At 31.8% G+C, this 115,343-nt stretch carries 116 protein-coding genes, 1 pseudogene and 1 riboswitch (2 of these 118 running past the window's edge); of the genes and pseudogenes, 53 read left to right on the forward strand and 64 right to left on the reverse strand.

Annotation, left to right across the window (positions count from 1 at the left end; all coding sequences use genetic code 11):
- The 5 genes from ACKGJY_RS08825 to ACKGJY_RS08845 all read left to right on the forward strand — a co-directional run.
- Positions 1–1,269, forward strand: the 3' end of a protein-coding gene (locus ACKGJY_RS08825) for a T9SS type B sorting domain-containing protein (protein WP_413973515.1). Its footprint begins 6,978 nt before the window's first position; 1,269 of the gene's 8,247 nt are visible here — the last part of the coding sequence; its start codon lies off the left edge, out of view; its stop codon occupies positions 1,267–1,269.
- Positions 1,270–1,282: 13 nt separating this feature from the next.
- Positions 1,283–2,287 (forward strand): type IX secretion system membrane protein PorP/SprF, encoded by a 1,005-nt coding sequence (locus ACKGJY_RS08830; protein ID WP_413973516.1) that lies wholly within the window; start codon positions 1,283–1,285, stop codon positions 2,285–2,287.
- Positions 2,288–2,362: 75 nt separating this feature from the next.
- Entirely contained in the window at positions 2,363–2,641 is a 279-nt protein-coding gene (locus ACKGJY_RS08835; protein ID WP_413973517.1) for an EF-hand domain-containing protein, read from the forward strand.
- A gap of 79 nt (positions 2,642–2,720) precedes the next feature.
- Entirely contained in the window at positions 2,721–3,143 is a 423-nt protein-coding gene (locus ACKGJY_RS08840; protein WP_413973518.1) for a secondary thiamine-phosphate synthase enzyme YjbQ, read from the forward strand.
- 12 nt (positions 3,144–3,155) lie between these two features.
- Positions 3,156–4,235, forward strand: a complete 1,080-nt coding sequence (locus ACKGJY_RS08845) for an adenylate/guanylate cyclase domain-containing protein (RefSeq protein WP_413973519.1) — start codon at positions 3,156–3,158, stop codon at positions 4,233–4,235.
- A 281-nt stretch (positions 4,236–4,516) separates the two neighbouring features.
- Here ACKGJY_RS08845 and rplT read toward each other — a convergent pair whose 3' ends face one another.
- The 8 genes and pseudogenes from rplT to ACKGJY_RS08885 form a co-directional block, all read right to left on the reverse strand.
- On the reverse strand, positions 4,517–4,861 hold the full coding sequence (gene rplT / locus ACKGJY_RS08850) for a 50S ribosomal protein L20 (RefSeq protein ID WP_042246846.1): 345 nt from the start codon (positions 4,859–4,861) through the stop codon (positions 4,517–4,519).
- Positions 4,862–4,963: 102 nt separating this feature from the next.
- A complete protein-coding gene (gene rpmI, locus ACKGJY_RS08855; protein WP_215925145.1) occupies positions 4,964–5,161 on the reverse strand; it encodes a 50S ribosomal protein L35 in 198 nt (65 codons plus the stop codon).
- A gap of 90 nt (positions 5,162–5,251) precedes the next feature.
- Positions 5,252–5,761: a translation initiation factor IF-3 gene (gene infC / locus ACKGJY_RS08860; RefSeq protein ID WP_413973753.1), complete on the reverse strand. Its 510-nt coding sequence runs from the start codon at positions 5,759–5,761 to the stop codon at positions 5,252–5,254.
- Between the two features lie 70 nt (positions 5,762–5,831).
- The gene (thrS, locus tag ACKGJY_RS08865; RefSeq protein WP_413973520.1) at positions 5,832–7,766 is read right to left on the reverse strand and encodes a threonine--tRNA ligase; all 1,935 of its coding nucleotides are present in this window, start codon (positions 7,764–7,766) and stop codon (positions 5,832–5,834) included.
- Between the two features lie 363 nt (positions 7,767–8,129).
- Positions 8,130–8,864, reverse strand: a complete 735-nt coding sequence (locus ACKGJY_RS08870; protein WP_413973521.1) for a sensor histidine kinase — start codon at positions 8,862–8,864, stop codon at positions 8,130–8,132.
- Between the two features lie 9 nt (positions 8,865–8,873).
- Positions 8,874–9,128: pseudogene (locus ACKGJY_RS08875) on the reverse strand (GAF domain-containing protein); the annotation flags it as partial.
- A gap of 34 nt (positions 9,129–9,162) precedes the next feature.
- Positions 9,163–9,327 (reverse strand): hypothetical protein, encoded by a 165-nt coding sequence (locus tag ACKGJY_RS08880; RefSeq protein WP_413973522.1) that lies wholly within the window; start codon positions 9,325–9,327, stop codon positions 9,163–9,165.
- A gap of 41 nt (positions 9,328–9,368) precedes the next feature.
- On the reverse strand, positions 9,369–10,145 hold the full coding sequence (locus ACKGJY_RS08885; protein ID WP_413973523.1) for a TIGR02757 family protein: 777 nt from the start codon (positions 10,143–10,145) through the stop codon (positions 9,369–9,371).
- 95 nt (positions 10,146–10,240) lie between these two features.
- Between ACKGJY_RS08885 and ACKGJY_RS08890 the strand changes: the two genes are divergently transcribed.
- Complete coding sequence (locus tag ACKGJY_RS08890; RefSeq protein WP_413973524.1) at positions 10,241–11,416, forward strand: MFS transporter; 1,176 nt, start codon at positions 10,241–10,243, stop codon at positions 11,414–11,416.
- Here the strand turns inward: ACKGJY_RS08890 and ACKGJY_RS08895 are convergent.
- Positions 11,406–12,068, reverse strand: coding sequence for an ABC transporter ATP-binding protein (locus ACKGJY_RS08895; RefSeq protein ID WP_413973525.1), 663 nt, complete (start codon positions 12,066–12,068; stop codon positions 11,406–11,408). The two genes, ACKGJY_RS08890 and ACKGJY_RS08895, sit on opposite strands and share 11 nt — an antisense overlap.
- A 134-nt stretch (positions 12,069–12,202) precedes the next feature.
- On the opposite strand from ACKGJY_RS08895, the gene folE reads away from it, so the two are divergent.
- A complete protein-coding gene (folE, locus tag ACKGJY_RS08900) occupies positions 12,203–12,790 on the forward strand; it encodes a GTP cyclohydrolase I FolE (RefSeq protein ID WP_413973526.1) in 588 nt (195 codons plus the stop codon).
- 45 nt (positions 12,791–12,835) lie between these two features.
- Here the strand turns inward: folE and ACKGJY_RS08905 are convergent, their stop codons facing one another.
- Both ACKGJY_RS08905 and ACKGJY_RS08910 read right to left on the reverse strand, forming a co-directional pair.
- Entirely contained in the window at positions 12,836–13,597 is a 762-nt protein-coding gene (locus ACKGJY_RS08905) for a CDP-alcohol phosphatidyltransferase family protein (RefSeq protein WP_413973527.1), read from the reverse strand.
- Between the two features lie 38 nt (positions 13,598–13,635).
- Positions 13,636–14,103 carry a DUF4375 domain-containing protein gene (locus ACKGJY_RS08910; RefSeq protein WP_413973528.1) on the reverse strand — a complete coding sequence of 156 codons (468 nt, stop codon included), beginning with the start codon at positions 14,101–14,103 and terminating at the stop codon, positions 13,636–13,638.
- 284 nt (positions 14,104–14,387) lie between these two features.
- Between ACKGJY_RS08910 and ACKGJY_RS08915 the strand changes: the two genes are divergently transcribed.
- Positions 14,388–14,672, forward strand: a complete 285-nt coding sequence (locus ACKGJY_RS08915; protein ID WP_413973529.1) for a hypothetical protein — start codon at positions 14,388–14,390, stop codon at positions 14,670–14,672.
- Positions 14,673–14,756: 84 nt separating this feature from the next.
- Here ACKGJY_RS08915 and ACKGJY_RS08920 read toward each other — a convergent pair whose 3' ends face one another.
- The 9 genes from ACKGJY_RS08920 to ACKGJY_RS08960 form a co-directional block, all read right to left on the reverse strand.
- Positions 14,757–15,338: a hypothetical protein gene (locus ACKGJY_RS08920; protein ID WP_413973530.1), complete on the reverse strand. Its 582-nt coding sequence runs from the start codon at positions 15,336–15,338 to the stop codon at positions 14,757–14,759.
- A 66-nt stretch (positions 15,339–15,404) separates the two neighbouring features.
- A complete protein-coding gene (locus tag ACKGJY_RS08925) occupies positions 15,405–17,843 on the reverse strand; it encodes a TonB-dependent receptor (protein ID WP_413973531.1) in 2,439 nt (812 codons plus the stop codon).
- Positions 17,844–17,883: 40 nt separating this feature from the next.
- A complete protein-coding gene (locus ACKGJY_RS08930) occupies positions 17,884–18,216 on the reverse strand; it encodes a hypothetical protein (protein WP_413973532.1) in 333 nt (110 codons plus the stop codon).
- Between the two features lie 5 nt (positions 18,217–18,221).
- A complete protein-coding gene (locus ACKGJY_RS08935) occupies positions 18,222–18,524 on the reverse strand; it encodes a DUF6787 family protein (protein ID WP_413973533.1) in 303 nt (100 codons plus the stop codon).
- A gap of 35 nt (positions 18,525–18,559) precedes the next feature.
- Entirely contained in the window at positions 18,560–19,003 is a 444-nt protein-coding gene (locus ACKGJY_RS08940; RefSeq protein WP_413973534.1) for a DUF6146 family protein, read from the reverse strand.
- 603 nt (positions 19,004–19,606) lie between these two features.
- Positions 19,607–20,248 (reverse strand): DUF937 domain-containing protein, encoded by a 642-nt coding sequence (locus ACKGJY_RS08945; RefSeq protein WP_413973535.1) that lies wholly within the window; start codon positions 20,246–20,248, stop codon positions 19,607–19,609.
- A 112-nt stretch (positions 20,249–20,360) separates the two neighbouring features.
- Positions 20,361–21,311, reverse strand: a complete 951-nt coding sequence (locus ACKGJY_RS08950; protein ID WP_413973536.1) for a D-2-hydroxyacid dehydrogenase — start codon at positions 21,309–21,311, stop codon at positions 20,361–20,363.
- A 106-nt stretch (positions 21,312–21,417) separates the two neighbouring features.
- Complete coding sequence (gene serC, locus ACKGJY_RS08955; protein ID WP_413973537.1) at positions 21,418–22,482, reverse strand: 3-phosphoserine/phosphohydroxythreonine transaminase; 1,065 nt, start codon at positions 22,480–22,482, stop codon at positions 21,418–21,420.
- 80 nt (positions 22,483–22,562) lie between these two features.
- On the reverse strand, positions 22,563–23,621 hold the full coding sequence (locus ACKGJY_RS08960; RefSeq protein WP_413973538.1) for an acyl-CoA reductase: 1,059 nt from the start codon (positions 23,619–23,621) through the stop codon (positions 22,563–22,565).
- 67 nt (positions 23,622–23,688) lie between these two features.
- Here ACKGJY_RS08960 and ACKGJY_RS08965 point away from each other — a divergent pair, with 67 nt between their 5' ends.
- Positions 23,689–24,042, forward strand: coding sequence for a 4Fe-4S dicluster domain-containing protein (locus ACKGJY_RS08965; RefSeq protein WP_413973539.1), 354 nt, complete (start codon positions 23,689–23,691; stop codon positions 24,040–24,042).
- Positions 24,043–24,647: 605 nt separating this feature from the next.
- Positions 24,648–25,331 carry a hypothetical protein gene (locus ACKGJY_RS08970; protein WP_413973540.1) on the forward strand — a complete coding sequence of 228 codons (684 nt, stop codon included), beginning with the start codon at positions 24,648–24,650 and terminating at the stop codon, positions 25,329–25,331.
- A gap of 10 nt (positions 25,332–25,341) precedes the next feature.
- Here the strand turns inward: ACKGJY_RS08970 and ACKGJY_RS08975 are convergent, their stop codons facing one another.
- A complete protein-coding gene (locus ACKGJY_RS08975; RefSeq protein WP_413973541.1) occupies positions 25,342–26,814 on the reverse strand; it encodes a carboxypeptidase-like regulatory domain-containing protein in 1,473 nt (490 codons plus the stop codon).
- Positions 26,815–26,998: 184 nt separating this feature from the next.
- On the opposite strand from ACKGJY_RS08975, the gene ychF reads away from it, so the two are divergent.
- The 7 genes from ychF to ACKGJY_RS09010 all read left to right on the forward strand — a co-directional run bounded on the left by ychF (position 26,999) and on the right by ACKGJY_RS09010 (position 36,466).
- Positions 26,999–28,093 (forward strand): redox-regulated ATPase YchF, encoded by a 1,095-nt coding sequence (gene ychF / locus ACKGJY_RS08980; protein ID WP_413973542.1) that lies wholly within the window; start codon positions 26,999–27,001, stop codon positions 28,091–28,093.
- Positions 28,094–28,183: 90 nt separating this feature from the next.
- On the forward strand, positions 28,184–28,678 hold the full coding sequence (locus ACKGJY_RS08985; RefSeq protein WP_413973543.1) for an SRPBCC family protein: 495 nt from the start codon (positions 28,184–28,186) through the stop codon (positions 28,676–28,678).
- A 546-nt stretch (positions 28,679–29,224) separates the two neighbouring features.
- Positions 29,225–29,731, forward strand: coding sequence for an SRPBCC family protein (locus ACKGJY_RS08990; protein ID WP_413973544.1), 507 nt, complete (start codon positions 29,225–29,227; stop codon positions 29,729–29,731).
- Between the two features lie 113 nt (positions 29,732–29,844).
- Positions 29,845–30,747, forward strand: a complete 903-nt coding sequence (locus ACKGJY_RS08995; RefSeq protein ID WP_413973545.1) for a DMT family transporter — start codon at positions 29,845–29,847, stop codon at positions 30,745–30,747.
- 116 nt (positions 30,748–30,863) lie between these two features.
- Positions 30,864–32,720 carry a DNA topoisomerase IV subunit B gene (locus tag ACKGJY_RS09000; RefSeq protein WP_413973546.1) on the forward strand — a complete coding sequence of 619 codons (1,857 nt, stop codon included), beginning with the start codon at positions 30,864–30,866 and terminating at the stop codon, positions 32,718–32,720.
- Between the two features lie 80 nt (positions 32,721–32,800).
- A complete protein-coding gene (locus ACKGJY_RS09005) occupies positions 32,801–35,455 on the forward strand; it encodes a DNA gyrase/topoisomerase IV subunit A (RefSeq protein WP_413973547.1) in 2,655 nt (884 codons plus the stop codon).
- Positions 35,456–36,466 (forward strand): endonuclease/exonuclease/phosphatase family protein, encoded by a 1,011-nt coding sequence (locus ACKGJY_RS09010; RefSeq protein WP_413973548.1) that lies wholly within the window; start codon positions 35,456–35,458, stop codon positions 36,464–36,466.
- A 2-nt stretch (positions 36,467–36,468) separates the two neighbouring features.
- On the opposite strand, the gene argE is transcribed toward ACKGJY_RS09010, so the two are convergent.
- The 9 genes from argE to ACKGJY_RS09055 all read right to left on the reverse strand — a co-directional run bounded on the left by argE (position 36,469) and on the right by ACKGJY_RS09055 (position 46,881).
- Positions 36,469–37,641 carry an acetylornithine deacetylase gene (gene argE / locus ACKGJY_RS09015; RefSeq protein ID WP_413973549.1) on the reverse strand — a complete coding sequence of 391 codons (1,173 nt, stop codon included), beginning with the start codon at positions 37,639–37,641 and terminating at the stop codon, positions 36,469–36,471.
- Complete coding sequence (miaA, locus tag ACKGJY_RS09020) at positions 37,638–38,585, reverse strand: tRNA (adenosine(37)-N6)-dimethylallyltransferase MiaA (RefSeq protein ID WP_413973754.1); 948 nt, start codon at positions 38,583–38,585, stop codon at positions 37,638–37,640. The genes argE and miaA overlap by 4 nt, the downstream gene beginning before the upstream one ends.
- 174 nt (positions 38,586–38,759) lie before the next feature.
- Positions 38,760–39,608 (reverse strand): ion transporter, encoded by an 849-nt coding sequence (locus ACKGJY_RS09025; RefSeq protein WP_413973550.1) that lies wholly within the window; start codon positions 39,606–39,608, stop codon positions 38,760–38,762.
- 26 nt (positions 39,609–39,634) lie between these two features.
- The gene (locus ACKGJY_RS09030; protein WP_413973551.1) at positions 39,635–41,596 is read right to left on the reverse strand and encodes a DUF3857 domain-containing protein; all 1,962 of its coding nucleotides are present in this window, start codon (positions 41,594–41,596) and stop codon (positions 39,635–39,637) included.
- A 3-nt stretch (positions 41,597–41,599) separates the two neighbouring features.
- Positions 41,600–42,961, reverse strand: coding sequence for an exonuclease domain-containing protein (locus tag ACKGJY_RS09035; RefSeq protein WP_413973755.1), 1,362 nt, complete (start codon positions 42,959–42,961; stop codon positions 41,600–41,602).
- Between the two features lie 9 nt (positions 42,962–42,970).
- A complete protein-coding gene (locus ACKGJY_RS09040; protein ID WP_413973756.1) occupies positions 42,971–43,675 on the reverse strand; it encodes a YggS family pyridoxal phosphate-dependent enzyme in 705 nt (234 codons plus the stop codon).
- A 9-nt stretch (positions 43,676–43,684) separates the two neighbouring features.
- Positions 43,685–44,923, reverse strand: coding sequence for a DUF1015 domain-containing protein (locus ACKGJY_RS09045; protein WP_413973552.1), 1,239 nt, complete (start codon positions 44,921–44,923; stop codon positions 43,685–43,687).
- A gap of 12 nt (positions 44,924–44,935) precedes the next feature.
- On the reverse strand, positions 44,936–45,826 hold the full coding sequence (locus ACKGJY_RS09050) for a 3-hydroxyacyl-CoA dehydrogenase family protein (RefSeq protein ID WP_413973553.1): 891 nt from the start codon (positions 45,824–45,826) through the stop codon (positions 44,936–44,938).
- 95 nt (positions 45,827–45,921) lie between these two features.
- A complete protein-coding gene (locus ACKGJY_RS09055) occupies positions 45,922–46,881 on the reverse strand; it encodes a Gfo/Idh/MocA family protein (RefSeq protein ID WP_413973554.1) in 960 nt (319 codons plus the stop codon).
- Between the two features lie 178 nt (positions 46,882–47,059).
- Between ACKGJY_RS09055 and ACKGJY_RS09060 the strand changes: the two genes are divergently transcribed.
- The 3 genes from ACKGJY_RS09060 (at position 47,060) to ACKGJY_RS09070 (ending at position 48,282) form a co-directional block, all read left to right on the forward strand.
- Entirely contained in the window at positions 47,060–47,704 is a 645-nt protein-coding gene (locus ACKGJY_RS09060) for a protein-L-isoaspartate(D-aspartate) O-methyltransferase (protein WP_413973555.1), read from the forward strand.
- 145 nt (positions 47,705–47,849) lie between these two features.
- On the forward strand, positions 47,850–47,999 hold the full coding sequence (locus tag ACKGJY_RS09065; RefSeq protein ID WP_413973556.1) for a hypothetical protein: 150 nt from the start codon (positions 47,850–47,852) through the stop codon (positions 47,997–47,999).
- Positions 47,983–48,282 carry a type II toxin-antitoxin system RelE/ParE family toxin gene (locus ACKGJY_RS09070; RefSeq protein ID WP_413973557.1) on the forward strand — a complete coding sequence of 100 codons (300 nt, stop codon included), beginning with the start codon at positions 47,983–47,985 and terminating at the stop codon, positions 48,280–48,282. Before ACKGJY_RS09065 ends, ACKGJY_RS09070 begins: the two co-directional genes overlap by 17 nt.
- Positions 48,283–48,425: 143 nt before the next feature.
- Here the strand turns inward: ACKGJY_RS09070 and ACKGJY_RS09075 are convergent, their stop codons facing one another.
- The 5 genes from ACKGJY_RS09075 to smpB all read right to left on the reverse strand — a co-directional run bounded on the left by ACKGJY_RS09075 (position 48,426) and on the right by smpB (position 52,653).
- The gene (locus ACKGJY_RS09075) at positions 48,426–49,028 is read right to left on the reverse strand and encodes a methyltransferase domain-containing protein (RefSeq protein WP_413973558.1); all 603 of its coding nucleotides are present in this window, start codon (positions 49,026–49,028) and stop codon (positions 48,426–48,428) included.
- The gene (locus ACKGJY_RS09080; protein WP_413973559.1) at positions 49,029–49,577 is read right to left on the reverse strand and encodes a pyridoxamine 5'-phosphate oxidase family protein; all 549 of its coding nucleotides are present in this window, start codon (positions 49,575–49,577) and stop codon (positions 49,029–49,031) included.
- A 31-nt stretch (positions 49,578–49,608) separates the two neighbouring features.
- Positions 49,609–51,426 carry a Xaa-Pro dipeptidyl-peptidase gene (locus ACKGJY_RS09085; protein WP_413973560.1) on the reverse strand — a complete coding sequence of 606 codons (1,818 nt, stop codon included), beginning with the start codon at positions 51,424–51,426 and terminating at the stop codon, positions 49,609–49,611.
- Positions 51,427–51,996, reverse strand: coding sequence for a hypothetical protein (locus tag ACKGJY_RS09090; protein WP_413973561.1), 570 nt, complete (start codon positions 51,994–51,996; stop codon positions 51,427–51,429). It abuts the gene before it with no gap.
- Positions 51,997–52,194: 198 nt separating this feature from the next.
- Positions 52,195–52,653 (reverse strand): SsrA-binding protein SmpB, encoded by a 459-nt coding sequence (gene smpB / locus ACKGJY_RS09095; protein ID WP_413973562.1) that lies wholly within the window; start codon positions 52,651–52,653, stop codon positions 52,195–52,197.
- 169 nt (positions 52,654–52,822) lie between these two features.
- On the opposite strand from smpB, the gene ACKGJY_RS09100 reads away from it, so the two are divergent.
- The 11 genes from ACKGJY_RS09100 to ACKGJY_RS09150 all read left to right on the forward strand — a co-directional run bounded on the left by ACKGJY_RS09100 (position 52,823) and on the right by ACKGJY_RS09150 (position 65,679).
- A complete protein-coding gene (locus ACKGJY_RS09100; RefSeq protein WP_413973563.1) occupies positions 52,823–54,424 on the forward strand; it encodes a S41 family peptidase in 1,602 nt (533 codons plus the stop codon).
- Between the two features lie 204 nt (positions 54,425–54,628).
- On the forward strand, positions 54,629–56,029 hold the full coding sequence (gene lpdA / locus ACKGJY_RS09105) for a dihydrolipoyl dehydrogenase (protein ID WP_413973564.1): 1,401 nt from the start codon (positions 54,629–54,631) through the stop codon (positions 56,027–56,029).
- Between the two features lie 126 nt (positions 56,030–56,155).
- A complete protein-coding gene (locus ACKGJY_RS09110; RefSeq protein ID WP_413973565.1) occupies positions 56,156–58,534 on the forward strand; it encodes a TonB-dependent receptor in 2,379 nt (792 codons plus the stop codon).
- A gap of 3 nt (positions 58,535–58,537) precedes the next feature.
- Positions 58,538–59,383, forward strand: coding sequence for a DUF4249 domain-containing protein (locus ACKGJY_RS09115; protein ID WP_413973566.1), 846 nt, complete (start codon positions 58,538–58,540; stop codon positions 59,381–59,383).
- A gap of 237 nt (positions 59,384–59,620) precedes the next feature.
- A complete protein-coding gene (locus ACKGJY_RS09120) occupies positions 59,621–60,139 on the forward strand; it encodes an RNA polymerase sigma factor (protein WP_413973567.1) in 519 nt (172 codons plus the stop codon).
- Entirely contained in the window at positions 60,139–60,327 is a 189-nt protein-coding gene (locus tag ACKGJY_RS09125) for a hypothetical protein (RefSeq protein WP_413973568.1), read from the forward strand. Before ACKGJY_RS09120 ends, ACKGJY_RS09125 begins: the two co-directional genes overlap by 1 nt.
- A gap of 20 nt (positions 60,328–60,347) precedes the next feature.
- Positions 60,348–61,163, forward strand: a complete 816-nt coding sequence (locus ACKGJY_RS09130) for a mechanosensitive ion channel family protein (RefSeq protein ID WP_413973569.1) — start codon at positions 60,348–60,350, stop codon at positions 61,161–61,163.
- A gap of 257 nt (positions 61,164–61,420) precedes the next feature.
- Complete coding sequence (locus ACKGJY_RS09135) at positions 61,421–61,999, forward strand: RNA polymerase sigma factor (protein WP_413973570.1); 579 nt, start codon at positions 61,421–61,423, stop codon at positions 61,997–61,999.
- A gap of 218 nt (positions 62,000–62,217) precedes the next feature.
- Complete coding sequence (locus tag ACKGJY_RS09140; protein ID WP_413973571.1) at positions 62,218–62,853, forward strand: peroxiredoxin-like family protein; 636 nt, start codon at positions 62,218–62,220, stop codon at positions 62,851–62,853.
- A 110-nt stretch (positions 62,854–62,963) separates the two neighbouring features.
- Positions 62,964–63,665 (forward strand): hypothetical protein, encoded by a 702-nt coding sequence (locus tag ACKGJY_RS09145; protein WP_413973572.1) that lies wholly within the window; start codon positions 62,964–62,966, stop codon positions 63,663–63,665.
- 865 nt (positions 63,666–64,530) lie between these two features.
- On the forward strand, positions 64,531–65,679 hold the full coding sequence (locus ACKGJY_RS09150; protein WP_413973573.1) for a leucine-rich repeat domain-containing protein: 1,149 nt from the start codon (positions 64,531–64,533) through the stop codon (positions 65,677–65,679).
- A gap of 223 nt (positions 65,680–65,902) precedes the next feature.
- Here ACKGJY_RS09150 and ACKGJY_RS09155 read toward each other — a convergent pair whose 3' ends face one another.
- Positions 65,903–67,258 carry a DEAD/DEAH box helicase gene (locus ACKGJY_RS09155; RefSeq protein ID WP_413973574.1) on the reverse strand — a complete coding sequence of 452 codons (1,356 nt, stop codon included), beginning with the start codon at positions 67,256–67,258 and terminating at the stop codon, positions 65,903–65,905.
- Between the two features lie 42 nt (positions 67,259–67,300).
- Positions 67,301–68,191 (reverse strand): aldose 1-epimerase family protein, encoded by an 891-nt coding sequence (locus ACKGJY_RS09160; RefSeq protein ID WP_413973575.1) that lies wholly within the window; start codon positions 68,189–68,191, stop codon positions 67,301–67,303.
- 80 nt (positions 68,192–68,271) lie between these two features.
- Here ACKGJY_RS09160 and ACKGJY_RS09165 point away from each other — a divergent pair, with 80 nt between their 5' ends.
- Together ACKGJY_RS09165 and tilS are read left to right on the forward strand one after the other, a co-directional pair.
- Complete coding sequence (locus ACKGJY_RS09165) at positions 68,272–69,564, forward strand: anthranilate synthase component I family protein (protein WP_413973576.1); 1,293 nt, start codon at positions 68,272–68,274, stop codon at positions 69,562–69,564.
- A 184-nt stretch (positions 69,565–69,748) separates the two neighbouring features.
- Positions 69,749–71,062 (forward strand): tRNA lysidine(34) synthetase TilS, encoded by a 1,314-nt coding sequence (gene tilS / locus ACKGJY_RS09170; protein WP_413973577.1) that lies wholly within the window; start codon positions 69,749–69,751, stop codon positions 71,060–71,062.
- A gap of 125 nt (positions 71,063–71,187) precedes the next feature.
- On the opposite strand, the gene ACKGJY_RS09175 is transcribed toward tilS, so the two are convergent.
- On the reverse strand, positions 71,188–72,402 hold the full coding sequence (locus tag ACKGJY_RS09175; RefSeq protein ID WP_413973578.1) for an RsmB/NOP family class I SAM-dependent RNA methyltransferase: 1,215 nt from the start codon (positions 72,400–72,402) through the stop codon (positions 71,188–71,190).
- Positions 72,403–73,285: 883 nt separating this feature from the next.
- On the opposite strand from ACKGJY_RS09175, the gene ACKGJY_RS09180 reads away from it, so the two are divergent.
- On the forward strand, positions 73,286–74,323 hold the full coding sequence (locus ACKGJY_RS09180; RefSeq protein WP_413973579.1) for a WD40/YVTN/BNR-like repeat-containing protein: 1,038 nt from the start codon (positions 73,286–73,288) through the stop codon (positions 74,321–74,323).
- 11 nt (positions 74,324–74,334) lie between these two features.
- Here ACKGJY_RS09180 and ACKGJY_RS09185 read toward each other — a convergent pair whose 3' ends face one another.
- From ACKGJY_RS09185 to ACKGJY_RS09215, 7 genes are all read right to left on the reverse strand, one after another.
- Positions 74,335–74,778 (reverse strand): sensor of ECF-type sigma factor, encoded by a 444-nt coding sequence (locus ACKGJY_RS09185; protein ID WP_413973580.1) that lies wholly within the window; start codon positions 74,776–74,778, stop codon positions 74,335–74,337.
- 5 nt (positions 74,779–74,783) lie between these two features.
- Positions 74,784–75,293 (reverse strand): hypothetical protein, encoded by a 510-nt coding sequence (locus ACKGJY_RS09190; RefSeq protein ID WP_413973581.1) that lies wholly within the window; start codon positions 75,291–75,293, stop codon positions 74,784–74,786.
- Positions 75,294–75,335: 42 nt separating this feature from the next.
- Positions 75,336–75,878: an RNA polymerase sigma factor gene (locus tag ACKGJY_RS09195; RefSeq protein ID WP_413973582.1), complete on the reverse strand. Its 543-nt coding sequence runs from the start codon at positions 75,876–75,878 to the stop codon at positions 75,336–75,338.
- A gap of 298 nt (positions 75,879–76,176) precedes the next feature.
- Positions 76,177–78,012 carry an ABC transporter ATP-binding protein gene (locus ACKGJY_RS09200; protein ID WP_413973583.1) on the reverse strand — a complete coding sequence of 612 codons (1,836 nt, stop codon included), beginning with the start codon at positions 78,010–78,012 and terminating at the stop codon, positions 76,177–76,179.
- A 3-nt stretch (positions 78,013–78,015) separates the two neighbouring features.
- Entirely contained in the window at positions 78,016–79,746 is a 1,731-nt protein-coding gene (locus tag ACKGJY_RS09205; protein WP_413973584.1) for a phospho-sugar mutase, read from the reverse strand.
- A 98-nt stretch (positions 79,747–79,844) separates the two neighbouring features.
- Positions 79,845–80,792, reverse strand: a complete 948-nt coding sequence (locus ACKGJY_RS09210) for a glycosyltransferase family 2 protein (protein WP_413973585.1) — start codon at positions 80,790–80,792, stop codon at positions 79,845–79,847.
- Between the two features lie 3 nt (positions 80,793–80,795).
- Complete coding sequence (locus ACKGJY_RS09215; RefSeq protein WP_413973586.1) at positions 80,796–81,311, reverse strand: DUF4199 domain-containing protein; 516 nt, start codon at positions 81,309–81,311, stop codon at positions 80,796–80,798.
- A gap of 150 nt (positions 81,312–81,461) precedes the next feature.
- Here ACKGJY_RS09215 and ACKGJY_RS09220 point away from each other — a divergent pair, with 150 nt between their 5' ends.
- The 4 genes from ACKGJY_RS09220 to ACKGJY_RS09235 all read left to right on the forward strand — a co-directional run bounded on the left by ACKGJY_RS09220 (position 81,462) and on the right by ACKGJY_RS09235 (position 84,345).
- Positions 81,462–81,713, forward strand: coding sequence for a type B 50S ribosomal protein L31 (locus ACKGJY_RS09220; RefSeq protein WP_413973587.1), 252 nt, complete (start codon positions 81,462–81,464; stop codon positions 81,711–81,713).
- 143 nt (positions 81,714–81,856) lie between these two features.
- Positions 81,857–83,032 (forward strand): GlmU family protein, encoded by a 1,176-nt coding sequence (locus tag ACKGJY_RS09225; RefSeq protein ID WP_413973588.1) that lies wholly within the window; start codon positions 81,857–81,859, stop codon positions 83,030–83,032.
- Between the two features lie 60 nt (positions 83,033–83,092).
- Positions 83,093–84,016: a TolB family protein gene (locus tag ACKGJY_RS09230; protein ID WP_413973589.1), complete on the forward strand. Its 924-nt coding sequence runs from the start codon at positions 83,093–83,095 to the stop codon at positions 84,014–84,016.
- Positions 84,016–84,345: a hypothetical protein gene (locus tag ACKGJY_RS09235; RefSeq protein WP_413973590.1), complete on the forward strand. Its 330-nt coding sequence runs from the start codon at positions 84,016–84,018 to the stop codon at positions 84,343–84,345. The genes ACKGJY_RS09230 and ACKGJY_RS09235 overlap by 1 nt, the downstream gene beginning before the upstream one ends.
- 6 nt (positions 84,346–84,351) lie before the next feature.
- Here ACKGJY_RS09235 and ACKGJY_RS09240 read toward each other — a convergent pair whose 3' ends face one another.
- The gene (locus tag ACKGJY_RS09240; RefSeq protein WP_413973591.1) at positions 84,352–85,974 is read right to left on the reverse strand and encodes an ABC transporter substrate-binding protein; all 1,623 of its coding nucleotides are present in this window, start codon (positions 85,972–85,974) and stop codon (positions 84,352–84,354) included.
- Positions 85,975–86,058: 84 nt separating this feature from the next.
- Between ACKGJY_RS09240 and mtaB the strand changes: the two genes are divergently transcribed.
- Positions 86,059–87,372, forward strand: coding sequence for a tRNA (N(6)-L-threonylcarbamoyladenosine(37)-C(2))-methylthiotransferase MtaB (mtaB, locus tag ACKGJY_RS09245; RefSeq protein WP_413973592.1), 1,314 nt, complete (start codon positions 86,059–86,061; stop codon positions 87,370–87,372).
- Between the two features lie 68 nt (positions 87,373–87,440).
- Here mtaB and ACKGJY_RS09250 read toward each other — a convergent pair whose 3' ends face one another.
- A complete protein-coding gene (locus ACKGJY_RS09250; RefSeq protein ID WP_413973593.1) occupies positions 87,441–87,740 on the reverse strand; it encodes a GNAT family N-acetyltransferase in 300 nt (99 codons plus the stop codon).
- A gap of 120 nt (positions 87,741–87,860) precedes the next feature.
- Between ACKGJY_RS09250 and ACKGJY_RS09255 the strand changes: the two genes are divergently transcribed.
- The 3 genes from ACKGJY_RS09255 to ACKGJY_RS09265 are packed head-to-tail and all read left to right on the forward strand — an operon-like array spanning position 87,861 to position 89,934.
- Positions 87,861–88,526, forward strand: a complete 666-nt coding sequence (locus tag ACKGJY_RS09255) for an alpha/beta hydrolase (RefSeq protein WP_413973594.1) — start codon at positions 87,861–87,863, stop codon at positions 88,524–88,526.
- A 34-nt stretch (positions 88,527–88,560) separates the two neighbouring features.
- The gene (locus tag ACKGJY_RS09260) at positions 88,561–89,481 is read left to right on the forward strand and encodes a lytic transglycosylase domain-containing protein (RefSeq protein ID WP_413973595.1); all 921 of its coding nucleotides are present in this window, start codon (positions 88,561–88,563) and stop codon (positions 89,479–89,481) included.
- Positions 89,482–89,493: 12 nt separating this feature from the next.
- The gene (locus tag ACKGJY_RS09265) at positions 89,494–89,934 is read left to right on the forward strand and encodes a PH domain-containing protein (protein WP_413973596.1); all 441 of its coding nucleotides are present in this window, start codon (positions 89,494–89,496) and stop codon (positions 89,932–89,934) included.
- Positions 89,935–89,938: 4 nt separating this feature from the next.
- Here ACKGJY_RS09265 and ACKGJY_RS09270 read toward each other — a convergent pair whose 3' ends face one another.
- Positions 89,939–90,517, reverse strand: coding sequence for a DUF2892 domain-containing protein (locus ACKGJY_RS09270; RefSeq protein ID WP_413973597.1), 579 nt, complete (start codon positions 90,515–90,517; stop codon positions 89,939–89,941).
- Positions 90,518–90,727: 210 nt separating this feature from the next.
- Here ACKGJY_RS09270 and rpmH point away from each other — a divergent pair, with 210 nt between their 5' ends.
- Entirely contained in the window at positions 90,728–90,889 is a 162-nt protein-coding gene (gene rpmH, locus ACKGJY_RS09275; RefSeq protein ID WP_413973598.1) for a 50S ribosomal protein L34, read from the forward strand.
- Positions 90,890–91,003: 114 nt separating this feature from the next.
- Positions 91,004–93,856: a carbamoyl-phosphate synthase large subunit gene (gene carB, locus ACKGJY_RS09280; protein ID WP_413973599.1), complete on the forward strand. Its 2,853-nt coding sequence runs from the start codon at positions 91,004–91,006 to the stop codon at positions 93,854–93,856.
- 79 nt (positions 93,857–93,935) lie between these two features.
- Here carB and ACKGJY_RS09285 read toward each other — a convergent pair whose 3' ends face one another.
- The 11 genes from ACKGJY_RS09285 to ACKGJY_RS09335 all read right to left on the reverse strand — a co-directional run bounded on the left by ACKGJY_RS09285 (position 93,936) and on the right by ACKGJY_RS09335 (position 102,671).
- Positions 93,936–94,469: a YceI family protein gene (locus ACKGJY_RS09285; protein ID WP_413973600.1), complete on the reverse strand. Its 534-nt coding sequence runs from the start codon at positions 94,467–94,469 to the stop codon at positions 93,936–93,938.
- A gap of 8 nt (positions 94,470–94,477) precedes the next feature.
- The gene (locus ACKGJY_RS09290; RefSeq protein ID WP_413973601.1) at positions 94,478–94,846 is read right to left on the reverse strand and encodes a hypothetical protein; all 369 of its coding nucleotides are present in this window, start codon (positions 94,844–94,846) and stop codon (positions 94,478–94,480) included.
- Between the two features lie 16 nt (positions 94,847–94,862).
- Positions 94,863–95,711, reverse strand: a complete 849-nt coding sequence (locus ACKGJY_RS09295; protein WP_413973602.1) for a DUF5777 family beta-barrel protein — start codon at positions 95,709–95,711, stop codon at positions 94,863–94,865.
- 12 nt (positions 95,712–95,723) lie between these two features.
- The gene (locus ACKGJY_RS09300) at positions 95,724–96,104 is read right to left on the reverse strand and encodes an OB-fold protein (RefSeq protein ID WP_413973603.1); all 381 of its coding nucleotides are present in this window, start codon (positions 96,102–96,104) and stop codon (positions 95,724–95,726) included.
- Positions 96,105–96,306: 202 nt separating this feature from the next.
- Entirely contained in the window at positions 96,307–96,843 is a 537-nt protein-coding gene (locus ACKGJY_RS09305) for an acyl-CoA thioesterase (RefSeq protein WP_413973604.1), read from the reverse strand.
- A 6-nt stretch (positions 96,844–96,849) separates the two neighbouring features.
- The gene (locus ACKGJY_RS09310) at positions 96,850–97,551 is read right to left on the reverse strand and encodes a DUF3307 domain-containing protein (RefSeq protein ID WP_413973605.1); all 702 of its coding nucleotides are present in this window, start codon (positions 97,549–97,551) and stop codon (positions 96,850–96,852) included.
- Positions 97,548–98,162, reverse strand: coding sequence for a transcriptional regulator (locus ACKGJY_RS09315; RefSeq protein ID WP_413973606.1), 615 nt, complete (start codon positions 98,160–98,162; stop codon positions 97,548–97,550). The genes ACKGJY_RS09310 and ACKGJY_RS09315 overlap by 4 nt, the downstream gene beginning before the upstream one ends.
- Before the next feature lie 126 nt (positions 98,163–98,288).
- Positions 98,289–99,608 (reverse strand): DNA recombination protein RmuC, encoded by a 1,320-nt coding sequence (gene rmuC, locus ACKGJY_RS09320; RefSeq protein WP_413973607.1) that lies wholly within the window; start codon positions 99,606–99,608, stop codon positions 98,289–98,291.
- Positions 99,609–99,697: 89 nt separating this feature from the next.
- Entirely contained in the window at positions 99,698–100,492 is a 795-nt protein-coding gene (locus ACKGJY_RS09325; protein WP_413973608.1) for an ABC transporter ATP-binding protein, read from the reverse strand.
- 1 nt (position 100,493) lies between these two features.
- Positions 100,494–101,525, reverse strand: coding sequence for a FecCD family ABC transporter permease (locus ACKGJY_RS09330; RefSeq protein WP_413973609.1), 1,032 nt, complete (start codon positions 101,523–101,525; stop codon positions 100,494–100,496).
- The gene (locus ACKGJY_RS09335) at positions 101,526–102,671 is read right to left on the reverse strand and encodes an ABC transporter substrate-binding protein (protein ID WP_413973610.1); all 1,146 of its coding nucleotides are present in this window, start codon (positions 102,669–102,671) and stop codon (positions 101,526–101,528) included.
- A gap of 85 nt (positions 102,672–102,756) precedes the next feature.
- A riboswitch (cobalamin riboswitch) is annotated at positions 102,757–102,996 on the forward strand.
- Positions 102,997–103,025: 29 nt separating this feature from the next.
- Here ACKGJY_RS09335 and ACKGJY_RS09340 point away from each other — a divergent pair.
- Together ACKGJY_RS09340 and ACKGJY_RS09345 are read left to right on the forward strand one after the other, a co-directional pair.
- Positions 103,026–104,855, forward strand: coding sequence for a TonB-dependent receptor plug domain-containing protein (locus tag ACKGJY_RS09340; RefSeq protein WP_413973611.1), 1,830 nt, complete (start codon positions 103,026–103,028; stop codon positions 104,853–104,855).
- Positions 104,856–104,858: 3 nt separating this feature from the next.
- Positions 104,859–105,887: a YncE family protein gene (locus ACKGJY_RS09345; protein WP_413973612.1), complete on the forward strand. Its 1,029-nt coding sequence runs from the start codon at positions 104,859–104,861 to the stop codon at positions 105,885–105,887.
- Positions 105,888–105,944: 57 nt separating this feature from the next.
- Here the strand turns inward: ACKGJY_RS09345 and ACKGJY_RS09350 are convergent, their stop codons facing one another.
- Positions 105,945–106,661 carry an ATP-binding protein gene (locus ACKGJY_RS09350; RefSeq protein ID WP_413973613.1) on the reverse strand — a complete coding sequence of 239 codons (717 nt, stop codon included), beginning with the start codon at positions 106,659–106,661 and terminating at the stop codon, positions 105,945–105,947.
- 10 nt (positions 106,662–106,671) lie between these two features.
- On the reverse strand, positions 106,672–108,105 hold the full coding sequence (locus ACKGJY_RS09355; protein WP_413973614.1) for a S41 family peptidase: 1,434 nt from the start codon (positions 108,103–108,105) through the stop codon (positions 106,672–106,674).
- 404 nt (positions 108,106–108,509) lie between these two features.
- On the opposite strand from ACKGJY_RS09355, the gene ACKGJY_RS09360 reads away from it, so the two are divergent.
- The 4 genes from ACKGJY_RS09360 to ACKGJY_RS09375 are packed head-to-tail and all read left to right on the forward strand — an operon-like array spanning position 108,510 to position 110,707.
- Positions 108,510–109,019 (forward strand): RNA polymerase sigma factor, encoded by a 510-nt coding sequence (locus ACKGJY_RS09360; protein WP_413973615.1) that lies wholly within the window; start codon positions 108,510–108,512, stop codon positions 109,017–109,019.
- On the forward strand, positions 109,006–109,503 hold the full coding sequence (locus ACKGJY_RS09365; RefSeq protein WP_413973616.1) for a hypothetical protein: 498 nt from the start codon (positions 109,006–109,008) through the stop codon (positions 109,501–109,503). Before ACKGJY_RS09360 ends, ACKGJY_RS09365 begins: the two co-directional genes overlap by 14 nt.
- Positions 109,504–109,514: 11 nt before the next feature.
- Complete coding sequence (locus tag ACKGJY_RS09370) at positions 109,515–110,102, forward strand: DUF4252 domain-containing protein (RefSeq protein WP_413973617.1); 588 nt, start codon at positions 109,515–109,517, stop codon at positions 110,100–110,102.
- A gap of 59 nt (positions 110,103–110,161) precedes the next feature.
- A complete protein-coding gene (locus tag ACKGJY_RS09375) occupies positions 110,162–110,707 on the forward strand; it encodes a DUF4252 domain-containing protein (RefSeq protein WP_413973618.1) in 546 nt (181 codons plus the stop codon).
- Between the two features lie 142 nt (positions 110,708–110,849).
- Here the strand turns inward: ACKGJY_RS09375 and ACKGJY_RS09380 are convergent, their stop codons facing one another.
- From ACKGJY_RS09380 to ACKGJY_RS09390, 3 genes are all read right to left on the reverse strand, one after another.
- Positions 110,850–111,053 carry a hypothetical protein gene (locus ACKGJY_RS09380; protein ID WP_413973619.1) on the reverse strand — a complete coding sequence of 68 codons (204 nt, stop codon included), beginning with the start codon at positions 111,051–111,053 and terminating at the stop codon, positions 110,850–110,852.
- A gap of 10 nt (positions 111,054–111,063) precedes the next feature.
- Entirely contained in the window at positions 111,064–112,407 is a 1,344-nt protein-coding gene (purB, locus tag ACKGJY_RS09385; RefSeq protein ID WP_413973620.1) for an adenylosuccinate lyase, read from the reverse strand.
- A gap of 80 nt (positions 112,408–112,487) precedes the next feature.
- Positions 112,488–113,063, reverse strand: coding sequence for an adenylosuccinate lyase (locus ACKGJY_RS09390; protein WP_413973621.1), 576 nt, complete (start codon positions 113,061–113,063; stop codon positions 112,488–112,490).
- A gap of 37 nt (positions 113,064–113,100) precedes the next feature.
- On the opposite strand from ACKGJY_RS09390, the gene ACKGJY_RS09395 reads away from it, so the two are divergent.
- The 3 genes from ACKGJY_RS09395 to ACKGJY_RS09405 all read left to right on the forward strand — a co-directional run.
- Positions 113,101–113,574: a heme-binding domain-containing protein gene (locus tag ACKGJY_RS09395; protein WP_413973622.1), complete on the forward strand. Its 474-nt coding sequence runs from the start codon at positions 113,101–113,103 to the stop codon at positions 113,572–113,574.
- Between the two features lie 115 nt (positions 113,575–113,689).
- Positions 113,690–114,931: a glycosyltransferase gene (locus ACKGJY_RS09400; RefSeq protein ID WP_413973623.1), complete on the forward strand. Its 1,242-nt coding sequence runs from the start codon at positions 113,690–113,692 to the stop codon at positions 114,929–114,931.
- 114 nt (positions 114,932–115,045) lie between these two features.
- A protein-coding gene (locus tag ACKGJY_RS09405; protein ID WP_413973624.1) for a T9SS type B sorting domain-containing protein crosses the window boundary here: on the forward strand, positions 115,046–115,343 show its 5' end (the start). Its footprint extends 2,993 nt past the window's final position; only the first 298 of its 3,291 coding nucleotides appear in the window; it begins with the start codon at positions 115,046–115,048; its stop codon lies off the right edge, out of view.

Consider the following 115,343-nt stretch of genomic DNA (forward strand, 5'->3'; position numbering starts at 1 on the left):
GATTGTTTAGAAACCTCTGTGGTAATACCAATTACCGAACCTTCATTACAATTAGAAGTTACATTTGATACTACAGATGTAACCTGTACTGGAGAAAATAATGGCTCCATTGAAATTCTTGCAACAGGAGGAACAGGTGATATTAAATATGCCATATCCCCGCAATTAAATCAATTTTTTGATGAACCAATTTTTGAAGATTTAAACCCAGGAACCTATCAAGCTGTAGTGCAAGACGAATTAGGATGTTTTGTAATTATAGATTTTGATATTAACGAACCCGCTCCAGTATTTTTAACTGTAGTACCAAATTCCATGATGCCAGAATTGTGCTCTGGAGAATCAAACGGGTCTTTTAGTATAGATATTTCTGGAGGAAGTTTACCTTACAGTGTGAGTTTAGACGACTACGATGGGCCTTATACAACAGGAGCAAACACACAAACATTGTTTGATTTTACAGATTTAGAAGGAGGGAATCACGTAGTATATATAAGAGATGATGAAGGTTGTGAAGTAGAATTTGAGATTGATTTCCCTGAGGCTATTGATATAAACCCGCAATTAGTCATCGATTACGGATGTGTGGATAATGCGTCTACCAATGAAGTTATAGTAACCTTAGAATCTGACAATGTGAACCCCACAGATCTAGAATATGCTTTAGATGGTGGTGCATACCAATCAAATAACATATTTACTAATATAGTTGCAGGTTTAGATCATTATATAGATGTAAAACATTCAAGTGGCTGTGTAAAGCGTACTGTTTCTTTTGATATTGATGACTACCAACCTTTGGCCTTGGTACTTTCAGAAAGCGGACTTAATGAAATTGAAGCAACTGTAACAGGTGGTACTGGAAATTATGAATATTTCTTAAATGGCGCATCTAACGGTAATATTAATACGTTCAACATTTTTGAATCTGGAACGTATACTGTAACTGTTGTAGATACTAACGGATGTCAAGTTGAAGCTTCAATTCCAATAGAGTTTATTGATATATGTATACCAAACTATTTTACTCCTAATGGTGATGGTACTCTTGATTTATGGGGTATAGGTTGTGCCAATCAATATGACGATTTAACCTTTGATATTTTTGATAGATATGGGCGAAAAATAGCAACACTAAATGTTAACGAAAAATGGGATGGAAGATACAAAGGAGAAGAGCTACCTACTGGAGATTATTGGTATGTAGTTAAGTTGAATGATAGCCAAAACGATAAAGAGTTCGTTGGGCATTTTACCTTATACAGATAAAATGGAAAAGACGATGAAGCACGCTATAAAAAATATAACAATTAAAGGTTTAACAAAACTGTGTTTAATTTTACTTTCAGTACAAAGTTACGGGCAAGAGCTAAACTTACCAGTATTTACGCAGTATTTGGCAGATAATAACTTTGTGGTATCTCCAACATATGCTGGTATTGGTGATAATTTAAAAATAAGAGCTAACGGTCTTACACAGTGGGTTGGTATAAAGGGCGCACCAGATAATCAATCTATTTATGGGGATGTTCGTATCGCAGACCGAACAGGTGTAGGGTTATCAGTTTACAATGATAGAAACGGTAATACTATCCAAACTGGTGCAAAATTTTCATTTGCACATCATTTAACTATAGATTATTACTCAAAACAATACTTATCTTTCGGAATATCTTATAACATTAATAATTTTAGAATTGATATTAATAATTTCAACACAACTTATGAAAACCCTACAATTGATCCTTTTGTAACAGATGATAGAAGAACATCAAATAATAATTTTGATGTAGGCGCATTGTACCGTTTTGATAAGTTTTGGCTAAGTTTTAATGCCAATAATATTCTACCTAAAAACTTTGATGAGTTTGTAAGACAAAAAGAGCCTAATTTGCTTTTAAATTATCAAATATATTCAGGGTATACTTTTAAGGGGCCTAAAAAAAGTGGTTTAGAATATGAGCCTTCTGTGTTTTATCAATTATTTGGAAGCGATAAACGATCGGCCACCGATTTAAACTTTAAATTTAGAAAATATAACCGTTATGGCGATTATTACTGGGCAGGATTATCATATCGTTTTTTAAACGATCAACTTTTAAAACCGCTAAATATCGGCCCAATGGTTGGTTTTCAAAAGAATATATTTTACTTCGGTTATGCATACCAAATTACTACCAATGAGTTGGCAGCATACAACTCTGGAACTCACGTTGTAACCATAGGGCTTAACTTTTTACAAGGTATCAGTAATTGCCCTTGTACACAAGATCCTGTGCACGATTAGTCATGTTTTTTACGATTGCTAATATAGATTGATTTCTTTTTCTTAAATTGATATTACCAATCTAAAACTATAAATATGGCATCTAAAAAAACAATTATTAAAAAAATACAAATTGTACTGACTAAACATTTTGAAACACCACACGATGCTTTTAATTTTTTCGATAAAAATGGTAACGGAAAATTATCTAAAGCCGAAGTAGTTCGTCTTTTAAAAGAGGCAGACATTAATGGTTTTATTCGCGGTATAGTAGGGTCTAAACTAATAGAGGGTTATGATAAAGATGGTGATGGTAAAATTGATTGGAAAGAATTTAAAACAGCAATTGCTGAAATGGCAAAAGATATTAAGTAACTGGTTTAAATCAAAAAATAATAGTCTCACAAAAAATAGAAATCTACCAATAGTATATATTGAATTTATTGATTAAAACATGAAATGTTTTCAAAAAGAAATACAACTAAAACCACATAAAAGAGGCTTTCATTTAATTACTGACGTTGTATTAAATACCATTCCTGAATTAAACGAAATTAAAACAGGGCAACTACAAGTATTTATAAAACACACTTCGGCGAGTTTGACTATAAACGAAAATGCAGACTATACCGTAAGAACCGATTTTGAAAGTCACTTTAACAAAATGGTGCCTGAAAATGCGCCTTACTATCAGCATACTTATGAAGGTTCTGATGATATGCCAGCACATATTAAAGCTTCGCTCTTAGGTGCCTCTATACAAATACCTATTACCAACGGAAAATTAAATTTAGGCATATGGCAAGGTATTTATTTATGTGAGCATAGAAACCACGCTGGTGGAAGAAAATTAGTAATTACCGCTTTTGGTATCTAAATTAGTTATACAATGCTCACTAGAAAGTTTCTGTTTTCCATTCTGAAATCAATAGTATTCTGGATGTTAGCCTTTCTTATTTTTATTTTTATTAAATATAATGGTATTGAGGCAGAACTAAAAGTGTATACAGATGATGATTTACAACTTCCCATCCGAGCATTTTATGAATACGGAATATTACTTGGTATTGTTATAGGTGTGTGTTATGGTATTATTGAATTTCTTTTTGAAACATATTTTAGCGAAAATTTAATTTTAGGAGTTAATATTATAGTAAAGTCTATCATATACTTTGCACTCATTATAGTTTTACTTAGTGTGTTTTCTTTTTTTATTGAAAGACAAATTGATATCGATTTACCAAACGAAATAGGGTGGTGGCACCAAGATCCTTTCTTTTGGACAACAATTATTTATTTTATACTCACATCAATTATCTTTTCTTTAATTAAGATTGGTAATGATAAGTTTGGACCAGGCGTATTTTTAAATATGATTTTGGGTACGTATAAAAAGCCTAAAGAAGAATCTCGTATTTTGATGTTTTTAGATTTGAAGGATTCTACTAAAATTGCCGAAAGTTTAGGCCATGAAACGTATAGTAAATTTATTCAAGATTGTTTTACAGATCTAAATAGTGTATTACAAAAACATGAAGCAGATATATATCAATACGTTGGTGACGAGGCAGTATTAAGCTGGACAACCAAAAAGGGTTTTCGTAAAAATAATTGTGTGAATTTGTTTTTTGCATTTAAGCGTAAACTGATGAAACGGCAAAGGCATTATGAACAAGAATATAATATAACGCCCCAATTTAAAGCTGGTCTCCATTTTGGTAAATTAATGATTGCTGAGGTTGGTACGGTTAAAAAAGAGCTGGCATATCATGGTGATGTTATAAATACAGCATCTAGAATTCAAGGCTTGTGTAATACGTTTAATGCTGAATTATTGGTGTCTAAACCTTTTTTGGATAGCTCCTTAATTACATTAAAATACAAAGCCAATTTATTAGGCGATTTAGAGTTACGAGGAAAAAAAGAGAAACTAGCAGTGTATAAAGTGCTGCAAGTTAAGGGCAAATAATAAAGATGGCAGGTAGTTCGTTAGAGATTTTAGCTTTTCAACTAAGCTGAGGATAAAATCCATTCTTTTTATGTATAGATTGAATTTTATTTAACAGACTATTTTTGATTTTTTTATTTATTTAATGAGATACTAAAAATAAGTTTACCAAAAGAAAAATATTGAGGAAAGCTAGACTGGAAGATAGTAGACTAATACCAAAAAACGTATAAAAAAATCCGATTCAAACGAATCGGATTTTTTATTAAGCGAATAATATGTTTTACAATAGGCAAAGTGCCTTATTTTACTTTATCAATAACAGCTTTAAAAGCTTCAGGGTTATTCATTGCTAAATCTGCAAGAACTTTACGGTTCAATTCGATATTGTTAGCTTTAAGTTTCCCCATAAATTGAGAATAAGATAAACCGTGTTCTCTAGCTCCTGCGTTAATACGCGTAATCCAAAGTGCGCGGAATGTTCTTTTTTTGTTTCTACGGTCTCTATACGAGTATTGCATCGCTTTATCAACCGCATTTTTTGCTACTGTCCAAACGTTTTTACGACGTCCAAAGTAACCTTTTGCTTGTTTAAGCACCTTTTTTCTTCTGGCTCTTTTAGCTACAGAATTTACTGATCTTGGCATAATTTTAATGTGTTTTGTAGCGGGCGTTCTAAACTAATTTTAGAATCTTTTTATTGGCCACACTCCAGGGTTTGTAAATTGTTTTAACCTATTAAAATAATATTACTTTAAACGTAACATTGTTTTAATGTTATCCTCATCTGCTTTATGTACTAAACCATCATGGGTTAACTTAAGCTTTCGCTTTTTAGACTTCTTTGTTAAGATGTGACTCTTAAAAGCGTGCTTTCTTTTAATTTTACCGGTACCCGTTAACTTAAAACGTTTTTTGGCACTAGATTTTGTTTTCATTTTAGGCATTTCTTTTCCTAGGTTTTAATTATTGCGCTTAATATTGTTTGTTATACTTATGTTGTTTCAGTATATACAGTATTATTATTGAAATGTAAACTACTTTTTAGGAGCAATAAACATTGTCATTCGTTTTCCTTCTAGTCTTGGCATTTGTTCTACTTTACCAAGTTCTTCTAAATCTTGAGCCAGACGTAATAATAATATTTGTCCTTGCTCTTTAAATATAATGGAGCGACCTTTAAAAAATACAAAAGCTTTAAGCTTTGCACCATCTTTTAAAAACTTCTCTGCATGTTTCTTTTTAAACTCGTAGTCATGATCATCGGTTTGTGGTCCAAACCTAATTTCTTTAACTACAACTTTAGAAGCTTTAGCTTTTAAAGCTTTTTCACGTTTCTTCTGTTCGTAAAGAAACTTTTTATAGTCCATAACTTTACAAACAGGCGGATCTGCTTTTGGTGAAATCTCAACGAGGTCTAGGCCTAATTCATCGGCTAGCCTTAGGGCATCACCTTTCGTATAAATACCTACCTCTAGGTTATCTCCAACTAAACGCAATTTTTGCGCTGTAATTTTTGAATTGATCTTGTGTTTGTCTTCTTGGATAACCCTTCTATTGGGTTGTCTTCTTCTTCTAATTGCTATGGCTATATATGTTTTTAATTAAACTTTTTATTTAGAACGATTTTAACGTTTTTCTTATGTCTTCTTTTATAATGTCGGCAAAGGCTTCAATAGAAATCATTCCTAAGTCTTCGCCTCCATGCTTACGCACAGTTATTTTGCCTTCTTTTTCTTCTTGTTCACCTATGATAAGCATGTAAGGGTGTTTTTGCATTTCGGCTTCCCTAATTTTTTTGCCTATTGTTTCATTTCTGTGATCTACAAGAGCGCGAATTTCGTGATTTTCAAGCAAATTTAAAACTTTTTCAGAATATATTTCATATTTCTCGCTAAGAGATAAAATTTTAGCTTGCACAGGCATTAACCAAAGAGGGAAGTTTCCACCAGTATGCTCCAATAATAATGCCACAAAACGTTCCATACTACCAAAAGGCGCACGGTGTATCATTACAGGTCGGTGTAGCTCGTTATCACTACCTTTATAGGTTAATTCAAAGCGCTCAGGTAAGTTATAATCTACCTGTATGGTGCCTAATTGCCAACGCCTTCCTAAAGCATCTTTTACCATAAAATCTAGCTTAGGGCCGTAAAAAGCCGCTTCACCTGTTTCTATAACATAATCTAAGCCTTTATCTTCAGCAGCATTAATTATAGCTTGTTCTGCTTTTTCCCAGTTAGCAACATCACCTATATATTTATCAGGATTTTCAGGATCTCTTACAGAAACTTGAGCTGTAAAATTTTCAAAACCTAAAGAACCAAAAACATAAAGCACTAAATCAATTACATTTTTAAATTCTTCATCTAACTGTTCTGGTGTACAAAACAAATGTGCATCATCTTGAGTAAAGCCTCTTACACGCGTTAATCCATGTAACTCACCACTTTGTTCATATCTATATACGGTACCAAATTCAGCATAACGTACAGGTAAATCTTTGTAACTCCATTGAAAATTATTGTAAACCTCACAGTGGTGCGGACAATTCATAGGTTTCAGCAAAAATTCCTCATCTTCCTTAGGAGTGGTAATTGGTTGAAAACTATCTTCACCATACTTAGCGTAGTGGCCAGAAGTTACATATAATTCTTTCTGTCCAATATGCGGCGTTACCACCATTTCGTAACCTGCTTTTTTTTGTGCAGCCTTCAAGAAATTTTCTAAACGTTCACGTAATGCAGCACCCTTAGGTAACCATAAAGGTAAACCCTGTCCCACCTTTTGCGAAAACGTAAATAATTCTAATTCTTTTCCAAGCTTTCTATGGTCACGTTTTTTTGCTTCTTCCAGTAGCTGTAAATACTCAGTAAGTTCTTTTTGTTTAGGAAAAGAAACCCCGTAAATACGTGTTAGCTGTGGTTTGTTTTCATCACCGCGCCAGTAAGCGCCAGCAGCACTCATCACTTTTACAGCTTTTATAATACCTGTATTTGGTATATGTCCACCACGGCATAAATCGGTAAAGGTGCTATGGTCACAAAACGTAATTGTACCATCTTCAAGGTTTTCTATCAACTCAGTTTTAAACGCATTATCTTTATATAAATCAAGGGCATCTGCTTTAGTAACAGCTCGCATTTTAAAATCATGTTTTCCCCGTGCTATCTCTAACATTTTAGTTTCAATAGATTTAAAATCCTTTTCAGAAACAGAATGTTCTCCAAAATCAACATCATAATAAAATCCATTTTCAATAGCAGGACCAATAGTTAGTTTCGCCTCAGGATACAATTCCTCAAGTGCTTGGGCCAAAACGTGTGCCGAAGAATGCCAAAACGCCTGCTTCCCTTCATCATCTCTCCAAGTATATAAAACCAAAGCACCATCGGTGGTCAAAGGTGTTACCGTTTCAACAGTCGTACCATTAAAACTAGCCGAAATCACGTTTCTAGCCAAACCTTCGCTAATGCTTTTAGCAACATCTATTGGTGTAGAGTTCTTCTCAAACTCCTTCACACTCCCGTCGGGTAATGTAATCTGTATCATCAAATAAAATTAAAAATAGGCTGCAAAGATAATATATAAAAAAATCCATACAATATAATATCCATATAATATAGCAACTACTAGTTTTAGCTTATTGGGAATTCAGGTTTTTTTTGGGGAACAGTATTGTAGCGTTGAATATACAAGCAAAGTTTAAGTTCTCAATACTTCAACACATAATAGTATTAGAGATTTTAGTCATGTAGGTTTTGTTGCGCTATAGTTTAGGGGTTTATTTGCCAATACTATATGTGATGATTTTGGGTTATTTTTTGTTATAAGTTCAGATGGTTTTAATTTTTTTTGAAAATCTATAAAAGTACTAATTCAGCTTTGTAAAATTTATTTTTTTAATACTAGGAATTATTTTTTAATATAAAACTTAAAAGTACTGCCTACGTTAACTTGAGAAGTTAATGTAATATCGCCACCTAATGCTTTTACCATAGATTTTACTGTAAAAAGACCAATACCAGAGGCATTATTACCAAAAACATCTTTTAAATTAGAAACGCTGAATAAACCAAATATCTTTTTTATATCCTCTTCTTTAATACCCATTCCATTATCGTTTACTGAAAAGTGATAATGAGATGTGGTTTCTTCAAAATCTAATACTACTTTAGGGTTTCTATTATTATTATACTTAAAAGCGTTGTCCACCAAATTATGTAGAATTTGGGTAAGTGCTGATTTTTTTACTTGTTTCAATTTAGCGTTAGTAACTAAAACAAAATTCCTTTTTTTTAAATTTTGAATGCTTGTAATATGATTATATATAGATTTTAACGAAACATCTTCACTAACATTTTCTACTGAATTACTAGCTTTGTAATGCTTTAATGCGCCATCTATATATTGTCTCAATGATGTTGCAGATTCGTTTATTAAGTCTAAATATTCTTTAGAATCTTCTGTTAATTTATCTTCATTTTCATACTTTAAAAAATCGGTTAAACTACTTATGTTAGCTAACGGCGATTTTAAATCATGAGAGACTTGACCAGAAAATTTCTCTAAAAATTTATTTTGTGTTTCAAGATGTTTGGTTGCAGATGCTAATTTTTTATTGTTTTTTCTAAGATCAAATAAGTTCATTACTTGTTTAGAAATTATTTTTAAGCTATTTATTTGGTGTTTATTGAGTACTCTAGGTTTATGATCATACACGCAAAGTGTGCCTAAAGCGTGGCCTTTACAGTCTCGTATTGGAACACCAGCATAAAAGATTGCTTTAAATTCTTTTACTAAAGGATTATCATGAAAAATTTCACTTTTTCTAGCATCTTCAATTATAAAAATATCTTCATCGCTTAGTATTGCATGACCACAAAATGAAATTGAACGAGGCGACTCATGAATATCTAAACCATAGCGCGATTTTAAAAGATTTTTCTCAGTGTCTAAATATCGTTATTAACGAAATTGGGACTTCGCAAATATGGGCTATTAGTTGTGTAATGTCATCAAGTTCTGATTCTGGTAAGGTATCTAATAAGCCATAGTTTTTTACAGCATTTAACCTATCTAATTCATTATCGGGAAATTCAGGACTAATCATTCAGCAAAAATCATAATTTTTTTAAGCTTATGATGTTAAGATTATCCAAAATCTTCAAAAACACCTAAGCCAAATAATGCAAAATCATACTTAACAGGGTCTTTTGTGTTTAATTTCCTAAGACTTTTGTCGAGTTCGGCTAAGGCTTTACCATCATTTTGCTTTCGCTTTAATAAACCTAAAGCTCTTGCAACGTTTCCAGAATGTACATCTAAGGGACAAGATAATTGACTTGGAGAGAGCTGTTGCCAAATACCAAAATCTACACCTGCGTTATCGTTTCTTACCATCCAACGTAAAAACATATTAATACGTTTTGCAGCAGAATTTTTTAAAGGATCACTTACGTGTTTTTCAGTGCGTTTTAAATGGTCTATTTCAAAAAAGGTAGTTTTAAATTTAGAGATAGCGTGTTGTAAAGAATTTGTTTCTGCATGTTCTGCAAATAGAGTTTCTAAACCCTTGTGATTTATGTAGATGTGTTGTAGTGATTTGATAAATTGCATACAATCATCACCATTAAATGTTCGGTGTACAAAGTGTTGTAGCTTATCTAAATCTGCATTAGTGTGGTTTATTACAAAATCATAAGGAGCATTATCTAGCCATTCCATCAATCGTTTAGCATTATTGATAATACTTTTACGGTTACCCCAAGCTATTGTTGCCGTTAAAAACCCACTAATTTCTATATCTTCTTTTTTAGAAAAATTATGCGGGATTTGTATAGGATCACTTTCAATAAATTTAGGGTTATTGTATTCTGTTGCTTTGGTGTCTAAAAAATCTTTTAATTCAGCCTTTAGTAGTTTTTTCATATTAATTTCGTAATCATGCAAAAATACTTGTAATTAGCTAAACAAAAAGGGGACTTAACGTTTTAATAACTATGATACCTTTAAAAATGTGATATATGAAAGTTAGAAACCATATTTTACCTATTATCGTTTTTGCACAATTTTGCTGTACATCATTATGGTTTGCAGGCAATGCTATTATAACAGATTTAATTCTAGTATTCAATTTAGAGTCTTCAGCTTTAGCGCACCTTACATCTGCTGTTCAATTTGGATTTATCATCGGTACATTTATATTTGCTATTTTAACTATTGCTGATAGGTTTTCACCATCAAAAGTATTTTTTGTTTGTGCTTTAATAGCGGCATCGTTAAACCTTCTAACTATTATTGAGATTAACACCTTACAAAGTTTGTTTTTTATCCGCTTAGGTACTGGTTTTTTTTTAGCAGGTATTTATCCCGTGGGAATGAAAATTGCATCAGATTATTTTAAAGCAGGACTAGGCAAGTCACTCGGCTTTTTAGTAGGTGCTTTAGTTTTGGGCACTGCTTTTCCACATATTTTAAAAGTGTTTAACCAAAGTATATCTTGGGAAGTAGTAGTATATATTACATCTTGTATTGCGATAATTGGTGGAGGAGCCATAGTAATTTTTGTTCCTGATGGACCTTATAAAACTAAACTTGAAAAATTTGATATCAGTGTTTTCTACAGCGTATTTAAAATTAAGAATTTTAGAACTGCAGCGTTTGGTTATTTTGGGCATATGTGGGAGTTGTATGCTTTTTGGGCTTTTGTACCTGTTATTTTAAAAGGGTATTTAAATTTTCATGACGGTATACAATTTAATGTGTCATTATATAGCTTTATCATCATTGCATCAGGTGCGTTAAGTTGTGTGTTATCTGGGTATCTATCGCAAAAATTTACGCCTAAAAAAGTAGCGACACTGGCATTAACATTATCATGCTTATGTTGCTTGTTATCGCCTTTAATTTTTGTAATTAACTCAGAACTTGTCTTTTTGAGTTTTCTTGTATTTTGGGGTATGGTGGTTATTGCAGATTCTCCGCTATTTTCAACATTAGTGGCGCAAAACGTACCCAATACAACAAAAGGAACAGCATTAACAATAGTAAATTCTATTGGGTTTGCTACTACTATATTTAGTATTCAATTACTAAATAGTATTCAACATACTTTAGAAATAAGGTGTTTATTTATACTGTTAGCCATCGGGCCAATTTTAGGTTTATTGGCGCTTTATAAGTCTTGTGTTAGGTTGTAATATTGCCATCTACCATCACTAATTTCCTGTCTGCCATATTTGCTAATTCTTCGTTGTGAGTTACTATAACAAAGGTTTGACCAAATTCATCACGTAATTTAAAAAATAAATTATGAAGATTTTCGGCAGATTCGCTATCTAAATTCCCCGAAGGTTCATCAGCAAAAATTAAATCAGGTTTATTTACTAGCGCCCTAGCTACAGCTACACGTTGTTGTTCTCCTCCAGATAATTCGTTGGGTTTATGGTTGTAACGGTGAGATAATCCTAAAAAATCTAACAATTCTTTGGCTCTTACTTCGGTATCAATTTTTGATGTGCCTTTTATAAAAGCTGGTAAGCATACATTTTCTAAAGCCGTAAATTCTGGTAATAATTGATGAAACTGAAAAATAAAACCAATATGCTCATTTCTAAATTTAGCGAGGGCTTTATCGTTTAATCCCTTAACTTCAATATCATTTATTTGCAGATTGAAATCTTCGGTTTTAGAAGCTCTATCTAAGGTGCCTAAAATTTGTAATAATGTTGTTTTACCAGCACCAGAAGCACCAACTATAGATACTATTTCGCTTTTTTTTACTTCAATATTTACACCTTTTAATACATGCAAATCATCGTAATATTTATGTATGTTTTTTGCTTTAATCATTTAATTATAAAATAATAGGTGTGAATTTACCATTTTAGAATGTGTTGCACAATTTTGTTTTATTTCTTTTATGATTTTAATCATTAATGCTCTAAATTGCATAAACCACTTATACTAAGCGAAAATTTATAATAATGCCATATAAAAATTTAGAAGAATATAATCTTGAAGTAACTGAAGGTGTTAAGGAACGCTACAAACGTATTATTGAAGATTTAGGTGAAGACACCAAACGAGAAGGATTACTTAAAACACCAGAGCGTGCAGCAAAAGCAATGCAGTTTTTGACACAAGGTTACGACCAAGATCCTGTTGAAATTTTAACGGGTGCCATGTTTAAAGAGTCTTATCAAGAAATGGTGATTGTAAAAGATATTGAGCTTTATTCGTTATGCGAACACCATATTTTACCATTTTTTGGAAAAGTACACATAGCTTACATACCAAACGGCTATATTGTTGGTTTAAGTAAGTTACCACGTATAGTTGATGTGTTTGCAAGACGCTTACAAGTGCAGGAACGTTTAACAGAACAAATTTTAGATTGTATTAATGATACACTAAAACCTCAAGGTGTTGCGGTGGTTATAGAAGCATCGCATATGTGTATGATGATGCGTGGTGTACAAAAACAAAACTCTATAACAACAACATCAGGATTTAGAGGGCAATTTGAAAAAATAGAAACACGTAATGAGTTTTTAAAGCTAATAGGAAAATAAGTTTAGGTGTGTTTTTAAGCCCTACAGTTGCCTAATTATGAGGATTTATAGTGATTTTCTTATGGCTACAAACCCAAAAATAAAAATCGTTGTACATATGAAGTAGGGGATAATATAAGCCTTTAAGCCTATGACCAATAAAAATGCAATTATGAGTAACTGAAATCCTAGTCCAAATATTGAAAGTACTGTCATTAACCAATTGGGAAGTGTTTTTCCTGTAGATGCATTTTTGTCTAGTAAATAAATTGCTTTATCAAAACCACCATAAAGTATTTTATAGAGTTTAAACAAAATATTTACATCGGTTTGTTTTTCTCCTGGTAACGCTACGGGTGTTTTGTTTTCAAAAATACGGCTAGTTGTATCACCATTATATTTGTTTCTTAAAATAACATAGTAATAATTATATAAAGTACCTTGTAACTGTAGCCCTAAAAATGCAATAATGGTATACCAAATATTAGTGTTTGTAATGTGCCATATCGTTAATAAAAACAAGGCATTTAAAATAATATCAGATACAGAATCTAAATATCTGCCTGTATATGAAGGTGTGTTTTTTAATCTTGCCAATTCGCCGTCGGCTGCATCTAAAATAGATTTTAAAATTATGAAGAAAGCCGCGTAAAGGTAATAGCCCTTAATAATACAAACTATAGCTAATAAACCAGAAATTACGAAACCTACAGTAACATGTATGGCAGTAAAACTTGTGTTTTTAAGTGATTTAGAAATAATTTTTGCTATTGGTCTTCCATAATCAGAAAGATCAATGAATGTGTAAGCTTTAGGAAGTTTGGACATTTTTTAAAACGAAACAGATAATATTATGCAGAAATATATCAGTACTCAAAATCTGTTTTTCGGCTTGCAATATAATCAATTAATAGTTTAATAATGTTTTCTTTACTTTCTATAAGTTTAAATTCAAGTTGAGACCATACCTTTAAATCGTCTTTATGTAATTGTTTTACTTCTAGTCTTCTTTCAAAAATATTTTTGGGTATTGGTAAGTTTTTAAATACTCGAATGGCATTAGCGACGATGTTAGCAGACTCGCTTGCATTAATATTTGTAAAAGCCTGTAAAACCTCATGTGCATACTCGCCCGATGTGTTATAGAAAAAACCAAATAACCCATTATTATTTATTTCGCTTTCAAAAATATCAATATATACAAAAGTTTTTTCGGCTTCCGATAATTTAGTAAAATGGCCTGTATTGTTAGCTTTATTCCAAAGTACAATACCAACTAATTCTATTATGTCGGTATCATTTTCTTGTTGTAGCGCAAAATCAATCTCGGTCATGTAATTAATTAAATGGGTGTTAATTGTATATCTATTTTACGTATTGTTATGGCAATATCTATATTAAGTATATTATTAACTAATTTATTTGTGTGCAATTTTATGATTTAAACTAGTGTTTTAAATACGATAATATATTTATATGTTTTGAGTATGAAAATTATAAGGCTTTACCTTAGAGTTTTTAAACCTATTTTTATGACATAAAAGCTAAAATACTTTATGCAATTTAGAGGGGAGAAGTTTGGTATGTTTATTGCTTTATATATAACAAAATAATAATTATGGAATTAGAACATTTAAATAAATATAAAAAATTGGCCTTAAGTATTTTACTTGATGCTATTGGTATGATAACGTTTATAGATATCATTTGGGCACCTGCATCGGCATATTTTATGAGTAAGATGTACAAAGGCAATAGAGGGAAAATAGCTGGTTTTGTATCTTTTATAGAAGAAATTATTCCAGGTTTTGATATTATACCTACGTTTACAATAATGTGGTTTTTAACTTATGTTTTTCAAAAGGAAGAAAAACCTGTAACTGTTGAAGTTGACGCAGAATAAAGCAATAAAAAAAATCCCTTTCAAATTTTGAAAGGGATTTTTATTTAAGGTAATCGCTTATCCTTAATGTATTTCATTGCGTTGTTATTGAATTTCAACATTCTGGAAAGTGAGGTTAATATCTTCTGATCCTCCAGTAGCTGCACCAAATTCATCAGAAACATCAACAGATGTTGGTTCATGAATTAATACTATTTGAAGATTACCACTACCAGCTGCACCAGCAACCCATGTCGTATTTACACCTAAACTACTTCCATCAGGACCTTCAATATCATCACTATCTCTAGTCATGGTTAAGTCTAAACCACTTACAGCATATACAAAAAAGTGCTCATCTGCTTCAGGTATAATATCGTCATTTAGTACATCTTCAGGATCATTAGGATCTTCTTCAGCATTAAGTAACGAAAGCGATAAAGAGTAGGTTGCTCCAGAAGTAAAGCTTCCAGAAACAGAGCTTGTTGATGCTCCATTTTGACCATCAGGTGCAACATCAGCCATAATTACAACATCCGAAGGATCAGCATCATTAGTAAAGGTTAAACTTACATTTGTAATTTGCTCTTCTTCTATAACTGGTGCTGGTGTGTCATCATCGTCAGAACAAGATGTAACAAGTGTTAAACAGAATATAGCTCCGATAAAAAATTTACTAGTTTTCATAAGATTTGAATTTAAAAAATTGAATTTCATTGTTTTAAAATTTAAAGATGTTAGAATTTATTTATGTTAATAATTAAGTTTTATTTGTAATGTTATATTTCTTCCTACTTCATCTGCAAAAAAGCGTAGACGGTTTAAATAGTTTCTGTAAGAGGTGTCAAAAATATTATGTATTCCAAATCCAATGTTTAATTTAGTTTTGTAACTTAATGGAAATGTAGCTTCAGTATAAAAATGCAAAAGATGATAAGCGGGCGGTGGTGTGCTAATATCTAGCAGAATACGTTCGTCATTTAGTGCATCTTCCACTTCAAAATTAAAATCTGGAAATTCGTTTTGCTCAAAAGACCATTCAGACTGTAAATTGGCTGAGAAATTGTACCATGCCTCTTTTTTAAATGTAATTTTATTAATTGTATTAAAAGCTGGTATGTCTATTAAAGGCATATTTGCAGTAACATCATAACCTTTTATAAAAGCTGTTTTATTTTGTAATTCTATAGTATTAGAAATATCAAAATTTGTAGTAACATCAATACCAAAAAATTGCGCATTGGTTTGTTGGTATTCCCATATAGGAAATGGCCCTCTCGATGTTCTCAAAAAATTAAAAGGTCTTAAATAAATATAATTTTTAATGTTATTATAAAAAACTTCAGTTGTGAAATTTAATTTTGAGGTGTTATAGTTATAAGATGCTGAAACTCTATTTGATATTTCTTTATCAAACCGGATATCTCCAATTTCAAATCTTGCTGCAGAATGATGCAAACCGTCGCTAAATAACTCTGAGGCATTTGGAGGTCTACTAGTTAGTGCATAGTTGGTTAATATAGAGCTTTCATTATTTAAATTATATGTTAACCCTGCCGATGCAGATATATTATGATAGTTAAATATAGGGTTTGTTAAAAACTGATTTGCACTAAAATCAATAACTCCAAACTCTATATCATTACCAAATACAGAGCCTGTTATAATATCATTAAAGGTATCGCTATAGTTTCTCTCTACCCATCGTGAGACCAGATAAAACTTTTGAGTATCTATTCTATTAAAATCATACCTAATACCTGCATCAATAACCAAATCATCATTAATTTTCCACTCGGTAGTTGTATAAATGCCAAAATCATATTTATCATAATCAGGAATTAAACGCCTTATACCTGTAGCAGGATTAGCAAAATTATTTTGGTAACGTCCTAATAAGCCAAAATTTATTTTTCGATTTAGGTTAGCATCTAAATCAACATCTGCTAAAAGCGTATGCGTTTTTAGTTCTAAGTTTACCGCAGCTCTATTTCTAAGTTCGCCTCGTCTTCTATCAAATTCTAGTCTTTTATTATTTTGATAGTCATATTGTACCGTTATTTTTCCAAAGTTTGAAAAACGCTTGTAATAACTTGCTTTTGCTAAGTGATGCGTAATATCTTGTTTTGGAGGATTAATATCATAAGTAAAATCTTCTATAAAAATAGGCTGTCTAGAATTTATAGAGCGTGCTAAATCAAAAATACTACCAATATGTGATGTACGTAAAATACCTACTTCGTTATCTAAATAGCTGTAATAAAATTCGAAACCAGATTCTAATTTCTTTTTACCAAATAAGGCAGATATTCCTGTAGCTTCTAAACCTGTATTGCTTAAGTTATAATTTGGTGCGTTAAAATCACCATTTTTCTTATAAGATGCTTGTAACTGTGCAAACCACCCAGATTCATAATTTTTATTAAGTTGTGTATTTACATTAAATCCTTTGCCGTTAGTTTGACCTCCAAGAATAGTTTTACCATACAACGTGTCTTTTAATATGGGTCTAGAGGGTTTTATAACAATAACACCACCTACGGCATCGCCACCATAAGCAAGTGCACCAGCACCTTTGATTACCGAAATTTGATCTGCTGAATTTATGTCAATACTTGGTGCATGCTCAATACCCCATTCTTGGTCTTGTAATCTTACATTATTACTCAAAATTAAAATCCTACTACTGTGCATACCATTAATTACAGGTTTTACAATAGAGTTTCCTGTGTTAATAGAAGATACGCCAGCTACTTCTTTTAAAGCATCTCCTAAATTTAAGTTACTAAACCGTTCAATGGTTTTATGACTAATAACAGACTCTTGTTTCGTTTTAGTAGTTTTCTTAAAGGTATTTCCAGAAAGCTTTACTTCAAGCAGCTCCTCTATATGATGTTCCATACTAATCTTCTTGTATGTATCACCATCAATAACAATAGTAATGCGTTTAGTTTCGCAACCAACGTGAGATATCACTAAAATGAGCTTGCCATTACACAGATTTTTAATAGAAAATTTACCATTAATATCTGCTGTAGTGTAACTGTTTAAGGATTCTATACGAACTGTAGCTCCAGACATTGGTGTACTATCGTGAAAATCTAGTACTTCACCAATAAAAGTATGGTTACAATTTTGAGAGTGGATTGTACCAATAAAGCACAGTACCACAATCAATAAATTGTGTTTCATTATGTTATGTTTTGTATTATTTTTCTAGTTTAAATAAAATTTAAACTAGCGCAGGCGGGCCTCGTAAAGAGAATGATAATGCTTTATAGTCATAAAAAAAACTATATGTTAATGACGCAATATCAAAATTATTAATTGTAAGTGTAGTAAATTTACAATTTTCAGATTTAAAATCGTGTTTTTGTAGGTTGTATTTTAAGAGTACACAATCTGTTTCACATTCGTGAAAATTAGCTGTATCATGATTTGAACATAGGGGATGATCTTCATGCTCAAATATATGAGCAATTTTAATACCAATAGGCATTAGTAGAGTCACTACAATTAGTGCAGATAGTATTCTTAAGCCTATATTTTTTTGAGGTATATTCAATATATTTAATCTGCGAACCTTTTAAAACCTAATCTTACAAGCATCTTCTTTTCAAATTGCCAAAAGAATTTAAATTGCCCTAATGCCCAACCAAAAAACACTAATAGAAACTGGTACATTATAAAAAGGATAATAATTCTAACTATCCAGTATCCAACTGTGGTAAACGTTTCAGGTGTAATATTAAAGTAAGAAAGTATTGGTTTTCCAATGTAAGACGCTGTAGAACCTGTAATTGCAAAAACCATCAATATTAAAATGATTTGCAAATTGGATTCTATACCCCAACGTTCTTTTAACTTTTTCACTCATGCAATTTGCGAGCAAAAATATTAAAATAATATCAAATTCTAGGTACAAATGGCCCTAATCTTTGGTTATATGTGAGTTGAAAATAAATAAAGTAATTATAAAGTAGATAATTTACTTCATAACCGTAGTCTGTACCATATTGGTAATTAATTTGTAATTCGTATAGACTAGGATCAAATTGTTGAGGTTGTAAAACACGTTGATTCCATTCTATAACATAAAAATTATTTCTATTTTCTAAAAATTGTTGAGAATAAAAATTACGTGGACGCGCTGATGCATTAACCCAAAAGTTAAACCCTGGTTCAATAATTATAATTTCATATTCCGTTTTATCACTAGTTATTTTAACAGTGTCATTTGCTGCAAGATTTGTTTCTTGATGTGCTTTATTGTTTTTGGTATTAACAGTTTTTGAGGTGTTACAGGCTAGAATAAAACTACAAATAAGTACTATGTAAAGTGTATTTTTCATTATTATTTTATTTTATAATTCAAAAGTATATTTAAGCTAACACTCTTAAAAATTATAATGAGTTAACACACGCTTTTAATGAGTAAACTACGTTGTCTAAATTAATCAATTTTTATTTCTTTTATTTTTAAAAAGCCATTTGTCAATTTTGTTATCAAATAGCGTTTTTTATCATGATTATTACATGACGCGAAAGTTAGAATTGAATCTGAAGATATAGTCCAGAATGTTTTTTGATTTTGTTTTTTACGATATGAAGTGTTTCCACATCTATTAGCTATTTCATTGTATTTAATATAATACCATTGCTATAAAATTCATATCCAAAATCTTGTGTGTTTAGTTTATTAACCTTAGTAAATATATCCATGGTTTTATTGTATCTCCAACATCCAATAAGTTTATTATTAAGTTGATTATATGATAAAGGAAAAAAAGAAACTAAAGTTAGCACTAGTATTATAAAAGTTGTTTTAAGCATTAGTTTCTCTTTAAAATATTTTTACTTTCAATAACTCAAAAATTATACCTAAAAACATAATAACAAGGTAAAAAAAAAGCCAACTCATAAAGTTGGCTCTATTAAATTATGTTGATTTGAGATTATTTACCTCCAAACAAGCCACCTAATAAACCACCAAGGCCACCCTTACTTTTGCTACCTCCTAAAACCATACCAGCTACATCATCAACAATACTACCGTCACCATCTGCATCAAGTATAGATTCTAAAAAGCTTTGTTCTTGTTTTGCAGAATTACCACCAAGTAATCCTCCAAGTAAATCTCCTATACCGTTAGAAGAACTTACGTTGTTTTGTCTAGTTTGTTTTCCTAGTACACCCATTAATATTGGAGCAGCTACTTTTAAAATATTACCAACAGAACCTGCATCAAGTCCAGATTTTTGTCCAAGAACCTGCTCTACACCTTGTCTTTTTTGTCCTAAAACGTGTCCTAAAATTTTATCACCATCATTCTTTACATTTTCATCAACACCACCACCAAATAAACCACCAAGGTTGTCAAGGATACTACCATCGTGTTTGTTGTTTAAGGCATTCATTAATCCTTCAGCACCTTGTGGTGAAGCTGCAGCATTACGTTGCATAGCTTTCATTAATACAGGTAGTGCCATAGTTAATACACTACTTGTTTTATTTTGATCGGTTCCTGTGGATCCTGAAACACCACTTATAATTGTTTTTCCAAGGTCGCTGTTTAATAAATCTAAAATTCCAGACATTTTTATATTGTTTTTTAATTAATAAATAAAATTGGATTTTCAATGTACAAAAAAAGTCCCAACTTCTACAGTTAGGACTCAAATATCATAAATAGGTCACATTTTAAATACCCTAGCCTAGGATACTTACAATTTGTGACGCTAGTTCTGTACCAATTCTATCTTGTGCTTCATTTGTAGCAGCACCTGTATGCGGTGTTAATGATAATGCAGAATTCATTAATAATTGAATTTCTGGTTTTGGTTCTTTTTCAAACACATCAAGAGCCGCTCTAGATACTTTACCGCTTTCAATAGCTTTTACTAATGCAACTTCGTTAACCACTCCACCACGCGCAGCATTGGCTAAAATTACACCATCTTTCATGATATTAAATTCTGCTTCATCAATTACGTAATCTTTTTGAGCAGGAACATGAAGTGTTATAAAATCTGATTGTTTTAAAACCTCTTCTTTAGAAATAGTTTCTATATTGAAGTTTACTTTTTGCCCATCAAAAAAATCTAATTCTAAATTTGCCTTTTCTAAGAAAGGATCAAAAGCAATGACTTTCATGCCAGCGCCAAGAGCTACTTTAGCAGTTGCTTGACCGATACGTCCAAAACCTAAAACTCCAAGTGTTTTACCCTTTAATTCTGTGCCTTTAGCATAGGCTTTCTTTAATCCTTTAAAGTTGCTATCGCCTTCAAGCGGCATTTCTCTATTAGAGTTATGTATAAAACGCGCTAAACCATATAAATGACCAAACACTAATTCTGCCACAGAATGTGATGAAGCAGCTGGCGTGTTAATAACATGTAATCCTTTTTCTCTAGCATACTCTACATCTATATTATCCATTCCTACACCACCACGACCTATAATTTTAAGTCCTGGGCAAGCATCAATTAAATCTTTGCGAACAGTGGTTGCACTTCGTACTAAAAGTACAGAAATATCTTTTTCGTTGATATAATTAATTAACTGCTCTTGAGCTACGGTAGTTGTACTTACGTTGTAACCAGCTTTTTCTAAAGCATCAATTCCACTTTGTGAAATACCGTCGTTTGCTAATATGTTCATTCAAATTCTATTTTTTTTATTTCCACGAAGGTGGAAATCTTTTTGTTAATTATTTGGTTAGTTTCTTGAGATTTCCAACTTCGCGGAAATGAAAAAGAAAATTTAATTACGCTTTACTCTCTAGTTCACTCATAACCTCTACTAATGCTTTTACGCTATCTATAGGCAAAGCATTGTACATAGATGCTCTGTATCCGCCAACACTTCTGTGTCCGTTTACAGCACTAATACCAGCTTCTTTAAGCATAGTTTCAAAGGTTTCTTTTAAATTTTCGTTTTCTAAAGTGAATGTAGCATTCATTTGAGAACGATCTTCTTTAGCAGCAAACCCTTTAAAAAGTGGGTTTAAATCAATTTCAGAATACATTAAGCGTGCCTTTTTTTCGTTTTCTTTTTCAATAGCAGCTACACCACCTTGAGCCTTTAGCCACTCTAAAGTTAGCATAGATGTATAAACTGCGAAAACAGGAGGCGTATTAAACATACTACCTTTGTCTATATGAATTTTATAATCCATCATAGAAGGAATTTTTCGAGATACTTTACCTAAAATGTCTTCTTTAACCACAACTAAAGTTGTACCTGCTGGCCCCATATTTTTTTGAGCACCAGCATATATAATTCCGAATTTTGAAAAATCTATTACGCGAGAAAAGATATCACTACTCATATCACAAATCATTGGAATAGGAGAGTTAGGGAATTTTTTCATTTGTGTACCGTAAATTGTATTGTTTGAGGTACAGTGAAAATAATCGTAATTTTCTGGTATTTCAAAACCTTTTGGGATATAGTTGTAATTAGCACTTTGTGAGGAGCCTACTTCGTAAACATCGTCATAAATTTTAGCTTCTTTAATTGCTTTTGCAGACCAAGACCCTGTGTTTAAATATCCTGCTCTTTTTTCTAATAAGTTAAGAGCTACCATTAAAAACTGTGTGCTAGCACCACCTTGTAAAAAAAGAGCTTTGTAACCTTTACCTTCTAAACCAAGTAGCTCTAAGGCTAATGCTCTTGCATTTTCCATAATATCAACAAAGGCTTTACTTCTATGTGATATTTCTAAAACAGATAAGCCACTGCCATCTAAATCAACAACGCCCTGAGACGCTTTTAATAATACTTCTGGTGGTAAAATACTTGGTCCTGCGCTAAAATTATGTTTTTTCATCTTTTTTTCTAGTGAAATTTAAAGATGCAAAGTTGATAATTAATTAAGTATTTTTTATTAAAAATTCAATAATTTTTTCGTCAAATTGATAATAAAAATTTAATAGAATCTACACTATCCGCATAATCCCAAAGTTCAGGTTTTTGAGTTTGCCCAAACACTATTTCATTTTCTACAACACCTTTTGAAACAATACATTGAATTTGATGAGATTCAGCCTCTAATTTCTTTTTAAGGTTATCAAGCGTATCATAATATTCATAAAATGCTGTTGCAATAGGAGAACTATAGCTTTTATCTTCCTTAATCATAAAAAAACCATTCTCCAACATATCAAATTCACTCATTAAATACACTGCTTTATTATAGTCGTAATTATTGGCATATTTTGCTTTATTAATTATGGGGTGCCAATGGTATATGGCTTCAAAAAATGCTGTAAAATCATAGTTTTTTGGTACAAATAATTTCGAAACATTTCTGCATCCTAAACCGTAATATCTAAAAATATCTTCAGAAAGATGTTGTAAGTCTTTAGTAGATTCTTTACCCGTTAATACAGCAACAGAATTTCTGTTATGTCTTATAATTGATGGTTTGCCTTTAAAATAATACTCAAAATAACGTGCGGTATTATCACTTCCGGTGGCTATTACTGCATCAAAATTTTCTAATTTCTCCTCGGTAAATTTTATACACCCTTTAAATTGTGGTGCAACGTGTTCTAGATATTTAGATAAATAGGGTAATAACTGTTTGTCATTAGAAGATTGTTTTATTAATACATGATGTCCAGAAATAAGTACCGACAAAAAATCGTGAAACCCAACAAGCGGAATATTTCCCGCCATAATTACAGCTATAGTTTTAGGTGTTGTTTCCTTTATATCATAAGGCGCTAACCATTTAGAAATGTTGGAAAACGTTAAGGCATTGGCCCACGAGTTGAGCGCAAATTGAATATTTTCTGCGGTAAACCACCCGTTATGTTCTTGTGCTAATTTTAGTTGATGTTTAAAACCATCAAAAAAAATAGCATTATGCGCAATATTATCATCTTTTTGGATGGTTTCTTCAGAAAATTGCCGGATAAAATCTCCTAGTTTTACAAAAGCACTAATTCTTTCTTGTAATTGCATCCTTTAATTTGGTTATGAATGGTTTTGGCTTTATTTTTGCACTGCAAAGTTAGAAAGAAAAAACACTATGGCAATTATTATAACAGACGAATGTATAAACTGCGGTGCTTGCGAACCAGAGTGCCCAAATACAGCAATATATGAAGGTGCCGATGATTGGCGCTATAAAGACGGAACCAGTTTAGAGGGTAAAGTTGTTTTAACTAATGGAACAGAGGTTGATGCTGATGAAGCACAAGAGCCTGTAAGTGATGAGCTTTACTATATTGTACCTGATAAATGTACAGAATGTAAGGGGTTTCATGATGAGCCACAATGTGCAGCAGTATGTCCTGTAGATTGTTGTGTGCCTGATGAAGATGTTGTAGAGACAGAAGAGGAGCTATTAGCAAAGCAAAAGTTTATGCATCCTGATGGTTAATTAAACAAAAAACACCAAAGAATATTAAATCCCGAACTTTTAGTTTGGGATTTTTTTTATTTTATGTTTTCTTTTAATTTGAAACTATTCTTTTATAAAAACATCTAAATTCTGCTTGTTAATGATATAGTATTTTAAAACAAAAATATATCTTAATATAGTCGATATAATCTAAATAAACGTAACGTCTTTAAACAATATTAATACTAACTTAGGGAATGGAGAACAGTATTCTTTGAAAAAATATGCAAATGGAATTTAAGATAATTAGTGGAGAAAAGATCATCTGAAAATATTACTCTATTAGAAAAAATTTATCATGAAAACAAGACTTAAAGAATGTTAGTATAGTCAAAAGCTTTAATGCCCCATCCAAATACAATTCTTAAAAAAGAATTTATATTATAAACCTACAAGACTCTTCAATATAATAAAATTACTGATTCGTTATAATTACAAAATGAACACTTAATCGAATAAAAATCACTAATTCATTTTTTTTTTTATATATTGTTATATAATAATACAGATTATTCTCTCATCTTTACGTTAATTTGTAGTTATTAAATTACTTTTTTTTAATCATAATACTATACCCCAAAACTATGATACGCAAATTGATGTTTTTATTTTTTTGTAATATTTGTTTTTCCCAAATTGGAATTAACACTACATCTCCTACTAAAACTTTAGACATTAATGGAGAATTACGAATTAGAACTTTACCTATAAATAATATAGCTACAAGCGTTTTAACAGCAGATACTGATGGTAATATTTCAAAATCACAAGCATTCGTGCTATGGGAAGTAGACTCACAAGTAGCAAGTCTCCCAATAAATAGAACAACTAGTGCTCAAACCATAATCGATAATATTGATTTAGGATTATCTTTAACCGTTAATATACCAGCTAATGTAGAAGCCAGAATAATTATAAACTATTCAGTGCCCATTGGTATATCTTCATTTACAGAACCAGTGGGTTATTATGGTATTAGATTCCTTAAAGATGGTACAGAAGCCCCTGCAGGATCAAGAAAATATTCCGTATTGAATAATAGTGATAATCAAGAAGAAACTGCCAATATGGTAACTGTTTCAAACGTTTTTACAGAGAATCTTACTGCTTCAACAGTTGATAGAACCTTTACATATACTTTAAATGGATATATTGAGCAGTTGCGATCTGGTACTTCTCATAATTATAGATTTAACATGTGGGATTCTGTACCACCTAATTTTAATTGGGGAAGAGCTACAATAACAAAAACTGTTTATATTAAATAAGATATCCTTACTAATTATTTTCACCATCAAAAGTTTTCATCTCCAAAGAAGGCTCTAAAATCCTTTCGTTATCCCAAATGCTTTTTTCATATTTACTTAATTTGATATAAGGTGCTTTTTCAGCTTGTATTTCAGTTTCAAAATCTGCAATACTAAGAGTGTTATGCCTTGTAACTAAAAGTTCAAACTCGTTTTTGTTTTCGCCTTCAATTGTAAAATCAAAACTCACTTTATTTTTAGTGCTACTATTTTCTATAAATTTTAAGGGACGACTTACATAAAAATAATTTCCAGTACTGCTTTTAATATATTTTGGGTAGTATCTTTGGCTGCTATCTTTTTCAAAAATAATAGTGCCTTTACTCTTATTCTCAATATATTTTACACCTAGTAGTAGGCGTAAATTAACCTTTTGTCCATGCCTGTCTTTATAATAATTATAATTAACTCTAGTTATGGCGTAAGTATCATCAGCAATATATAGTTGTCCTGTGTATTTAGCTTTTCCCTTTCTTGGATAAAACGTTAAAATATAAGTAAGTACACCATTATTATAAGCCATATCCTCAAATTTGTAATCATACAAATCAGTATCTAAAATTTTATTTAGAAAAGAATTTTCATAAAATTGTGCACGATTTAATATGTATTTTGTTTCATCATTTAAATAAGAAACGGTAAACTCATTTTTAACATTATCTTTAAAGTCGTCATCATTTAAAGCTAAAGAATCTTCAATTTTAAACAACCCAGTTTTCAACTTGTATGTTTTAGTGGTGTCTAAATATTTTAGAATGATGTTTTGCATTTTTTCTTGTATGTTATCAATAGAAAAGTCATTTTTATGGTCTAAAAGTTCAGTAGCTTTTTCAATTTTTAACTTAATACTATCTTTATTCAAAATATATACAGCACCTTTAAAATCAACAAATTGCACCATATTACTGTTTTTTACATGATTTACAAGTGTGTGTAAACTACTATTTACACCTTCCAATTGCTTTTTTTTAACATCTGATGCCTTATCAATTTCAAACTCTAAATTTTTAAAATCCGCATTGTATTTACTACGCTTAAATACATTATAGTATTGTAAATCTAAATTATAATTATCTACAATCTTAGCCTTTACTTTAGCAATTATTGTATTGGCGTTTGGTGCTGTGGTGCTAATAAATACTTCGTCTAGTTTATTTATGGCTTGTTGTAGTTCTATAATAAAATTCAATTTTTTTATAGCTGCTATTGTAAGGGTTTTATTTTCGTAGCCCATACACGAAATACTTATAAGTTTGGTGTCTTTTTTATAAGCAACAGTGAAAAAACCTTCATCGTTAGAGATAACACCAGCATATGCTCCTGTTTTTATATTAGCATAGGGTATAGTTTGTTTTGTTGATGTATCAATAAGTTTTGCTGTTATATTTTGAGATAGTATTGAAAAACTTACTAAAAGTAAAAGGAGTGTGATTTTAAATTTCATTTTGATTTTTTGATTGATGCTATATGATGTTGCACAAGGCAAATTAAATAATGTTGCAGTCTAAACGGATATTTTAAAAAGTATTTAACTTTTAATTAATGGTTTTTGCCAAAACAATCTTAAAAACACTTGGATAAATTTTTCTTTTTTATTGTCTACATTTGCACTCGCAAAAATCTTTATTATGAAAGCTGGAATTGTAGGATTACCAAACGTTGGAAAATCGACTTTATTTAATTGTTTATCAAATGCAAAAGCGCAAAGTGCAAACTTTCCATTTTGTACCATAGAGCCTAATATTGGTGTGGTAAATGTTCCAGATCCACGTTTAGAAAAATTAGAATCACTAGTAAATCCTGAGCGTGTAATGCCAGCAACAGTTGAAATTGTAGATATTGCAGGTTTAGTAAAAGGCGCAAGTAAGGGTGAAGGTTTAGGTAACCAATTTTTAGGAAACATAAGAGAAACAGACGCTATTTTACATGTGTTACGCTGTTTTGATAATGATAATATTGTACATGTAGATGGTAGTGTAGACCCAATTAGAGATAAAGAAACTATTGATATGGAACTGCAGTTAAAAGATTTAGAAACTGCCGAGAAAAAACTAGATAAGGTAAAGCGTGCTGCAAAAACAGGAAATAAAGATGCCCAAAAAGAAGAGGCTATTCTCTTAAAAATTAAAGAAGGTTTAGAGGCAGGTACATCAGTTAGAGCTATAGATTTTAGTGAAGATGATCGTGATGAGTTTGTAATACCATTACAATTTATAACTGATAAACCTGTAATGTATGTATGTAATGTAGATGAAGGTGCAGCAGTTTCTGGTAACGCTTATGTAGATAAAGTAAAAACTGCTGTAAAAGACGAAAATGCAGAAGTTTTAGTTTTAGCAGTAGGTACAGAAGCAGATATTAATGAATTAGATGATTACGAAGAGCGCCAAATGTTTTTACAAGATATAGGTTTAGAAGAACCAGGTTCTGCAAAATTAATTAGAAGCGCTTATAAATTATTAAACCAACAAACCTATTTTACTGCTGGTGTAAAAGAGGTACGCGCTTGGACTGTAGATGTTGGTGCTAGTGCGCCACAAGCCGCAGGTGTAATACATACCGATTTTGAAAAAGGTTTTATTCGTGCAGAGGTTATTGCTTACAATGATTATGTGTCATTTGGTAGTGAAGCCAAAGTAAAAGAAGCAGGTAAAATGAGAGTAGAAGGTAAAAATTACATTGTTAAGGATGGTGATGTTATGCATTTTCTGTTTAATGTATAAATATTCTAAGTATATAAGTGACAAAACAGTTTAGGTAGTGTCGTAATAGATACATCACTTTAACTTCATACCATAACACTTAAAAAAAATATGCCCTTAATTGAAGTGCAAACCGAGATTAACGCAGACATACAAACATGCTTTGATTTAGCACGAGACGTTGGATTTTATCAAAAATCTTTAAAAAAAACAATAGAAATACCTATTGCAGGTAAAATATCAGGATTAATTGAAAAAGGAGATTACGTAACTTGGGAAACGAATCACCTTGTATTTACACAACTCTTGGTGTTAAAAGTTTCCGAGTTTATTAATCCCGTTTTGTTTGTAGACGAAATGGTAAAAGGTGACTTTAAATCTTACAGACACGAACATATATTCAAGAATAATAAAAATGGAACTATAATGACAGATAGGTTTTATTTTAAGTCTCCTTATGGTATTATAGGTAAAATTGTAGACGAAATTATTTTAAAACGATACATGCGTAAGCTTATTATAACGAGAAATAAAGCTTTAAAAATAAAAGCGGAACAAATAGCAGCAAAACAAAAAATAGAAGTACTAAGTAAAATGAGTTTTTGAAATAATTACGTCTTTTATTATGAGGTGAAATTTGTTTTTTATGTAGCGATAATCATAAAAAATAATATAACCAGTTGTGAATTTTGAGTTGAAATAAACAGTGTAATGTCAGTTCGAGTGATTTTTTTGATAAAAAAATCGTAACGAGAACCAATTTATATTAAAAATTCTTATTCTCGATACAAATTTCACTCATTTCAATCGTGAAATTCACTCGAATTGAAAGAGTTTTTTCAAAATGCACAACAGGTTAACATAGTTTAATACAACTAGTTTTTTTAAAAATAAACTAGTATAAATACTTCTTCAGAGTTTAGGGATATCAGTTGCGGTACATGTCTGTTTTTATCAAAATTTAGCTTTATGAAAGGATTTTCTTAATATGATTAAGTATGACTTGTTAGTGAAGTTTAAGTAGACTAGTCGGGTAAAATCAGTTTAAAAATAAACCTATAATTAAAATATTTATTATTGATGGTGTAATTTCTCGTATACTTGTAAGATTTTAGTACTTTTGCTGACTAAGATAAAACCAAACAAAATACAATGCCGTTAATAGAAATTGAAACTGAAATACATTGTGATACTAAAACATGTTTTGATCTCGCTAGAAACATTGATGTGCATACTGAATCTTTAAAGCATACAGATGAAATTCCCGTTGCTGGAAAAACTACAGGACTAATCGAGTTAGGAGAGTGGGTAAGTTGGGAAGCTAAGCATTTTGGTTTTGTACAGCATTTAACTTCAAAAATTACTGAAATGAAAAGTCCACATTATTTTGTAGACGAAATGGTTTTTGGTGCTTTTAAATCGTTTAGGCACGAACATATTTTTGATAAAACAAAAAACGGAACGTTAATGGTGGATAAGTTTTATTTCGAATCTCCTTTAGGGGCTTTGGGGCAAGTAGCTAACGCCTTATTTCTTAAACGCTACATGACTAAACTTTTAAAGAAAAGAAATGAATTGTTAAAGCAAAAAGCAGAAGATGTTTGCTGTAATAAGGGTAATGTAAAGTCACTTTATATAAATGAAATGGTAGAATTATAAAACCATAATAAATACAATATTCCACTTAAATAGTTCCAAAAACACGTGTGTTGAATGTCGTAATTTCCTGATAAAATAAAATATTGCCAAAACTAGTATGATACTTTTGTGTCATGGAAGTAAAAAAACGGTTTTGGTATGGTATTGCTATTGGAGTTTTGGGCGTAGTGCTTTTTTCTTCAAAGGCAGTAATGGTAAAAATAGCTTATCAATATAATGTAGATGCTATAAGTATATTATTACTTCGCATGTTGTTTTCTTTTCCGTTTTACATAGTAATTGCATGTGTTAACAGAAAAACTAATACTAATAAAAATAGCTCTAAGGATTGGTTTTGGTTACTGTTTTTTGGTTTTATTGGTTATTATTTAGCTAGTTATTTCGATTTTGTGGGCTTAACTTATATCAAAGCAAGTTTAGAAAGAATAATTCTATTTCTATACCCTACAATGGTGCTATTGCTAAATAGACTTTTTTTAAAGCAAAAAATCACCAAAATTCAATCTATAGCCATTGCGTTTACGTATTTAGGGATAGTAATAGCATTTAGAGATGAGGTGCAAATTTCTGGAGATAAAACAATTTTAGGGGGCGTTTTTATTTTGTTAAGTGCCTTAACCTATGCGTCTTACTTGGTAGGTAGCGGTTGGTTAATTCCAAAATTTGGGGTTGTAAAATTTACGGCATATGCAATGCTTACTTCATGTGTTTGTGTGTTTGTTCATTATGCTTTTATAAACGAAACTAATCTATTAAGTTTCTCATGGGAAGTCTATCTTCTTGGATTTTTAATTGCTGTTTTTGCAACAGTAATACCTTCATTTTTAGTGTCAACATCAATTAAAATGATTAGTTCATCAAATTTTGCAGTCATATCAGGTGTTGGGCCTATTTCAACAATAATATTAGCTGCTATATTTCTAAATGAAAGATTAACTTTAATGCAACTATTTGGTGCTTTGGTAGTTATAGTTGGTATTTTATTTGTTTCACTAAAAAGACAAAATAAACCGTAGTATAACGTTCTCAACAATAATTACTTTTTTTGTTAATTACTTTGTTTGTTAGCTATTTTATATTTTGATATGTTATGCTATATTAGCGTACTATCACGTAATTCACACTCTCTTTTATGGCAGAACAAACCAAGTATACCGAAGATAATATACGTTCATTAGATTGGAAAGAGCATATCCGTATGCGTCCAGGAATGTATATTGGTAAACTCGGTGATGGGTCTTCTCCAGACGATGGTATCTATATTTTATTAAAAGAGGTTTTAGATAACTCTATAGATGAATACGTAATGGGTGCTGGTAAAACCATAGAAATATCTATACAAGGCACAAAAGTTATTGTGCGTGATTATGGGCGTGGTATACCATTAGGCAAAGTGGTAGATGTAGTATCTAAAATGAATACTGGTGGTAAGTACGACTCTAAAGCATTTAAAAAATCGGTAGGTTTAAATGGCGTAGGTACAAAGGCAGTAAATGCACTGTCAAATTATTTTAGGGTTGAATCTAACCGAGATGGTAAATCGGCTTCGGCAGAATTTGAACAAGGTAATCTTACCAATCAAGAAATGCTAGATGATACTACCCGTAGAAAAGGGACTAAAGTATCATTTATTCCAGATGAAACTATTTTTAAAAACTATAAATACCGAAGTGAATATGTTGTAAAGATGTTGAAAAACTATGTTTACCTTAACCCGGGGTTGACCATAGTTTTTAATGGTGAAAAATATTATAGCGAAAACGGATTAAAAGACTTATTGGCCGAAAAAATTGCTGAAACTGATTTGTTGTATCCTATAATTCATTTACGTGGTGACGATATAGAAATAGCCTTAACGCACAGTAAAACGCAATATAGCGAAGAGTATAATAGTTTTGTAAACGGACAAAATACGACACAAGGTGGTACGCACTTAAATGCATTTAGAGAAGCTATTGTAAAAACTATTCGTGAGTATTACGGTAAAAACTACGATGCATCAGATATTAGAAAATCTGTAGTAAGTGCCATTGCTATTAAAGTAATGGAGCCAGTTTTTGAAAGTCAAACAAAAACAAAGTTAGGCTCAACAGATATGGGTGGTAATTATCCAACCGTAAGAACTTATATTAATGACTTTGTAAAAACCAAGTTAGATAATTACCTACATAAAAACACAGACACTGCTGAAAAAATTCAACGTAAAATTTTACAAGCAGAACGTGAACGTAAAGAATTATCGGGCATTAGAAAATTAGCGAAAGACCGTGCTAAAAAAGCGAGTCTTCATAATAAAAAATTACGAGATTGTCGTGTGCATTTTGGCGATACCAAAAACGAGCGTAACTTAGAAACTACACTGTTTATTACCGAAGGAGATTCTGCCTCTGGGAGTATCACAAAATCTAGAGATGTAAATACACAAGCGGTTTTTAGTTTAAAAGGAAAGCCGTTAAATTGTTACGGACTTACCAAAAAAATAGTTTACGAAAACGAAGAATTTAATTTATTACAAGCAGCTTTAAATATAGAAGAGTCTCTAGAAGATTTGCGTTATAATAATGTTGTTATAGCTACAGATGCTGATGTAGATGGTATGCACATTAGGCTATTACTGATAACATTCTTTTTACAGTTTTTTCCAGAAGTAATTAAGGAAGGGCACTTATATATTTTACAAACCCCATTATTTAGAGTTAGAAATAAAAAAGAAACCATTTATTGTTATTCTGAAGAAGAACGAAGAGACGCTATAGAAAAACTAAAACCTAAACCTGAAATAACCCGTTTTAAGGGGTTAGGAGAAATATCACCAGACGAGTTTAAACATTTTATAGGTGAAGATATTCGACTTGATCCTGTTATGCTAGACGATAATATGTCTATTGAAGAATTATTATCATTTTACATGGGTAAAAATACACCAACACGACAAGAATTTATTATTGATAATTTGAAGGTTGAGCTAGATTTGATAGAAGAAAAATAAAAGATTAAACTGTAATTTTATACACTGTATAAAGTTCAAGATAAAAAAATACAATTTCTGCCTTTGCAGAAATATTTAGTATGATAGAAGACCAAAACGACGATTTAACTAACGACCATAACGAAGAGCCTAAAGAAACCATTACGCGCATAACAGGCATGTACAAAGACTGGTTTTTAGATTACGCATCTTATGTTATTTTAGAGCGTGCAGTACCAGCCATAGAAGACGGTTTTAAACCTGTACAGCGCCGTATTATGCATTCTATGAAAGATCTTGACGATGGACGCTACAACAAAGTAGCTAATATTGTTGGGCATACCATGCAGTACCATCCGCATGGTGATGCGAGTATTGCAGATGCCATGGTACAAATTGGTCAAAAAGATTTATTAATTGATACTCAAGGAAACTGGGGAAATATACTAACGGGTGATAGAGCAGCAGCATCAAGATATATTGAAGCACGCATCTCTAAGTTTGGTTTAGATGTTGTTTTTAATCCTAAAATAACAGAATGGCAAGCCAGTTATGATGGTAGAAGAAAAGAGCCTGTAAATTTACCAGTAATGTTTCCGTTACTATTAGCACAGGGTGGCGAGGGTATTGCTGTGGGGTTGTCTACTAAAATTTTACCACATAATTTTATTGAATTAATCGATGCTTCTGTAAAACACTTACAAGGAAAGCGTTTTACTATTTTACCAGATTTTCCAACTGCTGGAATTGCAGATTTTTCTAATTATAACGATGGTAATAGAGGAGGTAAAGTTCGTGTAAGAGCAAAAATTTCTCAACTAGATAAAAATACGCTTGTAATTAATGAGTTGCCTTTTGGTACCACAACATCCTCTCTTATAGATTCTATCTTAAAAGCTAATGATAAAGGTAAAATAAAAGTTAAGAAAATAGAGGATAACACTGCCGCAGAGGTTGAAATTTTAGTGCATTTGCCATCAGGCTTATCCCCAGATAAAACTATAGATGCATTGTATGCATTTACAAGTTGTGAATCTTCTATTTCACCATTAGGTTGCGTTATTGAAGATAACAAGCCTTTGTTTATTGGTGTTTCAGAAATGTTGAGACGTTCTACAGATAACACGGTTCAACTTTTAAAACAAGAGTTAGAAATTAAACTTGGCGAACTCGAAGAACAATGGCATTTTGCATCTTTAGAACGTATTTTTATTGAAAATAGAATTTATAGAGATATTGAAGAGCAAGAAACTTGGGAAGGTGTTATTACTGCAATTGATAAAGGGTTGCAACCACATATTAAGCATTTAAAACGGGCCGTTACTGAAGATGATATCGTGCGCCTAACTGAAATTAGGATCAAACGCATTTCGAAATTTGACATAGATAAGGCACAACAAAAAATTGATGCACTAGAGGAACAAATTGCAGAAGTAAAACATCATCTTGCACATTTGATAGATTATACTATTGCCTACTTTACGAGACTTAAAAAAACTTATGGTGCAGGGCGTGAGCGTAAAACAGAAATTAGAACTTTTGATGATGTAGATGCCACTAAAGTAGTGATTAGAAATACAAAACTTTATGTAAATAGAGAAGAAGGTTTTATTGGGACATCACTTCGTAGAAACGAATATGTATGTGATTGTAGTGATATTGATGATATTATTGTTTTTACCAAAGAAGGTAAAATGATGGTAACAAAGGTAGACTCTAAAACCTTTATTGGTAAAGATATTATTCACGTAGCAGTATTTAAAAAGAAAGATAAACGGACTATTTATAACCTGATTTATCGAGATGGTAAAAAAGGCCCTTCATATATCAAGCGTTTTGCTGTAACTAGTATGACACGCGATAGAGAATATGATTTAACAAATGGTAATAAAGGGTCTGTTAGTTTGTATTTTTCTGCAAACCCCAATGGTGAAGCCGAAGTGGTTACCATAAATTTACGACAAGCCGGTAGTATTAAAAAGCTAAAATGGGATATCGATTTTGCTGATATTTTAATTAAAGGCCGCACATCAAAAGGAAATTTGGTCACTAAATATCCTATAAAACGTATAGATCTTAAAGAAAAAGGGGTATCTACTTTAAAACCTCGTAAAATTTGGTTTGACGATACAGTACAACGCTTAAATGTAGACGGAAGAGGAGAATTAATAGGTGAGTTTAGAGGTGAAGATAAGTTACTTATTATCAATCAATCTGGTATGTTAAAAACTGTAACACCAGAAGTTACTATGCATTTTGGTAGCGATATGATTATAATGGAAAAATGGGTACCAAAAAAGCCAATTTCAGCAATTTATTTTCATGGTGAAAAGGAACTTTATTATGTAAAGCGTTTTTTAATTGAACAGGAAGGTCGTGAAGAGTCTTTTATTTCAGAACATCCTAATTCTCAGTTAGAAATAGTATCAACAGATTGGAAACCTATGGCTGAGGTTGTATTTGCTAAAGAAAGAGGCAAAGATAGAAAAGATAACTTAGAAGTTAATCTTGAAGAGTTTATCGATATTAAAGGCATTTCTGCTCAAGGTAATCAACTGACTAAAGATAAAATAAACCAAATAAACTTATTAGATCCATTACCTCATGAAGCTCCTGAAGAAGTTCATGCAGACGATTTAGAAGTGGTAGATGAAAAGCAAATTTCTGAAGCTACCACTGAAACTAATAGCAAAGAATCTTTAAATAGTGAAGGTGAAAGTGAAGATGACGATGAGGGGCAGACAACTTTGTTTTAAATGAGGTTGAGACGGTTTACCAAAACAATAAAACAACTATTAGTTTTTGTATTACCTTTAGCATTAATTATTGGTGTATTGTCTATATGTTCTGGAGCACTTATTGTATCATTTGTTTCTTCTATAATATTACCATTCCTAGTAGTTTTTAATATAATTCAGTTTTTGTATTTATTACTAAAACGAAATAAAACAGCATTTTATAGTATAGGTGCTATAGTTTTATTTTTTTTATATTTTGATTCTTTTTACCAATATAATCCTACTTCTGATTTACAGGAACAAACTGTTTCTATTTTAACCTATAATTTACAAGGGTATACCTCCAAGCTTAAACTTAAAGAAGAGCATAAAGTTGAAGTATCAAGGTTTGTACATCAAAAGGATGTGGATATTGTTTGTTTTCAAGAGTTCTCAGCTATAGAATTTAAAAGATATGTAAAAACATATCCTTATTGGATAAAAAGCAATATAGATATGCCTTTAAAATCAGTTTTAGCAGTTTTTTCTAAGTTTCCTATAGTTGATAATGGGTATATTAAATTTGATAATTCTATCAATAATGCCATGTTTGTTGATGTAGAAATAAACGGTGATATAATACGAATATATAATTTACACTTGGAATCTTTCAGGATTGATTCAAAAAATCAATTAAATAAACTGAGGCATCATAAATTTATAACTACAAGAGTTTTTAGAACAGAAGCTTCACGTAAAGCACAGGCAATATTAGTTAGGAACCATGTAAATAATTTTAAAGGTAAAGTGATACTAGCTGGAGACTTTAATAGTACTCAATATTCTTCAATATATAGGATTTTAAAAGTGGATAGAAAAGATACTTTTACCGAAGCTGGTAATGGTTTAGGTACTACGTTTAAGTTGTTTAACTATCCGATTAAGCTAGATCATATTTTAGTTGATGCAGCTTTTGAGGTGGTAAATCATGAAAATTTTGATATCAAATTATCAGACCATGAGCCAGTACTAGCAGAAATAAAACTTTAAAATTAAAATTCTACGATGTCTTTTGAAGAAAAAAGTTGAATTAATTTATGCAGCATTTCAGAATACTTTATTAACTCAGCTTTGGCTACAAATTCATTGGCTCTATGTGCTTGATTGATAGATCCGGGGCCGCAAATGATACTTTGTAACCCAGCTTCATTAAATTGTCCTGCTTCTGAGGCATAAGCAACTGTACCAATATTATTATCATTATTTATTTTTGATAATAGTGTTACAACAGCACTATCTGCTTTACTATCAAAGGGTGTTACTGGTGGATGAATTTCTTCAGTTTCTATCTTAAAATCTGAAAATACAGGTTGTAGTGCATCCATTCTATTTTTACAGTGTAGTTTAAACTCCTTAAGTATTTCTGGTAAATTATCACTTGGTATTACTCTAGCATCCCAAGAAAAAGACACCTTATCTGCTATAACATTAGCTGCAATACCGCCATTAATAACACCTGTGTGTAATGTGGAGTGCGGTGGTGTAAAACGCTTATCTAAATTGCCTGAGTCTATCAGTGCATTCATTTTATTTTCTAACCACAACACCAATCTAGCAGCTTCGTTAATGGCACTTACCTCTTGTTTTATCCTACTGCTATGACCTGCAGAACCGTTCACCGTTGTTGTGTATATACAGATACCTTTATGTCCAATAATAGGTTGTAGCAGCGATGGTTCGCCAATAACAGCGTACTTAGGTGTTTCTGGATAATGTTGTTTTAAATGCGCTACTAATTCTGGTGCAGATAAACACCCAATTTCTTCATCGTACGAAAAGGCAAAGTAGATGGGTTTTTTTAGTTGTGATATATCAATATTTGAAAGTATGTTTAGGCAACATGCTATAAATCCTTTCATATCGCAGGTGCCACGACCGTATAGTTTTCCATCGCCTTTGTCTGTTAAAACAAAAGGGTCTGTGTCCCATTCTTGCCCTTTTACAGGTACAACATCTGTATGACCAGAAAGAATAATGCCACCGTCAACCGATGGACCAATACGACAATGTAAAGATGCTTTTGTACCTTCTGAATTGGGCACCAAGGTGCACTTAATGCCAAATCCTTCAATATAATCTTTTATCCAGTTAATAATAGATAGGTTTGATTCTCCTCCTAAAACTGGGAATGCTACTAATTTAGAAAGTATGGTTTCTGTAGTCATATAAGTTTGTCTTCTATAGTTTCTATGATGCTAGAAATATCGTATTGATAGTTAAACCACAACGTGTTTTCGTTTTTCTTAAACCAAGTATTTTGGCGTTTTGCAAAACGTCGTGTGTTTTTTTTTATTTCTGCAATGGCAAATTCTAAAGTCCACTCACCATTAAAATAGTTAAAGAGTTCTTTGTATCCAACTGTATTTAGAGCATTTAAATCTTTATGTAATAGTAATGCTTTTGCTTCGTCTACTAGTCCTTCCTTAAGCATAATATCTACACGCTGATTGATACGATTATATATAATAGCTCTATCTGCACTTAATCCAATGCTTATAGTTTTAAAATTTCGGTGTTGTTTTTTTTTATTTAAGAAGGAAGAATAGGGTTGTCCTGAACCAATGCAAACTTCTAAGGCACGTATAACGCGGTGTGGATTATCAATTGCGATGGTATTAAAACTTTGCTCGTCCAATATTTTTAATTGTGCTTGTAAATGCGATAATCCTTTTTCTTCTAAGTCGGTGTTTAATTGCGCTCTGATAGATGGCTTAATGTTAGGAAAATAATCTAGACCATCAGTAGCAGCATTTACGTAAAGCCCTGAACCTCCCACCATAACTACAATATTATGTTTTTTAAATAAAATTTCTAGTTGTGCTAAAGCATCTTTTTCAAAATCGCCAACACTAAAATTATCTTTTATTGATTTGTGATGAATAAAATGATGTTTTGCTTGTGCAAGTTCTTCTTTGGTAGGTGCTGCTGTGCCTATTTGCATTTCTTTAAAAAACTGTCGTGAGTCTGCAGATATTATTTCGGCATTAAAGTGTTGCGCTAATTTAATACTTAGCGCAGTTTTACCAATTGCTGTTGGCCCAACAATAGAAATAAGATATGTATTTGGTGTTTTTATTTGTTCTATTTTTAGAGAAAGTAAAGGTACTATGAAAAACAAAGTAGACCAAGTTATAGGTTTTAAAATAGTCTTAGCATATACGCTGCGTTAGGGATGGTTGTGTAAAGCCTACAACGTCACTGGAGCAATGACTTGCAAAGGAAAGCGCCGTGACCCTTTAGAATAACCTGCATGCTATACCGCAGGTAGGTATGCGCCCAAATTTTAAATATGTAATTTTTCGCCACAGTTATAACAAAAGTCTGCTTTATCCCTATGGTCTTCAGCTAAACAGTTTTCGCAAGATTGTGAGTTAAGTCTTATTTTGTTTTCTGGTTTAATAGGTTCTTTTTTACCCTGTGCAGAATATTCGGCAGAAACAATTCCCGTAGGTACTGCTATGATACCATACCCCAAAATCATGATAAGCGCTGCGATAAACTGACCAAGAGGTGTTACTGGTGCAATATCGCCAAACCCAACAGTGGTAAGTGTTACAATACACCAGTAAACGCTTACGGGTATACTTTTAAAACCGCTTTCTTCGCCTTCTATAAGATACATTAGTGTGCCTGAAATAATACATAATATAAGTACTGCAAATAAGAACACCGAGATTTTAGCACGACTTGCTTTTAGGGCAGTAGCTAGTAGGTTGGAAGCACCAAGATATCGTGCTAATTTTAGTATTCTAAAAATGCGTAGTAGCCTTAGTGCGCGTAGTGCTGCAAGTGCGTGAATACCACCAAACAGTAGGGATATATATTTTGGGATGGTGGATAAAAAATCTATAATACCATAAAAACTAAATATATACTTGAAGGGTTTTTTTACGGTAATAATTCGTGCTATATACTCTAAACTGAATAAGATGGTGATGACCCACTCTGATATGTTTAGAAAATCATGATATTTTTCGTCAAAGCTTTTTATGCTTTCTAACATTACTAGAATAATACTAGCTATTATGGTAATAAAGAGAATAACATCAAAGGTTTTACCCGCAGGCGTATCAGCCTCATAAATGATATCATGAAATTTTCTACGCCAATATCTGTCTTCTTTAGTTTTCATACATTTCAAATGTAATAAAAGATTTGTTACTTCTTTTTTAGAACAATTAGGGAGTTGGTTTGTATGGTAACAACTTTATTCATTAATTGTTTTAAATAGGGGTAATAATCAGGAGGATAAGCAGCTTCATTAAAGTTAATGCTAAATACCAAATTAAATGTATTACCGATAATATTATTTGAGAAACTTATATATCCAGCGTTGTTGGGTAGTGTTAGCTTTACGTTTTCTGGTTTTTCGCTAATTGTATATTTATCTCCTAAGTCTAGTTTTAACATATAGGTGTATTGGTCTTTATAACCAAAATCTATTGGGTAGGTGCGTTCTTGTAGTTTAAATGGGTTTTCTTTAAAAAAGGGGAATAGAAACGGATTAAGGTAAATAGTTTCACTAATATCTTCTACTGTATATTCGATATCGTAGGCTTCATTAAAAATGGGTGATGTTTTATTAGGCGTTTTTACAGTGTGATTTGATATTTCTATGTCTACAGATTTGTTTTGTAACTTATCTACGTAGTTTGTTGTATTAGAAAAATATGCCTTTCTAGAATTCAATGCATGATATCCTGTTGTTCTACCTTTAACTGAACCAATTAGGTTTTGAGCGTCATCAAATTTTAAATCAACCGCACATAAAACAAAAGATTTGCTATTAGGTTTAATATCTATCCATTTACTTCCTTCCTCAAAATCAATGCGCCTACCATATCTGTTTAAACATCTAAAAGGAATTTGTCCGAAGCTTAAAAAACTATCTGTAGCATCTAATACATAAGTTTTATTGTCTATAGAAGCTTCAACTAACATGTAGTTAAAATCTGTAAGTACAGGAAATATTGTTGTGGCAAATCCATTACCTCTAGTAGAAAGTAAAACAGGTTTAACATCTATACCGCTATCTCTTAAAAGATTATGAAGTAATATGTTTATGGATGAAATATTACCCGATTTATTTTCTATAAGTTTTTTTACAGATACATCTTTAAATATATGATACTCTTTGTTCCAAGTATATTCCTTTTGTACATATTTGTATATGGCTTTAGCTTTATCTAGCGGGTTTACCATGTTTAATATATCGTTACTTAAAAGTGCTTCTACATTAACTGTTTTTTTTAATTGGCGCCCAATATCTTTTTCTGTTTTAAGTTCTTTATCAACATCTTTCCATTTTTTGGTATAGTGTTTCACTAGCCCATTCATACCTCTAAAGGTTTCTAGCTCGTATTCAATTCTAGCAAGGTAATTACTTTTTGTAGTCATGTAGTCTTCCTCAATAAAAGCAGGTACATCTTTCATCACATATTTTGCGATAGAGCAATCTGCACTAGCGCCGCTATACATTTCTAGACAGTTTTTCTCTAAATCTTGAGTATTAGTACTTAGTTTTTTTCCACCAACTAGTTTTATATGGTATAACCAATTTCCAGGTATACTAGCATTGTATTCACTATATACTTTTGGAATATCTCCTTGAAATTCCCACCCATGATATTTTTGCATAAAGGGAGAGCGCATTGTATAGCTGTAGGTAATAACAGAACCTTCCTTAATATTAGGAAGTGTAAATTTTATCATTGTAAAATTATCATTATATTTTTCCTCATAAATGTTTTCCGGATCTAGTTGTGTTTTGGTTACTTTATCGCCTTCTAAATTATACGTAGTTGCTAAAATATTTTTAATACTTTCATAATTACTACTATTACTCTTGTATATGTATAATACCACATTGGCATTATCAAAACCTTCTTTATTAAAAATTTTAATTTTATGATTCTCCTTAGTCACTAAATCAAAGTCATTTCTATCAACATAACTTTTGCCATATTCATATAGCACCAATGCATTTGCTGTAGAATCTTTTTCATAACTTTTCATTTTTAAATCACTCAATGAGACTCTAAAAACGGGATCTTTTTTTTCAGACTGTGCAATAGATGAAAAGCTTAGTAGTACCGTGAAAAGAAGTAGAAGATGTTTCATTTCTTAAAGAATAATTTGTTTAATTTTTTTATGTTTACGGAGATAACTTTGTATAATATGCTGCGTATCTCTATTATTTTCCATTGGTGTGATGATAGACTCTAAAACTTCAATATTGGTTATTTGGTAGTTTAAACTAAAGAATCCAAGTCCATGAAAAACACCATTTTTTATCAATATGGCACTTCGTTCATCAATATCTCTGCCTTTATCCACAATCACCATATCTTTATTGGCATAACTATTTTTATCTATTAATTGAGAAATACGCTCATTATAATCTTCAAAAGGCTCTTGCTTTACACATGCACCATTACATGCTTTAATGCCATAATTAAAACAGCTTGTTTTAGTTTTATAGGAGCCAGTTAATTTTTGGCATAAGTTGTAATCATTAATCGCTTTACCAATAAAACTTTTGGCACTTTGCAAATTACTAAATGTAGTTATTGGCTTTTTTCTATTATCTATTTTTGCAATACTTAAATTTATATACTTATTATCGTCTATAAAACTATATAGTGCATGGGTAAATATATTGCGTTTTAATGCGCGATTAAAAATAGGTTTATTGCGTTTTATTTCTTCGTTTTCTTTTAATAACGCTACAAGTTCACTACCAGTAGCTTGATAACTTACCGAAGAAACTAAAGATTGAATTTTTTTTGACTTAGGGTTTGTATTTGTAAAGTGCTGATTAATGCGTTTTTTTATATTATTACTCTTACCAATATAGATAATTTCTCCATCGTCCTTATGTATATAATATACACCTGTAATAGTGGGCAAGCCAGATATGATATCTAAATGTTTGGGTTCTAGTTCTCGCCTTGGGTTTAAGCGTACTGCATCTTTTATAATGTTCTTTTCGGTGTCTTTATCTAGTAGTAGTTTAAATAGTTTTACGGTAGCTTGGGCATCACCAGAGGCACGATGTCTGTCTGCCACAGGAATACCTAAAGAGCGTACCAACTTCCCTAAACTATAAGAAGGTTGGTCAGGAATTAGATCTTTAGAAAGCTCTACCGTACAAAGCGATTCGCGCTCATATTCAAATCCTAAACGTCTAAACTCTGTAGATAAAATTCGATAATCAAATTTGGCATTATGTGCTACCAAAATGCAGCCATCGGTAATTTCAACAATACGTTTTGCAATTTCGTAAAATTTAGGCGCATTGCGTAGCATATTACTGTTTATACCTGTAAGATTTACTACGAAAGGCTGAATGTCTCTTTCTGGATTAACCAAACTGATAAACTGGTCTACAACATTATGACCATCAAATTTATAGATAGCAATTTCGGTAATACCTTCTTCATTGTACTTGCCACCCGTAGTTTCTATGTCTAATACTGCGTAAATAGTGTTGTTTTAATTTGAATAATTTCTTGAACCAAATATACTACTTCCTACGCGAACCATTGTACTACCGCAATCTATAGCTAGTTTAAAATCGCCACTCATACCCATACTTATTACTTCTGGTTTAAAGTTGAAGGATTTAAGTGGTTTTAAGGTATCAAACGTGTGTTTTAAAAATGAAAACTCTTTTTTAATTTGATTAGTATCATCAGTAAAAGTAGCCATACCCATCACACCAGTAATATTGATGTTTTTTAATTCTGAAAACTCTTTTGAAGATAAAATATTGGACGTGTCTTCAGCTTTCATCCCAAATTTAGAATCTTCTTCAGCAATTTTAATTTGAAGTAAGCAGTTGATAATTCTATCGTGTTTTGTGGCTTGTTTGTTTATTTCTTTTAATAATTTAAAACTATCTACACCATGAATTAAATTCACAAAACTAGCCATGTATTTAACCTTATTACGTTGTAGGTGCCCAATCATGTGCCACTCAATATCTTTTGGCATTTGCTCATGCTTTTCAGCCATCTCTTGTACTTTGTTTTCTCCAAAAACACGATGTCCTGCATTATAAGCTTCCATAATGTCACTAATAGGTTTTGTTTTTGAAACCGCTACAAGGGTAACGTGTTTTGGTATTTGAGAAGCTATGTTATTTAAATTTGATTGTACAGACATTTTGTTATTATGAGATTTAAGGTAATTTTTTATGCTATAAATTTAAAATTCATAAATAGTAATTCCACTTCTTAATTTTGGCAAAATATAAGTGCTTTTTGGTGGCATTTTAAGTCCTTCGTCTGCAATACGTTTTATTTGATTAATCGTTGCAGGACACATACCAAAGCCAACCTTAAATTCGTTACTATCTACGCTACTTTTTATGGAAATCATTTCATGTTTACCATTAATATATGAAATACGTTCATTATCACGTAAATTATCTATTCCTAAAATGGGTTTAAGTACGGTTTTATATAATACCTCGGCATCAAGATCATCCAAAGCTGTAAGTGTTTTATACCTAGCTTTTCTGAGATATAAAGAATAAAATTCTCCATCTAAATACATACTAAAATGATGTGTTTTAGTGGGTTTATACGTTAAATTCCCTTTGTTTTCAATACGATAAGAAGAATCTAAACGAATTAAAAATTCTTCTTTTGATAAACCATTTAAATCTTTAACAAGTCTATTGAATTCATGAACAACCAAGTCTGATTCAGGAATCAAATAAGACATAAAAAAGTTATAAGACGCATTTTCATCGTATGCTGCATTATGTTCTTTTTCATCTTTATAAAGCAAATAGGATGAAGCAGACCTATGATGACCATCGGCAATATAAATGGTTTTCATGTTTTTAAATTCATTTTGAATTTTTGCTACAGTAGCATCATCATCTATTTTCCATAAATAATGGGTGTCTCTGTAAGTCATAGTAAACTCAAATTCTGCATGCTTTTTTTGAGTCTCTTTTATGATTTCTAAAAGTGAAGTATTATCAGGGTAGGTGAGTAGTACAGGTTCTGCATTAAAACCCACAGTTTTAAGGTAGGTTTTAAAAGTTTGTTCGCGTTTAGCTAAGGTGTCTTCATGTTTTCTAATAATATTTTTTTCATAATCTTCAGCACTAGTTGCTGCAATTATACCATTGAATTCTTCACCGTCTCTATTAATAATTTTATAAACATATAGCGCAGGTTTTTTATCTTGAATAAACACACCATCTTCCTTAAATTCAAGGTATCTATTTCGCACAAGTTGATAACGCTCTTCACCCGTAATTACTTGGTCATACTTATAGCCAGGGTTTATAATATGAAGAAAGCTGAATGGGTTATAATCCATTCGAGATTCACGTTCTTCTACCGTGTAACTTTGGTAAGGACGTGCAGCTACTAAACCAACAATAGCTCTGGTTGGTCGTACAGCTTTAAATGGTTTTAGTATTGCCAATTTTGTTGCTTTTTACTTAAGAAATTGCTTGGATACCCTTTCTGCTTTTCTGGTTTCAGAATAATCATAAAAACCTTCTCCTGATTTTAAGCCTAATTTACCAGCGTTTACCATATTAACTAATAACGGGCATGGTGCGTATTTTGGGTTTTTAAAACCATCATACATCACGTTTAATATGGATAAACAAACATCTAAGCCAATAAAATCGGCTAATTGTAAAGGGCCCATGGGGTGTGCCATTCCTAATTTCATAACTGTATCAATTTCGCTAACTCCTGCAACACCGTTATACAACGTTTCTATAGATTCATTCAACATCGGCATTAAAATTCTATTTGCAACAAAACCTGGATAATCATGTACTTCAACAGGTGTTTTACCTAAAGTTGTAGAAAGTTTCATGATGGTATTGGTAACAGCATCACTAGTATTATAACCTCTTATAATTTCTACCAATGTCATTATAGGTACTGGGTTCATAAAATGCATACCAATAACTTGTTTTGGTCTTGATGTTACAGCAGCAATTTGAGTAATGGAAATAGATGAGGTATTTGTGGCTAAAATTGTAGATGCTGCACATGTTTCATCTAACATTTTAAAAATTTTAAGTTTTAAGTCAAGGTTTTCAGTAGCTGCTTCAACTACTAATTCGGTATTAACAACACCTTCTTTTATTGATGTGTAGCTTGATATATTATTTAAAGTAGTTTTTTTGTCGGCGTTGGTTATTTTATCCTTTACAACCATACGCTCTAAATTTTTCGTAATGGTTTGTATACCTTTTTCTAAAGCATCTTTGTTTATATCTATTAAGTTTACTTTAAATCCGTTTTGTGCAAAAACATGAGCAATACCATTGCCCATAGTGCCTGCACCTATTACTGCTATGTTTTTCATATCATTCTGTATTTTAATTTCACATTGCGTTTTAGCGCAAGAGTGAAATCCTTCTCCTTAAGGAAGTCCCGATGGTCATCGGGAAGAAGGGTTTTTTAAAACTGATTAATAATCATATTAGCCACACGTAAAGCTTCAGTGCCATCATGCAATGTTACAACAGGTGTGGTATCATTATTTATAGCATCAGCAAAAGCTTCTAGTTCCATTAAAATTGAATTTACCTCTGGTATGTTAGGATTGTCAAAATAAATTTGTTTTTTCACTCCTTCAGCATTTTGTAAAATCATATCAAAATCGCCAGGAGTTTCAGGGGCATCTTTCATTTTAACAACTTCACATTTTTTCTCTAAAAAGTCAACTGAGATATAAGCATCCTTTTGAAAAAATCTACCTTTACGCATTTTCTTTAATGAAATTCTACTTGCCGTTAAATTGGCAACACAACCGTTTTTAAATTCTATTCTAGCATTGGCAATATCTGGCGTATCGCTAATTACAGCAACACCACTTGCCGAAATATGTTTCACTTCAGATTTTACAATACTCAAAATAATATCAATATCATGAATCATTAAATCCAGTACTACAGGTACATCTGTTCCTCTTGGGTTAAACTCAGCCAAACGATGCGTTTCAATAAACATAGGCGATTTAATATCAGCTTCAACCGCAAGAAATGCAGGGTTAAAACGCTCCACATGGCCCACTTGTCCTTTTACTTTATGTAGTGCCACAAGAGCTCTAATATCTTCAGCCTCAGCAACTGTATTTGTAATGGGTTTTTCAATAAAAATGTGCTTACCTTTCGTAATTGCTTTTATCGCGCACTCATGATGCGAAAGTGTTGGTGTTACAATATCTACAACGTCAACAGCATTTATTAAGGCGTCAATAGAATCAAATAGTGTATATCCAAATTCTTTAGCAACTTTTTCAGCGTTTGCAGTGTCGGCATCATAAAACCCAACAAGATCGTATTTTTCAGATTGATTTAGAAGTCGTAAATGAATTTTCCCAAGATGACCAGCACCTAGAACGCCTGCTTTTAGCATATTTTATATGTATTTTTACCTGTTTGTTTTGAATTTTTTAATTGTGAAATCATATCAAAATTCAAAGAAAAAATGACATCAATTTCACAGCTTAAAGATACTAAATTTAAATTCTGTAAAAATTGTTTTTAGGTTAAAAATGTTTGAGTAAATTGTGCTAAAATAACCTCCCGATAATTTGAAAGATACATTTAAGCATAAAGGCTTACGACAACAATTAGTTGCTACAGTAAAAGCAAAAGGTATAACAAACGAAAAGGTACTAGATGCCATTAGCAAAATTCCTAGGCATCTCTTTATGGATTCTGGTTTTTTAGACCATGCCTATCAAGATAAAGCGTTTCCTATTGCGGCAGATCAAACTATTTCGCAGCCTTATACTGTGGCGTTTCAAACGGAGTTAATGCAAATTTCTGCAGAAGACAAGGTGCTAGAAATTGGTACAGGAAGTGGTTACCAAACAGCAGTGTTGTGCTTGTTAGGAGCAAAAGTATACAGTATTGAACGCCAACAAGAATTGTTTAAAAAAACCAGCAAGTTTTTACCAAAATTAGGCTACAGAGCTAAAAAATTAATTTTTGGAGATGGCTATAAAGGCTTACCAGAAGAAGCACCTTTTGATAGTATTATTGTAACAGCAGGAGCACCGTTTGTGCCAAAACCATTATTGAGACAGTTGAAAGAAGATGGTGGGCGCTTAGTAATTCCAGTAGGAGATGAGGTACAAATAATGACTTTATTCATTAGAAAAGGGCCTAAGGAATTTGAACAGCATGAATTGGGCGAGTTTAGGTTTGTGCCTCTGTTGGAGGATAGGAATTAATATAATAGTTATTAGTTTTATTGCATTTGTGAACTCAAGAGAAATAAGTTAACTTTGAGATATGGAAATCAATATTCAAAACGCAAAAATTGAACTCATCCAATGGTTAACAACTTTGGAAGATAGTTCCTTAATTCAAAAAATTATGGATTTAAGGAAAAGCGAGAGCAAAGATTGGTGGAATGAAATATCTAATGCAGAAAAGAAGTCTATTAAAGAAGGAATTTTAGATGCAGATAACGGAAAATTAAAACCTAACTCTGAGGCTGAAAAGATATATGGTAAGTGGTTATAAAATTCTTTGGACTGACCACGCATTAATTGAATTGGCTGATACTTATGAATATCTTGTAGTAAATTTTACTGAGCGTGAATTGAAACAACTTTCGGCTGAAATTGATAAGACTTTACGGTTAATAGCACAAAATCCAAGTTTGTTTCCATTGTCGGAGTCACGTGGGATTCACAGAGCCATAGTAAAGAAGTATAATACAATATACTACCGAGAAAAGAAAGGTTATGTGGAGATTCTTTCCTTTTTCTCAAACAGACAAAATCCTAACAAAATAAAATTATAAAAATACACTACAACTATTGTTATAAGGAATTGTTTGAGCTCTACTATATTTAAAATTCTTTTAGAATTTATAACTAGATGAGTAATCGTAAAGTTTAGAGCTAAACCACGAAACTACTTATTGCCAATGTTGTTGATAGTTATTTATTTTATATGTCGCTTTTCAAAAACCCCAAACAATTCCTTACCCATTCTAGGTGCTATAGAATTTCGGCATTTTTCAAAAATGTTAACCTCAAAATACGGTTTAAAATAATTTAAGTATTCTTTTTTGGAGCCCCCAAACGGACGCTTTTCCATATCATCTGTTAAGGGAAAATTGAACCAAAGTCCAACTAGTTTTCCGCTAGGTTTTAATAAGCTAAACATCTTTTTGGCATACGCTTTTCTTGTTTCAGGTAGCGGAGGAAAAGAGCAAAAAAATGTTTGTTCTAAAATTAAATCGTAATTGTTTTCATGGTTAAAAAAATCATTATGAATAATCTGTTCCGAAGGAAAATCAGGATTTCTTTTTTGGAACGCATCTAAAGGTGCTTTTGCAATATCTAAAATATAAATATTCTTAAACCCTGAATTAAATAGGTATTCAGCTTCATAACCATTACCAGCACCAGGAACTAAAATTTGTAATGCTTTGTTTTCTAATTGATCTATATATGTTTTCAATGGCGTAGAAGGTGCGCCTATGTCCCATCCAGTATTTTGTGCTTCGTAGCGTTTAGACCAGTAGTTTTCTGTTTCAGACATTTATTCTCCAAAAATTTTAGTGTCCAACCCATCAATACTCTTCGTATTCTTTTCTTTCCAGTAGGTTTCAATACGCTCTTTTCCTTGTTTTTCAGCCCATGAATTTAATTGATGGCGTTCTTCTTTAAAATCCATAAAAGGTACTGCAAAACCACAAGATGTTTGTATACTTTCTACATGCATCTCAACAATTTGTCTAGTGCCAGGAATTTCAGGGAAATGGTGTTTGTTTTCTTGAAATGCTTCATCTCTTTCATGATACACTTTAGCTGTACCGTATAGCCTTAATATAAGTGGTTTACCTTCAAAAGAGCAAAACATAATCGTCATTCTATTATTTTGCAACACATGTGCAGCAGTTTCATTACCACTTCCTGTTAAATTAAGCCAAAGCACTGTGTTTTTATCGGTGATCTTAAATGTGTCTGCTAACCCTTTTGGCGAAAGATTTATTCTACCCTTAGCAGTAGCGGTTGCTACGAAAAACACCTTTTGAGATTCAATAAAGGTTTTAAGTTTTGGTGTTATCTCATTAAAAAAGTTTGCCATGTTTTACTTATGTTTTATTGAAGTGGTTTTTTTAGAAAGATTTAAGTCCACCAACTACAGGTAAAGTAAGTTGTGTTTTATCTAAATCTACAGTAAGTTCTGTTCCAGGTTCTGGATGTAATGTGTAATCTTTATCACTTGAAAAAATCATTAATCCGATTTGTTGTCCTGCTTTTATAATTTGATCATCTGGTTGCAAATCAAACGTAACTTCATAAAATTTACCAGGTTTTAGGGGTTTGCTCTCAGTTAACGATTTATAGTTTTGCGGGTCTGCCCATCCACGTGTAATAATATTATCAGTTGTTTTAATGCGTCTGCCTTCATTCCATGGTAACGATACCAACCAAACAGATAAGTTAGCGGCAGGTGTATTACTTGCTAATGTTACTGTAATTTTTGGTACTCCAGAAATATGAATGTCTTTACTTAGCTTTGGTGTAACATATAACAGTCTGTGTTTTGTTATTTCTGCTCTTGCCAATGCTTCACCGTTAAAAGAATAATTATCAATAAGTGTTTCGGTATCTTGAGATTCTGGTTTTAAAAGTGCTAAACTTCCAGTTTTAGGCGCTCCCGAAGTAAGATGGAATGTAACATTCTCAGCAGTCGGATTCGGATAATCTGCATAAGATGTTGGGTTTTTCATATCATCACCTTCACGAACAATAAATGCTTTGTGTTGCTCATTTTCAATACCATTATCTATGTCATGTAAATAATGTGTAAACCATTTGTTCATCATAGATACTGGTGGCGGGCCACCATGCCCAAATTGATGGTAATAAATGGCGGTTTCCAATCCCATTGCTTTCGCTTTTTTGTATATCCTGTAACTATGCTCTGGCATAACGTTCCAATCATTAAATCCATGAGACATTAACATGGCAGCTTTCATGGGTTTCATGTCATTTAAATAATCTCTACCAGCCCAAAAATCATTATAATCACCAGTTTTTCTGTCCATACCATTTTTCATTTCGGTATCTCTAACTCTTTTATTATTAGCGGCACGTTTGGTTTCATCTCCACTATGGATATAATCGTATAACACATCAATATCTTCACCTAAATAGCCTCCAGGAGAGCGTACCAATCCATTACTTCTATAATAGTGATAATACGATGTATTTGGCGCTACAGGAATAATAACTTCTAAACCATCAACACCAGTAGTTGCAGCGGCAAGCGGTATTGTACCGTTATATGAAGTTCCTGTCATACCTACTTTACCTGTGCTCCAATAAGCGTTTACTTCTTCATCACCATAAGGCTCAGTATATCCTTTTGCTCGTCCGTTTAACCAATTTATTACTGCTTTAGGTGCTAAAGATTCGTTATCGCCACCAACAGTTGGACTCCCTTGAGATAAACCTGTACCAGGAGATGAAGAATGTACAACAATATAACCACGTGGCACCCATGTTTTAATTTGAGAATTAGAAATTATAGGGCGTTCGCCACGACGCGTTACTTCTGGATGTGCGCGTTCTGGACCGATGTCTCCTAATTCATGTTTTACATCCCAAAATACACCATCTACATCTGGCGCAACACCGGCATAATATGGGCTAGATTCATAAATTACAGGTAGTTTTAAGCCTTCGGTGTCTGTTTGGTAAGGTCGTGTTACAGCAACGTGCATTCTATCTAACTTACCATCGCCATCAGAATCAAATTCTGTTTCTACAAACAAATCGTGTCTTATCCATTTTTTTGGCGTATTAAAAGCATCAACTATTTGTGCTTCACCATCTTTAAAAATGGGCGTGGTTTGTTCTTGCGCTGTTGCGCCCAAAAACGTTAACAATGCAAGTAGCAAAAATCGGTGTTTAATATTTGTCTTCATCTAATTTATTTTTTTTCGTGGTAAGTATCTTTTAGGAATAGGTTGCTCTTCTGTTTCTTGTGCCCAAAGTAAGTTAACAATCCACCAACGGTTTTCATCATTTATAAGTTGAATACTATTTATACCACGCATAAAGGGTTTTTTATCGTCTTTACTATGAAAACACTGGTAAGTAGTGAATACGTGAGCAATATTCCCAAAAATATTGACTTCTCTGTTTATCTCTTTTTCAATAAACCCATTCATTTTTAACCATTTATCAGAGTTTTTTATATACTCATCTGGCGTTATATATTTTGCTTTATAAACAAAATCTTCATTTATTCCCGTTGGAATTAATTTAGCATTTGGGTAAAATAGAAATTTAAACTGTTTCCAATTACGATCTTCTTCTTTTTCAGCAGAAATAACTTCGTATAGTGCTTTTACAGTTTTATGAAGTGTAAGCACTTTAGAACTATCAATAACAAATTCTTGCTTTTCGGTGTTCTTTTTTTCTTTAGCTTTTTTTTGTGCTTGTATAGATATTGTGAAACAGCACAAGAGAAAGAGAATTACTATTTTTTTCATTTTTTAAATTGATACAAAATAAAATGCAAAATAATAAATTACTAAGCCATAAATGGTTAAGAGCATCATAAATTATTAGACGTCGGTTTGCAGGATTTCAAGGTATGAAAATTATATTTACAGACTATTAAAACCTGTTGTTGTCGATATAAATTTAGCTTAATTTAAAACGATAAATTCACTCAAATTAACATTACACTACTTGTAAATCTTTTTAATCCTATCTAGATTACGCTTATTATCTCTATCCTTAATACTTTCGCGCTTATCGTATAATTTTTTACCTTTTGCCAAGGCTATATTAAGTTTTGCATAGCCTTTATCATTTATAAATAAACGCAACGGTATAATAGTTAGTCCTGTATTCTGTACTTCTTTATTTAACTTTTTAAGCTCCTTTTTATTTAAAAGTAACTTTCTAGTCGCTTTAGGTTTATGGTTGTAGTAGTTACCAAAAGCGTACTCTTGTATGGTCATATTCACCACAAAAAGCTCTCCGTTTTCACTAAACTCACAAAAACTTTCTGCAATAGAGGCTTTACTGCTTCTTATAGATTTTATTTCGGTACCCGTTAACACAATACCAGCCGTGTACTTATCTAATATTTCATATTGAAAGCGCGCCTTTTTATTCTGTATGTTAATGGTTTTTTGCATAAGAGCAAAACTACATAAATTCCGATAAAGTAGGAATTCAAATAGGTGCTTTCAAATTAAAAAAAATAAAACAGCTGTTGTATGGTAATTAAAAAACGTTAAATAAAAACTAATCGATTTTTAAATTTGTATAAATGCTACTACTTTAGCCATATAGCTTTTACTTAATATGAAGAAATCTTTACTCGTCATCCTTATTGCCACAATAGTTTCATCTTGTGCAACTGTAGAAAAACATAATGCCCAAATAACCAAACTTCACCCAATAAATGATTTAAAAGAAGATGTAGATAATTTATATACCCAACTAAAAAGGCATCACCCTAAATTGTATCAATATACATCGCAAGCCTTTATGGAATCTAGGTTTGATAGCTTAAAACAAACCATAAGAGTACCCTTAAATTCTAGAGACTTTTACAAAAAAGTAGCGCCAGTACTCACCACTGTAAGGCAAGGACACGTGTCTATACGTCCACAAGGCAAACAATTTAAAAGAAAAGAACGCAAAGTGCTATTAAAGAAAAAATTTGAATTTTACGATTTAGATTTTGATTACAGAGATAATAAACTTTTTGTAAAACGCACTATAGGTAAAGATTCCTCTTTTGTAGGAGCAGAGGTTATTGATATTGCAGGAGAGTCGCCAACAGATTTAGCCGAAACCTACAAAACACGATTTGCATCAGATGGTTTTAATACCACTTTGTTTGATAGATTTGTAGGTAAGGGTTTTAGAGCGTTTTATATAAGAGATAAAGGGTTTTTAGATAGTTTAGAAGTTACATTTAAAACTAAAGATTCTACGTTTTCTAAATTATTTAAACGCGTACCTAAAAAAGAAAAGAAAATAAAAGATTCTACCGCTACAAAAAATGATAGTATCAAAAAACCAAAACCCAAAAAACTAAGCAAACAACAAAAAGATAGCCTGAAATTAGCATCAAAAAAGCGAAAAAAATTCAGAAAAAAACACGGGTATATTGCCAGAACTAAAGAATATACAAGAAATTTTAATTTTATAGGCGAAGATAGTACCGTAGCTTACATGAAAATACGAGGGTTCTCAAATGGTAATTACAAAAAGTTTTACGAGGCAAGTTTTAAAAAAATAGACTCAGCAAAAGCCAAACACTTCGTTTTAGATTTACGTGATAATGGTGGCGGACGTATTGCCGAAATAGAGCATTTATATTCCTATTTAGTAGATAAAGAATTTCAATTTATCACCGAAAGTGAGGTAAATAGTAGAGTGCCTATTCTTAAATCAATTATGAGTAATACCACCCCAACAAGCCTCAAAATACTATCAGGTATTTTATCCCCCATTCTAATAGTTCAAAATCTACTCAGGGTTAAAAAGAAAGACGGTAAATTGTATTACAACTTTAAATATGCCAAACCAGAAGCACCAAATCCCCTTAATTTCAAAGGTAAAATATACGTCCTTATTAATGGTAATTCATTTTCCGCATCGTCCATAATTTCCACAAATTTACATGCTACCAAGCGTGCTACTTTTGTTGGCGAAGAAACCGGAGGTGCCTATAACGGTACTGTGGCAGGGTTTTACAAGCTATACCAATTACCAAATTCCAAATTAGTAACTAGAATTGGACTTATGCAAATAGAGGCGCCTTACAAGCAACAACCCGATGGTTATGGCATAAAGCCTGATGTTAAAATTGTACCAACCGTAGCAGACGTATTGCAGCAAAAGGACCCAGAATTAAATTGGATTTTAAGTGACATTAAAAACAATATGAATTAAAAACATTAGGGCGTTACCCTATCGGGTCAGGCTTTCACTACTCAATCCCTCCTTCGTCGGGGATTTCAAACATGCCGTTCAATCCTTAACGCGGGTACGCTTGCTAAAACCAGTATAGCCCAATTTTAAGGCATATTTTTTTATGGTCTTCCCACAAAACATTCGTATTTTTGATTTTCATTTTATAAAATTCAAAATCACACTATGAAATCATACGATGTAGCCGTTATCGGTTCGGGTCCTGGAGGTTATGTTGCCGCAATACGTTGTGCGCAATTAGGCATGAAAACTGCAATAATAGAAAAGTATAACACCCTTGGCGGCACCTGTTTAAATGTAGGTTGTATACCAAGTAAAGCACTTTTAGATTCCTCTCACCATTACGATGATGCAGTAAAACATTTTGAAACACATGGTATTGAAATCCCTGGTGATATTAAAGTGAATTTAGAAAAAATGATTGCGCGCAAGCAAGCCGTTGTAGATCAAACCACAGGTGGTATCGATTTCTTAATGAAAAAGAATAATATTGATGTATACCACGGTTTAGGAAGTTTTAAAGATGCAACACACATAAAAATAGAGGGAGATGCACCAACCGAGATAGAAGCAAAAAAAACCATAATTGCTACAGGAAGTAAACCTGGAAACCTACCATTTATAGAATTAGATAAAGAGCGCATCATTACATCAACCGAGGCTTTAAAACTCAAAGAAATACCAAAGCACTTAATTATTATTGGTGGTGGTGTTATTGGTTTAGAGTTGGGGCAAGTTTACAGACGCTTAGGTGCTGAGGTTACTGTGCTAGAGTATATGGATCGTATTATTCCAACTATGGATGCTGGCTTATCAAAAGAATTAAATAAGGTATTTAAAAAGGCTAAATTTAAAATGCAAGTGTCTCACAAAGTAAAATCTGTAGTACGCAAAGGCGATGAGGTTATCGTAAAAGCAGATAATAAAAAAGGGGACGAAGTTGAGTTTAAAGGCGATTACTGTCTGGTATCTGTAGGGCGTCGTGCATATACTGCTGGTTTAAATGCAGAAGCTGCAGGCGTAAAGCTAGACGAGAGTGGTAGAGTAGAGGTTAATGGCCATTTACAGACTAGTGCATCAAATATTTATGCTATTGGCGATGTTGTAAAAGGAGCTATGTTAGCACACAAAGCCGAAGAAGAAGGGGTATTTGTCGCAGAAACGATGGCAGGACAAAAACCACATATAGATTATAATTTAATTCCAGGCGTAGTGTATACATGGCCAGAAGTTGCAGCAGTTGGTAAAACCGAAGCACAACTTAAAGAGGCAGGAATTGAATATAAAACAGGGCAATTCCCAATGCGTGCTTTAGGTAGAAGTAGAGCCAGTATGGATTTGGACGGATTTGTAAAAATTTTAGCAGATAAAACAACCGACGAAATTTTAGGTGTACACATGATTGGTGCAAGAGCAGCAGACCTTATTGCAGAAGCTGTAGTAGCTATGGAATATCGTGCCAGCGCAGAAGATGTATCACGTATGTCTCATGCGCACCCAACATTTACAGAAGCTATTAAAGAAGCAGCACTTGCTGCTACTGAAGATAGAGCGTTACATATTTAATTAATATTCAAATAATTTTTAAAGCGAACTAACAATTTAGTTCGCTTTTTTGTGTTTAATAAATTAACATTTAATTTAAACAAAATAAATGAAATTATGTAATTTTACAGTTTATAACTTGCTTTTATGATACACCCAAAACTATTATTTATTTCACTGCTTTTACTATGTTCAGTATTAGTTTCAGCCCAAAATAAATATACTATTAGCGGTACAATTACTGATGCATCAAACGGAGAAACTGTTTTTGGAGCATCAGTTTTTTTGGAAGGTACTACAATTGGAGCCATAACAAACGAGTATGGTTTTTACTCTATTACAGCACAAGAAGGCGATTATAAAGTAGCTGTGTCATACATTGGTTATGCTAGCAAATGGAGAAAAGTAACACTTGATGGTAATTTAAAAATAGATTTTGAGCTTTCTGAACAAAACACCCAACTAGATGAAGTTTTAATAGTTTCAGAGGAAACCGAAAGGCTCAATATTAAGAGTCCGCAAATGAGTGTTTCAAAGTTAAAATTAAATACAATTAAAAATATGCCAGTAGTTCTGGGAGAAGTTGATATTATTAAATCTATACAGCTTTTACCTGGAGTTACAAATGGAGGCGAAGGTTCTGGAGGTTTTAATGTTAGAGGTGGTGCTGCAGATCAAAATTTAGTACTTCTTGACGAAGCTATCATTTATAATACATCTCATTTATTTGGGTTTTTCTCTGTATTTAATGCAGATGCTATTAAAGATGTTAAATTATATAAAGGCGGTATTCCTGCACGTTTTGGGGGTAGGGTATCATCGGTTTTAGATGTACGCCAAAAAGACGGTAATAGTAAGAATTTTGAGTTAAATGGTGGTATTGGTATCATATCAAGCAGGCTTTCTGCCGAAGGTCCTTTGTTTAAAGATAAAGGCTCTTTTTTAGTTGCAGGTCGTGGGTCTTATGCACATTTATTTTTACAGGCTACCGGAGGAGAAAATAGCGCTTCTTTTTATGATTTAAACCTAAAAACAAACTATAATATAGATAAAAATAATAAGCTGTATTTGTCAGGTTATTTTGGTAGAGATGTATTTAATTTTGGTGCAAACTTTAATAGTGGCTATGGCAATGCTTCTGGAAACTTAAGATGGAATCATATTTTTAGCGATCGTGTATTTTCAAATCTATCATTTATCTACAGTGATTATGATTATATTTTAGATTTTAAGTCTTTTGATTTTGATTGGATTTCAGAAATAACCAATTATAATATCAAGTATGATTTAAGTTATTTTCAAAGTAATAAACTTCAATTAGATTTTGGTTTTAACGCCATATATTATGATTTCAATCCTGGAGATATTAATCCAACTACCGAAACATCTTCAATTAATCCATTACTATTAGATCAAAAACGTGCTTTCGAAAACGGGATATATGCTAGTGCAGAATATAAGTTTTCAGAAAAATTAACCGCTACAGTAGGTTTGAGATATAGTTATTTTATAAGACGAGGTGGGCAACCTATAACAGAATATGAAAATGGACTACCAATAGTGTATAACGAAACACTTGGCGTATATGAGGAGGGTAATGTTGTAGGCGTAACAAATTTTGCAAAAAACCAAACTATAAAAACCTATGGAAATTTAGAACCACGTTTAGCATTAGCATTACAACTAAACGACAATGCTTCAATAAAAGCAGGATATAGCCATACAGCACAATACATTCATTTATTGTCAAATACCTTATCGGTTACACCATTAGATGTTTGGGCACCTAGTGGCAGTTTTATAAAACCGCAACTATCAGACCAATATGCTATAGGGTATTTTAGAAACTTTAATAATAAAAGTTATGCTCTAGAAGTTGAAGCATATTATAAAACTGTAGATAATAGAATTGATTATGTAGATGGTTCAGAATTAATTGGTCAAAACACTATAGAAACCGAAATTTTAGATGGAGAATTAAGAGCTTATGGTTTAGAGTTTTTATTCAGAAAAACAAAAGGCGATTTTACGGGATGGCTAGCCTACACATTATCAAAAGCAGAACAGCGAACTCCAGGAGGTGCTGCTGGCGGACCAGGTATTAACAATGGCGACTGGTATTACGCTGCACAAGATAGAACACATGACATATCACTCACAGGTAGCTATAAATTAAATAATAAATGGAATTTTGGCGCTAATTTAATTTATCAAACAGGGCGACCTGTTACCTATCCTGATGGGCAATACACTTACGAAGATTTAAATATTGCAAATTTCTCTGATAGAAATGCAAGTAGGTTAACCGATTATCATCGTATTGATGTTTCGGCGACTTACCGACCCAATAGAAAACCAGATAAACGCTGGAAAGGCGAATGGGTATTCGGTATTTATAATTTGTATAATCGTAGAAATGCGGCATCAATATCTTTTGGACAAAACAGAGAAACTGGTGCTAATGAAGCTACGCGAACTGCCATTTTTGGTATAGTACCATCAGTATCTTATAATTTTAAATTTTAAATCATGAAACAGTATTTATATATAACTATCGTTTTTATTGCACTTATAAGTGTGTCTTGTACAGATGTGGTAAATGTAGATGTGCCAGAAGCGGCTCCAAGATTGGTGGTAGAAGCTTCTATTGATTGGGAAAAAGAAACTCAAGGTAACGAGCAGTTTATAAAATTATCAATGTCAACACCATTTTTTGACAATTTAACTAATACTGCCGTATCAGGAGCTTCAGTCATAATTACTAACACTACAACTAACGAAGTATTTGAGTTTTCAGATCAGGGAGAAGGTATTTATAGCACCTCTAATTTCTCGCCGGTTTTAAATCAGTCTTATACTTTAGAAATAAATTATCAAGGAGAAACTTACATAGCAGAAGAAACGATGACACCTGTCGTGGATATTGATGAAATAAGTCAAGCTAGAACAGGAGGATTTGATGACGAAGCTCTAGAGGTTAGCCTATTTTTTAACGACCCTCCAAACGAAGAAAATTTCTATTTTTTTAGATTTGAAGAAGAAGGTGATTTACTGCCAGAATTATTGGCAATCCCTGATGAGTTTACCGATGGTAATAGAATGAATGTGTTTTTTGAAAAAGAAAGTGATGATGATATTGGTACAGCTGAGTTTGAATCTGGAGACGTAGCTTTTATTAAGTTTTATGGTGTATCAAAACAATATTTTAATTATTTAGACATACTTATAGATCAATATGAAAATGCTCAAAATCCTTTTGGTACAGTACCAGCGCGGTTAAAAGGTAATGTTGTAAATTCAACAAATCCAGATAATTATGCTTTTGGATATTTTAGGCTAGTTCAAGTTATTAATGTTACTTACGTATTTCAATAGGTACATAACACGTTTATTATATTTTAAATCTCCTGCTATTTAATTAAAAAATGTAATATTTAATTAACTATATGTGTTGTAGGTTATATCACATAATAGTTTTTTTAAATTCTATGTGACTTTGTGTTAAATGATGTGTCTTAAAACATATCAACTATTATCAATTAGCAAACGCTACATTTGAAAACCCTAGAAAACATTAAGAATACGTCAGACGAGGATCTGGTAAAAGCAATTGTGGAAAATAACAACACATTGCTTTTTGAGGTACTTTACGACAGGTACGCAACGGTAGTATACAATAAATGTTTTGGTTTTGCTAGAGATGAAGATGAAGCCAAGGATTTAACTCAAGATGTTTTTCTGAAGTTATTCGTAAAATTGGCTAGTTTTAAAGGAAAATCAAAATTTTCAACATGGCTATATTCATTTACTTATAACCATTGCGTTAACTATGTTACAAGAAATACCGCCAAAAAATTTGAAAAACAATCAGTTGATTATAAAGATATAGAGAATCTTTCTGAAGAAGAAGAAGATGATAACAGCTTTCTAAGTATGAAAGTTGATAAATTAAAAATAGCATTAGATTTAATTTCTCCAGAAGAGAAGATGATAATATTAATGAAATACCAAGATTTCTTAACTATTAAAGAAATAGAAGAAGCCTTGGGTATTGGACAGAGTGCAGTTAAAATGAGAATTAAACGCGCTAAAGACAAGCTATTAACCGTATATAACGAAAATAAAAATTAATGGATAATCCATTTAAACATATAAACCAACCCATTCGAGAAGTTCCTCCAGAATTAAAATCGAAAGTAATGAGTGATATTGCTATGGCGAAACTCATTATGGATTTGGCAGCTTTGTTTTCATATAACTTCAGTCACGTTATAGAATCAGTTGTCAGTAAAAGAGATAAGAAAAACCAAAACGAATAACCAATTATAACCCATTGATTATGAATTTTTTAGAACAATTAAAAGGATCATTACAAAATATTTGGATAGATATTGCAGCATCCGCACCAAAGGTATTACGCGTGCTGGCTCTAATTATTATCTTTCTAATAATAACCAAAATTATAACAAGCGTACTTAAAAAGGTACTTGTTAAGGCAAACGTTAACAAATTAGGCGATAAACTTAACGAAATCGAACTATCAGAAGGTAAAAGTTTAAATATCAACTTAGTAAACGTATTAGTAAAAACAGTAAAATGGTTGCTTTACATCATATTAATTACAATAGTAGCAGATGTACTGGAATTAACTACCGTCTCAGAAGGTTTAAAAAGTTTTATTGGTTATTTACCAAAACTCTTTACTGCATTAGTTATTATAACATTGGGCTTACTATTTGCAACTTTTGTTAAAAAAACGTTGCAGAATTTATTTGAATCTGTAGAATTATCAGGAGGTAAATTAATAAGTCAGCTAGTATTTATATTACTAATGGTATTAATAAGTATAACTGCTTTAAACCAAGCAGAAATTAATACTGAAATTATTACAAGTAACATAAAAATGATACTTGCTGCGTTTTTATTAGCATTTGCTTTAGCATTTGGTTTAGGGGCACGTAACGTTATAGAAAAAGTTTTAAATACCTTCTATACAAGAAAATTATATGAGGTTGGTAAAACCATTACGTTTAATGGTGTACAAGGAGAAATAGAATCTATTAACAGTATATCAATAACATTAAAAACAAAAGACGGTAAATTAATAGTACCTATTAAAGATATTGTAGAGAGTCAAGTAAGTATTCAGGATTAACTTTAAGTTAGGGTTAAAATTTGGTTGGTTACTTTTCTGTGTAACGAAAAACTCTCTACATGTTATCATCCCTTTTCATTAATTTGAAAAGGGATTTTTTTATTCCACAAAGTATTTTTTTATTACAAATCCTACAAATAAAATATTTCATCGTATTTTTTAGTAGTTTAAACTATTTTTTTGTCAAAAACATAAAATAAAAGAGAAACTATTAGCTATCTCATATCATTGTAGAAGTAACCAAAACTCTCAAAATTTTGACCGACGAACAGATTATAGAAAAGATAAAACAAAACGGTAATACAGAACTTTTTGGAATTATCTATGATAGATTCTCTCAAAGAATCTATAACAAATGCTACAGCTTTGTGAAAAATGAAGATGAAGCTAAAGATTTAACACATGATATTTTCTTAAAAATTTATGTTAGCGTAGATAAATTTAATGGTACATCTAAGTTTTCTACTTGGGTATATAGTTTAGTTTACAACCATTGTATAAATTATGTAAATAGATGTCCTGTAAAAAAACATGAAACTCCCATATTAGATTTCTTTGAAATTCCTGTTTTTACGGAAGATTTTGAATTAGAAATATTAAAAAAAGATATTACTAACAAGAAATTACATTATGTTTTAGACAATTTATCACCTCTTGATAAATCTATTTTACTATTAAAATATGATGAGAATTTAACTATTAAAGATATTAAAGCGCAACTCAATATAAGCACAAGCGCAGTTAAAATGAGAATTAAAAGAGCGAAGGAGCGATTTTCACACATATACAATTCTACAACATGTGTTGAAAATAAACAATTTTTAAGTGCTTCTTAAAGCATTAGAGAGTCAAGTAAGTATTTAGGACGATTTTAAGTTAGGGTTAAAATTTGGTTGGTTACTTTTCCTGAGTACCGAAATGGCTCTCTAAAATTTATAATCCCTTTTCATTAATTTGAAAAGGGATTTTTTAGTAAATGAATATTTTAAGTATTTAAGTAATTAAAACGTTAGGTTTATAACAAAAATTAGACTTAGAAAATAAATAACTTAAAATGAATTTAACAGAACAATTAAAAGAAAAAAAGGAACAATCTGCTGCAAACATACCTAAAGATAAGTTAGATGTTATGTTAAACAGTACACAACAACTTATTAATCAACATTTGTCAAATAATGCCCTGAATGTAGGAGACACTATAGCTAATTTTGAATTACCTAACATAAATAATGAAAAAGAAAGCTTAAATAGTTATTTAGATAAAGGCGCAGTAGTTATTTCATTCTATAGAGGTGGATGGTGCCCATACTGTAATTTAGAGCTTAAAGCACTACAAGCTGTACTTCCAGAAATAAAAGAAAAAGGAGCGTCTTTATTAGCGATATCTCCTGAAACTCCAGATAATTCTTTGAGTACTTCTGAAAAAAATAAATTAGAGTTTTCAGTTTTGAGTGATATTGATAATAAAGTAGCTAAAAACATGGGTTTAGTTTTTAAAATGCCAGAAGCGCTAAAAGATGTGTACAGCGCGTTTAATTTAGATGTTGCTAAGCATAATGGTAATAAAGATTATGAGTTACCTATGGCAGCAACCTATGTAGTAAATACAAAAGGAACAATAACATATGCGTTTGTCTCAGAAGATTATACCGAAAGAGCCAACCCTCAAGATATTTTACAAGTACTGTAAAAAAGTAATAGTAAATTAGTGTATAAAAATCCCTTTTTAATGTATTGAAAAGGGATTTTTTAGTAATATAAATTAAAATTGATACTTTAGAGTGTTTAAATTTTTAAAAGATGAAAATATACTATTCTATTATAATAATTTTTACGTTTTGTAGTGTGTTGTTTTCTCAAGCCACAATTCCAGAAGATTATAAATTAGTTTACACTCAAGATTTTGAATCACCACAAGCGATTAACGATTTCGAAACGACTGACCCTAAAGTATGGCGCATTTCTAAAGGCGATAATGGTAACTGTATGGAGCTTTTTGAAAAAAGCAATTATAAACCAGAAGTAAGATCGCCATTCAATATAGCTATAATAAAAGATGTGCTCGTTGGTGATTTTGTGTTTGAAATCAGATTAAATCAGAATGGAAGAGAATACGGGCATCGCGATTTATGTTTGATGTTTGGGATAACTAACGCCTCTAATTTTTATTACACACATATCGCTTCGAAAGCTGATGCACATGCAAATTCTATTTTTATAGTGAATGATGAACCTAGAAAAAGTATAGCTTCAGATAGAACAAAAGGCACAAATTGGGGTGCTGTTGATGACTGGCATACCGTAAGAATAGTGAGAAAAGTTAAAGAAGGCCTTATTGAAATTTATTTCGATGATATGACAACTCCTATAATGAAAGCAACAGATATGCATTTTAAATCTGGCAACTTAGGTTTTGGCTCTTTTGATGATACCGGAAAATTTGATGATATTAAAGTTTGGACACCAAATATCTTAAAAGCCAAAACAGGCATATTTAATTAGAATTTCCCTAAAATTTTTTAATACCTCTTTTTCATCCATTTGAAGACGGTTTTTTTGTTCATAACAGTATTTATTTTATCATCCAATAAAAATAAGTGGACCATTATAATTGAGTCAACATATCAAAATTATAAGAATGAAAAAACTAAAGACATAGGTGTTTTTTTGGCGGAGAATTAGCCTTAAAAGTTAATTATAGTTCAATTTAGCTTCCAGTAGGTTTACGCCACTATTTCTTTTTAAATGAAGCATCAAAAGTATTAGTTAATGTTTTATATATACAAGACTACACCTTTAATTCATCAACTGAATACATTAGAGCAGATGGTTTTGATTTAAAGCCTTTATAAGTTGAAACAAAAGGAATAAACAATTGGGGATTTGGTGTTGGTTATAAATGGAACGATACATTTAGTGTGGAATTTAGACACCCAACGTAAAGAGAAATTTTAGCAGGAAATATTAGTGATGGTTCTAAATATGGTTCTAATTCAATAATACTTGGGTATTCTATGTTTTAAATAACTTTTGTAGTCTTTTCTTTTACAGCTAGTATAAATACGTACAATTACGTATTGATTCTTTAGCAGGAAAAATCTAACTTCGCTTATCGAACAATATAGTTCATTGAAACGGAACTATATCTAAATCATTAGCAAAAATAAAAAAACCCGAGTGGACGAACCGGCTCGGGTACCATGGTGTTTTTTCGTGAGGGTGCCGAAGCAGTAAAGTTTTTTCTAAGATACTATCCGCCTTTTTCTTGGCAACGAAAAGCCTTTACTTTATTTATTAATCCCCAATCCTCCTTGGGACATGGTAAAAATACAAATTTTAAACGTAAATTGTCATTCGATTTTTAACTATGTCAAAAATAATAATACCTTCTATTAACGTTTCAAAATTGGACTTATCCAACCAAAACTTAACTAAGATTCCGACAGAAATTTTCTCACTTAAAAATTTAAAATCACTCGATTTAAGTAATAATAAAATTTCCACAATACCATCGGATATATTAAAGCTCAAACAACTTAAAAAATTAGATATTTCAAATAATAAAATCTCAAATTTTTATGCCAAAATTTGTCACTTACCTAAACTACAAGTTTTAAACTTAAATAATAACTCAATAAAAACTATTCCAAAACAAATAAAACATTTAGTTGAATTAAGAGTCTTTAGTATCGCAAACAATTACCTTCTTTCTTTTCCAGATGAAATTTCGGAATTAAATAAATTATTGAAAATCAATTTTTCAAAAAATCAATTTGAGTCATTCCCTGAAAGCTTATTTGAAATCAAAGATTTAAAAACGATTTGGTTGAATAATTTAAAATTAAAAACATTTCCAACAAATTTAATTTTGGCAAATTTCAAAGATTTAAATGCAATTTATTGTTTTGGACAAATATTAGATTCAGAATTAATTCATCCTAATTATGTTCACCTATCTAAAATTAAAGGAAATTCATTCTCTGAATTAATAAAATTAAATTCTCAACTTAATCGAGAGCCTCAAGAGAAAAAAGCAACTATGATTAAAAATAATAAAACCCAAACTGAAAAAAAGAAAATATTCATTAGCTATTCTCATCAGGATTCTGGCTGGTTAAAGGAAGTAAAAACGAATTTAAAAGTTTTAAGTTACCAAGACGTCGATTTTGATGTTTGGGATGATACTAAAATACATTCAGGAGCAAAATGGAAAAAAGAAATAGAAAAAGCATTAAGTGAATGCAAAATTGCAATATTATTTATATCTACAGATTTTTTAGCTTCTGACTTTATCCAAAATAATGAACTTCCTCCATTACTAAAAAAAGCTGAAGAAGATGGTACAATTATATTGCCTTTAGTAGTTGGCTATTGCAGATTCACTAAAGACAAAAATTTAAAAGATTTTCAAGCGGTAAACGACCCAAATGAACCCTTAATTTCATGCAGTAAGGCTGATGTTCAAAAAATCATGGTTAAGTTAACTGATGATGTGGAAAGCTCATTGCAGAGATGAGTTACTCTTGCTCTTGTTAACACTATATATAGCAAATTGGGCGATTAGTCTTTAAGCCAAAGGTTGTTGTCTATTTGCAAAGTCGCCAAATCTTTTGATTTGGTATTAAAGAAGAAAAATTAAAACAAAATAAAAAGATTTGGCTTGTGGCTAAACCGAAAATAATCGTTTATTTATTGCCCAACATGCCATATATTTAACGATAACCGTAACTTCTCAAAACCTACTTCCGTTTCTTATTCCGCTTATTATAATTTTTATCCCCGCGGGTTTTAGGCTTTTTATATTTTGCAGCAATTTTAAATTTATAGCTCCCGCCTAAATTTTCTTTAGAATTTTTTTCAGACTTTTCATGAAACGCTGGTCCTGGCGCATCTTCGTCTTTTCGTTTTGTGGGGTTGTTGCGTTCTCTTATTTGTGGACGTTCTTCTTCAATAAGTTCTGTAGAAATTTCAATAGTTTCTGGCAATTCCAAAACAGGAACTTCCATAGTCATTAAAGTTTCAATATTTTCAACAGCGTCTTGTTCTTTGTCGGTTGAAAACAACAAGGCTTCACCTTCGCGTTCTGCACGCCCTGTTCTACCAATACGGTGCATGTAATTTTCTGGGTATTGCGGTGTATCAAAATTGATAACATGCGAGATATTATCAATATCTAAACCACGCGCCATAACATCAGTAGCAATTAAAATTCTATGTTTTCCTTCACGAAATTGTTCTATGCTGCGTAGGCGATAATTTTGTGTTTTGTTAGAGTGTATCACGCATACTTCTTCTGTAAAATAATCGTCTAGTTTTTCAAAAAGGCGATCTGCCATACGTTTAAAAGCAACAAAAATAAGCACTTTGTTAAAGCGGGCTTCGTCTTGCAATAGATGTACCAATAGATTGAGTTTGGTGTAAAAGTTAGGTGCATTATAACGATATTGCGCAATATTATCTAAAGGTGTACCAGAAACGGCTATAGAAACACGTTGTGGACTTTTAAAGAAATCGGTAATTAAGGCATCTACATCTTCTGTCATAGTAGCCGAAAACATAATGTTTTGTCTACGAGGAGGCAGTATATCAAAAATATTAATTAGTTGGTGTCTAAACCCTAAATCGAGCATCACATCAACTTCATCAATCACCAATTTTTGAATGGATTTTAGTTGTAACGTTCTGCTCACTGCTAAATCATATAAACGCCCTGGCGTTGCCACAATAATATCTAAACCTTGTGCAACAGCTTGTTTTTGGGTGTTGATATTGGTGCCACCATAAACCCCTAAAACACGGTTATTAATGTATTTAGAAAGCTTTTCAATTTCCTCAACCACTTGTACAACCAATTCGCGCGTTGGTACCAAAACCAAAACACGCGGGTTGTCTTGCTTCGAGAATTTTAAATTCCGAAGAATAGGCAACATATATGCAAAGGTTTTACCAGTACCTGTTTGTGCAATACCTACAACATCTCTACCAGAAGCCACAATATTAAATGCTTCGGCTTGAATAGGCGTAGGGGTTGTAAACCCTAAATCGTCTAAGGCGTTATAAAGTGGTGTGTTTAAATTGAGGTCTTGAAAAATCACAATCGAGCTATTTAGCCAACAAAGTTAAGCTTATTATTTAGTTTAAATTAAATGCGCTTGGGCTATTTCAATAGTATAACTTGCTTTAAAGATTTCACCTTTGGGTAATTCTAAAATACCGTCTTTTGTTTTCAGGTTTTTGTCGGTGTTTTCATGGTCCGCAATACCCAGCCAAGGCTCAATACATACATAATTGCCATTTGGTTTTGCCCAAATGCCCAAATACTCGAAATCTTCATAACTAACAGACAGTATATTCCCTTTTTGTTTACTCTTTAAAGTAACGTTTCTAGATTTTAAATCTTTAAAAATTAAGGCGTCTTCATTAAATAACTCATGTGTTAAAGGCAAAATATTACTATCATCAAAAACGGATTTAGTTTCAGAAGATATCAACCCATTTTCCATATTTATTAAATGTCTTTTAGAAGTTTCAGCATGTTCAAACTCTAAATAATAATCCTCATAATTCTCATTTTCAAAAACAGGACATTTAAAAGCGGGATGCCCACCAACTGAGAAATACATGGTTTTTGTGTCACAATTTTTTATGGTATGCTTTATGGCAATACGATTATCTTCTAATGTATATGTGATGTAGAATTCAAACTTAAAAGGATATATTTTTAACAAAGCATCATTTGATGTTAACTTAAAGCTTAAGCTGTTTTCGGTTTTATTATGCAATACAATATCCTTGTTATGCCTTACAAAACCATGTTTTGGTAATTTATAGGTTTCATCTTCAAAACTATAAGTATCCGCTTTTAAAGCGCCAATAATTGGGAATAGGTTTGGGGCATAACTTTCCCAAATTTTAGGGTTAGCATCCCACATAAAATTGGTGTTGTGTTTTATAGACACTATTTTACATAACTCAGCACCAGCATCTTGTACTGCTATTTTTAATTTATCATTTTGTATTGAAAACATACGATATGGTATTTTATACAAAAGTCTTAATTTTTTAAGTATTCTAAGTAACTTTGCTTAAAATTCATCATAATTTTTACTTGAGGACAACACAAACGCATACTCTAAAAGATCCTGCAAAATTTAAAAATCAATTACTGATTTGGGCGCAGCAATATGATGATATAGTTTGGTTAGATTCCAACAATTACGAGCAGAAGTTTACAAGTTATGATGCTGTTTTGGCTGTTGATGCGTTTACAAGTATAAAAACAGATTACCATCAAGGTTTTGAGAAGCTTAAAGAATATCAAACCATCACGAAAGACTGGGTTTTTGGATATCTTACTTATGATTTAAAAAATGATATTGAAGCCTTAAATTCTAGAAACAAAGATGGTTTAGGTTTTCCAGATTTATTTTTTTTTCAACCTAAAAAACTCTTTCTCATAAAAGATAATCTGGTAGAAATTCAATATTTAAATTGTGTTGACGATGAATTGGAGGTAGATTTAAAAACCATTAGTCATTGCGAGGAGGTACGACGTGGCAATCTTTGTAGTGATGTAAAGATAAAACTCCGCATCCATAAAGACGACTACTTCTCTAAAGTCAATAAAATTCTAGAACACATCCATCGTGGTGATATTTATGAAGTTAATTTTTGTCAAGAGTTTTATGCCGAAAATACCTGCATTCATCCTTTGGAAACCTATCAAAATCTAAATGCAATTTCAAACCCACCATTTGCATCTTTTGTTAAACTTTATGATAAGTATATCTTGTGCGCTTCACCTGAACGTTACATTAAAAAGGAGGAAGAAACCATTATTTCGCAACCCATAAAAGGGACTGCAAAACGATCTAATAATCAAGAAGAAGATAAAAGGCTAAAAATAGCTCTAGAGCAAGACGAAAAAGAGCGTAGCGAAAACATCATGATTGTAGATCTGGTACGTAATGATCTCTCTAAAACTGCTCTAAAAGGTAGTGTAAACGTAGAGGAATTGTGCAAAATTTATACCTTCGATCAAGTGCACCAAATGATTTCTACAGTCACTTCAAAAGTAAGCGCAGAAACACATCCTGTAGACATTATTAAAACAACTTTCCCCATGGGAAGTATGACGGGTGCGCCAAAAATTTCTGCAATGCATATTATAGAAGATTTAGAAGAAACTAAACGCGGTGTCTATTCTGGCGGTATTGGTTATTTTACGCCCACTGGAGATTTCGATTTCAACGTTGTTATCCGCAGTATTCTTTATAATGAAACCAAACAATATATCTCATATTCCGTTGGTGGTGCCATTACATCAAAAAGCGACCCGTTAAAAGAATACGAGGAATGTTTGGTAAAAGCCAAAGCCATGCGAGAGGTTTTAGAGAATTAATTTTTCAGGGCGCAACCCAATGGGTCGGGCTTTCACTAGTCGCTCTCTGCGAGGAGCTCCAACAGGCCGTTCAATCCCTTGCGCACTTATCAGCCAACGTCGTTTTCAATACAACACTACATCTAGCCAAAAAACTTTGTGACTTTGCCATTTTGCGAGATTAAAATAAACCGTAAATTTACATGTGCTAAAAAAACTCAAAACACATATAGAAAACAACTTCTTTTTTATAAAAGAACGCAAACTGCTAATTGCCATTTCAGGAGGCATCGATAGTGTAGTACTAACACATTTATGCCATAAACTAGAGCTTAATATTGCACTAGCACATTGTAATTTTAATTTGAGAGGAGACGAAAGTGATGCTGACGAAGATTTTGTTGTAGACCTAGCCGAAGATTTAAATATTGAAGTATTTACGCAACGTTTTGATACCGAGGCTTATGCTAAAGATAAGAAGTTGTCTATCCAAATGGCGGCAAGGGAACTTCGCTATAATTGGTTCGGGGAATTATCAGAGCAATTAGACTTCGACTATATTTTAACCGCGCACCATGCCGATGATAATTTAGAAACGTTCCTAATCAATTTAACAAGAGGAACAGGGTTAGAAGGTTTAACGGGTATTCCAGAAGTCAATGACAAATTTGTACGTCCGTTATTACCATTTTCAAGTGAAGACATTGGGGCGTTTGCCAAAGAACAAAACATCAAATGGCGAGATGATAGTAGTAACAAATCCGTAAAATATCTCCGTAATAAATTGCGACACGAAGTTGTACCCATTCTAAAGGAAATCAATCCAAGTTTATTACAAAGTTTTCAAACGACTTTAGAGAATTTAAACGATACAGCAGACATAGTAGAAGAAAGTACCAACGCAGTACTAAAGCGTGCTATTGAAACCATGAATGAGCATTATATTACTTTTAAAATTTCAGAATTTAAAAAAGTAAATAATCCAAAAGCTTACATGTTCGAGGTATTTAAAAGTTTCGGATTTACAGAATGGAATGATATGGTAGATTTATTGGATGCCGAAACGGGGAAACAAGTGTTATCAAACACACATCGCCTTATTAAAAACCGAGATCAACTATTACTAAGTCCATTTAAAACTAAAGACGTTCCAAATGAAATTAGTATTTCAGAAAACGAAATAAAAAAAGAAACCCCATTCGGAATCTTGTTTTTTGACGAAGCCGATGCCATTACAAAATCTAAAAAAAATATCATTTATATAGATAAGGATAAATTAAAATATCCTTTACAACTCAGAAAAAAACAAGAAGGCGATATTTTTTATCCATTAGGGATGAAAGGTAAAAAGAAACTAAGTAAATATTTTAAAGACGAAAAATTATCGTTGTTAGATAAAGAAAATGTATGGTTGTTATGTTCTGATAATGACGTTATTTGGGTGATAAACAGAAGAGCAGATGAGCGTTTTAAAGTGACTAAAACCACCAAAACTATTCTTAAAATTGAATTAAAGTAATAGTGTTTTACTACTGCTAAGTAAAAGTATTTATATTTAAATGAGATGTAATTTTACTAAATAGCATCTAAACAATTTCTTATAAAAGGTTTAGTTTTTAGATAGAAAAAAAATTAAGTTATAAATTAAGCTTTGCGCTCTAAAAGTGCCATGTAAAAACCGTCAAATCCTTTTTCGTGCGCCAGTATTTTTTTGTCTTTTAGTAATTCGAAATTTTCACCAGCTTCCGATTTTAAAAAGGCATTTACTTGATTTTGGTTTTCAGAGGGTAATACAGAACATGTAGCATACACTAGTTTACCACCTGCTTTTACCATTTTAGAGTATTGTTGCAAAACGTCTTGTTGTACACCTCTAATACGGTCTAAAAACTCAGGTTCTAATTTCCATTTGGCATCTGGGTTTCTTCTAAGTACGCCTAATCCAGAACATGGTGCATCTATTAAAACACGATCGGCTTTATTGTATAATTTTTTGATGGGTTTTGTAGAGTCAATTACTTTTAAATCTACATTGTGCACACCGTTTCTTCTTGCTCTTATTTTAAGTTTTTTAAGCTTACTTTCATAGATATCCATAGCTACAATTTGCCCTTTATTTTGCATTAAAGATGCAATGTGTAACGTTTTGCCACCAGCGCCTGCACAGGTGTCTACCACTTTCATACCTGGAGCAACATCTAAAAAATCGGCTACAAGTTGAGAGGATGCATCTTGCACTTCAAAATAGCCTTTTTTAAAAGCATCTGTTACAAAAACATTTGCGCGTTCTGTAAGTTTTAATGCAGAATCGTAACCTTTTATAAATTCGGTTTCTATATCTGAATCAGAAAGAATATTTTGTAATTTTTCTTTTGTAATTTTTAAGGTGTTTGTTCTTAAAATAACATCTGCTTTTTCGTTTTGCATTGCTATTTCTTTAGTCCATTTGGCTTCACCTAATTCGGCTACACCAATCTCGTCCATCCAATCTGGAATAGATTCTCTTAGTTTTCTAACTTTTGAGAGTTCATCAAACTTCCCTTTTATTTTTCGAGTTGGTGTGTTTTCAAAGTATTTCCAATCTGGTAGCTTTATGCCTTTTAGAGTTGTCCAAACGGCAAACATGCGCCACAGGTTGTCTCTATCAAACGGTTCTTTTACTTCTGCTATTTCTGCATATAAGCGTTTCCAACGTACAATATCATAAGTGGTTTCTGCAACAAAACCTCTATCTCTTGAGCCCCAACGTTTATCACGTTTTAGGAGTTGCTGTATAACTTTATCAGCATATTCTCCTTCATTGAAGATTTTAGTTAAGCCGTCTATTACTGCAAAGCAAAGGTTTCTGTGTAAACGCATTTTATTAGTACTCAGTGTTCAGTGGCAGTTTGTTGTGCGTTGGCAAACTAAAATTGAACTGGTTAAAAATTTGACCGCAAAGGTACATTATAATTGTTTAAATGTTGATTTGTTTATGTGTTTATAAGTGGGTGCCGTTTTAGGTTGATTTATGAGTTTGTTTTCTTCTCTTTTAAGAGGTTAGTGGGAGAAAGATTTTAATTGTTGTTTTGTTTATATAGTTAAGAGAAGCCCTAGGTTTTTGTGTTTTGAATTGATTTGATAGTAGGTGTTTTAGCACTGGTTGTCTTATTTTTTAGGAGGGTTTTTGCAGGTAGCTTATACGTTTGGTTATTGCACCTTACTTTGGCAGATGGGTGCGTTAAGGATTGAACGGCATGTTTGAAATCCCCGACGTAGGAGGGATTGAGTAGTGAAAGCCTGACCCGACAGGGAAACGCCAAAACATAAATTTTAATTAAACTGTTTGTGTTTTATTTATAATTAAAATTTAATTATAAGAATCCGTTGTGCATTTTGAGTTGAAATAAACAGTGTAATGTGAGTTCGAGTGATGTTTTTGATAAAAAAATCGTATCGAGAACCAATTCCTATTAAAATTCTTATTCTCGAGACAAATTTCACTCATTACAATCGTGAAATTCACTCGAATTGACAGAATTTTTTCAAAATGTACAACGGGTTATAACATTATATTTTATGCTTTGTGATTGTAGTAGTTATAGTGTTATAGAAAACGAAATAAAGGAGGAATAAGAGGAGTAATATTTAATGAAACGAGAAATTTGATAGGATGCAATTAATTAAATGAAAAGTTTTGGGTTTATTCTGGGAGCTTTTTTATTTTTAGGGAAAATATTTTATGAGGTACTTCTTAATAGTCATGACTATAACTATCTTCTTATCATGCAAAAATCAGAATAAAAGCTTTGGTCGGAATCTTTCAAAGATTTGGATTAGAGACATTATGGTAGATTCTTTAAGGAGTATCAGAGCGATTGATTTAATTGATGAAAATATATACTATGCTTGCAATGATGGGAGATATGGCATAGTATTAGAAAATGGATCTAAAGTTATTGATAATGTGAAATTTGATACATTATTTCCGTCATTTAGATCAATAACTCATACAAAAAATAAACTTTTTATAATGAGTATTGAAAGTCCTGCATTACTATATAGTTATGAAAAAAGCAAGAAGCACAATGCATACATTGCTTCACAAAATATTGTCTACCAAGAAAACCACCCCAAAGCTTTTTACGATTCAATGGAATTTTGGAATGATAATGAAGGTATTGCCATTGGAGACTCCACCGATGGTTGTTTAAGTGTGATTATCACCCGAGATGGCGGAGAAACCTGGAATAAATTATCCTGTAATGATTTACCAAAAGGTATTGAAAACGAAGGTGCTTTTGCAGCAAGTGATACCAATATTGCTATTGTAGGCGATAATACTTGGGTAGCTACTACTGCTGGTCGTGTGTATTATTCATCAGATAAAGGTAATACTTGGAGTGTTTTTGATACACCAATAGTTAAAGCAAAAGATACTGAAGGCATTTACTCTATCGATTTTTACGATGAATTAAACGGATTTGCGATTGGAGGTGATTATACCAAACCAGATGATAATGCGGCAAACAAAATAAGAACAAAAGATGGCGGTAAAACTTGGGAACTTGTAGCTAAAAATGAAAATCCTGGTTACAGAAGTTGTGTGCAATATATTCCTAATAGAGCAGGAAAAGAGCTAGTTGCTATTGGTTTTAAAGGTATAGATTATAGTAATGATTCAGGAAGCACTTGGAAACATTTGAGTGATGAAGGCTTTTATACCATTCGGTTTTTAAATGATTCTGTAGCCTATGCTGCTGGTAAGGGTAGAATTTCTAAACTTACTTTTAGAGAATAAAAAAGAGCGCATTATGGTCGCTCTCTTTTTCGTCTTTTAAATTCATTGAGTATTTTTCGCCTAAAGTCATCTTCAGCAATTTTAAGCCTAATTATTTTTTTAGCTGGAATAACGTTTTTTAGTTTATCTGATAGTCCTAAGCGTAACTCATGCATACGGTTTTCAGCTTTATTAAGTCTTTTTATAAGAGTACTTGCATCAGTATCAGTCATAGTATCCAGATTATCTCTAATTTCTTTTCTAATATCTTTAATTTCTTTAAACCTAATAGTGTTAGTTTCTTTTTCAAACGTATTATAAATTGGCCAAAACACTTGAGATTCTTCTGTTGTTAAATCTAATTGTTCGGTAATGAAAGCTACTTTTAGTGCTTTAATACGTTCTCTTTTGTCGCCTCTTTGAGCTAGTGCACTCATGGAAATCATCACAACTATAATACATAGTAATTTTTTCATAGCTTTTATTGTTCTAGTATTAGTGCCTCTATATCAGCATTATTTAATAAGTATTCTTCAATATTTTCATCTTCAAAACTATACTCTATAATATTGTTTTCGTTTAATTCTTCTTCTGTTAATAAAGATGCTATCTCATAAGAGCTAATATCATCTTCTAATATATAATTTTCAACCGTTGCCAACTCTATATCTTCAATAGACATATTAGTATTAAAAATAGAAATATTAAAAAATATCAAAGCGGCAGCTGCAATACCCGATATATAAACGATTGTTTTTCTATTAAACAAAGAAATAACTTTAGTTTCTTTTGTTTCAGAAAGTGTATTTAAAATACTAGTATCAACAGTATTAAAATAACCTTCTGGAGTTTTAAAACCTGTAGATTTTGTGCTTATGATGTTTTGTTCAGTATTTATTTTCTTTAGAAGCTTATCATCGAAAGCATCAAAATAATCATTAGGAGTGTTAAATCCGGATGATTTTATATGTTTTAAATGTTCTTTTTTCATTTTCTATATCTTAGTCTTTTGACTTGTTTTTGTACAAAAGGTTTAATTCCCAATTAAATACGCTTCAATTTTTTTTACCGCTATGTGATACGATGCTTTAAGTGCGCCTTCGCTAGTTTCTAAAATTTCAGACATATCTTTATATTTTATATCTTCAAAATACTTCATATTAAATACCAATTGTTGTTTTTGTGGAAGTGTAGCAATAGCTTTTTGTAATTTTAGTTGAATAGCATCCCCTTCAAAATACACATCAGAGGTTAGATTATTTATAGCAAGTTGTAGTACTTCTTCACTAGTAATTTGTAAACGTTTAACATTTTTATTAATTAGAGTTATGGATTCATTTGTAGCAATGCGATACATCCATGAAAATAATTTACTATCGCCTTTAAAATTATGGATGTTTCTATAAATTTTAATAAATGTATTTTGAAGTACATCATCAGCATCATCATGAGATTTTACAATATTTCGTATATGCCAATATAGGCGCTCTTTGTAAAGCGACATAAGAGCTCTAAAGGCTTGCTCTTTTTTAGTATCTGATTGTAATTGCTGTATTAATTGCGCTTCGTCAGTCACAAAATTGGTTTGGTAGTTAGACTGTTAAATATAAAGAAAGTTTAATTTGATATTTTTAATATATCAAAAAGTATTTAATGAGTTAATAATCATACAGTTATAAATAAATATATCGATGAAGTGTAAATAAACACGATAAAAAACACTTTTTTTTGGTTTGTATGTTTATTTACTATAAATTTGTATCAGAAACCTACTTATAATGTTAGTCGTCCCCAAGTCTAACATAAACCAAAAAAAAGGATAGTTGCCCAAATCACTATCCTTTTTTATTTTTTATAAAAACTCTTAACGAAACTTATTCAAAACTTTGCATTTCAACAAGTTTATGGTAAGCACCTTTTTTATCCATAAGTGCTTTGTGTTTACCTTGTTCTACGATTTCGCCTTTACTAAAAACTACAATTTCATCTGCATTTTGTATGGTTGAAAGTCTATGTGCTATAACGATAGAAGTTCTGTTTTTCATCATATTATCTAAGGCTTTTTGTACAATGCGCTCACTTTCAGTATCTAAAGCTGATGTAGCCTCGTCTAGAATCATAATTGGCGGACTCTTTAAAACGGCTCTTGCAATACTTAAACGTTGTTTTTGGCCACCAGAAAGTTTACCACCAGCATCTCCAATATTGTATTCAAGAACACCTTTTAAGTCTTTTACAAATTCCCAGGCATTAGCCACTTTAAGTGCTTCAATGACGTCTTCGTCTGTGGCGTTTTCATTACCTAATTTTAAGTTGTTTTTAATACTATCATTAAATAGAATAGCATCTTGCGTTACAATACCTAATTGTTTGCGAAGTGAACTAGTAGATAAGTCTTTTATGTTTGTGCCATCAATTAAGATATCTCCTTTATTTACATCATAAAACCTTGTAATGAGGTTAGCCACGGTAGATTTTCCACTTCCTGATTGTCCAACCAGTGCCACAGTTTTTCCTTTTGGAATAGTTAAACTGAAGTTTTTAAGAACATAGTCGTCCTTATATTTAAACGAGATATTATCGAATTTTATTTCAGAAGTAAATGCATCTTTTACAATAGCATTTGGTGTATCTTTTAATGGGTTTGGTGTATCAATAATTTCTTGGATACGCTCTGCGGCAGCACCTCCTTTTTTAATGTTGTACAAACCTCGTGAAATGGCCTTGGCTGGTGTTAATATATTATAAGCTAAACCCATGTAAATAAGAAAGCTACCACCATCTAAAGCTAAAGTTGTATCATTATTTAATACAAGATTACCACCATACCATAAAATTACTGATATCATACAGATACCCAAAAATTCACTTGCAGGTGACGCCAAATTTTGACGGTTTAAGAGTTTATTTGAAAACTGATAAAACCTATTCGTAGATTCTTGAAATTTATCATTAAATTTTTTTTCTGCACTAAAGCCCTTAATAATTCTTAAACCAGTTAATGTTTCTTCTAAGGTAGATAAAAACATACCTTGTTCTTTTTGAACCCGATCTGATTTTCGTTTTAAACTCTTTCCAATTTTAGAGATTACAAAACCCATAATAGGAATAAAAATAAACACGAATAATGTAAGTTGCGGGCTAATATATACCATTGCTATTATGGTGAATAGAATGGTTAGCGGCTCTCTAACAATAAGCTCTAAAACTGATAAAAATGAATATTGTAAATCTTGAACATCGCCAGTAACACGAGCTAAAATATCGCCTTTTCTTTGATCGGATAGGTAAGAAAGCGGTAACTCTATTGTTTTTTTATATACTCTATTTCTTATATCTCTTATAACACCGTTTCTTAAAAACACAAGGAAGTAATTTGCTAAATACCCAAAAAGATTTTTAAGCAAAAACATAACCACTATCAACCCGATAGTAAACATTAGCGCTCTCCCTTTATTGCCTCCAGTAAATTGATACATTTCGTAGTTGAGGTAATCGCCTGCAAAATCTGCTAATTTGTTTAAACTTGTATAAACAGGTTTTTCAGTTGGAATCGTTTTTTCTTTATCAAAAATAACGTCCAACATTGGCTTTAAAGCTACAAACGATAGTGTCCCAAATAACGCAAAAAACACATTAGAAATAATGTGTCCAGCGGCATAATTTTTATAAGGCTTTGCGTACCTTAAAATATTTGTAAAATGACTCATTAATTAAATAAGATTCATGTCTTTTAAAATAGTTTCTGTTTTGGTGTCTAAGTCTGCTTCTAAGGTTTTAAAATCTTCTGTAGTATCCAATGTAGCATTTACACTCACATAAAACTTAATTTTTGGTTCTGTACCACTTGGTCTTAATGCAACTTGACTTCCATCTTCAGTATAATAAATAATCACGTTTGATTTTGGAATATCTATTGAAGTGGTTTCTCCTGTTACTAAATTTTTAGAAGTAGCAGATTCGTAATCTTCAATTTTAACAACTTTAGAGCCGTTTATTACCGTTAGAGGGTTTTGGCGCGCATCAACCATCATTTGTTTAATTTCTTCTGCACCTTCAATGCCTTTTTTAGTAAGGGATATTAATTTTTCTTTAAAACACCCGTGTTCTACATAAAGCTTAATTAGTTCTTCAAAGAACGAACTGCCATTCGCTTTTGTTATGGCTGCAATTTCACATGCTAAAAGGGTAGAAGTTACAGCATCTTTATCACGCACAAAATCGCCAACCATAAAACCGAAACTTTCTTCGCCACCACCAATAAAATCTAATTCTGGAAAATCCTTAATTAATTTAGCAATCCACTTAAAACCGGTAAGAACTATTTTATTATCTACGCTATAAGCATCGGCCAATTTGTTCAACATTGGAGTAGAAACAATGGTTGTGGCTATAAATTCTTTTCCTTTTATGTTGCCTTCAGCTTTCCATTTTTTCAAAAGGAAATCTACCATCATCACCATGGTTTGGTTACCATTTAGTAATTGTAGTTTGTTTTCAGAATTTCGAACAGCAACGCCCAATCTGTCACAATCAGGATCTGTACCTATAACAATATCAGCACCAACTTCATCAGCCAGCTCTAAAGCCATTTTTAAAGCAGCAGGTTCTTCTGGGTTTGGAGATGTAACGGTTGGAAACCCGCCATCCGGTTTGCGTTGTTCCTCAACAATATGTACATTTTTATACCCTGCACGTTTTAAAGTTTCAGGAACAGCAGTAATAGAAGTACCATGAAGTGATGTAAAAACAATCTTTAAATTATCTTTAGCGTCTTGAGTTGCACCTACTTTTCCATTCTCAACAGAGGCATCAATAAATACATCATCAACATCTTTTCCAATATATTTTATCAAGTTATCATTAGCTTCAAACTTAATATTTGCATAGTCTACTTTGTTTATTACATTAATTAAGGCAGCATCATGTGGTGGTACTAATTGTCCACCATCTTGCCAGTATACTTTATAGCCGTTGTATTCAGGAGGGTTGTGAGATGCTGTTAAAACGATACCACAATGGCAATTTAAATGTTTTACAGCGAAAGATAACTCTGGGGTTGCTCTTAAGTCTTCAAATAAAAATACTTCAATACCATTTGCAGAAAATACATCAGCTACTACTTTTGCCAGTGTTTGACTATTGTGTCTACAATCAAAAGCAATTACAGCTTTTGGTGTTTCATTCGGAAACTGTTGGTGTAGATAATTACTTAAACCTTGTGTACTTTTTCCAAGGGTGTATTTGTTAATACGGTTTGTGCCAACACCCATTATACCTCGCATACCACCAGTACCAAATTCTAAATCTTTATAAAAACTTTCCTGTATATCTTTAGGATTATTTGCAATACTATCTTTTATAATTGTTTGCGTTTCGGTATCAAAAGTTGGTGTTAACCAAGAGTTTATTCTATTTAAAATTTTTGGTTCAATATGAATCATAGTGGTATAGTTTTTTATGCTAAAACAAAAGTAAACATTTGATTGAATAATATGACTTTATAATAAAGCCTTTTAACTAAACATTTACGAAAACAGTATTAAAAATTTAGTTCGCTTTTTACCAAATACCGTTTTTTATCGGTTCTATTTCTTAAAATAAGTTCTCCTAAAAATCCGGCTACAAAAAATTGTGTACCTATAATCATGGTTACTAATGCTATAAAGAATTGGGGGCGTTGTGTTATTAAACGACCTGTTTTATGAATAAACAATTTATCAATACCCAAATAAAAAGCAAAGCCAAAACCAATACTAAACATAATAACACCTAAGGCACCAAATAAATGCATAGGGCGTTTACCAAACCGCGATAAAAACCAAATAGTAATTAAATCTAAAAAACCGTGAATAAATCTGTCAATACCAAATTTGGTTTCGCCATATTTTCTTGCTTGGTGTTTTACAATTTTCTCGCCAATGTTACTAAAACCAGCATTTTTTGCTAAAACAGGGATATAACGATGCATCTCACCATTAACATCAATATGCTTTACTACGTTTTTTTTATATGATTTTAAGCCGCAGTTAAAATCATGCAACTTTACACCAGATGTTTTTCTAGCGGCCCAATTAAATAATTTTGAAGGTAAATTTTTTGTAATTACAGCATCATAACGTTTCTTTTTCCAGCCAGATACCAAATCATAGCCTTCAGAGGTAATCATGTTGTATAACTCCGGAATTTCGTCTGGACTGTCTTGCAAATCTGCATCCATAGTTATGATAACATCACCTTCAGCTTTTTCAAAACCAGCATGTAATGCTTGAGATTTGCCAAAATTTCTTAAAAACCGAATGCCTTTAACCGAAGTGTTGATTGTAGAAAGTTTAGCGATTACATTCCAAGAATTATCAGTGCTGCCATCATCAATAAAAATAATTTCATAAGAAAAATGATTGGATTGCATTATGCGAGCTATCCAATCATGTAATTCGTTTAAAGACTCTTCTTCGTTAAGTAGTGGTATAACTACGGATATATTCATTAATTAAGCCTCTTTTTTCATGACTAAACCTCCAACTAAGGCGTAAATTAAACCAAATATAGCGCTAAGCCCTATCCAAATTGCAGATCCTAGAATAGGATTTGAGAATTTTTCCATCATTTCTACGCTATTATCTACCATATCTTCAGTCATGTTAGGATTTTCATAGAGTTTTTCTCTTGTTATTTCCATCATTTTCCCCATAAATTCAGGGTCTATAACATAATTGAATAAAATATTATAGATTGCGTAAACTAATGCGCTAATGGCTGCAGTGGCTACGCCAGTTTTTAAAGCATCAGATAACGTGAGAAACCCAGAATTATGCTTTTTATATTGGCTGATCGTATAGATAATAAAAGCAGGAAAAATTATGTAATAAAGGTACATTGGCCATTGCTTCCCTTCAAGCATCATTCCAGTAGCATACATAGTAACTGCAATTAGCACCATTATGATACCTAAAATGAGACCATAATTAATTGAGAATTTTCCTGGAGTGATTTGTTTGGTTTCCATAATTTTTGTTTTTGGTTATATGGATTGTTAGTAAACAAAGATAGCAAAACGTTACACATTTAATAAAATAAAAAATATTAAAAAGAGTTGTTCATTTGTAAAAAATACTTAAATTTGCACCTCGAAAAATAAGATTTAAAGCGCAAAGCGATGAAAAAAGGTATACATCCAGAAAATTATAGAATAGTAGCATTTAAAGATATGTCTAATGATGATGTGTTTTTAACAAAATCTACTGCTACAACAAACGAAACTTTAGATGTAGATGGTGTTGAGTACCCACTAGTAAAAATGGAAATTTCAAGAACATCACATCCATATTACACTGGTAAGTCTAAGTTAGTTGATACTGCTGGACGTATCGATAAATTCAAAAACAAATATGCTAAGTTTAAAAAATAAACTAGCCTAAAACATATATTTTAAAAAGCCTTTCTACTATTGAAAGGCTTTTTTTATTTTTACGTATTATTTTTTTTAGATCAAGTTTTAGTGATTAGTTTGAGCGAAAGCTTCAAATTTCAAATTTTAAATTTAAACTTAGTATGAATTACATTCTTTTCGATGGGCCTTCAAGACATAATTTATTACCATTTACTTTTACAAGACCAGTTGCGGATATTCGTGTTGGTATTTTAACAATAAGAAAAAAATGGGAAGCCTACCTAGGTGCTACAACTACAACAGTTACTGAAGATTATTTATCTGAAAAATTTCCTATGGTTGAAATGGAGGAGAATATAATGATAAACGCTTCATTTTTACCAAACCTTCAATTAGTTGAAATGATAACTTCTTTAAAAGCAAATGAAGCTATTTTTGTGGGTGAAGATGTTGTCGCGTTTCATGCTACAGAAGGTCAGGAAAATATCGATTTTGATGCTTATGATGGGACTGATTTTAGTGGAGATTATATTAAAATAGAACATACTTGGGATATTTTTTCTAAAAACGGAGAAGCTATTCAAGAAGATTTTACGCTTTTAACTAAAAACAAAATGTCTCAACCCATACCTGCAAGTAATAATACAATTGCTCCCGAAAATATATTTATTGAAGAGGGCGCAACATTAGAATTCGCAACACTTAATGCAAGTAAAGGTCCAATTTATATTGGTAAAAATGCTGAGATAATGGAAGGAGCAGTAGTTAGAGGCCCTTTGGCGCTATGTGATAATGCAACTATTAAATTAAGTGCAAAAATATACGGACCAACTACAGTAGGCCCGCACAGTAAAGTAGGTGGGGAGGTAAATAACTCTGTAATTTTTGGATATTCTAATAAAGGACATGATGGATTTTTAGGAAATTCTGTTTTGGGAGAATGGTGTAATTTAGGTGCAGATACAAATAACTCTAATTTAAAGAATAACTATGCCGAGGTACGCCTATGGGATTATCAAACTGAAGGTTTTGCTAAAACAGGTTTGCAATTTTGCGGATTAATGATGGGAGATCACAGTAAATGTGGTATAAATACGATGTTTAATACCGGCACTGTAGTTGGTGTAAGCGCTAATATTTTTGGTAGTGGTTTTCCAAGGAATTTTGTGCCAAGTTTTAGTTGGGGCGGTAATAGTGGTTTTACAACGTACTTAACTAAAAAAGCATTTGAAGTAGCTAAGGTTGTGATGGCTAGACGAAGCATAGAATTTTCAGAACAAGACCAAGCTATACTAGAGCATGTTTTTGAAAGCACTAAAACATACAGACGAGAATAATCTTAGCAATAGTCTTAAAACGAAACATTTGTATATTTGTTAGTGTGTAAATGTTTTAATATGATAAAAAAATCATTACTATTCTTTTTTATGCTTTTAAGTTCTTTAGGTTACAATCAGTCTAAAGTATATAAAGTTAAAAACTTAGAACTTAATACAAAGTATCCTCATTTTGGGGTTAGTTTATTTGGAGCTAATCAAATCTTGTTCACATCATACAAATTAAATAAAAAGGGCAAAGTAAAACAGGCATTTGATGGTCAAGGCATATTAATGATTTATAAAGGCACTGTTACTACTGATGGTAACATTCAAAGTATTGAAGATATTATAATTGATCCAAAATCTGGTTTAGAAAATATAATAAGCGCCACAGTATCACCCAACGGCAATAAAATATATATTACAACTACTTACACAAATAAAAACAGACCTAAAGGCTCCTATAACAAGGCTAATTTTCATATAGAAATTGGAGAATATAAAGCAGGAATTGGTTTTACTAATTTTAAGGTGTTACCATTTTGTAAACCTAAATTTTCTTATGCGCACCCAGCTTTAAGTGCTGATGGTAAAACATTATACTTTACCGCAAATTTTAGAGGAGGAAGAGAAACCACAAAAGGTGCTTCGGATATTTTTAAGGTTGATATTTTAGATAATACTACTTTTGGTGATATTAAAAATTTAGGCTCAAAAGTAAACTCGTATAGTAGAGAAATGTTTCCTACGGTTAGTGCAGATGGTACACTTTATTTTGCTTCAAATAGGCCTAATGGTTTAGGTGGTTACGATTTATATCAGTGTAAAATAAAAGAAGATGGTACTTACAAAAAGGCAGAAAAATTACCAAAGCCTATAAATAGTAAAGAAGATGATTTGTCTCTTGTGATGTTTACAAATAATAAAACAGGATTTATTGTATCTAAACGAAAAGGAGGTGAAGGTGATGATGATATTTATTATTTAACTTTAAAAAAATAATGATAGGTATCATCTGTATTTACTTAATTGGAAAGTATTTTTACAGATTAGCTATAGCGTATAACAAAAATGCTTTTTTAAGTGTTATATTAGGATTGGTTTGCTTTTACCTAGGTAGTGTAATATTTGGTGGAGTAATATATTATCTGTGGTTCGGTCATTATATGTTTTCAGGAAGTGATATTTTATTCAGTATACCGCATTTAGGAATATTAAAAATGCCTTTTGGAATAGCATTAGCTTGTTTAATTCATTACTTATTAGAAGTAATATGGAAAAAAACTAAAGTACATATTGGAGAAGAAATAAATGATATAGGAAAAGAATAAATAATCTTATTGTTCTTTGTAAACATACCTAAAATCTAACATATTTATAGGATTAATTCCTAAACCTTTTACATTTTTTCTAGTAAATCTTACTACTTCATCATAAAATAATGGTACCATAATAGCATTTTCCATGGCTATGGAATCTATAGTAGTATACAAATGTTTTCGCTTATCAATATCAGAAATATTAAAGGCTACATTATACAGACTATCCACTGTTTTATTTTTAAAATGAAAGTAGTTAGAGCCTTTTGGGGTAAAGTTTTCACTATAAAAAATAGATAAATAATTCTCAGCATCCATATAATCTGCCACCCATGAGCTTCTAAACATATCTACTTTACCTTCGGTACGTGCCGATCGTAACGTAGCTTCTGGCATTACATCAACATTTATTTTTAAACCTGCTTTTTCTAATTCACGTTGTATAAATTCGCAAAAACTCAAATAATTGCTTGAAGTTACTAAAGTTATTTCAGGATTAGTAATACCACTTTCTTCTTTAAATTGATTAATAAGGGCTTTTGCTTTTTCAGGTTGGTATGTAAAACCTATAGATTTGTTATATCCAGAAAGACCTAAAGGGATAAAGCCACCATTTGCAGGATTACCAATACCATTGCGTAGATAAATCATCATTTTCTTTCTGTCAAATCCATAATTTACAGCTTTTCTTATCAGTTTAGATTGTATTTCAGGAGTTTCAGAATCTAAATAGAATCCTAGGTATTCAGAATTTAAATAGGGGCCAGTTGCCATATTTACTGTATTGGTATAACTGTCTCTAAGTTTACCATCAGCTGTTAATAATTCATCCTTATACGAAGCATCTAAACCTTGCAGATAATCAATATTACCTTGGGCGAATTGTAAAAACTCACTTTGTTTATCTGGTAAAAATGTTAGAGCAATAGCTTCTAAATATGGGAGTGAATTACCGTATTTATCAGTTTCAAAATAGTTTTCGTTTTTTCTAAATACTAATTTTATATTTTCTTCCCAACGCTTAAATTTAAAAGGGCCAGTACCAATAGGGTTTGCGCGAAACTCTGTGCCATAATAGTCTACAATTTCTTTAGGTACAACAGAGCAATATTTCATGGTGAGTAATCCAATAAACGCAGGAAAAGGTTGCTTTAGAGAGATTTTAAAAACAGTATCATTAACTGCTTTAAAGTCATCAACTTTATTTAAAACCCAACTACCAGGAGCTGCTAATTTTTCATCTCTTAGTCTATTTAAGCTATAAGTAAAATCGTTTGCTACAACTGTTCTAGTAGAATCTTTACCAAAACGTTTGTGCTTATGAAAATAAACATCATTTCGTAAATAGAATGTGTAGGTTTTTCCATCATCAGAAATAACCCAACGTTTAGCAATACACGGTAAAATATTAAGTTTATCATCCAACTGGACTAAACCATTGAATAATTGGTTGCAGACAGAATTATCTTGTAGTGTTCTTGAAAAAGCAGGATCTAAAGTATTAATATTTGCAAATTCGTTGTAACGAAAAACAAGGTGATCTTTATTTGTTTCACTACTTTTTCCACAGGAAAAAAAAGATAAAACCAGGCAACTAACTGATAAATAGCTAATTATTTGATACCAAACGCGTTTTATCATATAACTTATTAGTTGTAAATTTGCAATCCTTTAGCCGTAAAGATAAATTTTAAAATTCCCTGAAACAAGTTTGGGTTAATTAAAGTGAATAACAAAAAAGTCGCATTTTATACCTTAGGTTGTAAACTGAATTTTTCAGAGACCTCTACCATTGCAAGACGTTTTGTAAATGAAGGTTTTAATCGTGTAGATTTTTCTGAAAAGGCTGATATTTATGTGATTAACACATGCTCAGTTACTGAAAATGCAGATAAGCGTTTTAAAACAATTGTTAAGCAAGCTCAAAAATCTAATCCTGATGCGTTTGTAGCTGCGGTTGGCTGTTATGCACAGTTAAAACCGCAAGAACTAGCAGATGTTAATGGTGTAGATTTAGTATTAGGCGCTACTGAAAAATTTAAAATTACCGATTATTTAAATGATCTTACCAAAAATGATTTTGGAGAAGTACATTCTTGCGAGATAGAAGATGCCGATTTTTATGTAGGTTCTTATTCTATAGGCGATAGAACTAGAGCTTTTTTGAAAGTACAAGATGGCTGTGATTATAAATGCACATACTGCACAATTCCTTTAGCTCGTGGTATTTCTCGTAGTGATACGATGGATAATGTTTTGAAAAATGCCATTGAAATAGCAAAACAAAATATAAAAGAAATAGTACTTACTGGAGTAAATATTGGTGATTATGGTAAAGGTGAATTTGGTAATAAAACCCATGAGCATACCTTTTTAGATTTAGTTTCTGAGTTGGATAAGGTAAAAGGTATTGAGCGTTTAAGAATTTCATCTATTGAACCTAATTTATTGAAGAATGAAACTATTGATTTAGTGTCTAAATCAAGAGCATTTGTACCTCATTTTCATATCCCACTTCAATCAGGTAGTAATGCTATTTTAAAATTGATGAAAAGGCGCTATATGCGAGAGCTTTATGTAGATAGAGTTTTAAAAATAAAAGAAGTAATGCCACATGCCTGTATTGGTGTTGATGTTATTGTAGGTTTTCCAGGGGAGACAGAAGCACATTTTTTAGAAACGTATAATTTTTTGAGTGCATTAGATATTTCATATTTACATGTATTTACCTATTCCGAAAGAGATAATACAGAAGCAGCAACAATGGATGGGGTAGTGCCTAAAACTATTAGAACAAAACGCAGTAAAATGTTAAGAGGTCTTTCGGTTAAAATGCGACGTGCCTTTTATGAAAGTCAATTAAAAACTAAAAGAACTGTATTATTTGAGAGTGAAAATAAAGAAGGGTATATCCATGGTTTTACAGAAAACTATGTAAAAGTCAAAGCACCTTGGAATCCAGAATTGGTAAATACGTTACAAAACGTAGCACTTACTAAAATTGATGATGATGGTTTAGTACGATTTGAAGTTATATAGAATTAATTTCATAAAAAAAACCGAAACATAATTGTTTCGGTTTTTTAGTTTATTAAAAAGTTGTCCTGTTAAATTCTAACACCTACAGGCAACATTCTTTTGTACTTTCTATTACTTCTTACAAACTTTGCAATTGCAGGACACGTAGGCATCACGCTTAAATTTCTATCTTGTATTTCTTCAAAAACAGCTGCCATGAATTCTTTTTTAAAGCTAGCATCGTCTATTTCTTCTGGAACTATTAATTTGGTTAAAAAAATCTTGCGTTCTTGTAAAGAGTATTCAATTTTTGCTAAATGTCCATTCATTTTGATTTCAAATTGACGTAAAAAATCATTGTCAACTAATTGTTCAGCAGTTTCAACCATAAGTGTTTTCTATTTAATTTAAAGAAGTAATGCGTTAAATAGTAGATACTATTTATATAACTTTGTGCAAAAGTACGAAAAAAAATTGAGAGATTAAATATATAGCATTGTTAAAACCTTATGAGTCAAGAGATAATACACGTGTATTTAATGCCAGGAATGGCTGCTAGTCCGTTAATTTTTGAAAATATTAAACTACCATCCCATCAATTTAAATTGCATTATTTGGAGTGGTTACTGCCAGAAAAAAACGAAGCACTAAGTGATTATGCACATAGAATGACAAAAAAAATTAAGCATGATAATAGTGTTTTATTAGGTGTTTCTTTTGGTGGTGTTTTAGTACAAGAAATGAGTAAATTTGTTACGCTTAGAAAGCTCATTATTGTATCTACAGTAAAATCTAAAGAAGAACTGCCAAAGCGCATGCATATTGCAAAATCTACAAAAGCTTATAAATTATTACCAACAGGATTAGCAAGTAGGGTAGATCTATTAGCTAAATATGCTTACGGTGATAAAATAAAAAAACGCATTAATCTTTATAAAATGTATTTGTCGGTAAGTGATAGAACTTACTTAGATTGGGCTATAGATAAAATGCTACATTGGGATGGTGCCGAATGTACACCAAGTGTTATTCATATACATGGTGATAATGATAGTGTTTTCCCAATTAAAAATATAACTAATTGTATCACTATTAAAAAAGGTACTCATGCTATGATAATCTATAAATACAAATGGTTTAACGAGAATTTACCACGTATAATTTTAGATAACTAAAAATTATTTTACCTTTATTGAAAACTTATTATAGATGAAGAGGATTGAACGAATTTTAGCGCTTGTGGGATTATTAAGTTTATGTTTATTGTTTACATATGCCCTTCAAGACGCCCCTACTGATGAAAATTTCGAAAAGAAATTAATTAACGATTATAATGTGTATGCTTTACAAGTTCCAGAAGATTTATCTTTTGCAGGAGAGCTTGTACCATTACACAATCCAGATATATTAGAACGTATGGATAGAGAGTTGTTAGTGAATACTTATTGGCAATCTAACGGATTGTTAATGTTTAAACGTTCACAAAAATACTTTCCTATTATAGAGCCTATTTTGGCTAAATATGGCGTGCCAGACGATTTTAAATATTTAGCAGTTATAGAAAGTGGATTAACAAATGCTGTTTCTCCTGCAGGTGCTAGAGGTGTTTGGCAAATTATGAAGGCTACGGGGCGCGAGAATGGGTTAGAGGTTAATGATAATGTAGATGAACGTTACCATCTAGAAAAATCTACAGAGGTAGCTTGTAAATACTTGTTAAGAGCAAAAGCAGAATTAGGATCTTGGACTTTAGCTGCTGCTGCCTATAATGCAGGAAACGCTGGAGTATCAAGAAGGCTTAAAGAGCAAGGAGTTTCTGATTATTACGATTTACTTTTAGGTGAAGAAACGGGGCGTTACCTGTTTAGAATTGTAGCACTTAAAGAAATACTATCCAACCCTGATACATATGGTTTTAATTTTCGGGCTAAAGATTTGTACTCTAATGTTCCTACTTTTAGAATGGAAGTAGATACAGCAGTCACTGATTTTACAAAATTTGCTGAACGCTTTGGTATAAATTATAAAATACTAAAGCTGCATAATCCTTGGTTAAGAGAGCCTCATTTAAATAATAAATCTAGAAAAAAATATTATATAGACATTCCCAAAGAAGGGTACTATAATTAATAGATTTAAACATTGCAGAATAAAGTATATAAATCCAAAATTAGTTATGGTGTTTTAGTAACTATATTTTTGTTGTTTTTTGGTATTTTTATTTACCAGTTTTTTAATAATAATGCAACTACATCAAGTTTAGTTATTGTATCCATTATACATAGTGTCACACTTTTATTTTTAGTATATATGTTTGTAAGTATAAAGTATATTATTCAAAATAAAGTTCTAAAAATAAAATGTAGTGTATTCTTTGATAAAACAATAGCAATAGATAGCATTACTAAGATTGAAAAAACAAACTCTTTATTATCATCACCGGCAGCTTCTATAACTGATAGAATAGAATTAAGTTACAACAAGTTTGATACTATTATAATATCTCCTAAATGTAAAAGTGATTTTATAAAGAATGTATTGGAGGTTAACCCAAGAATTTTAGTAGATGCTAAATTAAAATAGAGAGTTATCTGCTCTTGCGCTTTTGAGATCTTAAAGAACCTCCTGCACCAAAATGTTGATTCGGGCCCACAGCTTGTTTCATATTTTGCTTCATCATTTTTATTTGATCAGCTAGCATACCATGTTTGTCTAGTTTTTGCGCTTCAGTTAATAACTGTTGTGCTTCACGTTTTCTGCGCTTAGAAAAAGCAATACCAGCAAGGTTTAGTTTGGCCATAGCCAAATCATGCTTCATAGATAAGCCTAACGTTACTGCTTTTTTAAAATGCTTTTCAGATTCATTCATATTATCCTGCATCGTCATAATTCCATGTAAATAACTATAATAGCCTTGTTGTTTTTTTACTAAAGCAGTTTCAGGATTCTTTATTTTATCTAGCCATTTTTTAGCACCATCAAAATCTTGCTTTCGAAGTTTTAAAAACGAAAGTAAAATAAATTCATTTTTAAAATAAAGAAATATAAAAACACCAGCTAATAAAATAAGAGAGATGCCATTACCTATATTCCCTTCTGTAAATTGATACACAGCATACGCTATAATTCCCGCAGCAATAATTAATTTTATAATTTTATTAAACATTATATATTGTTTTTAATATAGTTTTAAGTATTTGATATCAGGTAAACACTCATTTTTATTTCAAAATGCAAAGAAACTAAATTTTTTATGTAAAAAATATTTTTAAAATAGGTTTGTGAAATAAAAAAGCTTTGTATATTTGCGCTCAGTTTTGGCTAAGGGTCAAAAAAAATTCAAACAATACAATTCAGATTTTAAAGATACAAGACGATGAGTAAAAGAACGTTTCAGCCATCTAAAAGAAAAAGAAGAAACAAACACGGTTTTAGAGATAGAATGGCTTCTGCTAATGGCAGAAAAGTACTTGCTAGAAGAAGAGCAAAAGGAAGAAAAAAATTGTCTGTATCATCTGAAACAAGACATAAGAAATAATGATTAACAATTGTTGATATATAAAAGGTGTTACTTAGGTGTAACGCCTTTTTTTATGTTTAGTAATTACTAATTTAGCACGCAAATTAATTTTAAACACGAATACTTAGAAAAATGCCAAAAAATCCTAAATTAAAATCTATTTTACTTATTGGTTCGGGGCCCATTATTATAGGGCAAGCATGTGAGTTCGATTATTCAGGTTCTCAAGCGCTTCGATCATTAAGAGAAGATGGAATTGAGACGATTTTAATTAATTCAAATCCAGCAACTATCATGACTGATCCTTCTATGGCAGATCATGTATATTTATTGCCTTTGAATACAAAATCAATTATTAAGATTCTTAAAGAACATCCACAAATTGATGCAGTTTTGCCAACAATGGGTGGGCAAACCGCTCTAAACCTTGCTATTGAAGCAGACGAAAAAGGCATTTGGGAAGATTTTGGAGTTGATATGATTGGTGTTAATATTGATGCTATAAATGTAACAGAAGATAGAGAACAGTTTAGAGAACTTATGGGGAAAATTGGGGTTGGAATGGCGCCTCAAGCCACAGCATCTTCGTTCTTAAAAGGAAAAGAAATAGCGCAAGAATTCGGGTTTCCTTTATGTATTCGTTCTTCTTTTACCCTAGGAGGGGCTGGTGCTGCTATTGTTTATGATGAAAAAGATTTTGATAAATTATTGCGCCACGGATTAGAAATTTCTCCTATCCATGAGGTAATGATTGATAAAGCACTTTTAGGATGGAAAGAATATGAATTAGAATTACTTAGAGATTCTAACGGAAATGTTGTGATTATTTGTTCAATCGAAAATATGGATCCAATGGGGATACATACTGGAGATTCTATCACCGTAGCACCAGCTATGACATTAAGTGACAGCACCTACCAAAAAATGCGTGATATGGCGATACATATGATGCGTAGTATAGGCGATTTTGCTGGAGGTTGTAATGTGCAATTTGCAGTGTCTCCAGATGAAAGAGAAGAAATTATTGCTATTGAAATTAACCCGCGTGTATCTCGTTCTTCAGCATTGGCAAGTAAAGCCACAGGATATCCAATTGCAAAAATTGCAGCTAAATTAGCGCTAGGTTATCACTTAGATGAATTAAGTAATCAAATTACAAAATCTACATCGGCGTTATTTGAGCCAACTTTAGATTATGTAATTGTAAAAATACCACGTTGGAACTTTGATAAATTTGAAGGGTCTGATAGAACATTAGGACTTCAAATGAAAGCCGTTGGTGAGGTAATGGGTATTGGGCGATCGTTTCAAGAAGCATTACATAAAGCCACACAATCTCTAGAAATTAAGCGTAATGGCTTAGGAGCAGATGGTAAAGAAAATACTAATTACGATGAGGTAATAGATAAGTTAACTCATGCCTCTTGGGATCGTGTATTTACAATATATGATGCTATTAAAATGGGAATTCCTTTAAGTAGAATTTTTGAAATCACAAAAATTGATATGTGGTTTTTAAAACAATATGAAGAATTGTACTTTTTAGAAAAAGAGATTTCAACCTTTAATATTGATTCTATAGATAGAGAATTATTATTAGAAGCAAAGCAAAAAGGGTATGGCGATAGACAAATAGCGCATATGCTGGGTTGTTTAGAAAGTCAAGTATACAGCAAACGCGAAGAAATGGGCATTAACCGTGTTTACAAGTTGGTTGATACCTGTGCAGCAGAGTTTGAAGCTAAAACGCCTTATTACTACTCAACGTTTGAAAGTGATATGCAAACTGCCGATGGTAAGCGTTATGCAGATAATGAAAGTATTGTTACTGATAAAAAGAAAATTATTGTATTAGGCTCTGGTCCAAATAGAATAGGACAAGGTATTGAGTTTGATTATTGTTGTGTACATGGGGTGTATGCCGCACAAGAATGTGGTTACGAAACTATTATGATAAACTGTAACCCTGAAACGGTTTCAACAGATTTTGATACAGCTGATAAATTGTATTTCGAACCTGTATTTTGGGAGCATATTTACGATATCATTAAGCATGAAAAACCAGAAGGTGTTATTGTACAATTAGGCGGACAAACAGCTTTAAAATTAGCAGAAAAACTGTCGCGCTATGGTGTTAAAATTATAGGTACTAGTTTTGAGTCTTTAGATTTAGCTGAGGATAGAGGAAGTTTTTCAACATTATTGAAAGAAAATAATATTCCTTATCCGCAATTTGATACTGCTGAAACTGCCGATGAGGCCTTAGCTGTAGCAAAGGAATTAGACTTTCCAATTTTAGTACGACCATCTTATGTACTTGGAGGACAAGGTATGAAGATTGTAATTAACGAAAAAGAATTAGAAGAGCACGTAGTTAGTCTCTTAAATAAAATTCCGAATAATAAATTATTATTAGACCATTATTTAGAAGGTGCTATTGAAGCCGAAGCTGATGCAATTTGTGATGGTGAAGAAGTTTACATCATTGGTATTATGGAGCATATTGAGCCTTGTGGTATCCACTCTGGTGATAGTAACTCTACATTGCCACCGTTTAATTTAGGTGAATTTGTAATGCAGCAAATAAAAGATCATACTAAAAAGATTGCATTAGCACTAAATACTGTTGGCCTTATAAACATACAATTTGCCGTAAAAGATGATATGGTTTATATTATAGAAGCAAACCCGAGAGCCTCTAGAACCGTACCATTTATTGCTAAAGCTTACGGAGAACCATACGTTAATTATGCAACTAAACTGATGCTTGGTGAGAAAAAAGTTAAGGACTTTAATTTTAAGCCTCAATTAGAAGGTTATGCTATTAAGCAACCCGTATTTTCATTTAATAAATTCCCGAATGTAGATAAAACATTAGGGCCAGAGATGAAGAGTACAGGAGAAAGTATCTTGTTTATAGACAGCTTAAAAGATGATGAGTTTTATGATTTATACTCTCGCCGAAAAATGTATTTAAGTAAATAGAATATTTATTTTTATAATCAAGAAGGCCGCTTTAAGCGGCCTTCTTAATTTAATTATTTTTAGTACTTAAAGAACTAGGTTATTTTAAGTGAAAATTAAATGAAACCATAATGTTTTCAGCTATTTTTTTGCTTACAATTTTTGGAATTTTAATACCATAGTCTGAGGCTAAAGTCATAAAATCTCCCGAAATTATAAGTCCGTTTTCAGTTTCAGTAACATTACATCTTATATTTTCTAATACTTTAGTTGTTCCATGAAATGTTAATGAACCATTAATTTTATAGTTTTTTTTAATATTATCAATATCAAAATCTACTAACTTTCCCTTAAATGTTGCTTTAGGATATTCATGAGACTCCGCATAATTCTCATTAAAATGCTCTTCCATAAGTGCATTTTTAAATCTAAATCCTTTAACTAAAATAAGGGCAGCAAATTCACCATTATCTGTATTAATTATAGCTGTCGTACTTTCAGTTTTTGCTTTTACTTCTTCAAAAGAAGCTACCGAAGCTTCAAAAGCTACTGTTCCAGTTTTTGTAATAAGTCTTTTCTGTCCGTAAGTTATACCTACACAAAAGAATATTATTAAAATTATTATTTTTTTCATGAGCTTATTTAATTTTCAAGTAATCCGTCGTCTAGCCATTGCTGTATTAATGCTCTATCAGCTACAGGTATTAATCCGCTAGGTGGCATTGGGTTGTTAACGTTATTTGTTCTTGATATAATACGGTTTACTCTACTACTAGTTTGCGAAAAATCAAGTAATGGAAAAGGTGCGCCATTAGCTAATGGTTGTCCGTGGCATCTTGTGCAGTGTGTCGTCATTAAGGCGCTTATATCCTCATTATAGGTAATGTTTCCAGTGTCTTGAGGGTCTTCTATAGTTTCTTCTTCAGCCATAACATCTTCTGTACTGTTTGTTGAGCAACTAAATAAGCCGATACTAATCATGATGACGTAAATAAATTGTTTTGATTTCATAATAATTTTATTTGAGTTAAAATGTTCTACTTAGGTTAAAGCCAAAAAATACATCACCATCTGTCCAATCTCCTGTGGTTTGTCCTAAAAAAGAATTTGTATTCATGCCTTGTGCATTTGTAAAATGAAGTTGAAAAACGTGTCCACCAGTTTCTAAATCAAAACCGATAGATAGTGGATTTTTAAAAGGCGAATTTTCTGCTCTATTTAAATGTAATCCGTAGTCTATATTTAAAGACCAGCGTTTGGTTAATTTGTAACGTCCGCCAAAACCAAGAGCAAATTGTGTGTTGTCTTGTTCATTAACACTAACTAACCCTTCGTGAAACAATGTAGGTGCAAATTCTAAAGATAAATTAGTGTTTACCTTTCTAGAAATTAGTATTTGTGATGTGTATCCCAATCTATCACTAAATTCAATTAAAGGAAAACTTTCTTTTTCAAAAGAGGTATTTACTAAAACAGCATTAAAACCTACGATGGTTAATGGAAATCCATTTGATGATTGTTTAACAATTCTGTATTTTATAGAGCCTTCATAAATTTTCTGGAAAGAACTTCTAGAGATACCAATATTTAAGTTGTCAGATATCCCATAAATAAAATTTAACCGAGTTACAGCTTCGTCTAGACCAAAAAACGTATCAATACCATTTTTTAAATTACCAAACCTATGTGCTACAACTAACACAAAAGTATCATCAGCAACTAGTTTAGTAGATTGAAAGTTTACAATTTGAAGCCCCTTAAATGCTGCATCGGCATATTGATTAATTGTAGAATCTGTATCAATTTCATTTAATAAATCATCTTGTGCATGTAATAGAAGTGGTAAGCAAAAAATAAAGAGTAAAAAATGTTTCATTTGTTTTAAGTGTTATTGGTTAGATATGATATAACATTGGTCTAGTTTAATTTCTTCTAATAAATCGTCGTAACCAATTAATCGGCCTTTGATTGTTATTCTAGAATTATCAGCTGCTTTTGAGATAGGCGCTTCAAAAATGCAAAATACGTTCTGATTTAGTGTAATTGTATTTGTATTGGTTTCTATAACGCTACCTGATACCTTAATAGTTTTATTTAGGTATTTTGTTTGAGAAGCTTTTGGGTTACTACTAAATTCATCAAACAACGCTTTAGAGGTTATTGAAAAGGCTACTTTTTCTGTTTTGATATCTCTATGACTCTTGTAGATATAATTATACGCTAAAAACGCAATAACTATAATGCCTAACAGAAAAATGATTTTTTTCATAAAAATTTATTAGTTAGTAGTACTAATAAAGATTACTTACAAAAAAATGATAGATATTTTTATTTTCGGATATTAATTTTGAAAATAACTAATTGCTGATGCTTTGTTTTTTATCCAAATTAATAGTAGAAAAAGACTCTAACTAATATTAGGCTAAATACTTAAAGAGGAGCTTTTAGAATATGAGTTTTAACTTAACGTCTTATAATTCAATTTTAGCATTCTGCTGTTTAATGCTTTCTAAATGCTCTTCAATTTTAAATTCTGAAGCATTAAATTTAGAAGAACGGTGTCTCGTTTGTTGCTGTCTAGCAATACTTCTCGCAAAACGTCTTACAGCCTGTTCGTTATCTAAAATAATCCCCGGTACAGCTACATTATTACCCGCTTTATCTTTGGCAACCATTGTAAAGTATGACGAATTACAATGCTTAATTTTACCAGTTTGAATGTTTTCAGATTCTACACGTAAACCAACAACCATAGAGGTTCTCCCTGTATAATTTATAGATGCCTTTAAGGTAACTAGCTCGCCAACTTCAATAGGGTTTAAAAAATCTACACGATTTACAGATGCGGTTACACAATAGTGTTGTGAATGTTTAGACGCACACGCAAAAGCAATTTGATCCATTAAATTTAAGATATGGCCGCCATGTATTTTTCCGCTAAAATTAGAGTGCGAAGGCAACATTAATTCTGTTATAGAAACTCGAGATTCTTTAGGATGCTTAAACATACTTTTTTAGGTTAAAACGGTGTAAATTATGCCTGTTATTGTGGCAATGCCAAAACTTATTAAGGTGCCAATAAGTACATATTCTGTGAGTTGGCGAGTTTTAGATTCTTTTAAATCACCAAATCGAAATACCGATTTAGCGGTGATAAGAAATCCAACAGCTTCCCAATGGTTTGATATGATAAATATAAACACTAAAACGCGCTCTAAAATACCAATATATTTACCAGCATCAGTAAGTGATTTACTATTTTTAGTGAGTTCTGAAATATTCCACTTTAAAAAAATGGTTTTCATAATTATAGATACAGGAACCGTTAAAAACAATAAACAGGTAATTAATGGAATATTTTGTTCTACAAGATCGATACTTAAATTAACAGCGTTTTTTGATTGCGATAAGTAAATAAAAACGATAACTAGTATGTGAGCCAACTGATCTATAAAGAATAGCAGTCTCTTGTTTTTTTTAGTTTGAAATAAAAGTTTTAACCCATCAATTATAAAATGAGACACCCCAATAGTTAAAATTACAGGCCACAGCGCTACATTCCATAATAATAAAGTAGTGGCAATAACATGAATTAGTATATGAAAATAGAGTTTAGGCGATTTTAATTTTTTCTTTTCCTTTTCTTTAACCCAACGTTGAGGTTGTAAAAAGAAGTCACCGATAAGATGTGCTAATATAAGTTTGACTAAAATCATGATAATACTTCTATTTTTTGTTGAAACATAGCATCTAGTTCCCATATAAGATCTAGTTCAGCACGTTTTTGGCGTTTACTTATAGCATCTTGTTTTGTACCTATTATTTCTGCTAAATCTTGTTGTAATGCTTCTGGTTGTTCTATACTTAATTTTACAATTTCTGCAGAACTTACTGTCCAACGATCCATAAACGTAGTGGCTAGTTTTAAATAAAGATTTAATTCTTCATTAAGCTGTTCGTTAGTTGTTTTTATTTTTAAGTTCACCTTTTCTTTTTTTAAAGATTCTAAGGTTGCTCCAGAAAATATAAACGCCTCTCCGTTAGATTCGCTTATCGTATCACCTTGGTACGTTTTTTTACCAATACCTATGGCTAGTCTTACATCTAAACCATGTATCATTTTAACATAAGCTTTAATGTAAACAGCACTAATAAAACTTTTCGAAATGTTACTAATTTCAATCTGAAAACTATCACCACGGTACACTTCCCACTGCGATGTATCAGAGTTTAGATATCCTAAAGCGGCTTTTAGAGCAGTCATCCAAAGTTCTGGATGTTTTAAGCTTCTAGATTTTATAATATCTCCAGTTATAATACTAGTCATAAACACACATTTTTCATATTCCTTTTAAAAAGCATAACTTAAATTATTCCTTTTTAAGGGAATAAATTAAATTATTCCTTTATTAGGGAATAATCAAATATATCATGTTTTTGTAAGATATGCAAATTAGTTATCTTCTTCTGCACGTTTTATAATAGCTTCAGGTAGCGATTTTTTAGCCTTAGCTCCCATTTTTTTAAGCTTTTCAACACTAGTAATTAGATTGCCTCTACCATCAACAAGTTTATTCATGGCCGAAGAATAGTCAGTCTTTGCAGCATCAATTTTTTTACCAACACCTGTTAAATCTTTTACTAAACCTTCAAACTTATCATAAAGTGCACCAGCTTGTCGCGCAATTTCTATGGCATTACGTTGTTGTTTCTCATTGTTCCACATGGTATCAATGGTTCGCAACGTTGCCAATAGGGTAGATGGTGTTACAATTACAATATTCTTTTCAAAAGCTTTATTGTAAATGGTATTGTCCTCGTTAATTGCAACCGCAAAAGCAGGTTCAATGGGTATAAACATTAATACAAAATCAGGCGATTCTATATCATATAAATCTTGGTAATTCTTTTCAGAGAGTTGGTCTACATGCCTTTTTATTGAACTTACATGTGCTTTTAAAAATGTTATTTTTTGGTCATCATCGGCATTTACCAAACGTTCATAATCGGTTAATGATACTTTAGAGTCAATTATCATCTTCTTTCCGTCAGGTAAGTGTAACACCACATCAGGCATCACACGGGAGTTATCATCACGTGTAAAACTTTGCTGTACAAAATACTCACGGTCTTTTTCTAAGCCTGATTTTTCTAAAACACGTTCTAAAACTAACTCGCCCCAATTACCTTGCATTTTACTGTCGCCTTTTAAGGCTCTAGTTAAATTGGTGGCCTCTTTAGTCATTTGTTGGTTAAGATCTTTTAGTCCTAAAAGTTGCTCTTTTAATGCCGAATGCATGCTGATGCTTTCCTTTTGAGACGCTTCTACCTTTTTCTCAAACCCTTGTATTTTTTCTTGTAGCGGACTCAAAATATTTTTAATATTCTCCTTATTCTGTTCCGTAAATTTATTCGATTTTTCTTCTAATATTTTATTCGCCAATAACTCAAAGTCTTTGCGTAATTGCTCTTGGCGGGTTTCTAGCTCTTTATCGCGTTTTAGGTTTTGTTCTTGTAAATTTTCGTATTCTGAATTTTTTCGAGCCAACTCCGTATTTAAAAACTCTTTTTCACGACGAATCTCCTCGCGTTCGCTTTCAATTTTGTTCAGGTTTTGCTTTAAGTCTTCAATAGTTAATTGCAATTGATTTTGGCGCTCTTCTAGAGTACTTTGTTCGCTTTTTGTTTTTAGTTTTGAAAAGTAATTGCCTAAGAAAAAACCGATTGCTGCAAAAATTACAGCTGCAAGAATTATGATGATGTTGTCGTTCATACAACAAATATCAAATAACAAAAACCAAATTCCAAAAAGTAGCAAGGTTATATTTTAGCAGCGCTAAACTCTGCAACCAAGACTTAAAACTATTTCTTCACCCTAAAACTCCCCGTTTTCTCATCAAATGCAATTAAATCTTTTGGAAATAATGTATTAAAAGTACCATTAGCAATTAAATTACAGGGTTGGTCTGTAACGACGCCTTCATTCGTCATTACAATTAAAGTATCACAGAGTTGAATAGCCAAATCTATTTCGTGAGAAGAGAACAGAATGGTTTTTCCTGTGTCTTTGGTGAGTTGTTTTAGCAGTTTTAAAATATAAGCTTTATGATACATATCTAGATGTGTGGTAGGTTCATCTAAAATAATCAAATCAGTATCTTGTGCTAAAGCACGTGCTATCATTACCTTTTGAAGTTGTCCATCGCTTAACTCAAAACATTTTTTATCCTTAAGTGTTTCAATATTTACTTGTAAAATGGCTTGGTTTGTTACTTTAATATCTTCTTTCGATAGGTTACCAACCCAATTTGTATAAGGTTGCCTGCCTAAAGCCACAAGCTCAAAAACCGATACGTTTTTAGAGGCTACAGGTTCGGTTAGTACTACGCTCATTACTTTGGCTAAATCTATCGAAGCATAATCTTTAAGTGAAGCATCATTAATATAAACATGACCTTCTAGAATATTTTGAACTTTAGTAAGTGTTCTTAAAAGTGTTGATTTTCCTATACCGTTGGCACCAACAAGACCAACTAATGTACCTTGTTGTAATTGAATATTAATGTTTGAAGCAACACGTGTTTCTTTCTTTTTTGATGTGTAGCCTATTGTAAGGTTTTCAGTTTTTAATATGATGTTTTTACCTGTATTTTCCATATTAAAATACCATGTTTTGTTTTCTAATTAATAACCAAATCACAACGGGTGCGCCAACTAAGGCGGTTATCGCATTAATAGGTAATGTATAATCGCTGTTAGGCAATTGCGCAATACTATCGCAAATAAGCATTACTATAGCTCCAAATAAAAATACTGCTGGTAATAATATTTTATGGTTTGAGGTGTTAAATACTTGCCTTGTAATATGCGGAATAGCTAAACCAATAAATGCAATTGGCCCTGTAAATGCAGTTATGGTACCTGCTAATAAACTCGTAGAGATAATAATTATAAAGCGACTTTTTTTAATGTTTAGTCCTAAACTTTTTGCATAATTTTCACCAAGAAGTAATGTGTTGAGTGCTTTTATGGATGAGATAGCTAATAAAAGACCAGTGAAATAAACGAAGAACAACACGACAATATCTTCCCAAGATAAGTTTCCTAAGCTCCCAAAACCCCAAAAGATGTATTGTTGCAATTGTTCTGCAGAGCCAAAGTAAGAGAGTACACTTACTATGGCAGCCGTAATACTTGCAAACATGAGCCCAATGATTAAAATAGCCATAGTATCTCTAACTTTTAGCGATACTGCTAAAACAGCAAGTAGTACTAAAAAACTACCTACACTCGCAGCAATTACAATACCCCATTTAGATACTAAAAGCGATGCTAAAACACCGCCAAAAATACCAGAACCTAATAGCACCAAAGCTACACCTAAACTAGCACCAGAACTAATACCTAACACAAAAGGACCAGCTAATGGGTTTCTGAATAAAGTTTGCATTAATAGACCAGAAATACCCAAACCAGAACCCACAATAATAGCGGTTATAGCTTTAGGTAAGCGGTAAATAAAAATTATATCTTGCCACGTTTCTTGCTGAGGTGTTTGTCCAATTAAACTACTAAAAATAGCTTTAATGGGAATTGATACAGACCCCAAACTGATATTCACAAAAAAACATACTAATAGTAAAACTAAAAGTATAGTAAATGGTAGTTTATATGTGTTTTGACGTTGCAATTATTCTAACGGTTTAAAGAAAAAAGGTTTGTAATTCTCTAAAAGTTCTGGGTGACAAATTTTGATGATATCCTTTAATACCAAATCTGGTCTAGTCATACCTAGTTCATAATACAACACACCACCAGTTGCACCAGTTGTATTTGTAAATGTATAGATGTTTTTATTTTGATAAGCCTCAAAAAGCGTGTGGTTTTCATTACCATTTTGAAGACTTTTGTAGCTAGAGTAATTTGATGGATTTAACCAAATATCAGCATTTTTAGCTTTTACAAAAACCGATTCAAAATTAAGTTTTAAACTACCAGCTCCTTTTGTGTCGCTCCACAAATAATTAACATTAGCATCTTTTAAAAGTTGTCCTTCTGTACTTGTGCCGTTTGGTAAATACCAGATATCACTATGCATGGCACCGCTTAAAACAGTTGGTTTTAAGGTTGCATTTATAGCGAGTTGTTTAGCTTCTAAATAATTTGTTTCAATGTGATTAAAAATTGAATCTGCTACTTTTTCTTTATTGTAAAGCGCACCAAAAAATTTTATCCATTCTGCTTTGGCTAAAGGCGAATTTTCAACCCAATCCCCATTAAAAATAACAGGTATTCCAGCGTTTTTTAAGGTTTCTAAACTTCGATTACCACCATCAATTCCAAAACCAACTACGATATCAGGTTTTAGTTCTAACAAAACTTCAGTGTTTAAACTTTCATTTTTACCTAATTCTCTAATATTGCCTTTATCTAATTGTTCTCTAATTTTTTCAGAAGAGATATAGTCTGTTCCGGGGAAACCAACTAAAGTTTGTTCAACTCCTAACAATTCTAAAGCGGGAAGATGGGTTGTTGATGTTACTACTATTTTTTGTATCGGTATTTCTAAAGTATTATTAAAGCGTTGTCTCTCATAGATCCAATAATCAGCTTTGTAATTATCTTCCAATAAAGCATATCGGTAGATTCGTTTTGCTTCAGGCCAAGGTTTATGTATTTCAATAATTTTATAGGTTGCATATTGCTTTATGGTAAAACCTTTTGCATATTTAATATTGAATGAAACACCTTCAACTCTTTCTTTTATCTTTTTTGCTGGTTCGCTTTTGCAGGAAACCATTGAAGCCAAAACAATTAATAAAATGAGTTTTCTCAAAATTCAATTTTTAATTATTTCAAAAGTAATATTATTTAAAGTTTTAAGATAAAGATTAAACATAATGTTTACTTTTGCAGAGAATTTGGTTTGATACGAATTTGGTTTTTAAACATGTTAAAAATCCAACGTATCAATTAAAAGGGAATCTGGTGCGATATTTATCAAGGCCAGAACTGTTCCCGCAACTGTAAGTTTATGCTGAATTTGGTTCAGTACCTCATAAAAAGAGGGTTTTGTTTACTACAATACCACTGGTTTTCACTGGGAAGGTTACAACAAAATTAAATAAGTCAGGAGACCTGCCATATTCATCATCTAATATAAACTCTCGGGTAAAGGGTTTTACAGATTATGAAACGACGTATTCTTATACTATTTTTATATACTACAGGTTTTTGCAATTTTGCTCAAGCACAGCTAGACTCTATCCAAAAGTTAGATGAAGTCTTTTTAAGTGATAGTAAACTCGTAAAGTACACTTCGGGAATTAAAGTGGAAACGCTTAATGATTCTATTATTGATAGAAACCAAGTTTCGCTTACAGGTTTACTAGCTTTTAATTCCAATTTATACTTTAAAGAAAATGGTTTTGGTATGGTGTCTTCACCATCATTTAGAGGTACGAATGCATCACAAACAGCTGTGGTATGGAATGGTATAAACATCAATTCTCAATTAAATGGTCAAACCGATTTTAATACCATAAATACCACAAATTTTGATGCTATTGAGATTAGAAGCGGTGGTGGTAGCGTGCAGTATGGTAGTGGTGCCATTGGTGGTAGTATCCATTTAAATAATCATCTAAAATTTAACTCTCATTTTGATACAAATGTGAGGCTTGCTTACGGCAGTTTTAATACTAAAATGACAAATATATCATCGTCATACGGGAATTCTAAATTTACTGCTAATATAGGTGTAGCTTATGTGGATTCTGATAATGACTATAAATATTTAGGAACAGGTAGCGTGAATGAAAATGGTGCTTTTAATAATCTGAATCTAAATTTGAATTTGGGTTATTTTATATCTGAAACTGATGTTTTAAAGTTGTATCATCAAAATTATAATGGAGAACGTCAATTTTCTGGCACCTTAGTAGCGCCATCTAATAGTAAGTTTGAAGATGAAAATTACAGAACTATGTTGGAATGGACGCGTATTTCTGGCACTATTACTTCTAAATTGAAAGCGGTACATCTTAAAGAACGGTTTAAGTTTTTTGAAAATAAAGACAATGCTTTTTTTTCATTTGGGGAAGTGAATACATTTTTACTAAATCATAATTTTAATTATCGCGTATCTGATAAATTACAGTTTAGAAGTATTTTAGAATACAGCAATTTTGATGGTGACGGTAGTAGTTTTGGAGACCCTAAACGCAATGCGTTTTCAGCAACGGTTTTAATGAATCATAAGCCTACAACTGCTTTTGAATATAACATTAACCTCAGACAAGACGTTACTTCAGATTTTGAAAATCCTTTTTTGTTTTCTGTTGATGGAATTTTTAAAGCTTCACAAGTATATTCTATTTTATTTAATGCTTCCAAGAACTTTAGAATTCCAACATTTAATGATTTGTATTGGCAACCAGGAGGGAATTTAGATTTAAATCCTGAAGCCTCTTATCAATTTGATTTAGGGCACAACCTTAATTTTAAACATATAAATTTAAAACTAAACACTTATTACATAAAAACTAAAGATTTAATACAGTGGCGGCCTGATAATACAGGTGTTTGGCAACCTATTAATGTAGCAGAATCTCAAAGTTATGGTGCGGAATTAGAAGCACATTCCAAAATTAAATTAAAACATAATCAGTTTGATTTTAGTGGTCATTATTCTTATACGGTTTCAGAAAATTTAGAAACAAATAAGCAACTTATTTATGTGCCTTTTCATAAAGGAAATGTGTCTGTTGCATACCAGCATGAGTCTTTTTCTATGTTTTATCAACATCAATTTACTGGTGAAGTTTTTATTATAGGAGATGACTTAGAAGGATTTAACGTAGCAAATATTGGGTTTGGATATTTACTTAATAAAGCCGGAAAAGTGAGATATGATATCAACTTCAGAATACACAATTTATACAATAAAAACTATCAAAATGTGGCATTAAGACCAATGCCGAATAGAAACTATCAAATATTAACAACACTTAAATTTTAAACAATGAAACTTAACAAACTATCACTTTTAGCCCTTTCAATAGGTTTATTTTTTACATCGTGTTCTACCGATGACGACGATTCACCTGTTGTACCAAGAGGTGATTATGAAAACGGAATTTTAATTTCTCATGAAGGGAATTTTGGACAAGGTAATGCTTCGGTCTCTTTTGTGTCTTTTGATTTAAATACAGTAGAAAATAATATATTTAACAATGTGAATTCCCAACTATTAGGAGACACAGCACAGAGTATTGCTTTTAATGGAGATTTGGCTTATATTATTTTAAATGTCTCAAATACCATAGAAATTGTAAATAGATTTACGTTTGAATCTGTTGCTACAATAAATACAGGCTTGAGTAACCCACGTTTTATGGCCATTGCTAATGGAAAGGGTTATGTTACAAACTGGGGAGATTTTACTCCTAGTGATGATGATTATTTAGCTGTTGTAGATTTAACATCAAATACAATTATAAATACCATTAGTACAAGTTATTTGCCAGAGGAAATTATTGCACAGGGCAATACAATTTATGTTGCAACTGGTGTATTTGGTAATGGAAACACTATTGATGTAATTGATGCAACTACTGATACTTTAGTTGAAAATGTTAGTGTGGGGAATTCTCCAAATTCACTTCAAATTGATGACGACGGCGATTTATGGGTGCTGTCTTCTGAAAACCTTATAGAAGTAAATACAACCACAAACGAAGTGTCTAGAACAATTCCATTAAACGCTTCTATAACTGCGCCATCTAATTTAAATTTTGATAGTGGTAATTTGTATCTATATGCCTCGGGTTTTGTATTTGCAATGGCTGAGACTGATAGTATGTTGCCAACAACTGCCGAAATAGAAAACGTAAATTTATATGATATGACTGTAAGAAATGGCATATTATATGGATTAGATGCTAAAGATTTTCAAAGTAATGGTACACTTACTTCATTCGATTTATCTACCAATACAGAAATTAATTCTGCTACCGTTGATATTATTCCTGGAGAGGTTTATTTTAATTAAATAGTAGAGTAAAAATATTGAGACCTCACAGGTTTTTTAAACCTGTGAGGTCTTTTTTTATTTAGGTATTAAATCACAATACCAAACGCCATAGGCGTTTGATGTGCAAACAGAGTCGTCGGTTTTTGGAGTGTCGTATTCTCGATAGACTTTCTCGCCAATTTCAAATTCTATCGGTGTTTTAAAAATAGGGCCATCAAAACAAAAGGTATGAAATTCTCCATTTTCGCCACAAGGGTCAACACCTTCGGGTAAATTATTTATAAAGTGTTTATCGATTATTGTGCCAACAAAGTCTTCATTAAAGTATTTAGAATTTGCACAAACAATTATGGTTTTAAAACCTAAATTTAGAAATTCATTTAACAATTCTTTTGTGTTTCGTTTCCACAAAGGATATACAGCTTTTATATTTTGTTTTGACAGTTGTATGTCTCGATACGCTCTTAAATCTTCAAGAAAAATATCGCCAAATGCACAATGTGTAAAACCCTTGCTTTTTAACCTTAGAACAGTGGCCTCCATTTTTTGTTCGTAAACCGCCATACTTGGCATTTCTGGGAGTTCTATTACACTCGCAGGTATATTGATAGCGTTAGTTTGAGCAACTAGTAACTCTTGTCTTAAACCATGCATAGAAACACGATTATAATGGCTATTTACAGTTGTTATTACTTCATCAACAGTATAGTGTTTATCGTGTAATAGGTGATATAGTGCTATGGCAGAATCTTTACCAGAGCTCCAGTTAAAATAGGTTTTATGTGGTTTCAAAACGTTGTAATTAATCTGCTATCATACCACCTTCTTCAAAAGGTAGAGCGTTAAAGTCCTCTGCCATTTTATCTAAAACAAGTTTTGGTTGGGCTTTAATATTTCCTCTCTTCGCAGTGGAGTTTTCAATATCTGCTAAAGCTAATGCAAGCATAGGTTCGTTTTCATCACCAAGAATTCCTAGATTTAGGATTCTCTCTTCATATTCAAAACCAATAGATGGTACTAATCCAGTTCCAGGAACAGATTCAAGATTTTTATTGATACCGTTAGCAATTAAAGGTTGTAAAGCATAAGTATGTGAAGGATTTGCACCTTGCCTTCCAAAATTTTCGGAATCGTAAAATACTCTTGATGCTTGGGTTTTTCCTGTAGTATTTGTACCAATTTGTACAACTTCTATATAAGGTGCTAACCCATTAATAAGACCTTCGCTTGCTGATGCAGATCTACCTGTAGTTAATACATATATTTTATTTAGATTTAGACTGTTAAGTGTAGTACCATCTATATTGTTTGCGAATAGATAGTCGAAATTTAGGCTTTGTAAATTTTCGTTATACACTAATTTCTCAAATACTTCTCCTGTAAATTGACCAGTAATCATACTTGCTAAAAAGGTTGTAGTTCTCACAGAACCTCCAGGATTGTAGCGTAAATCTAAAACCAGCTGCTGCACGTTATTAGATACAAAATTACCAAAAACATCATTTAGAGCGTTTTCTGATCCTCCTGTAAATCCGTTATACATTAAATACCCCACGTTTTGGCCTCCAACTTCTAACACATCATTTATAAAAATAGGGTTTTCGGTTAATTGAAATTTATCTAATGTAATGTCGGTACCATTTGGTTGTATTGTATCATCTGAAGTTTCAGGTGTGCCATTATCATTATATGTTCCTAAATTAATAGTATAGCTATCTGGACTTAATACATCTCTAAAATTGGTTCTAGTAATTGTTGTGCCGTTTACCTGACCAAATATATCGCCTCTCTTTACGCCTTTTGCGGCAGCGTCTCCATTTGGTAAAACTAAGGTTACTAAATAAAACACATCTGTATCACTGCTTCCTAATGCATAAGGTATTACTTCCATACCGTTGGTTATAAAAATACCTTGTTGCCTTTGCTCTAATGCAATATAATCATCAACTATAATGCTGAATCTATCTACAGTTTGTCTTTGGAAAATTAAACTTTCGAACAATATTTCTGGAGAAGTGAAGCTTTCTAAATAATTTGCATATTCTGCGTTGTTTGCAAATCTATCATCGGCTAAATCGGATATCTCACTTTTATACAAATATGTGAAATTCATAGCCTTCCATACAAAATCCTTTATGCTACTGGATTGTACAATATTATCATCTCTATCTTCAAAACAACTTGTTAGCACTAGGGCAGTAAGGCAAAGTGTTATTTGGATTTTAATTTTTTTCATTTTAGCAATTTTTATTTGTCTCATCTTTTAAACCTTAAATTTACTGACATTATTGTGTAATAAAAAATTTATCGATGAATTGTGATAAACGATTAACGACTAAACAAAGATGAATAAATAATTAAATAAGCTATTTTTTAGGAAGTAACGCTAGCAAATATGCCCCGCGTAAGGGATTGAACGGCATGTTGGAGCTCCCGACCTAAGGAGGAGCGACTAGTGAAAGCCCGACCCGATAGGGTTACGCCCAAATTTTTATTTTTTTTAAATAGTAGTGTAACAAAATAAATAGTGTTTCGTCGTAATTGTAAATAGCCGTAACTAAGCTGTTTTTAACTAATATACCTAGAGTTTTTCCTTTGTGGAAAATGTATGGAAGACGATAGGGATAAACCACAACCAAAATGACTCAGAATGAGTTTTTAAATATTGTAATGCCTTTTAAGGATAAAGTATTTCGTTTAGCGAAACGACTGCTTGTATCAACCGAGGAAGCTGAAGATGCTACACAAGAGGTGTTATTAAAGTTATGGCGTAATAAAGGTAAAATAGGTACCTACAATAATGTAGAGGCGTTTTCTATGACGATGACTAAGAATTTTTGTTTTGACAAATTAAAATCTAAACAAGCACAAAATTTAAAAATTGTACATAGTAATTATGAAGAGAAGAATACACCTTTGCAAAAACAAGTTGAGCTAAATGATAGTGTAAGTTGGGTAGAGCGTATTATACAAGAACTGCCCGAACAACAACGCATGATTGTGCAACTAAGAGATATAGAGGAATATGATTTTGATGAGATTGCTAAAATGCTAGATATGAACAACACTGCGGTACGAGTAGCCTTATCTAGAGCTAGAAAAACAATAAGAGAACGATTGACGAATACACATAATTATGGTATTAAATAATATAGAAAAATTACTAGAAAAGTACGAGAACGGAGAAACAAGCCTAAAAGAGGAGCAGGTGTTAAAAAACTATTTTGCTCAGGATACTATTGCACCTCATTTAGAACATTACAAATCTATGTTTGCGTATTTTTTGGGAAACCAACAGGAACAGTATACGAAAGCCCTACCACTAAACACTAAAAAGACGTTTAATTACAAGTGGGTATCGGTTGCAGCAGTAGCAGTTATAATGTTGGGGGTTTACGTTGCAAATCCTTTTGGTGGCGCTGCAGATTGCGAGCAAAATCTAGTAGGTACGTTTTGTGAACCAGAAGAAGCTTTTAACGAGGTTTCTAAACAATTAGCAATGATTTCTAGTCATTTTAATAAAGGAACATCTGCTGTAAATTACCTAGACGAGGTAAACAAAGGTGCAGCAACCTTAAATTATTTGAATGAAATTGAAAACACAACAAGTATAATTTTTAAAACGAATAAGTAAAAAAGAATATAATGAAAACTTTAAACACAAATAAAATGACACATAAATTAATAGTATTTGTAATGGCAGTTATGTTATTGCCCTTAACAGGTATGGCACAAAAAGACGTTTTTGAAAAGTATGGTGATGATCCTAATGTTACCTATGTAAATATTAAGCCTAGGATGTTCCAAATGTTAGCTAAATTAAATGTTAATGTTGATGATCCAGAAGCGCAAGCTTATATGGATATGGTAAAGAGCATTACCAGTTTTAAAACGATTGTTACAGATAATTCTTCAATATCTGTTGATATTGCCAAATGGGTAAAATCACGTTCTAGTAACTTAGAAGAGTTAATGGAAGTTAAAGATGATGGTACCGAAGTAAAATTTTATATACAAGAAGGTAAAGATGTAGACCACGTAAAAGAGTTATTAATATTTGTAACAGGTATTGATAAAAAGATGGACGATAAAATAGAGATTAACGGCAAACAGCGCAAGATAGAAACTGTGGTAGTCTCTATGACGGGAGATATTGATTTAAACGAAATCTCTAAATTAACACAACAAATGAATATTCCAGGTGGCGATCATTTAGATAAAAAGAAGTCTTAACAATTATTAATACACACACATCAATAAAAAAATCAATCAAAAATCAATCATCATTACTCATGAAACGAACAGTTATAGTTTTAAGTCTCGCCCTATTTTTAAACTTAGTTTTTATAAGTTGTAATAGTGAACCAAGTTTACAGCGGTATTTTGTAGATCATCAAGAACAGCCTGGTTTTATAGCACAAGACTTGCCAATATCTATGGTTGAGATAGATAAAACAGAATTTACAGAAGCACAGCAAGAAGCTTTTAAATCTGTTAGACGTTTAAATTTTTTAGGATTTAATGTTGATGATACCAATACTGTAAATTATGAAGCTGAACTATCTAATGTACGTTCTATTTTAAAGCAGGAGCAATACAAAGACTTAATGGAGTTTAGTGATAAAGGCAGAAAAATTTTGGTTAAGTATATTGGTGATGAAGAAGAAGCCGAAGAAGTTGTAGTTTTTGGAAGTGCTGGAAATATGGGGTTTGCTGTAGTTAGAATTTTAGGTGATGATATGAGTCCTGAAAAAATGATGACTTTGGCCGAAGTTTTAAATAAGGCTAATGTTGACGAAACACAACTAAAAGAGATGCTCACGTTTTTAAGTAAATAATTTGAAAAGCATGTTGCTATGAATTTGAAACTATAATATATCTACAATTAAAGTTTCAGTATTAAAGATTATCATTTACACCATACTGTAGCATAAAAAAAGGATTTCAGTTTTTTGAAATCCTTTTTTATGATGTGTTATATCAAAGTTTTGTTTTTGTAATACTAGAGTGGTTTTCTTTTCTAGAAGTATACTTAACATAGAATAAGTTTACAACTATAGAAAAAAACACGAGTGTTAATAGGGTAAGAACTATAAAGTGATCTAAAATATCTAGAATACCAAATACAAAAATACCAAATACCATAAAACCAGTAAGCGCTATAGATTGTTTATTGCTTAACATGTTGAGAGACTTATATACCAGTATAGTTACCTGGTGTTATTTGTTTTAATTCGTTTTTAATATCCTTCGAGACCTCTAAGGTATCAATAAAATTTGAAATGGAATTTTGATTAATTTTTTCATTTGTCCTAGTTAAGCCTTTTAAAGCTTCATAAGGGTTTGGATAGCCTTCTCGTCTCAGTATCGTTTGAATAGCTTCTGCTACTACAGCCCAATTATTTTCTAAATCTTCGGCAAACTTACTTTCGTTAAGCAATAACTTGTTTAACCCTTTTAAGGTAGCTTTAAAAGCAATAATGGTATGCCCAAAAGGTACACCAACATTTCTTAAAACGGTACTGTCTGTTAAATCGCGCTGTAATCTAGAGATTGGTAATTTTGCGGATAGATGCTCAAAAATAGCGTTGGCTATACCTAGGTTTCCTTCAGAATTTTCAAAATCTATAGGGTTAACTTTATGTGGCATTGCAGAACTCCCAACTTCTCCCGCTTTAATTTTTTGTTTAAAGTACTCCATAGAAACATAAGTCCAAACATCTCTATCTAAATCTATTAAAATTGTATTTATACGTTTTAAAGCATCAAATAATGCTGCCATATGGTCGTAATGCTCAATTTGAGTTGTAGGGAAGGAGTGTTGTAAACCTAATTTTTCCTGTACAAATGTATCACCAAAAGCTTTCCAGTCAATATTAGGATAAGCCACATGGTGTGCATTAAAATTACCCGTAGCACCACCAAATTTTGCAGCACTTGGTATATCGTTTAATAGATTGAATTGCTCTTCAAGACGCACTACAAAAACTTCAATTTCTTTTCCTAAACGTGTCGGAGATGCTGGCTGTCCGTGTGTTCTAGCCAACATAGAAATTTGCGCCCATTCTTTTACAAGTTCTTTTAGTTTGTTTAAAACAGTAAAATATTCAGGAACATAAACATCATTCATAGCGTCCTTGATACTTAAAGGAATAGCAGTATTGTTTATATCTTGAGACGTTAGCCCAAAGTGGATAAATTCTTTGTATGCTGAAAGCCCCAAGGCATCAAATTTTTCTTTTATAAAGTACTCAACAGCTTTTACATCGTGGTTAGTTACACTTTCTATCTTTTTAATCGCCATAGCGTCTTCAGAAGAAAAACTTGTGTAAATTGCTTTTAAGTCTTCAAAAACATCATGATTTATATCTTTTAATTGTGGAAGTGGTATTTCACACAGCGCAATAAAGTATTCAATTTCAACTAAAACACGATATTTTATTAAAGCTTCTTCCGAAAAATATGCACCTAAAGCATCAATTTTAGTTCTGTAGCGTCCATCTATCGGTGAGATAGCATTAAGAGGAGATAATGACATTTTGTTTGATTTTTTAAAAGAGGCAAAGATACGTTTTTGATTTACGATTTACGATATTCGATTTATGATTTTTTACGAATCTATGGTTTAGCATCTTTTTTAATTTTTTTTAATATTTGTTTTGCTCTTGCTTTAAATGCAGCGCTTTGTATAGAGAAATCCCGCTCTAAAATCAAAACTAATTCTGGGTATACCCAGTCGTATTCTTTACCAAATAAAAAAAGTGCGCTCATACCATAAGCTTTAGGCGCTACTTTTTCGTCATTAATCATATAATCAAAACAAGTTTCTATAATTCGTTCTTTATGAGTGGCGTTTAAAACTACTTTTATTTTAGTATCCTCTTTAGAGGTGTATGCTTTTGCTAAAAGTTCGCAAATTTTGGCTACGGGTCTTACTGCAGAATCTAAATGTACATTGTGCATGTTTTTAGTAAAAGTATCTAAATACGGTATAATGTGCTCTACATTTTTACTGCACATAAATTCTAGCACCCAAGCGGCTCTAGGTGAAATTTTATCATCTACCATTAACAAAATATCAAGTAACTTAGGAATTAACTCTGGATTGTTTATTACTAAATTTGCATAATACAAGCGTTTTTCACGCGAGTGATTTACGTAATTTAATTCTTGATAAAGTTCTGTTGTAGTCAAAAGGTTTTCTTATTTTTAAAATCTTAAAATAACAGAGATGAAAATAATAAAAAAAATAGGTTTAGTACTTTTAGTAGCATTAGTAATTGCTCAATTTTTTAAACCAGAAAAAAATTCTGGAGACTTAGCATCTGTAGCAGCTTTTGAGGCAGAAACAAAACCACCAGTAGATGTGAAGCAAATTTTAGAAACCACTTGTTATGATTGCCATAGCGATGTTACAAACTACCCTTGGTACAACGCTATTACTCCAGTAAATTATTGGTTAGCAGGACATATAAAAGATGGAAAAAAACACTTTAATGTTTCTAACTGGGCCGCTAACTCTATAAAACGTAAAGACCATAAATTTGATGAGTTAATAGAAGAAGTAGAGGAGGGTGAAATGCCATTAAATTCTTATACTTGGACGCATGGTGACGCTAAACTTACCCCAGAACAAATAACATCAGTAGTTAATTGGGCTAAATTGGTAAGAGCTAATTATGGATTACAGCCTAAACCAGAATAGCAATATTATAATATCTTTCTCTAGAGACGTAATAAAAACATCACCTATACATGTGTTTAGGTCGATAGATATCTTTCCAAAGTATAAATAGTATTAGAATAATATTTGTGAATTAGTGGTAAATAAAAAAGTATTGATTATTGGTTACGTATGGCCAGAGCCTAAAAGTTCTGCTGCAGGAAGCCGAATGTTGCAGCTTATCAATTTTTTTATTTCTCAAAATTATAAAGTTACCTTTTCTACACCTTGTGCTAAAACAGATAATGCTTTTGATTTAAAACGTATTGGCGTAATACAAATTGAAATTGCACTTAATAGTACTAGTTTTGATGTTTTTGTAAAAGACCTTAACCCAAATGTTGTAGTGTTTGACCGTTTTATGATGGAAGAGCAATTTGGTTGGCGCGTTGCAGAACAGTGTCCTTCTGCAATTAGGATTCTAGATACTGAAGATTTACATTTTTTACGAAAAGGACGACACCAAGCGTTTAAAGACAACAATCCTTTTGATAATAAGTATTTAAATAACGCTATAGCTAAACGAGAAATAGCAAGTATTTACAGGTGCGACTTAAGTTTAATTATTTCTAAAGTAGAGCTAGAAATTCTTAAAAATAATTTTAAAGTTGATGCAGCCTTACTTTTGTACCTGCCCTTTATGCTGAGTGAAATTAATGAGACTGATTTTTTAAGACTGCCAAAATTTAATGAAAGACAACATTTTGTAACCATTGGCAACTTTATACATGAACCCAATTATAATACAGTATTGTATTTAAAAACTACTATTTGGCCACTAATACGACAACAATTGCCTAAAGCGCAATTACATGTTTATGGTGCTTATGCCTCAGAAAAGGTAACACAATTGCATAATGAAACTCAAGGCTTCTTAATAAAAGGGTTTGCAAAAGATGTTAATGAAGTGATGCAGAGTGCTAGAGTTTGTTTAGCACCTATAAGATTTGGAGCAGGCTTAAAAGGAAAATTAGTAGATGCCATGCAAAACGGTACACCAGCTGCTACAACTTCTATAGCAGCAGAAGGGATGAGTAGCCTTATTACTGCTTGCGGCTTAATTTCTGATACACCCAAAACAATCGCACAAAATGCTATAGATTTGTATACAAACGAGTTGTTATGGCATACTAAAGTTAACAGTATTCCATCCCTATTTAACAACTTCTTCAGTATAGATAAACATCATAAACTTTTCAATAACGCTATTGCTGCGCTTTCAGATCACCTCATAAGAAGGCGAGAACAAAACTTTACAGGTCAAATGTTAATGCATCATTCACTTCAAAGTACAAAATACTTGAGTAAATGGATTGAGGAGAAGCATAAAAAAGTATAAAATTTAAGTTTAGGTTTTACGTTTTACCTATTAAGACAGCTGTCTGGCTAAAAAAAAGAGTTCATTTATGGAATATCATTAAATTTAGTAGTTATTATTTTATTTGGTTAACTTATGTTAAAAAAAAGTGCTTGGTGTATTTTATGTTTGATTTCAATATGTTGTTGGTCTCAAAATATACCACCTACACTAAATGCTACTGGAGATCAAAGCTATTGCCCTACAACGCAATTGGGTATTAGTACAATGTTTGATATTGATGATCCTGATGATACACAAATTGATGCTTTCTTTATTCAAATATCTACAGGGTATACTTTAGCTGAAGATATTTTAATTTTAACAGGAACGCATCCAAATATTATAACCGATTGGGATGTAACTCAAGGAAAATTAAGTTTAACTGGAGTTG

It is taken from the genome of Hyunsoonleella sp. 2307UL5-6 (assembly GCF_047345485.1).
In the GTDB taxonomy this organism is placed as follows: Bacteria; Bacteroidota; Bacteroidia; order Flavobacteriales; family Flavobacteriaceae; genus Jejuia.

Excerpts from the sequence above, each read along its gene's own strand:
- ACKGJY_RS08830 (WP_413973516.1), top strand. The coding sequence starts at position 1,283 with ATGAAGCACGCTATAAAAAATATAACAATTAAAGGTTTAACAAAACTG.
- ACKGJY_RS08835 (WP_413973517.1), top strand. The coding sequence starts at position 2,363 with ATGGCATCTAAAAAAACAATTATTAAAAAAATACAAATTGTACTGACT.
- ACKGJY_RS08840 (WP_413973518.1), top strand. The coding sequence starts at position 2,721 with ATGAAATGTTTTCAAAAAGAAATACAACTAAAACCACATAAAAGAGGC.
- ACKGJY_RS08845 (WP_413973519.1), top strand. The coding sequence starts at position 3,156 with ATGCTCACTAGAAAGTTTCTGTTTTCCATTCTGAAATCAATAGTATTC.
- rplT (WP_042246846.1), bottom strand. The coding sequence starts at position 4,861 with ATGCCAAGATCAGTAAATTCTGTAGCTAAAAGAGCCAGAAGAAAAAAG.
- rpmI (WP_215925145.1), bottom strand. The coding sequence starts at position 5,161 with ATGCCTAAAATGAAAACAAAATCTAGTGCCAAAAAACGTTTTAAGTTA.
- thrS (WP_413973520.1), bottom strand. The coding sequence starts at position 7,766 with ATGATACAGATTACATTACCCGACGGGAGTGTGAAGGAGTTTGAGAAG.
- ACKGJY_RS08870 (WP_413973521.1), bottom strand. The coding sequence starts at position 8,864 with ATGAACTTATTTGATCTTAGAAAAAACAATAAAAAATTAGCATCTGCA.
- ACKGJY_RS08880 (WP_413973522.1), bottom strand. The coding sequence starts at position 9,327 with ATGATTAGTCCTGAATTTCCCGATAATGAATTAGATAGGTTAAATGCT.
- ACKGJY_RS08885 (WP_413973523.1), bottom strand. The coding sequence starts at position 10,145 with ATGAAAAAACTACTAAAGGCTGAATTAAAAGATTTTTTAGACACCAAA.
- ACKGJY_RS08890 (WP_413973524.1), top strand. The coding sequence starts at position 10,241 with ATGAAAGTTAGAAACCATATTTTACCTATTATCGTTTTTGCACAATTT.
- ACKGJY_RS08895 (WP_413973525.1), bottom strand. The coding sequence starts at position 12,068 with ATGATTAAAGCAAAAAACATACATAAATATTACGATGATTTGCATGTA.
- folE (WP_413973526.1), top strand. The coding sequence starts at position 12,203 with ATGCCATATAAAAATTTAGAAGAATATAATCTTGAAGTAACTGAAGGT.
- ACKGJY_RS08905 (WP_413973527.1), bottom strand. The coding sequence starts at position 13,597 with ATGTCCAAACTTCCTAAAGCTTACACATTCATTGATCTTTCTGATTAT.
- ACKGJY_RS08910 (WP_413973528.1), bottom strand. The coding sequence starts at position 14,103 with ATGACCGAGATTGATTTTGCGCTACAACAAGAAAATGATACCGACATA.
- ACKGJY_RS08915 (WP_413973529.1), top strand. The coding sequence starts at position 14,388 with ATGGAATTAGAACATTTAAATAAATATAAAAAATTGGCCTTAAGTATT.
- ACKGJY_RS08920 (WP_413973530.1), bottom strand. The coding sequence starts at position 15,338 with ATGAAAACTAGTAAATTTTTTATCGGAGCTATATTCTGTTTAACACTT.
- ACKGJY_RS08925 (WP_413973531.1), bottom strand. The coding sequence starts at position 17,843 with ATGAAACACAATTTATTGATTGTGGTACTGTGCTTTATTGGTACAATC.
- ACKGJY_RS08940 (WP_413973534.1), bottom strand. The coding sequence starts at position 19,003 with ATGAAAAATACACTTTACATAGTACTTATTTGTAGTTTTATTCTAGCC.
- ACKGJY_RS08945 (WP_413973535.1), bottom strand. The coding sequence starts at position 20,248 with ATGTCTGGAATTTTAGATTTATTAAACAGCGACCTTGGAAAAACAATT.
- ACKGJY_RS08950 (WP_413973536.1), bottom strand. The coding sequence starts at position 21,311 with ATGAACATATTAGCAAACGACGGTATTTCACAAAGTGGAATTGATGCT.
- serC (WP_413973537.1), bottom strand. The coding sequence starts at position 22,482 with ATGAAAAAACATAATTTTAGCGCAGGACCAAGTATTTTACCACCAGAA.
- ACKGJY_RS08960 (WP_413973538.1), bottom strand. The coding sequence starts at position 23,621 with ATGCAATTACAAGAAAGAATTAGTGCTTTTGTAAAACTAGGAGATTTT.
- ACKGJY_RS08965 (WP_413973539.1), top strand. The coding sequence starts at position 23,689 with ATGGCAATTATTATAACAGACGAATGTATAAACTGCGGTGCTTGCGAA.
- ACKGJY_RS08970 (WP_413973540.1), top strand. The coding sequence starts at position 24,648 with ATGATACGCAAATTGATGTTTTTATTTTTTTGTAATATTTGTTTTTCC.
- ACKGJY_RS08975 (WP_413973541.1), bottom strand. The coding sequence starts at position 26,814 with ATGAAATTTAAAATCACACTCCTTTTACTTTTAGTAAGTTTTTCAATA.
- ychF (WP_413973542.1), top strand. The coding sequence starts at position 26,999 with ATGAAAGCTGGAATTGTAGGATTACCAAACGTTGGAAAATCGACTTTA.
- ACKGJY_RS08985 (WP_413973543.1), top strand. The coding sequence starts at position 28,184 with ATGCCCTTAATTGAAGTGCAAACCGAGATTAACGCAGACATACAAACA.
- ACKGJY_RS08990 (WP_413973544.1), top strand. The coding sequence starts at position 29,225 with ATGCCGTTAATAGAAATTGAAACTGAAATACATTGTGATACTAAAACA.
- ACKGJY_RS08995 (WP_413973545.1), top strand. The coding sequence starts at position 29,845 with ATGGAAGTAAAAAAACGGTTTTGGTATGGTATTGCTATTGGAGTTTTG.
- ACKGJY_RS09000 (WP_413973546.1), top strand. The coding sequence starts at position 30,864 with ATGGCAGAACAAACCAAGTATACCGAAGATAATATACGTTCATTAGAT.
- ACKGJY_RS09005 (WP_413973547.1), top strand. The coding sequence starts at position 32,801 with ATGATAGAAGACCAAAACGACGATTTAACTAACGACCATAACGAAGAG.
- ACKGJY_RS09010 (WP_413973548.1), top strand. The coding sequence starts at position 35,456 with ATGAGGTTGAGACGGTTTACCAAAACAATAAAACAACTATTAGTTTTT.
- argE (WP_413973549.1), bottom strand. The coding sequence starts at position 37,641 with ATGACTACAGAAACCATACTTTCTAAATTAGTAGCATTCCCAGTTTTA.
- ACKGJY_RS09025 (WP_413973550.1), bottom strand. The coding sequence starts at position 39,608 with ATGAAAACTAAAGAAGACAGATATTGGCGTAGAAAATTTCATGATATC.
- ACKGJY_RS09030 (WP_413973551.1), bottom strand. The coding sequence starts at position 41,596 with ATGAAACATCTTCTACTTCTTTTCACGGTACTACTAAGCTTTTCATCT.
- ACKGJY_RS09050 (WP_413973553.1), bottom strand. The coding sequence starts at position 45,826 with ATGAAAAACATAGCAGTAATAGGTGCAGGCACTATGGGCAATGGTATT.
- ACKGJY_RS09055 (WP_413973554.1), bottom strand. The coding sequence starts at position 46,881 with ATGCTAAAAGCAGGCGTTCTAGGTGCTGGTCATCTTGGGAAAATTCAT.
- ACKGJY_RS09065 (WP_413973556.1), top strand. The coding sequence starts at position 47,850 with ATGGATTTAAGGAAAAGCGAGAGCAAAGATTGGTGGAATGAAATATCT.
- ACKGJY_RS09070 (WP_413973557.1), top strand. The coding sequence starts at position 47,983 with ATGGTAAGTGGTTATAAAATTCTTTGGACTGACCACGCATTAATTGAA.
- ACKGJY_RS09075 (WP_413973558.1), bottom strand. The coding sequence starts at position 49,028 with ATGTCTGAAACAGAAAACTACTGGTCTAAACGCTACGAAGCACAAAAT.
- ACKGJY_RS09080 (WP_413973559.1), bottom strand. The coding sequence starts at position 49,577 with ATGGCAAACTTTTTTAATGAGATAACACCAAAACTTAAAACCTTTATT.
- ACKGJY_RS09085 (WP_413973560.1), bottom strand. The coding sequence starts at position 51,426 with ATGAAGACAAATATTAAACACCGATTTTTGCTACTTGCATTGTTAACG.
- ACKGJY_RS09090 (WP_413973561.1), bottom strand. The coding sequence starts at position 51,996 with ATGAAAAAAATAGTAATTCTCTTTCTCTTGTGCTGTTTCACAATATCT.
- smpB (WP_413973562.1), bottom strand. The coding sequence starts at position 52,653 with ATGCAAAAAACCATTAACATACAGAATAAAAAGGCGCGCTTTCAATAT.
- ACKGJY_RS09100 (WP_413973563.1), top strand. The coding sequence starts at position 52,823 with ATGAAGAAATCTTTACTCGTCATCCTTATTGCCACAATAGTTTCATCT.
- lpdA (WP_413973564.1), top strand. The coding sequence starts at position 54,629 with ATGAAATCATACGATGTAGCCGTTATCGGTTCGGGTCCTGGAGGTTAT.
- ACKGJY_RS09110 (WP_413973565.1), top strand. The coding sequence starts at position 56,156 with ATGATACACCCAAAACTATTATTTATTTCACTGCTTTTACTATGTTCA.
- ACKGJY_RS09115 (WP_413973566.1), top strand. The coding sequence starts at position 58,538 with ATGAAACAGTATTTATATATAACTATCGTTTTTATTGCACTTATAAGT.
- ACKGJY_RS09125 (WP_413973568.1), top strand. The coding sequence starts at position 60,139 with ATGGATAATCCATTTAAACATATAAACCAACCCATTCGAGAAGTTCCT.
- ACKGJY_RS09130 (WP_413973569.1), top strand. The coding sequence starts at position 60,348 with ATGAATTTTTTAGAACAATTAAAAGGATCATTACAAAATATTTGGATA.
- ACKGJY_RS09140 (WP_413973571.1), top strand. The coding sequence starts at position 62,218 with ATGAATTTAACAGAACAATTAAAAGAAAAAAAGGAACAATCTGCTGCA.
- ACKGJY_RS09145 (WP_413973572.1), top strand. The coding sequence starts at position 62,964 with ATGAAAATATACTATTCTATTATAATAATTTTTACGTTTTGTAGTGTG.
- ACKGJY_RS09150 (WP_413973573.1), top strand. The coding sequence starts at position 64,531 with ATGTCAAAAATAATAATACCTTCTATTAACGTTTCAAAATTGGACTTA.
- ACKGJY_RS09160 (WP_413973575.1), bottom strand. The coding sequence starts at position 68,191 with ATGTTTTCAATACAAAATGATAAATTAAAAATAGCAGTACAAGATGCT.
- ACKGJY_RS09175 (WP_413973578.1), bottom strand. The coding sequence starts at position 72,402 with ATGCGTTTACACAGAAACCTTTGCTTTGCAGTAATAGACGGCTTAACT.
- ACKGJY_RS09180 (WP_413973579.1), top strand. The coding sequence starts at position 73,286 with ATGACTATAACTATCTTCTTATCATGCAAAAATCAGAATAAAAGCTTT.
- ACKGJY_RS09185 (WP_413973580.1), bottom strand. The coding sequence starts at position 74,778 with ATGAAAAAATTACTATGTATTATAGTTGTGATGATTTCCATGAGTGCA.
- ACKGJY_RS09190 (WP_413973581.1), bottom strand. The coding sequence starts at position 75,293 with ATGAAAAAAGAACATTTAAAACATATAAAATCATCCGGATTTAACACT.
- ACKGJY_RS09200 (WP_413973583.1), bottom strand. The coding sequence starts at position 78,012 with ATGAGTCATTTTACAAATATTTTAAGGTACGCAAAGCCTTATAAAAAT.
- ACKGJY_RS09205 (WP_413973584.1), bottom strand. The coding sequence starts at position 79,746 with ATGATTCATATTGAACCAAAAATTTTAAATAGAATAAACTCTTGGTTA.
- ACKGJY_RS09210 (WP_413973585.1), bottom strand. The coding sequence starts at position 80,792 with ATGAATATATCCGTAGTTATACCACTACTTAACGAAGAAGAGTCTTTA.
- ACKGJY_RS09215 (WP_413973586.1), bottom strand. The coding sequence starts at position 81,311 with ATGGAAACCAAACAAATCACTCCAGGAAAATTCTCAATTAATTATGGT.
- ACKGJY_RS09220 (WP_413973587.1), top strand. The coding sequence starts at position 81,462 with ATGAAAAAAGGTATACATCCAGAAAATTATAGAATAGTAGCATTTAAA.
- ACKGJY_RS09225 (WP_413973588.1), top strand. The coding sequence starts at position 81,857 with ATGAATTACATTCTTTTCGATGGGCCTTCAAGACATAATTTATTACCA.
- ACKGJY_RS09230 (WP_413973589.1), top strand. The coding sequence starts at position 83,093 with ATGATAAAAAAATCATTACTATTCTTTTTTATGCTTTTAAGTTCTTTA.
- ACKGJY_RS09235 (WP_413973590.1), top strand. The coding sequence starts at position 84,016 with ATGATAGGTATCATCTGTATTTACTTAATTGGAAAGTATTTTTACAGA.
- ACKGJY_RS09240 (WP_413973591.1), bottom strand. The coding sequence starts at position 85,974 with ATGATAAAACGCGTTTGGTATCAAATAATTAGCTATTTATCAGTTAGT.
- ACKGJY_RS09250 (WP_413973593.1), bottom strand. The coding sequence starts at position 87,740 with ATGGTTGAAACTGCTGAACAATTAGTTGACAATGATTTTTTACGTCAA.
- ACKGJY_RS09255 (WP_413973594.1), top strand. The coding sequence starts at position 87,861 with ATGAGTCAAGAGATAATACACGTGTATTTAATGCCAGGAATGGCTGCT.
- ACKGJY_RS09260 (WP_413973595.1), top strand. The coding sequence starts at position 88,561 with ATGAAGAGGATTGAACGAATTTTAGCGCTTGTGGGATTATTAAGTTTA.
- ACKGJY_RS09270 (WP_413973597.1), bottom strand. The coding sequence starts at position 90,517 with ATGTTTAATAAAATTATAAAATTAATTATTGCTGCGGGAATTATAGCG.
- rpmH (WP_413973598.1), top strand. The coding sequence starts at position 90,728 with ATGAGTAAAAGAACGTTTCAGCCATCTAAAAGAAAAAGAAGAAACAAA.
- carB (WP_413973599.1), top strand. The coding sequence starts at position 91,004 with ATGCCAAAAAATCCTAAATTAAAATCTATTTTACTTATTGGTTCGGGG.
- ACKGJY_RS09285 (WP_413973600.1), bottom strand. The coding sequence starts at position 94,469 with ATGAAAAAAATAATAATTTTAATAATATTCTTTTGTGTAGGTATAACT.
- ACKGJY_RS09290 (WP_413973601.1), bottom strand. The coding sequence starts at position 94,846 with ATGAAATCAAAACAATTTATTTACGTCATCATGATTAGTATCGGCTTA.
- ACKGJY_RS09295 (WP_413973602.1), bottom strand. The coding sequence starts at position 95,711 with ATGAAACATTTTTTACTCTTTATTTTTTGCTTACCACTTCTATTACAT.
- ACKGJY_RS09300 (WP_413973603.1), bottom strand. The coding sequence starts at position 96,104 with ATGAAAAAAATCATTTTTCTGTTAGGCATTATAGTTATTGCGTTTTTA.
- ACKGJY_RS09305 (WP_413973604.1), bottom strand. The coding sequence starts at position 96,843 with ATGTTTAAGCATCCTAAAGAATCTCGAGTTTCTATAACAGAATTAATG.
- ACKGJY_RS09310 (WP_413973605.1), bottom strand. The coding sequence starts at position 97,551 with ATGATTTTAGTCAAACTTATATTAGCACATCTTATCGGTGACTTCTTT.
- ACKGJY_RS09315 (WP_413973606.1), bottom strand. The coding sequence starts at position 98,162 with ATGACTAGTATTATAACTGGAGATATTATAAAATCTAGAAGCTTAAAA.
- rmuC (WP_413973607.1), bottom strand. The coding sequence starts at position 99,608 with ATGAACGACAACATCATCATAATTCTTGCAGCTGTAATTTTTGCAGCA.
- ACKGJY_RS09325 (WP_413973608.1), bottom strand. The coding sequence starts at position 100,492 with ATGGAAAATACAGGTAAAAACATCATATTAAAAACTGAAAACCTTACA.
- ACKGJY_RS09340 (WP_413973611.1), top strand. The coding sequence starts at position 103,026 with ATGAAACGACGTATTCTTATACTATTTTTATATACTACAGGTTTTTGC.
- ACKGJY_RS09345 (WP_413973612.1), top strand. The coding sequence starts at position 104,859 with ATGAAACTTAACAAACTATCACTTTTAGCCCTTTCAATAGGTTTATTT.
- ACKGJY_RS09355 (WP_413973614.1), bottom strand. The coding sequence starts at position 108,105 with ATGAAAAAAATTAAAATCCAAATAACACTTTGCCTTACTGCCCTAGTG.
- ACKGJY_RS09360 (WP_413973615.1), top strand. The coding sequence starts at position 108,510 with ATGACTCAGAATGAGTTTTTAAATATTGTAATGCCTTTTAAGGATAAA.
- ACKGJY_RS09365 (WP_413973616.1), top strand. The coding sequence starts at position 109,006 with ATGGTATTAAATAATATAGAAAAATTACTAGAAAAGTACGAGAACGGA.
- ACKGJY_RS09370 (WP_413973617.1), top strand. The coding sequence starts at position 109,515 with ATGAAAACTTTAAACACAAATAAAATGACACATAAATTAATAGTATTT.
- ACKGJY_RS09375 (WP_413973618.1), top strand. The coding sequence starts at position 110,162 with ATGAAACGAACAGTTATAGTTTTAAGTCTCGCCCTATTTTTAAACTTA.
- ACKGJY_RS09380 (WP_413973619.1), bottom strand. The coding sequence starts at position 111,053 with ATGTTAAGCAATAAACAATCTATAGCGCTTACTGGTTTTATGGTATTT.
- purB (WP_413973620.1), bottom strand. The coding sequence starts at position 112,407 with ATGTCATTATCTCCTCTTAATGCTATCTCACCGATAGATGGACGCTAC.
- ACKGJY_RS09395 (WP_413973622.1), top strand. The coding sequence starts at position 113,101 with ATGAAAATAATAAAAAAAATAGGTTTAGTACTTTTAGTAGCATTAGTA.